The following is a 114,116-nucleotide window of genomic DNA, read 5'->3' on the forward strand; positions in this document are numbered from 1 at the left end:
GCGGCTTCCACCACAATCCGTGCAATGAACGGGATGCTCGCCATGCGCAAACATTTCATCGCAACCGTCGTGATCATGGCCGTCGCCGTCGCCGCCCAGGCCGGTGAAGCGGCACGACCGGCCCAGGCTCATAGCGAAACCCTGGACTACGAGCGCCAGGAGCAGTGGCAGGCCGCGCGCGACAAGGCGCAGTCGCCGATCGACATCGTCACCGCTTCGGCGATCCCGGCCGCCGACAACGAGCCGCGGAGCCTGGAATTCACCCATACGCGCAGCGCGATCGACTCGGTCGAAGACAACGGCCACGCTGTTCAGGTGGACACTCACCTGACCGAGGCGACCATCCGCGGCCGTCATTTCACCCTGAGCCAGTTCCACTTCCACGCCCAGAGCGAGCACACTCTCGACGGCAAGCACTTCCCGCTCGAAGGCCACTTCGTGTTCAAGGCCCAGGACGGACGCCTGGCCGTGGTCGGCGTGATGTATGCCGAAGGCGCCGCCAATCCGGTCGCCCAGCAGGTGATCGACGACCTCAAGCCGGGCAAGCGCGAAGCCGCACCGGCGCAGCGCGAGATCGATATCGAGGCGCTGTTACCGAAATCGCATGCTTACTATCACTACCTGGGCTCGCTAACGACCCCGCCGTTGTCGGAAAATGTGGAGTGGTACGTGCTGCCCGCGCCGGTGACGATGTCGAAGGCGCAGATCCAGGCGTTCCTGTCCCATTACCGCCGCAACAACCGCAACATCCAACCGCTCAACGGGCGGCCGCTGATTCGTTACGAGGGCTGATATGCGCAGTTTTCCCCTGGGTGAAGAGATCGATGCACTGCGCGATGCCGTGCGCCGTTTCGCCGAAGCCGAGATCGCACCGCGTGCGGAGCAGATCGATCATGACAACGCGTTCCCGCAGGACCTGTGGCCGAAACTAGGCGAGATGGGCCTGCTGGGCATGACCGTGCCGGGCGAATACGGCGGCAGCGAGATGGGCTATCTGGCGCATCTGGTGGCGATGGAGGAAATCTCCCGCGCCTCCGGTTCGGTCGGCCTGTCCTACGGCGCGCACTCCAACCTGTGCGTATCCAACCTCTATGCCAACGGCAACGAGGCGCAGCGCGCGAAGTACCTGCCGAAGCTGTGCAGCGGCGAGTGGAAGGGCGCGCTGGCGATGAGCGAGCCGGGCGCGGGTTCCGACGTGGTCGGCTCGATGAGCTGCCGCGCCGAGCGCAAGGGCGATATGTGGGTCGCCAACGGCAACAAGATGTGGATCACCAACGGCCCCGAGGCCGACGTGCTGGTGGTGTATATGCGCACCGCGGGCAAGGATGCCGGCAGCAAGTGCATGACCGCCTTCATCGTCGAGAAGGGCATGAAGGGTTTCAGCACCGCGCAGAAGCTCGACAAGCTCGGCATGCGCGGCTCCAACACCTGCGAGCTGGTGTTCGAGGACTGCGAGATTCCGAACGAAAACGTGCTCGGCGAAGTGCACCACGGCGTCAAGGTGCTGATGAGCGGCCTCAACACCGAGCGCCTGGTGCTGACCGGCGGCCCGCTGGGCCTGATGCAGGCCGCGCTCGACATCGCCCTGCCCTACGTGCGCGAGCGCAAGCAGTTCGACGTGGCGATCGGCACCTTCGGCCTGATGCAGGGCAAGATCGCCGACATGTACACCGCGCTGCAGTCGAGCCGTGCCTTCGCTTATCAGGTGGGACGCGACTTCGACGCCGGCTACAAGAGCCGCGTCGATGCGGCCTCGTGCCTGCTACACGCCTCCGACGCCGCGGTGCAAGTGGCGCTGGAAGCGATCCAGACCCTGGGCGGCAACGGCTACATCAACGAGTACCCGACCGGCCGCATCCTGCGCGACGCCAAGCTGTACGCGATCGGCGCCGGCACCAACGAGATCCGCCGCATGCTGATCGGCCGCGAGCTGTTCGACGGCAAGAGCTGAATCTCGGGGTGTTTGGGTAAAGCAAAACGCCGTCGCGGTTGCGACGGCGTTTTTGTTTGGGGCTGCAGTTTTTCTGTACGTCCGTGGCATCGGTGCATCGTCGTGGATGCTTGTTCGCTAAGAGCAAATCTCCCCCAACCCCTCTTTTCCAAAGAGGGGAGCCTTTCTGCGGTGGTTTGATGGTTCGTGGCGCTGCGCGGGCCGTTCTGCCCTGGGGCGCGGTTACGTCGGATCCAGATCGCGCCGATCAACTCCCCTCTTTGAAAAAGAGGGGCTGGGGGAGATTTGCTTTGTCCGCCTGCGTAGCGCCGCGAACCATCACGCTGCACCAGAAGCCCTCTCTTCGACAAAGAGTGGCCGGGGGACCCGCTCGCCCTTCCCTCAGAACGGCACCGACCACGTCGCGAACGCGCGCAAATAATCCTCGCCCCGCTCCCTGCGTTGATCGAAGTCGAAGCGCAGCACGCTGCCGCGGCCGAAGCGGGTGCTCAGGCCCAGGCCGAACACGCCGACGTCGCGGGCCAAAGGCTCGCTGGCGATCGGCGACCACACGTCCAGGGCGGTGAAACGGGCGTCGATGAAATCGCCCGACTGCGCCAAGGTCCGCTGCCATTCGGCGCGGCCGTCCAGGGTCAGCAGGGCCGAACCGATCCGCCATTCGCGCTGCATCCGCGCGCCCACCAGCGCCTGCGTTGCGCTCAAGGTCGAGCCGTCGGCGCTGAGGCCGAAGCCGGCGGCGCCGGGTTCGTCGAAGCCGCCGCGGTCCAGGCGCACCGATTGCACGCCCAAATACGGTGTGATCATGCCGTTCGCACTCTCGAAGCGATGCCCGAGTTGCGCATCGAGCTGCAAATAGCGATTGGCGTAACTCGTACCGACACCGAAGTCGGCGGCACCGAGCGTGACCTCGCGTTCGAGATGGCGGTCCATGCGCCCGAGCGCGGCGCGACCGAGCAGATAGTGGCCGCCGCGGCTCCAGGCCGCGTAGAACTGGCCCTCGACCTGGCGGTTGCGCTCGCGGTCGCGACGCAGTTCGTGGCGTGCGTAGCCGTCGGTTTCGCTGAGCGCGGCGCCGTAGCGCAGCTCCCCTTGACGGCGATCGTGGCCGACGATCCAGCCGGTCGCGCCGAGGTCGAAGCGGCCGGCAGTCGCGCGCTGGGCGTCGATGCGGTCGGCCCAGGCGCCGTCGCTCGGATGCAGATACTGCGCATCCAGACGCGATTCCAGCGCGCGGCGGTTACCTTCGATCGCCATCATCGCGAAGGCGGCGTCGGCGCTGTGCAGCTCGCCGGACAAGCTGGCCAGCGAGCGCTTGGCGATCTCCGGCGTGGCCGACTGCTGCAAGGCGCCGGCCGCGGCGCTGAAGGCGCCCTGCGCACCGGGGCCGCCGCTGACGACGGTGTTGCGGTCGAGCTCGTCGAAGGCGCCGTCGACGCGTTCGGCGGCCGCGGCCGCGGCGCCCTGCACGCCCATCGACTGCGCGGCGGCGGTGATGTTGAGCGAGACGATGTCGAGCCAGGCCTGGGTGCTGCTGTAGCCCGGCACCGCCACCAGGAACACGTTGGAGGCGGTCGTCAACGAGGCGAACGCGCCGCTGATGCTGCCGGCGTTGACGAAGACTTCGCGGCTGGAACGGGTATAGCCCGGCAACTGCCCGAGCACGTGGGCGTTGCCGGCGAGGCTGGCGTTGCCGGTGACTTCGAGCTTGGAGCCGATGAAGAACTGCAACTGGCCGGCCGCGGATTGCTGGTAGCTGTCGACGCGCAGGCTGGCGCCTTCGACCCGCACCGCCCCCTGGTTGTCGACGCGGTTGCCGATGCGCGCGCCGTTGCCGCCGACCAAGGTAGCGCCCGCGCGCACGGTCGTCGGCGACACCGTCGAGGCATTGTCGGCGAGCCGCAGCACGCCGCCGGCGACGTCGGTGGTGCCGGTGTAGCTATGCGCGGTGGCGCTGTCCAGGCGCAGCGTGCCGCTGCCTTCCTTGATCAGGCCGCCGGCGCCGCTGAGCGGGTTGGACCAGGTCGAACTGCCGTCGAACGACACCCGCACATCGCCCCAGTCGAGCCGGCGCGGGCCGCGCACCGAGGCGCCGACATCGAGCAGCCCCTGGCCGAACACCGGGTCGACGCCGGGCGCGCCGAGGTCCTTGGCGTTGCCGAGCAGGGTCTGCCGCACCAGGTCGTTGTTGAAGTACGGGAATGCCTGCCAGACCAGCGCCGCGGCGCCGGACACCTGCGGCGCGGCGAACGAGGTGCCCTGGACGACCCAGTAGGTCGGGCTGCCGACCGCATCGTTGACGCCGGTCGCGATGACGTTGCCGGGTGCGACGAGGCAGTAGTTCATGGCGATACCGCAGGCGTTGGAGTAGCTCGCCAGTTGGGTCGGGGTGTTGCTGTCGAGCGCGGCCGCGGCGATCCAGCCGCGTTCGAGCACGTTCGCGCCGGCGCCCTGGCTCGGCAGCGAAGCGTTGTCGGAAGGCTGCGGCTTGGCCTCGTTGCCGGTCGCGAACACGACCAGGCCGCCGTTGTCGATGAAGGGCTTGTAGGCGTTGATGAAACTGACGGTGACGTTGTCGCCGGTCCAGTACAGGCCGCCCCAGGAGTTGTTCATGATGCGCACGCCGGCGTTCATGAGGTCGCGCGAGACGATGTCGAGCCCGCCGGCGTCGCGCGCCTCGTTGCCCTGGCCGGAGCCGTCGTCGCTCGGGCGCACGTCGGAGAGGATGCGCGCGGAGACGATGCTCGCCCCCGGAGCGATGCCGCCGGGCCAGTTGCCCACCGCGGTGCCGGCGGCGATCTGCGAGACATAGGTGCCGTGGCCGAGGACGTCGTCGATGGCGTGGTTGTTGCTGCGCGGATCGGTGTAGATCAGATGCGGGCCGACCCGCCCGGCCAGGGCCGGATGAGTGCGGCGCACGCCGCTGTCGACCACGCCGATGCGCACGCCCTGCCCGCTCAGGCCGAGCGCATGCGCGGCACGCGTGTTGGTCAATGCCAGGTGGGCGTCCACCGCCGGCTGGGACGGACTCGGCGGCGGCGGTGTGGTCGGCGGCGGGTTCGCCGGCGGCGGTGTCGGGCGAACCGCGTCGCCGCCGCCTCCGCCGCCACCGCAGGCGCTCAGGATGGCCAGGCTCAGCGCACACAGCGCCAGCCGCGAACTGCATCGCGCTGCCGGTCCGAATCGTTTCATGGCTCAGCTCCCCGTCGGGGACGGCCCGCCGCTCGCACCCCTGCGACACGGCCGCGCGTCGCCTTCGTTTTAATCCAAGCCGCGCGCAACGACAATCGAAACCGCTGGTTTTTCGCGCAGATTTCGCCAAGCGAGATATGAGCGGCAAGCACCACTACGACGGTATTCGCCGGCCTGCTTCAGCCCAGGTTCCGGCCCGCCGACCGCTTCCCCCCGCTCCCAGCCGCCTCCGACCAGCCGCCGACCGGCCCGAAATCGCCGGATTCGGCCCACCAGCGTTCAGCTGCCTGCCGGCTTCGTCGCGACCACGAGACGACCAATTGTTTGTCTTTCGTTATCCGGGACCCCGGTATTTGCCGCGGTGCAGCATGGCGCCGCATAATCCGGCGGTTCCGGCCCAAGCGCCGGTCTCCGTCTACGCCACAGTTTTTGGAGTTCCGCCATGAGCGATGTCGTCATCGTCGGTGCCAAGCGCACCGCCATCGGTTCTTTCCTCGGCCAGTTCACCGGCGTCCCGACCCCGACCCTGGGCAGCGCCGCGATCACCGGCGCGCTCGAGCAGGCCGGCGTCGCCGCCGATCAGGTCGACGAAGTCATCATGGGCTGCGTGCTCCCGGCCGGCCTCGGCCAGGCCCCGGCGCGCCAGGCGGCGCTCAACGCCGGCCTGCCGACCTCGGCCGGCTGCACCACGATCAACAAGGTCTGCGGCTCGGGCATGAAGGCGATCATGCTCGCCCACGACCTGATCAAGGCCGGCTCGGCCAAGGTCGTGGTCGCCGGCGGCATGGAGTCGATGACCAATGCCCCGCACCTGCTCAACAACTCGCGCACCGGCATCCGCTACGGCAGCACCGAGATGCTCGACCACATGGCCTGGGACGGTCTGACCAACCCGTACGACGGCAAGGCCATGGGCGTGTTCGGCGACGCCGCCTGCGAGAAATACGGCCTGGATCGCGCCGCAATCGACGCGTATTCCGAGGAAAGCGTGAAGCGCGCGCAGGCTGCGCAGAGCGCCGGCCACTTCAAGGACGAGATCGTTTCGGTGACCGTCAAGGGCCGCAAGGGCGATGTCGTCGTCGACAGCGACGAAGAGCCGGCCAAGATCGACGTCAGCAAGATTCCCGGCCTGCGCCCGGCCTTCGGCAAGGACGGCGTGCTGACCGCCGCGTCCTCCTCGAAGATCTCCGACGGCGCCGCCGCCGCGCTGCTGATGTCGGCCGACGACGCCGCCGCGCGCGGTCTCAAGCCGCTGGCGCGCATCGTCGCCCACGCCGGCCATGCCCAGGCGCCGGAGTGGTTCACCACGGCACCGGTGAAAGCGATTTCAAACGTGCTCGAAAAGGCCGGCTGGACGGTCGCCGACGTCGACCTGTTCGAGGTCAACGAGGCCTTTTCCTGCGTCGCGATGGCGCCGATGAAGGACCTCGGCATCCCCCACGACAAGATCAACGTCCATGGCGGCGCGGTCGCCCTGGGACACCCGATCGGCGCCAGCGGCGCCCGCCTGGTGGTCACGCTGATCAATGCCTTGCGCCTGCGTGGCGGCAAGCGCGGCGTCGCTTCGCTGTGCATCGGCGGCGGCGAAGCGACCGCAATTGCGATAGAGTTGCTCTAAATAGTTAAAAACGCGTTGCACAAAAAAAACCGGCAAGCCCGCTTGACACACGTCACCGGCTTGTCATCATGTTATCGGCGCGCAACTGCGCGTTGCCTAACTAATCGACGAGGAATCCGAATCATGAATTTCAACAAGGCGCTGATCGCCCTGGCTCTGGGCCTGGCCCTGGCCGCTTGCTCGAACCAGAAGCAGGCCGAAGAAGCTTCCGCCGACGCCGCTGCCGCTTCGACCGAAGCTCAGGCCGCTGCTGACACCGCCGCCGCTGCTGGCGACGCTGCCAGCGCCGACGCCGCTGCTGCCAGCGCTGACGCCGCCGCTTCGGCTGCCGACGCTGCTGCTACCTCGGCCGACGCCGCTGCCAACGCCGCGACCCCGGCTGCTGCCGACGCCGCTGCCGACGCCGCCAAGAACGCTGCCGACGCCGCTGGCCAGGCTGCCGACGCTGCCAAGGACGCTGCTGCTCCGGCAGAAGCTGCCAAGGAAGAAGCCAAGAAGTAATATCGCGCAAGCGATACTGCTTAGTTCCGGCACGAGTCATCGTGCCGAACGGGAAAGCCGCCGGTTTCCGGCGGCTTTTTCCGTAAGGTCAGTGAACGATCTGAGCCGGCTTGCCGGACCGCTGCGCGCACTGGCGTTGCCTGACATCACCGTTCCACGTTTTTTCTCAGACAACTCCTCAGGATAGACACTCATGAAGACCCATCTCTACGTCCTCCTCGCCGCTTCCGTCCTGGCCCTGTCGGCTTGCGCCCCGAAGTCCGAAGAAGCCAAGAACGAAGCCGCCGAAGCCTCGGCCGCCGCCAGCCAGGCCGGCGATGCCGCCGCCCAGGCTGCTGACGCCGCCGGCACCGCCGTCGCCGAAGGCGCCGACGCTGCCGCCGCTGCCACCACCGACGCTGCCGCCGCCGCTGGCGCCGCCGTCGACAACGCCGCTGCCGCGACTGCCGGCGCCGCCGCCGACGCCGCTGCTGGCGCCGCCGACGCGACCGCCAAGGCTGCCGACGCTACCGCCGACGCCGCTGCCAAGGTCTCCGACAAGGCCGACGCCGCTGCCGAGAAGGCCAAGGAAGAAGCTGCCAAGCACTAATCGGCTTGCGCTGACGCTGCTTCGAGAGGCCCGCGCAAGCGGGCCTTTCTTTTTGCGCCGAAGGCTGCGCGAAACGCCGGCGCGAGGCGCTTGCCGCATTGCGCAGTACTGCACCGCATCGCCCAAAGTGATTGGCCGCGAACGGCGCTTTGTGTTTTGATGCCGCGTCCCAGAACCAGGCCGCCGTGCAATGCCCGCGATCACCTCCCAACTCGACCCGCGCTCGCAGGATTTCCGGGACAACGTCGCCTACCACCAGGCGCTGGTCGAAGAGCTCGATGCGCGCCTGGCGCGCGCCGCGCATGGCGGCGGCGACAAGGCCCGGGCCAAGCACACCGAGCGCGGCAAGCTGCTCGCGCGCGACCGCATCGCCGCCCTGCTCGATCCGGGCTCGCCGTTCCTGGAAATCGCCCCGCTCGCCGCCGAAGGCATGTACGACGACGCCGCGCCCGCCGCGGGCATGGTCGCCGGCATCGGCCGCGTGCAGGGGCTGGAGGTGGTGATCGTCGCCAACGACGCCACGGTCAAGGGCGGCACCTACTTCCCGATGACGGTGAAGAAGCACCTGCGCGCGCAGGAGATCGCCCGCGAGAACCGCCTGCCCTGCATCTACCTGGTCGACTCCGGCGGCGCGTTCCTGCCGCTGCAGGACGAGGTGTTCCCCGACCGCGAGCACTTCGGCCGCATTTTCTACAACCAAGCCCGGCTGAGCGCGGAGAACATCCCGCAGATCGCCGTGGTCATGGGCAGTTGCACCGCCGGCGGCGCCTACGTGCCGGCGATGTGCGACGAGAGCATCATCGTCAAGGAACAGGGCACGATCTTCCTCGGCGGCCCGCCGCTGGTGAAGGCGGCGACCGGCGAAGTCGTCGATGCCGAAGCGCTCGGTGGCGCCGAAGTGCACACCACGGTGTCGGGCGTGGCCGATCATTTCGCCGAGGACGACCGCCACGCGCTGCAGATCGCCCGCGAGATCGTCGGCAACCTCAACCGCCGCAAGACCCTGCCGGTGACCGTGCAAGCCTCGCGCGAGCCGCTGTACGCCGCGCAGGAGCTGTACGGCATCGTCCCCAAGGACACCCGCCGCCCGTTCGACATCCGCGAGGTCATCGCCCGCATCGTCGACGGCAGCGAGCTGCAGGAATTCAAGGCGCGCTACGCCAAGACCCTGATCACCGGTTTCGCCCACGTCCACGGCTATCCGGTCGGCATCGTCGCCAACAACGGCATCCTGTTCGCCGAAAGCGCGCTCAAGGGTGCGCATTTCATCGAGCTGTGCAACCAGCGCGGCATCCCGCTGGTGTTCCTGCAGAACATCACCGGCTTCATGGTCGGCAAGAAGTACGAAAACGCCGGCATCGCCAAAGACGGCGCGAAGATGGTCACCGCGGTGGCGTGCTCGCACGTGCCCAAGTTCACCGTGGTCATCGGCGGCAGCTTCGGCGCAGGCAACTACGCCATGTGCGGCCGCGCCTACGGCGCGCGCTTCCTGTGGATGTGGCCGAACGCGCGCATCAGCGTGATGGGCGGCGAACAGGCCGCCTCGGTGTTGGCGACCGTGCGCCGCGACGGCATCGAAGCCGCCGGCAAGGTGTGGACGCCGGACGAAGAGGAAGCCTTCAAGGCGCCGATCCGCGACCAGTACGAAAGCCAGGGCAACCCCTACTACGCCAGCGCGCGGCTGTGGGACGACGGCATCATCGATCCCGCCGACACCCGCCGGGTGCTGGGCCTGGCGCTGTCGGCCAGCCTCAACGCGCCGATCGAAGACCGCACCCGCTTCGGCGTGTTCCGCATGTAATCGCGCTGCAAAGGACTGCTAGGCATGATCGTCGGCATCGACCTCGGCACCACCCATTCGCTGATCGGCGTCTACGGGCCCGACGGCCCCCGCCTGATCGCCAACGCATTAGGCTCACTGCTGACCCCCTCGGTGGTCAGCGTCGGCGACCACAACGAGGTCATCGTCGGCCGCGCCGCGCGCGAACGCCTGGTCTCGCACCCGCAGCGCAGCGTCGCCGCATTCAAGCGCTGGATGGGCACCGACCGCGTCACCGCGCTCGGCAAGCACCGTTTTCGCCCCGAAGAGTTGTCGGCGCTGATCCTGAAGTCGCTGATCGCCGATGCCGAGGCCGACCTGGGCCAGCGCGTCGAAGAGGCGGTGATCAGCGTCCCGGCCTATTTCTCCGACAGCCAGCGCAAGGCCACGCGGATCGCCGGCGAACTGGCCGGGATCAAGGTCGAACGCCTGATCAACGAACCCACCGCGGCGGCCCTGGCCTACGGCCTGCAGCAGCGCGACGGCGGCGGCCGCTACCTGGTGTTCGACCTCGGCGGCGGCACCTTCGACGTCTCGATCCTGGAGCTGTTCGACGGGATCATGGAAGTGCACGCCAGCGCCGGCGACAACTTCCTCGGCGGCGAGGACTTCTCCCAGGCCCTGCTCGACGCCTTCCTCAGCGAACACGGCCTGGCTGCGAGCCAGTTGGCGCTGACCGAGCTGGCGATCCTCGAACGCCGCATCGAAGCGCTCAAACACGAGCTGGCCCGCGGCAGCGAAGTCGCATTCGAACTGAGCCTGGCCGGCCAGCCGCGCGCCTGGCGCGTCGACGAGGCCGCCTTCGCACGCATCTGCGAGCCGCTGGTGCAGCGCCTGCGCGCGCCGCTGGAACGGGCGATGCGCGACGCCAAGCTCAGCCCCGGCCAGCTCGACGAGATCGTCCTGGTCGGCGGCGCCTCGCGCATGCCGCTGAGCGCGCGCCTGGTCTCGCGCATGTTCGGCCGCTTGCCGCTGCGCCACGTCAACCCGGACGAAGCCATCGGCCTGGGCGCCTGCGTCGCTGCCGGCATGAAGGCGCGCGACGAATCGCTCGAGGAAATCATCCTCACCGACGTGTGCCCGCACACCCTCGGCGTCAGCACCAGCCGCGAAACCCATGGCCGCTACACCAGCGGCATCTTCTCGCCGATCATCCACCGCAACAGCACCGTGCCGGTGAGCCGGGTGGAGCGCTATTTCCCGACCTACGACGAGCAACGCGCGGTCGAGATCGAGATCTACCAGGGCGAAAGCCCGCGGGTCGAGCACAACGTCCGCCTCGGCATGGTCTCGATCGAGCTGCCGCCCAAGCGCCGCGACGAGAACCCGATCGACGTGCGCTTCACCTACGACATCAACGGCCTGTTGCAGGTCGAGGCGGTCGCCCTGTCGACCGGGCTCAAGCGCGAAGTGGTGCTGGAGAAGAACCCCGGCGTGCTCAGCCAGGACGAGATCCGCGAGCGCCTGGCGGCGTTGGCGGCGATCAAGGTGCACCCGCGCGAGCAGCAGGAGAACATCGCCCTGATCGCGCGCGCCGAACGCCTGTACGAAGAATTGCTGTGGGCGCGCGAGCAATTGCAGGACGCGCTGGTGCAGTTCCGCGGTGCGCTCGATATGCAGGACCCCGAGCTCATCGCCCATCACCGGGCCGAGTTCGCGCGTTACCTCGACGCGGTCGAAGCCCAGTCCTGAGCATGACGCCGTTCGCCCGCCTGGGTTTGAGCCACGACGCGGACGAAAGCCAGGTCAAGCGCGCCTATGCGCGCGAACTGCGCAAGACCCGGCCGGACGAAGATCCGGTCGCGTTCCAACGGTTGCACGAGGCCTATGCGCAGTGCCTGGAGTGGGCGCGCCGGCCGCGGGCCGGGGCGGCGACCGCGGTGTTCGAGGATCTCGACGAACTGCTCGGCGACGATGCCCTGCCCTCGCTGCGCGTACGTGCCGACGATGCCGCGACGGCGACGCCCGTCTTCGATGGCGCGACCGTTACCGGCAGGGCCTTCGACAGCGCGACCTTCGACAGCGCGGTCTTCGACAGCGGCGCCTTCCTCGACCGGTTGCTGCGGATCGCGCGCGAGAACACTTCGCAGGAACTCCAGCGCTGGCTGCGCGAGCACCCGGACCTGTATTCGGTCGAACGCAAGCAGGCGCTCGCTCCGCTCCTGATCGCGCGCCTGCAAGACGAACCCTCGCTGTACATCGCCCAGCTCGACATCGTGCTGGCGTTCTTCGATCTAGACACCGTGCATCCGCGTACCGCCTCGCTGCAGCCCGCGGTCGCCGACTTGCGCGCTTACTCGCAGGCGCGCGGCGCGGATTTTCGCGGGCTGCAGTTCGACCCCGACCCTCGTCCCGGCAAGCGCGGCCGGCACCCGCTTGCTCTGTCGCCGAGCATGTGGTTCTTCCTGTTGATGCTGCTCGCAGCGATCGCGCGCGTGATCAAGGCGGCCAATAGCGCATGAATCCGTTCGAGCGCCTGGGCATCGCCGCCACCGCCGACGAGCGCGAGATCAAGCGCGCCTATGCGCGCGAACTGCGCCGCACCCGTCCGGACGAGGACCCGGTCGGGTTCCAGGACTTGCACGATGCCTACCAGCACTGCCTGGCCTATGCCGAGCATCGGCGCTGCATCGGCGAGGACGAAGACGACTCCGGGTTCGAGCCGGACCACGAACGCGACGAGAGCGGCCAGGCCGATGCGCTGCAGGCCGGCCCGGCGGATACGACCGACACGGCCGACGCGGAAACCTGCGCGCCAAGTTCATCCCTGGAAGAGCGCCCGCCGTCGTCGCCCGGCGACGACGGCGCATGCGAACACGAGGCCTTCGACGGCCGCGCTTTCCTCGACGAGTTGCTCGAGCGCGCGAGCAGCCAAGGCCCGGCCGCCTTGGAGCGCTGGCTATCGGAGCTCGAGCCGCTGTATTCGCTCGACCTCAAACACGCCCTGCGCGCGCCGGTGGCGCATGCGCTGGCCGTGACCGACCCGCCGCTGTCGTCCGAATCGGTGCGGACGATCGCCGCCTTCTTCGCCCTCGACAGCGTCGGCCCGCAGGACGACTGGCTGCAGGAACGAGTGCACCAAGCGCGGCGCCGCGCCGAGGCCGCCGACGAGTTCGAGCAGACCGTCGCGCTGATGCAGTCGTCGCGGGTCCGGCCGGTGGATCGCATGTTGATGCGCGAACTGCTCGGCCCCTTCGTGCCATGGCGCCGCGTGCTGATCGCGCTGGTCGCGCTGTTGCCGACGCGCTTGATGAGCCTGTGGTCGAGCCTGCAGCAGATCGATCCGCAACTGGCGGCGGCGCGGCTCGACCCGGACAGCGTCGACTTCTGGGTGCGGGCCACCGACCGTCAACGCATCGATGTACGGCGCGCGCTGCTCGCGGCGGCGCGCATCGTGCTGTATCCGCTGTTGCTGCTCGGCTTCTTCGCCGCCTTCGGCCCGCGCAATTCCCTGCTCGGGGATCTGCCGAGAGTCTGGTTCATCGGCGGCGCGGCCTGGTTGCTGCTCGCCTGCCTGCGCATGTTGCTGCCGCTGTTGCCCAAGGACGGCGATCCCGGTGTGCTGTCCTATCGCGACCGTCCCTTGATGGCGGTCACTGCCCTCGGCATCGTCGCCATGTTCCTGGCGCCGCTCACGACCGACCTGACCGCCTTGTGCCTCGTCGGCATGGCCGCGATCTGGATGATCGCGCGCGGCGTCGGCCGCATCTATCGCACGGTCTGGGCCGTGTTCGCCGGACTCGTCGTCGCGGTATGCCTGCCGGACTGTTTCGCGATCCTGTTCGGCACGCCGGCCGAACAACTGCGCAGGCCGCCGGACGCATGGCTGCCGCTGTACCTGCTGGCCGGCGTGGCGACGCCGATCCTGCAGGACCTGCACTACGCGAGTCTGCATCGCACCGACCTGCGGACGGCGCGCGAGCAGGCGAGCTGGCTGCGCCCTTTGCTGGTGGTCGCTGCGCTGCTGCTGATCGTGCGGGGCGTGTTGTCGGCTTGAGCGCTACCGCTGGCCTGTTCATCGGCCTGAAAGATTTCTGAACTATTTTTGCCATCGACGCCGCCGCCCTGTTTCGCTGAATGCGCGCGCTTCCGAGTCGTTTCGCATTTGCGCAAACGCTTGCGAAAACTGAACCCGAGTCGCCGTTTCCTGCAACTCCGATTGGTGAGATTCATCACAGTGGGCGCGTCGTATCAGCGTGTTAGGCTCCGAAGTTCACGCGTGTCATCACCTGATCCCCCGACCTGAGGAACACCGCGTCATGGCCATCTTCAATCAGCCTGCTCCGCCCAAGCGCGACAATCCGGTACCGCCGTTGCAGCCGGAAACCGCGCTCAAGAAAGAACCCGACGCGGCCACCGAATTCTCGTTTGGACAAGCTTCGCCCACGCCCGCTCCCTACGCGGCCGCGCCGACGCCGGCGCCCGCTCCGGCCCCGCGCGCGGTCGAACGCGAAACGGTCAAGGAATCGCTGATCGCCTCCGATCTGTCGATCGAAGGCAAGATCCAGGGCTCCGGCCACATCCGCATCGCCGGCCGCTTCAAGGGCGACGTCCAGGTCGACGGCGACCTCACCGTCGAACTCGGCGCCAAGCTCAACGGCGGCGTGCGCGCTCGCAAGGTCGTGATCGCCGGCGAGCTCGAAGGCAACATCGAATCGGCGCAGCGCGTCGAACTGCTCGACAGCGGCGCGATGATCGGCGACGTCAAGGCGGCGGTGATGACGGTCGCGGCCGGTTCGCGCATGCGCGGCCAGGTCGAGTTCGGCTGGGACGACAAGGACGCCGCCAAGCCCGCCGCCCGCAACGAGAGCGGGCGCAACGAAGGCGGCAAGAGCGACAAGAACGGCGCCGCCAAGACGGAGACCGGCGCCGACTCATGAGCGCCGTCCGCCAGGGCCTGCCCGGGGCGACGCGCATTTGTCCGCATTGCAAGGCGACGATCCTCGAAAGCGCGAGCGTCTGTCCGGCGTGCCGGCACCACTTGCGCTTCGATTCGGACGCATCGCAACAGACAGCGGCGAGATTCTCGCCGCTGCATGTCGAGGGCACGATTCGGCACCCGCCGAGCGATGGCGCTTGGGAGTACTCCATGGTGCTGTCGATCCGCAACGACCGCGGCGAAGAGATCACCCGCCAGGTCGTCGGCGTCGGCGCCCTGCTCCCCGGCGAGGAACGTACTTTCACCCTGGCGGTCGAAGCGTTCGAAGCGGTCGGCTATAAGGCCGCGAACAAAGGGCGCCTGCGACGCTGAGGCGTCTGCGCGTCGGTAACAGGAAAGGACCCCTTTCGATGTCGCAACCCGCTTCGCTGTATGCGAGATTCACGCTGAGCCACGAGCAGTACGAAGCTTTCATGAATTCCACGCCGGCGCGCCCGGTATCGTTCGACGATTGGCAATCCTGGTTCGACCGTCACGCCGTCCGCGGCGTCGGCAAGGCCGCCGCCGAAATGCTCGCCGACCTGGATGCGCCGACGGTGGCCGACCTGATCAAGGCCTGGCGCCAGGACGAATGGACCGGCACTCCGCCGGTCGAGTACGACGAGATCAACCGCACCCTGCACATCGCGATGCTGCGGGTGTCGGAAAACCTCACCGAGCGGCTGCGCATCCTCAGTCCCTTGCGCGCCGCCGGCGCCTTCAACGAGCCGGCGGCCAACGACTTCATCGCGATCTTCGACTTCCTGCGCGACGACGGCAGCGTTGCCGCCTACCTGCAATTGCGCGACGGCAAAAGCCGCTTCGGCAGCGAACTGGCGCCGGCGCACCGTGAGGAAGCCGCAACCTATCTGCAGGAAGTGCAGGCTTACCTGCGCAGCCGCAGCAATTGATGGCAGCACGTCTCCGGCCCGAACTGCGTCATGCACGAGCGCTCGCTGACGCCGGCGATCGATTTCGCCCAGTCGATGAAGGACGTGGCAGGGCCGGAGATCGGCGTCTCCTACAGGTCCGGCGCCGACGGCAAGCACCCGCCGCAGGTGCAGCAAGTCGCGCAGGCGCAGGGACAACAACAGCAGCAGGCCGCGCCCGGGCAGGAACCGCCGCAATTGCCGCGTTCGAAACGCTGAGCGGCCTCGGGTTCCGATCGGCGTAAACAACGAAGCCCCGCTCACGGCGGGGCTTCGTTGCGTTTGATGCAGGCGGGTATTGCGGGCTCAGTCCGACGGCCCGCAGCTGTCGCAACCGGCGCAATTCGGCCCGGCTGCGCGCGGCGCCGGCGCGATCGCCTTGCCGATCCGGCGCAGCCACGGCGGCCGGCCGTCGCGCACCAGCGGCAAGGCGCAGGCCACGCGCAGGCGGCGCACGCCGCCGGGAAACTGTTTGCGCGCAACGACCACGGCGCTGGCGAGCACCGCGATCGCGATCACCACGTACTGCGCGAACAGCCCGGCGTCCATGGCTCAGCCCGCTCCCAAGGCAACGGCGACCTGATAGGTCAACAACGAGGCCAAGTAGGCCAGCGCGAACAGATAGCCGGCGCTGATCGCCACCTGCTTCCACGAGTTGGTCTCGCGGCGGATCGTCGCCAGGGTCGACAGGCACTGCGGTGCATAGATGAACCAGACCAGCAAGGACAGCGCGGTCGCCAACGACCAGGTGTCGGTGATGATCGGGCTCAGCGCCTGCGCCGCGGCTTCGTCGTCGGCCGCCGACAAGGCGTACACCGTCGCCAGCGAGGCCACCGCGACTTCGCGCGCGGCCATGCCCGGGATCAGGGCGATGCAGATCTGCCAGTTGAAACCGATCGGCGCGAACACCGCGGTCATGGCGTGGCCGATGCGGCCGGCGAAGCTGTAGTCGATGGCCGGCATGGTCGCGCCCTCGGGCGCGCCCGGGAACGACAGCAGGAACCACAGCAGAATGGTCAGCGACAGAATGATGCCGCCGACCCGGCGCAGGAAGATCCAGGCGCGCTCCCACAGGCCGATCAACAAATCGCGCGGATGCGGTATGCGGTACGAGGGCAGCTCCAGCAACAAGGCGTGTTCGCTCTTGTCGCGGCGCCACTTCTTCATCACCCACGACACCATCAGCGCGCTGAGGATGCCGGCCATGTACAGGCCGAACAGCACCAGCCCCTGCAGGTTCAACATGCCCCAGACCTCGCGCTGCGGAATGAACGCACCGATCAGCAAGGCGTACACCGGCAGGCGCGCCGAACAGGTCATCAAGGGCGCGACCAGGATCGTCGCCAGGCGGTCGCGCGGGTCCTGGATCGACCGCGTCGCCATGATCCCGGGGATGGCGCAGGCGAAGCTCGACAACAAGGGGATGAACGAGCGCCCGGACAGACCGGCGCTGGCCATCATGCGGTCGAGCAGGAACGCAGCGCGCGGCAGATAGCCCGACTCCTCCAGCGCCAGGATGAAGGCGAACAGGATCAGGATCTGCGGCAGGAACACGATCACCCCGCCGAGGCCGGCGATGATGCCCTCGACCAACAGGCTGCGTAGCGGCCCTTCCGGCAGGGCCGCCTTGACCCATTCGCCGACCCAGGCGGTGACCGCCTCGATGCCGTCCATCAACGGCGTCGCCCAGGCATACACCGCCTGGAAGATCAGGAACATCACCACCGCCAGGGTCAGCAGGCCCAGCACCGGATGCAGCAGCCAGCGGTCGAGCACGTCGTCGACCTTGGCGGTGCGGGTGGGCATGGTCACCGTCAAGGCAAGCAGACGGCGGGTTTCGGCATGCAGGTCGGCGCCTTCGCCGAGACGCACGCGCGGCTCGTGCGGTTCGCGCGGCTCGACCGCGATGCGATCGAGCATGGCGACCAGCGCGTGGGCGCCGTCGCGCTTGACCGCGACCGTCGGCACCACCGGCACGCCGAGCTCGCGCTCGAGCGCGGCCAGGTCGATCTCGATGCCGCGGCGCTTGGCCGCGTCCATCATATTGATCGCCACCACCATCGGCCGGCCGAGTTCGCGCAGCTCCAGGGCGAAACGCAGGTGCAGGCGCAGGTTGGTCGCATCGACCACGCACAGCAGCACGTCGGGCGCGCGCTCGCCGGGATAGAAACCGCGCAGCAGGTCGCGAGTGACCGCCTCGTCCAGGCTCGCCGCCTGCAGGCTGTAGGCGCCGGGCAGATCGAGCACGGCGTAGGTGCGGCCCGAAGGCGCACGCAGCCGGCCTTCCTTGCGCTCGACGGTGACGCCGGCGTAGTTGGCGACTTTCTGGCGGCTGCCGGTCAGCAGGTTGAACAACGCGGTCTTGCCGCAATTCGGGTTGCCGACCAGGGCCACGCGCAGGGGTTCGGCGACGGCGGCGTTCATGAGCGCGGCTCCGCGTCCAGCAACTTCACCCGCACGCGCGCGGCTTCGCTGCGGCGCAGGGCGAAGCGCGTATAGCCGACCTGCACCAGCAGCGGCTCGGCCGAGAGCGGGCCGGCGGCCACTACTTCGACCCGCTCGCCGCTGACGAAACCGAGTTCGCGCAGGCGTCTTGCGATGGTGTCGTTGGCAATCTGGTCATCGACGGACTCGACCGTGGCCGCAGTGCGGCGCGGCAGTTCGGACAGCTTCAAAGGGTGGCTTCCACGAACGGTGGCGTCCCAAATGGGAATTGTTCTCATTCTATCACCGCCGACCGTACAGGAGCGGACGCGGCAAGCTGAACGGTATCATTCGCCAACTCCTACAAACTCCCCATCCCCCATGTCGCATCCGCTGCTGAGCCTGCGCGAGGGCCCCGTCGCCCGCCTGCGCCTGAATCGTCCGGAGCTGCACAACGCCTTCGACGCCATCCTGATCGCGGCGCTGACCGGTGCGTTGGAAGCCGTCGCCGGCGACGACGAGGTGCGCGTGGTGGTGATCGAGGGCGAAGGCGCTTCGTTCTCGGCCGGCGCCGACCTCAACTGGATGCGCGGCATGGCCGCGGCCAGCGAAGCGGCCAACCGCGAGGACGCCCTGGCCCTGGCGCGCTTGATGCGCACCCTCAACGAATTGCCCAAGCCGACCATCGCCCGGGTCCATGGCGCCGCCTTCGGTGGCGGCGTCGGCCTGGTCGCCTGCTGCGACATCGCCCTCGCCGCCCCGGCGGCCAAGTTCGGCCTGACCGAAAGCAAGCTGGGCCTGCTGCCGGCGGTGATCTCGCCGTACGTGATCGAGGCGATCGGCGCGCGCGAGTCGCGGCGCTGGTTCGCGACCGCGGAAATCTTCGACGCCGCCACCGCCCTGCGCATCGGCCTGCTCCACGAGGTGGTCGCCGAGGACGCCCTCGACGCCGCGGTCGCGCAGCAGATCGCGCTGTTGCTCAAGGCCGGCCCGCACGCCGCCGCCCAGGCCAAGACCCTGGTCCGCCGCGTCGCCGGCGAACGCGACGGCGCCCGCCTGGACACCGACAATGCCGCGCTCATCGCGGCGCTGCGCGTATCGTCCGAGGGCCAGGAAGGTCTGTCGGCCTTCCTCGACAAGCGCAAAGCCCACTGGTGCCCGTAAGGGCCCGTCCCCCAAGGAGCGTCCCATGCTCGACCATCTCGGTTTATCCGCCGCCGACCACCTGCGCAGCCGCGACTTCTATTTGCGCGCGCTGGCTCCGCTGGGTTACGGCCTGGTAACGACGATCGGCAAGGAAATCACCGGCGGCGATGAGGTCTTCGGTTTCGGCCCGCCGCAGCGTCCCGGGTTCTGGATCAGCAAGGGCAGCAAGCCGTCCGGCGATACCCACGTGGCCTTCAGCGCCGGCAGCCGCGCCCAGGTCGACGCCTTCCACGCCGAGGCCCTGGCCGCCGGCGCCACCGACAACGGCGCGCCGGGCGTGCGTCCGCATTACCACCCCGACTACTACGGCGCCTACGTGATCGACCCCGACGGCAACAACGTCGAGGCCGTGTGCCACGCACCGGCCGCCTGATGGCGACCTTGCAGCACCGCATCGCGGTATTGCGACGGCGTGCCGCGGGCGGCGCCGTGGCACAGATATCCCAACCGCCCCACCGCGCCGATGCTTAGGCGAAAATACGCAGACCGCGCGCGACCCGTTCGCAGCGCGGCCTCCTTCCACCCTGCGCTGCGGCGCCCGATCGGCGTGCTCCTTCATGTTTGAAAAAATCCTGATCGCCAACCGCGGCGAGATCGCCTGTCGCGTCATCCGCACTTGCCGCAGTCTCGGCATCCGCACCGTCGCGGTGTATTCCGAGGCCGACGCCGACGCCCAACACGTGCGCCAGGCCGACGAGGCCTATCCGATCGGCGGCCCGCGCCCGGCCGACAGCTATCTGCGCGGCGACGCCATCATCGAGGTGGCGCTGCGCTGCGGCGCCCAGGCGATCCACCCCGGCTACGGCTTCCTCAGCGAGAACGCCGACTTCGCCGACGCGGTCGAGGCCGCGGGCATCGCCTTCATCGGCCCCAAGGCCGCCTCGATGCGCAAGATGGGCAGCAAGGCCGGCGCCAAAGAGCTGATGCAGGCGGCCGGCGTGCCGGTGGTGCCGGGTTATACCGGCGAGAACCAGGACCCGGCGCTGCTGCACGGCGAAGCCGACCGCATCGGCTATCCGCTGATGATCAAGGCCGCCCACGGCGGCGGCGGCAAGGGCATGCGCATCGTGCGCGCGAGCGAAGAATTCCTCGCCCTGCTGGAAAGCTGCCAGCGCGAGGCGCGCAATGCCTTCGGCCGCGACCGCGTGCTGCTCGAACGCTACGTCGAACGCCCGCGCCACATCGAGATCCAGATTTTCGGCGACCGCCACGGCCAGGTGATCCACCTCAACGAGCGCGAGTGTTCGGCCCAGCGCCGCTACCAGAAGGTGCTGGAAGAATCGCCGTCGCCGTTCCTCAGCGCCGAACTGCGCGCGACGATGGGCGCGGCGGCGGTGCTGGCCGGGCAAGCGATCGACTACGTCAACGCCGGCACCGTGGAGTTCATCGTCGGTCAGGATGCCGATGGACAGCCGGGCGGTTTCTATTTCATGGAAATCAACACCCGCCTGCAGGTCGAGCACCCGGTCACCGAGCTCGTCACCGGCCTGGACCTGGTCGAGTGGCAGTTGCGCGTCGCCGCCGGCGAAGCCCTGCCGCGCGCGCAGGACAGCATCGGCCAGCACGGCCACGCGATCGAAGTGCGTTTGTATGCCGAAGACCCCGAAGCCGGTTTCCTGCCGGGCTCGGGCAAGCTGGAACGCTTGCGCCTGCCGTCCGCCGACGCCCATGTGCGCCTGGATTCGGGCGTGATCGAAGGCGACACGGTGACGATCTTCTACGACCCGATGATCGCCAAGCTGATCGTGTTCGACCAGGACCGTCCGCGTGCGCTGGCGCGCCTGCGCGGCGCGCTCGCCCAATGCGAGATCGCCGGGCCGAAGTCGAACATCGAATTCCTCGAACGCCTCGTCCGCCATCCCGCGGTGGTCGAAGGCCGCATCGACACCGGTTATCTCGACCGTCATCTCGAGGAATTCATGCCCTCGGCGCAGGTCGACGCCGCCGGCGACCGCGACCTGCTGATCGGCGCGACCGTGGTCCAGTTGCTGGCGCAGGAACGCCGCAGCCGCGATAACGCCGCCGCCTCCAACGACCCGGATTCGCCGTGGGCGATCGCCGACGGCTGGCGCCTCGGCCACGGCGGCCGCCGCAGCCTGGCCTTCGTCCAGCGCGACGAGCGCCTGGAGTTGCAGGCGCACGGCAGCGGCGGCGATTACCGCATCGAGATTCCTGCGCTCGCCGACGTTCAACACCAGGTCCAGGGTGCGCGCCTCGACGACGCCGAACTGAGCCTGCGCATCGACGGCCGCGCCCGTCGCCTGACCGCCTTCGGCGACGGCCTGACCGAGAACGGCGGCCGCGTGGTCATGCACGACGGCCAGCGCCGCCTGCGCCTGGAATCGGTGCCGATGTACCGCCACGAACACAGCGCCGCGTCCGGTTCCGGCAACAACGTCACCGCGCCGATGCCCGGCCGCGTGGTCGTGGTCAAGCTCGCCGCCGGCGATGCGGTCGAGGCCGGCCAGGAAGTGATGGTGATCGAAGCGATGAAGATGGAGCTGAGCCTGAAGGCGCCGCGCGCCGGCATCCTCGCCGAAGTGCGCGCAGTGGCCGGCGATTTCGTCGAAGCCGACGCCGTGCTGGCGACGCTGGAAACGGCCTGAGGTTACCCGGCGGGGACTTTGCGCTGCGACTGGAGTTGCAAGAGCAAATCCCCCCTGCCCCCCCTTTTTCAAAGGGGGGAACTGCACGGGCATCGGAGTGGAACCGGCGCGGCAGGCGGGAAGAATCGCGAACCATCGTGAAATCGCCCCCTTTGCAAAGGGGGCGGCGCGCAACGCAAGTGCGATGCCGCTGTGAACCCCATCGCGCGGGGGATTTGCTTTGCGCTCCGGGACACTTCGGTCGGGACGTGCGGAGCAAATCCCCCTACCCCCCTTTTCCAAAGGGGGAATACCACGGGATAGCGGGAGTAGCTGGCGCGTAGTGGGGGACGGCACGGACATGGAGGCACAGCCCTCGGTCGCAACTGGAAAAAACCGCGGTTGCAATAGCGCAACCCGGGCTCCCGCTTGAGCTTTGCCGCTTTTCGGGCTCATGATGCCTTTCGCAGCGGAGCTCTCGCGCCCGATCATTCGGTCCTACCGCCCCATGCCCAACGGCCCTCGATGAAAGCGACCCCGCCCGAGCACGCCCCGCCCTCGTCCGCGGCCACGCCGCGCCGGCGCGGCGCGTTGCTCGGCGCGCTGGCGGTATCGCTGGGCCTGCTCGGCGGCTGCGTCGCCTTCGAGCGCTCGCCGGTGGCCGAACGCAGTTGCGACCCGGAGCTGCCCGGCGAGTGGAATCTGCGCGCCGACGGCATCGCCAAACGCATCCGTATCGACGCGCGCTGCCACACCGAGGACTGGCCCGGCCTGCGCGAGCAACCGGTCGCACTCGACCTGACCGGTTTCAAGGTCGGACGCGACCGCTACATCGTCCTGACTCCCGCCGATGCCGAGCGCGCGATCGGGGCCGAGCAGAAGCAACTCAGCAAGACCGCGCCGGCCGGCGCCGTATTCCTGGTCCTGTACCGCATCGAAGGCGACCAGGCCAACGCCTGGTTGCCCGACTCGCAACGTGCGCTTACGGCGATCGCCGCCGGCAGCCTGCGCGGGCGCAAACTCGAAGACCGCTTCGCCCTGGTCGAGGGCACGTCGCAACAACTGCGCGACACCCTCGAAGAGCACGCCGGCCTGCTCTACGACACCGACAAGAAAGCCATGGTGCTGCAACGCGCCACCGCCAAGGACACACGATGACCCAGCCCGCTTCCGTACGTATCGTCGAAGTCGGTCCGCGCGACGGACTGCAGAACGAGAAGACGCAGATCGCCACCGCCGACAAGATCGCCCTGATCGATCGCCTGTCGGCGACCGGCCTGCGCAGCATCGAAGCGACCAGTTTCGTCAGCCCGAAATGGGTGCCGCAGCTCGCCGACGCCGCCGAGGTCTTCGCCGGCATCCATCGCAAGCCCGGCGTGCATTACCCGGTGCTGGTGCCGAACGAACAAGGCTACGAACGCGCACGCGCGGTCGGCGTGGAAGAGATCGCGGTGTTCACCGCGGCCTCGGAAGCGTTCAACCGCACCAACATCAACGCCAGCATCGACGAGTCGCTGGCCCGCTTCGAACCGGTGATGGCGCGCGCCAAGGCCGACGGCGTAGCGGTGCGCGGCTATGTCTCCACCGTGCTCGGCTGCCCCTACCAGGGCGCGGTGCCGGTCGCCGACGTGGTGCGCGTGGCGCGCGCGCTGCATGCGATGGGCTGCTACGAGGTTTCGCTCGGCGACACCATCGGCGTCGGCACACCGGGCAAGGCGCGGGCGATGTTCAAGGCAGTGGCCTCGGAAGTGCCGACCGCGGCGCTGGCCGTGCACTTCCACGACACCTATGGCCAGGCCTTGTCGAACATCCTGGCCTGCCTGGAAGAAGGCGTGGCCGTGGTCGACTCGGCGGTCTCCGGCACCGGCGGCTGCCCCTACGCCAAGGGCGCCAGCGGCAACGTCGCCAGCGAAGACGTGGTCTACATGCTGCACGGGCTCGGCATCGAGACCGGCGTCGACCTCGACGCGCTGGCAGAGACCGGACGCTGGCTCGCCGGCCTGCTCGGCCGCGAAACCGGCAGCAAGGTCGGCAAGGCGCTCGCCGCGTGAAGCCCGACGCGCCCGCTGACGCTCCGCTGCCGCCGGCGCAAGCCTCGGTGTCGGACACGCTGGCGGCGCTCGAACGCGCACTGGCCGACCCCGCTCTCGACCCCGGCTTGCGCCGCGTGCTCAACGACGCCGCCGAAGCCTTGCGCCGTGGCGGCAACGGCAGCGGACACGAAGCCGCCGGGCCCGATCACGCCTGCCTGTATCGCGCTGCCTTCGATGCGATTCCCGACCTGGTCACCGTGCTCGACGAAGAAGGCACCGTGGTCGAGATCAACCGCCACGGCACCCAGGAGCACCGGCGCATCCGCGACGAGATCCTCGGCCAGCCGATCCACATCCTCAATCCGGAACTGCCGCGCGATCACCTGATCCCGGTGTGGGAAACGCTCAACCGCGGCCAGAGCTACATCATCGAAGTCACCAACAAGCGCGGCGACGGCACGCGCTTTCCGGTCGAAGTGCATTCGGCCGGCTTCCTGCATCAGGGCCAGCGCCGCATCATCGCCATCGCCCGCGACCTCAGCAATCGCCAGGAAGCCGAACTGCGTTTCCGCGAGCTGGTCGAGCTGATCGATCGCGGCGTGATCGTGCAGGACGACAACCTGCGCATCGTCTACGCCAACAGCGCGGCGATGCGCCTGCTGTCGCTGCACAGCGGCGAAAGCATCGCCGACGAACTGCGTTCCGGGCAGTGGATGGTGATCGACGAGCGCGGCCACGAACTCAGCCGGGACCAGTATCCGTCCACCGTCGCCCTGTCGACCGGCCGCATCGTCGAAAGCACCGTGCTCGGTCTGTACCACCGCGACCGCCGCGAGCTGATCTGGCTGTCGGTGACCGCGGTGCCGCGCTTCCCGGCCGGCGGCGACCGCCCGCACCAGGTGTTCGCGCTGTTCTCCAACGTCACCGCGCTCAAGCGCGACAGCGCCCTGTTCGACCGCGCCCAGGCGCTGGCGCACATCGGCGGCTGGGAATGGGACTCCGGCCGCGACCGTCTGTACCTGACCGACGAAGCCACCCACATCCTCGGCTACGACACGCCGCTGGTCTCGATCGAGGAATTGCTCAACTGCCTGCGGCCGCTCGACCGCCACCGCCTGCGCAACGGGCTCGAACGCAGCCTCGGCAACGGCCGCGGCCTGGACCTGGAAGTGCAAGGCCTGCGCCCGGACGGCAGCAGCTTCTGGGTGCGCGTCATCGGCGACGCCGGCACCGGCGAGCCGATCGGCCAGGTCATCACCGGCACCCTGCAGGACATCACCGAGCGCAAGCTCGAAGAGGAACACCTGCGGGTACAGGCACGCAGCGATCCGCTGACCGGCCTGCTCAACCGCGACGCCGTGCAGGCCGAACTCGAACAACGCCTCGACACTTTCCCGCAGTCGCCCATCGCCGTGCTCTACATCGATCTCGACCGCTTCAAGGTCGTCAACGACGTGCTCGGCCATGCCGCCGGCGACCGCCTGCTGGCGTCGGCGGCGCGGCGCATCCGCCAGGCCGTGGGCGAACGCGCGCAGATCGCCCGCTTCGGCGGCGACGAATTCCTGGTGGTCTGCTCGCTCGACGGCGAGCCGCAGCGCGCCGAACGCATCGCCGATTCCATCCTGGAAACCTTCGGCGACAGCTTTCGCGTCGACGGCGAGGAGTTCAGCATCACCGCGAGCATCGGCATCGCCCAGTCGCCGCTCGACGGCCGCACCGCCCAGCAGCTGATCCAGAGCGCCGACGTCGCCATGTACGACAGCAAGCGCCGCGGCCGCAACAGCTGGCAGGCGTTCACGCCCGAACTGGCCGAACAGCAACTGCATCGCCTGCAACTGGAAACCCATCTGCGGCGCGCGGTGCACAACGACGAACTGCATCTGGTCTATCAACCGCAGGTCGACCTCAGCGACGGCAGCGTGATCGCGGTCGAAGCCCTGATCCGCTGGCGCAACCGCTCGCTCGGCGAAATGCGCCCGGACCGTTTCATCGGCCACGCCGAAACCACCGGCGACATCGTCGGCATCGGCGGCTGGGTCCTGCACGAGGCCTGCCGGCAGTTGCGCGAGTGGCGCGACCAGGGCCTGCGCATCGAGCGGGTCGCGGTCAACGTGTCCTATCGCCAGTTCCTCGGCGACGACCTCGCCAACAGCGTCACCGAGGCCTTGTCCGAGTACGGCCTGTCCGGCAGCGCGCTGGAACTGGAATTCACCGAGCGCGTACTGATCGAGGACGCCCCCGACACCGTGCGCACCTTCGCCCGCCTGCGCGAACTCGGCGTAAGCCTGTCGATCGACGATTTCGGCGAAGGCTACAGCGCCCTCAACTACCTGCGCCGGCTGCCGATCCACGGCCTCAAACTGAGCCAGTTGTTCGTCCAGGGCGTGCCCGACAACCAGTCCGACGTCGCCGTCTGCCAGGCCGTCACCGGCATCGCCCGCAGCCTCGGCCTCGGCCTGGTCGCCGAAGGCATCGAAACCGAACGCCAGCGCGCCTTCCTGCGCGAACTCGGGGTCGCCATCGGCCAAGGCTTCTTGTTCGCGCCGGGGCTGGCCCCGAACGACCTGCGCGACTACTGCCTCGGCCGGATGCGGGGTTGAGGCGCGGCTTCGCCTCAGCTCAGGGCGGCCTTTGCACCGAGTCGGCCTCGTCGACGGGATCGTAGATGTCCAGGATCAGCTCGATGCCTCGCTGGCCCAGCGCTAGCAACGCCTTCGGGGACAGGCCCAGACCGTCGTTGCCGCTGCGCATGAAAAGGCCGCAGAAAAGATCGGGTTCGTAGCGCGCCAGCGATTGCCAGATGTTCGGATCGGCGGACAACTGGTCGAGAATTTCGAACACTTGCGCTTCCAGATCCTCCGGCTCCCGGTTCGTCGCTCTCAATCTCCAACTGCCGGTCTTAGCGATCCGGGTGGCGCCATCGCTGCCTATTCCAACCGTTTCGCCCTTGCTTACCGCTGCACTCGGCTGCGCCCCCAGCAATGCGCTGATAGCGTCCGGAACGAGATCGTCACCGAACAGGCGCAGTGTCGCGAATGAATGATCCAAAGCGCCCATCGACTGTCCTTATCTTCATATGTCAGACCATCCGAGGCAGTGAGCGATCGGTTACCAACGGCTATACGGGCGAACGCAGTCGTCGCGGCTATTCAACGAGCCAGCCTTGCTCGTCGAGCAACGCCATGATTTCCGGCAGGGTGTATTTTTGCCAGGGAATCGTACCTTCAGCATCATGCGAACGACGATACTCGCCGCTATCGAAAGCGTGATAAATCCGGAGCACCAGACTTTGTATGTCCTGCCAGACGTAAGCGGCCAGATCGTTGATGGCGCAGTCGGCGTCGGCATAGGACAGCTCGCCCATGGCGAACTCGCAGGCGACGAAGCGCGCGAACCGGTGCTGAAACTGTTCGGGCGGAAGACCGTACCGCGTGCAGAACTCGGATACGACCGCCGGGGTCAGCGCGTTATAGGGCGCACGGGCGACGCTTAGCGCTACCAGGGCGCTCAAACCTTCTTGCATGAAACAGGCCTCTGCTCTGCTGTGGGCGGGAGTCGGATGGCCTGGCCGGCACGGCGGACGAAACCGACATGCTGCCATACCAGGATGTCCGCAGCCTACCCAACCTGTATCTGTGACAGAACCAGAATGATTCGCCAAGCAGACAAGGCCCAGCGGCCGCGCGCATAAACGCAATCGCAGCGGCAATACGGACACCGGGCGTTCGGAGGCGCACGCCAGGCGGTTCCCTGAGCCCTCGGCCAGCCTCAACATCTTCGCAAGCGCCCCGACCTGAGCGAGGATGTAGCCCGATCCCTTCGAAGAGTTCCGCCCGCATGACCTTGCCGCCCGGTGTCGTAGTGCGTCCGATCCTGCCCCGCGACGATGCCGCGCTGGCGGCCATCGCCCGGCAGGTGCAGGCGGAATTCGGCGCCGGCTCGGTCAGCGACCCGGAAGTGGATGCCATGCAGCGCTTCTACAGCCGGCCGCGCAGCGCGTATTTCGTGGTCGAACGCGACGGCAAGCTAGGCGGCGGCGCCGGCATCGCGCCCTTGCTCGGCGGCGACGACGGCACCTGCGAGCTGCGCAAGTTCTACCTGCTGCCGTCGGTGCGCGGGCTGGGCCTGGGCCAGGCGCTGCTGGACAAATGCCTGCTGACGGCGCGCGGGTTCGGCTTCGGCCAGTGTTATGCCGAGATGCTGGACCGGATGAGCGAGGCCCAGCGCTTGCTGCAGGGCAACAGCTTCCAGCTGCTGGAGGCACCGATGGGCTACGGGGAACTGCCCGGCAGCCACACCTGGTATCTGCGCTCGGTTTAGGTTTGCAAGGCCTGGCGGGCCCGACCGGGCCACAGGGACTGCAGCGCCCTGCCCCGACGCCAGCCCGGCGGGTCCTTTAGAATGGCGCCCTTTCCGCCTTCAGGACCGCTCATGCAACTCGACAACGTCCGCGCCGTGATCACCGGCGGCGTTTCCGGCCTCGGCCTGGCCGTGGCCCAGCACCTGGTCGCCCGCGGCGGCAAGGTCGCCCTGTTCGACGTCAACGACGACAAGGGCGCGCTGGCCGTCGCCGAACTGGGCGCCGACAAGGCCCGCTATTTCCGCACCGACGTGACCGACGAAGCCGGCGTGGCCGCCAACCTCGGCGCCGCCAAGGAATTCCTCGGCGGCCTCAACGCGACGATCAACTGCGCCGGCATCCTCGGCGCCGGCCGCGTGCTCGGCAAGGACGCGCCGATGGCGTTGTCGCAGTTCCAGACCACGGTCATGGTCAACCTGGTCGGCAGCTTCAACGTCGCCAAGGCCGCGGCCAACCTGATGCAGCACAACGAAGCCGGCGAAGACGGCGAGCGCGGCGTGATCGTCAACACCGCTTCGGTGGCCGCCTACGAGGGCCAGATCGGCCAGGCCGCGTACTCGGCCTCGAAGGCCGGCGTGGTCGGCATGACCCTGCCGATGGCGCGCGAATTTTCGCGCTTCGGCATCCGCGTGATGACGGTCGCCCCCGGCATCTTCTGGACCCCGATGGTCGACGGCATGCCGGACTCGGTGCAGCAGTCGCTGAGCGCTTCGATCCCCTTCCCCTCGCGCCTCGGCCGTCCGGAGGAGTTCGCCGACCTGGTCGCCTACATCCTCGGCAACCGTTACCTCAACGGCGAAACCATCCGCCTCGACGGCGCTACGCGGTTGGCGCCGAAGTAAGCCGGGAATCGGGAATGGAGAATCGGGAATCGCAAAGCGGCTCCCCCCCTAGTTCCCGTTCGCTGGCTTCTGCTCTCACGATTCTCTATTCCCCATTCCCTATTCCCGGCCCCAAACCAATGAAAGCCTACGACGTAAAAAAAGGTAACGTAATCGAGCACAACAACACCGTGTACCAGGTGCGCGACATCGAACGCAGCTCGCCGCAGGGTCGCGGCGGCAACGTCAAGTTCCGCTTCACCATGTACTCGGTTCCGGGCGGCACCAAGTTCGACCTGAGCGTCGGCGGCGACGACGAGCTCAAGGAAGTCGAACTGACCCGCCGCCAGGTCACCTATTCGTACAAGGACGGCGATGCGTTCGTGTTCCTCGACGACGAGGACTACACGCCGTACACGCTCGATGCCGACGTGGTCGGCGACGACGCCGGCTATATCGTCGACGACCTCAGCGGTTGCTACGTGCAGATCATCGACGATCAGCCGGTAGCGCTGCAGCTGCCGGCCAGCGTGGCCCTGGAAGTGGTCGAGACCCCGCCGGAACTCAAGGGCGGCACCGCAACCAAGCGTCCGAAGCCGGCCAAGCTGCAGACCGGTATCGAGATCATGGTTCCGGAATACATCGGCAACGGCGAGCGCGTGCTGGTCAACACGGCCACAGGCGAATTCGCCGGCCGCGCCGACTGATCGTGGCGCAAGGTTCCGACTATCGTTTCGCAGCGGCGACCGACGCGGACCTTCCGCGTCTGTTGCCGGTGCTGCGCGAGTTCTACGAAGTCGAGCACCTGCCCTGGAACGAGGCCGCCCTGCGTCGCGCACTCGCGACGTTGGTGGCCGACGCCACTGCCGGCCGCCTGCGTTTGATCGAACGCGACGGCGAGATCGCCGGCTATTTCGTCCTCGGTTTCTGTTTCAGCCTGGAATTCGGCGGCCGCTACGGCCTGCTCGACGAATTGTTCGTGTTGCCCGCGCATCGCGGCGGCGGCCTGGCCAAGCGGGCGTTGGCCGAGATCGAAGCGCTATGCCGGGCCGAGGGTCTGGATGCCTTGCGGCTCGAGGTCAACGACGACAACGCCCATGCGCGCGGCATTTACGAACGCGCGGGCTATGCGGCGCATCCGCGCCGGCTGATGACCAAGTGGTTGCGCGACTGAGCAGCGTCGGTCCCGCTCCGGGTAGGAGCGGCGCGAGCCGCGACCGCGGGATCGCGGCTACTACGAAACTCTCTGCGTAACGTGGGTCGCGACTCACGTCGCTCCTACAGAAAGTCGCCGGCTCCGGGTAGGAGCGGCGTGAGCCGCGACCGCGGGATCGCGGCTACTACGAAATTCTCCGCGCAATGTGGGTCGCGACTTGCGTCGCTCCTACCCCTGATGCATCGGCTCTTGTAGGGGCGGCGTGAGCTGCGACCGCGGGATCGCGGCTACTACGAAACTCTCTGCGTAACGTGGGTCGCGACTCACGTCGCTCCTACAGAAAGTCGCCGGCTCCGGGTAGGAGCGGCGCGAGCCGCGACCGCGAAACCACGGCCACGACGAAACCCTCCGCGCAACGTGGGTCGCGACTCACGTCGCTCCTACCCCTGGTGCATCGGCTCTTGTAGGAGCGGCGTGAGCCGCGACCGCGGGATCGCGGCTACTACGAAACTCTCTGCGTAACGTGGGTCGCGACTCACGTCGCTCCTACAGAAAGTCGCCGGCTCCGGGTAGGAGCGGCGTGAGCCGCGACCGCGGGATCGCGGCTACTACGAAATTCTCCACGCAACGTGGGTCGCGACTCACGTCGCTCCTACAGAAGACCGCTGGCGCCGGGTAGGAGCGGTGTGATCCGCGAAAACGAAAGCAAAGCGCCGACTAATCTTTCGATCGCATGATCGCGACTTGCGTCGCTGCTATCCCTGGCGCGTCGGCTGCTTGCATCACCCCAGGAAAACGCCTCTAAACGCTGTAATTTCGCGCATATACATCCCGGCATGAGCGCAACGAAAGCATCGCCAAATCCGCACGCCGCGATGACGCTCACATAATTTCCCCTGTCGATCGTCCGCGCGCGCTTGCGAAAACGTGACCCGCCCCGCTGGCGCGACGCTGCCACAAACCTGCAATCTGTAGCGCTCAGGCTTATCTTTTCCTGCGGCGATACGCCGCCGCGCCCAGCACCGGAGCCAGGCCTTGACCGCATCCACCCGTCGCGACTTCCTCAAACTCGCCGGCGCGTCCGCCGCGCTGGGCCTGCTGCCTCCTTCGATCAGGGCTGCGCTGGCCACGCCGGCCGCACGCGTCAGCGGCACGATCCAGGACGTGCAGCACGTGGTGATCCTGATGCAGGAAAACCGCTCCTTCGATCATTACCTTGGCGCGCTGCGCGGGGTGCGCGGCTTCGACGACCCGCGCCCGATTCCGCTGCCGGGCGGCAAGACGGTCTGGCAGCAGCCGAAGTCGACGACCAACGCGCAGGCCGTGCTGCCGTTCCATCTCGACACCCGCAGCACCGCCGCGCATTGCATGGCCGATATCGACCACAGCTGGAAGGGCTCGCACACGCGCTGGAAGGACTACAACGCCTGGGTCGCGACCAAGGGTCCGATGTGCATGGGCCATTTCACCCGCGAGGACCTGCCGTTCTACTACGCGCTGGCCGACGCGTTCACGGTGTGCGACGCCTATTACTGCTCGCACCACGGCCCGACCAATCCGAACCGCATGCATTTGTTCGCCGGCACCAGCGGCATGACCGTCGGCGATTTCGGCCCCCAGGCGGTCAACAACGCCGACGACGGCAACTGGACCGCCGACATGGCGTTGGACAAGCCGACCTTCGTCGGCCATCGCTGGACGACTTATGCCGAGCGTCTGCAAAACGCCGGCATCGCCTGGCGGGTGTACCAGGAACACGACAACTACGGCGACAACTCGCTCCCCTACTTCGCGAACTTCCGCAAGCTCGACCGTCAGTCCGAACTCTACAAACGCGGCCGCGCCTGGGCGCCGGGTTCCACCGCCGAGAACGCCAAGGCCTCGCGCGGCGAATACCTGATCGCCGATTTCGCCAAGGACGTGCGCGAAGGCACCTTGCCCGCGGTGTCGTGGATCGTGCCGCCGTACATCATGAGCGAGCACCCGGAAGCCACGCCGGCCTACGGCGAGTCGCTGACCGCGCGCCTGCTCGAAGCCCTGGTCGCCAATCCCGAGGTCTGGTCCAAGACCGTCTTCATCATCAATTACGACGAGAACGGCGGCTTCTTCGACCACGTGCCGCCGCCGCTGCCGGCGATCACCTCCAGCCTCGGCAAGAGCACGGTCGATACCGCGACCGAGAACTACAACGGCGTGCCGGTCGGCCTCGGCGTGCGCGTGCCGATGTTCGTGATCTCGCCGTGGAGCAAGGGCGGCTGGGTCAATTCGCAGGTGTTCGACCACACCTCGGTGCTGCGCTTCCTGGAAGCGCGCTTCGGCATCGCCGAGCCGAACATCAGCGCCTGGCGCCGCACCGTTGCCGGCGACCTCAGCACGGCCTTCGATTTCGCCAATCCGAATGCGCAGTGGCCGGCCCTGCCCGACACCGACGGCGCCATGTCCGGCGCCGACGCCAGCTGCAAACTGGCGACGCCCAAACCGCCCGCGCAAGCGCGGATGCCGCGCCAGGAACGCGGCCAGCGGCCGGCGCGCGCGCTGCCTTACGAGCTGCGCGTCGACGGACGCATCGAAGCGAGCAGCGGGCGTTATTGGCTGGATTTCGGCAACGACGGCATCGCCGGCGCCTGCTTCAACGTGTATGCCGGCAACCGCAGCGACGGCCCCTGGTACTACACGCTCGACCCGGGCACGCAGCTGTCGGATTACTGGAGCGCCAAGCAGTACACCAAGGGCATCTACGATCTTTCGGCCTATGGCCCGAACGGTTTCCTGCGCGTGTTCCGCGGCGACTTGCTCAAGGCGACCGCGGCCCAGGGTGCGGCCCCGGAAGTCTCGGTCCGCCACGACGCGATCGGCGAAATGCTGGTGCTCGAATTCGTCAACCGCGGCCGCGCCGCCTGCCGCCTGAGCCTGCGCGCGAACCGCTACAGCGACGCACCCGCGCGCCATTACGACCTGGCGCCGGGCGCGACCCTGCGCGACCACTGGCCGCTCGCCACGAGCAAGCGCTGGTACGACTTCAGCATCACCTCCGATTCGGATACCGGTTGGCTGCGCCGCATCGCCGGCCATGCCGAAAACGGCACGGCGAGCGTCAGCGATCCGGCGATCGGGGTCTGAGCCTGCTTCGTATGCCACGACGCCGCTCTCGGTAGAGGGCGGCGTTGACGCCGATCGAGACCTCGCAGTTACGACGCCCCCGAACATCACGGTCGCGGCTTGCGCCGCTCCTACCCAATGGAGCGGCGCCGCTTTGGAGTAGGAGCGACGCAAGTCGCGACCGCCCGAAGACGGGATCTGCATAGGCAGCGCACGTCCACGAAGCCGGCGCCCCCGGCCGTGTCTGTCGCATCGGGTGGAGGTCGCGGCTCACGCCGCTCCTACAGGGGGCGACGCTGCATCGAGTGCAGGAGCGAGGTAAGTCGCGACACCCCCAGCCAAGATCCGCAAACGCAACGGACGTTGCCTTTGCCGTTGCCTTTGCCGTTGCCTTTGCCTTTGCCTTTGCCTTCGCCTTTGCCTTTGCCTTTGCCTTTGCCTTTGCCGTAAAAAGCTTGGCGCAGTATCGATCTTGCGAGAACACCTGGAGACCCGGAGGGCGCCGCACAGGACGTGCGGCCGGCTCCTGAATGGAATGACCCGATAAGACAGGGACGTCTTATCGGAAAATCCCGGCGCGAGCTGCGCACTCGCAGGGGAGCTTCGTCAAGGAAGGCCTTTTCTTTGGTTAGCTTTGACCGAAGGGAATCCAGACGGACTTTTGGGCCAGCAAAAGAAAGTAACCCGGCCGCGTCAGCGGACGGAAGCTTTGCTGTTGGCTTTACGCCGCAGCGGGAGGCAGCGTAGTCGCGGCTCACGCCGCTCCTACAGAGGTTACGGCCGGATGCGCCGCGAGATTGAAACACGGCCGGATGCGCCGCGAGATTGAAACGACGCGGTCGCGACTTGCGTCGCTCCTACCCTGTAGAGCACAGCGCCAATCGCTTCTACAGCCGCATGCCCAGCCAAATCACCGTTTCGGTCGAAGCCGACACCACCGGCGACAGCAGCCGCGACCAGAAACGATCGCTCGCCAAGTGATCGGCTGAGGCATCGTGATGCTGCTGCTCTTCTTCGACGATGGTCGAGATCGCCGTGCTCGCCGCGGGATCGGAAGCAGCCAGACTGTGCAGTTGATGGACCAGATGCCGCAGCACCACGCGTTCGACCGCGACCGTGGTCGCGGCGATCGCGCGTTCGCCGAACAGGCCGGTCACCAAGCCCAAGACATAGCCGCCGATACCGCACAGCCAATAGCTGCGGCAACGCGGTCGGCCACGGCGTTGCAACTCGGCCCAGAACAACGCCCGATGGCGTTCTTCATCGGCCTTGAAATGGGCTAACTCACTCAGCATCCGAGGAGCGAAGAAGCGCGCCATGGCGATCTGCCCGGCATAGATATGCACCGCGCCATGCTCGCCGGCATGATTGACCTTCAGGATGCGGCCACCCAGTTCGGTATCGCCGGAGGCCGTAACGGCGGCAGCCGCCTCAGCCACGATCCAGCCACTTGCGCGCCATGCGCCGCATCGAGTCGTCGCTGCCCGGGTCGTCGAGCAGTTCTGCGATCTCGCGCCAGGCCAGGTCCAGCGACTCCTCGCTGATCACGTAGTCCTCGTTGTCGCTCGCGCGCACGACGTAACGCAGGTCGTAGTGCCAATGGCCGGGGACGTCGCGACGTTCCGGGATCCAGTGGCGGTCGAGGTCGAACAGCTCGGGCTCGACGCTGAGCCCGGTCAGGCCGGACTCCTCCTCGGCTTCGCGCAGGGCCACCTGGGCCAGGTCGCGGTCGCCGTCGGCATGGCCGCCGAGCTGCAGCCAGCGCTCCAGTTTGCGGTGGTGGGTCAGCAGGACCCGGGCCCCGGCCCGGTCGATCAGCCACGCACCGCCGGTGAAATGGCCGGCCAGGCGCTCGCGCAGGAAGGGGTCGCCGGGCGCCAGGGCGCCGTCCGGGGCGGTGCCGCGGCCCTGGGCCTCGTCGAGCAAGGCTAGAAACGCCAGCGTATGTTCGGCTTCCTGCGGCCAACGTCGGCCATATTCGATGAGATTGGAACGCAGAACTTCGATGACGTCGGAATGTTTCGCAGGCATGCAGAGTGAACACTGGCGCGCGACCGGGGGCGCGATTATGCGGGCAAAGCCCGTGACGGTGTGCGCTTGCCGCCCATTTCCACCCTGGGTTAAGGTGGCCCGCCGCTCCACTGAGGGAGGCGGTCATCGTCGTCGCCAGAACGACGGGTAGAGATCACTTCTTACGAGAGAGAGGGGAGTTCGATGTCGAGAGGCCTGTTCATCACCAAACCGGTGGCGCCGTCCGGCCACGTGGATGCCGGCGAGCCCGTAGAGGGCAGCCTTGAAGGCGAGGCGACGCTGAAGCGATCGTTGACCGCCACCCAACTGGTGATGCTAGGCATCGGCGCCGTAATCGGCGCCGGCATCTTCGTCCTCTCCGGTCACGCCGCCGCCGAACACGCCGGCCCGGCCATCGTGCTCAGCTTCATCGTCGCCGGCTTCGCCTGCGCCCTCGCCGGCCTGTGCTACGCCGAGTTCTCGGCGATGATGCCGGTCTCCGGCAGCGCCTATTCGTATTCCTACGCCACCCTGGGCGAATTCGTCGCTTGGTTCATCGGCTGGAACCTGGTCCTCGAATACCTGTTCGCGGCCTCGACCGTCGCGGTCGGCTGGTCGGGCTACCTCAACAGCCTGCTGACCACCTTCGGCATAGGCCTGCCGGCCTCGCTGGCGGCCGCGCCGCTCAACGTCGTCGACGGCAGCATCGTCTACACCGGCGGCCTGATCAATCTGCCGGCGGTGGCCATCGTCGCCGCACTCAGCGGCCTGTGCTACGTCGGCATCACCCAGTCGGCCTTCATCAACTCGATCATCGTCGCGATCAAGGTCGTGGTGATCACCCTGTTCGTGGTCTTCGCCGCCAAGTACATCAACCCGGACAACTGGGTGCCGTTCATCCCGGAAAGCCAGGGTCCCGGCAAGTACGGCTACGACGGCATCATTCGCGGCGCCTCGGTGGTGTTCTTCGCCTACATCGGCTTCGACGCGGTCTCCACCGCCGCCGGCGAGGCCAAGAACCCGCAGCGCGACATGCCGATCGGCATCCTCGGCTCGCTGGTCATCTGCACCATCATCTACATCATCGTCTCCGGCGTGCTGACCGGCCTGCTGCCCTACCACATGCTGAGCACGCCCAAGCCGGTCGCGACCGCGCTGGAAGCCTATCCGGCATTGGGCTGGCTCAAGCTCGCCGTCGAGATCGGCGCCATCGCCGGCCTGAGCTCGGTGATCCTGGTCATGCTGATGGGCCAGCCGCGCATCTTCTACTCGATGGCGAAGGACGGCCTGCTGCCGAAGTTCTTCGCCAAGGTGCACCCGAAGTTCCAGACGCCCTACGTCGGCACCATCATCGTCGGCGCGTTCGCCTGCCTGCTGGCCGGGTTCCTGCCGATCGGCCTGCTCGGCGAGCTGGTGTCGATGGGCACCCTGCTGGCCTTCGCGACCGTCTGCGTCGGCGTGCTGATCCTGCGCAGCACCCGCCCGGACCTGCCGCGCCCGTTCCGGGTGCCGCTGGCCATCGTGGTCTGCCCGCTCGGCGCGGTCGCCTGCCTGTACCTGTTCTGGAAGCCGTTCTCCGAGCATTGGCACCTGATGACCGGCTGGACCGCGATCGGCATGCTGATCTACTTCGGCTACGGCTACCGCAACAGCAAGCTGCGCAAGGCCGCCAACGGCGCCTGACCGGCACGCAGTCAGCAAGGCCGGCGGAACTTCCGCCGGCCTTTTTCCTTTTCACGTAACGCATCGCACCAGCGATCGGATTCGAGTCACCAGGCCCGACGGCGTTTGATCGTCATCCCCGCGCAGGCGGGGATCGAGCGAGTTCGAAGGTTCTCGCAGGTAAGGCCCTGGATTCCCGCGTTCGCGGGAATGACGAGCGGAAGGTCGCTGCACAGCCGCAAGCAGCACCAGGAAGAAACACATGCTGGGACAACTCTGGGCGACCAAACATCCGCATGCCGCCCACACCGAGGCCGAAGGGCTGAGCCTGCACCGCACGCTCGGGCCCTGGGGCCTGACCGCGCTCGGCATCGGCGCGGTGATCGGCGGCGGCATCTTCGTCATCACCGGCAAGGCCGCGGCCGAACACGCCGGCCCGGCGATCATGCTGTCGTTCGTGCTCGCGGCGATCTGCTGCACCTTCTGCGCCCTGGCCTATGCCGAGTTCGCGGCGATGGTGCCGGTCTCGGGCAGCGCCTACACCTACACCTACGCCACCCTCGGCGAACTCGCGGCCTGGTTCATCGGCTGGATGTTGATATTGGAATACGGCGTGTCCGCGTCGGCGGTCGCGGTCAGTTGGACCGGCTATTTCCTCAGTCTATTGGAACATTTCGACATCACCCTGCCCGCGGCGCTGGTGCAGGCGCCGCTCGATGCCAAGCTGCGTCCGACCGGCGCGATCGCCAACCTGCCGGCGGCGGCGATCGTGCTGCTGCTGACTTGGCTGTGCTACGTGGGCATCCGCAAATCCTCGGCCATGAACATGGCGATGGTGTTGCTGAAATCCGGCCTGATCATCCTGGTGATCGTGGTCGGCTGGAAATACGTCGATCCGACCCTGTGGCAGCCGTTCATCCCCGAATCGCAGGGGCCCGGCAAGTACGGCTGGGAAGGCGTGCTGCGCGGGGCTTCGATGGTGTTCTTCGCCTACATCGGCTTCGAGGCGGTGTCGGTGGCGGCGCAGGAATCGCACAAGCCGCAGAAGGACATGCCGATCGGCATGCTGGCCTCGCTGGCGATCTGCACCGTGCTCTACATCGGCATGGCCGCGGTCATGACCGGCCTGGCGCCGTATAACCTGCTCGGCACCGACGAGCCGGTGGTCACCGCCATCGCCGGCCATCCGGAGCTGAACTGGCTGCGCCTGGTGGTCGAGATCGGCGCCCTGGTCGGCCTGTCCTCGGTGGTGCTGGTGATGATCATCGGCCAGCCGCGCATCTTCATGATCATGGCCCGCGACGGCCTGTTGCCGCCGATCTTCACCAAGATCCACCCCAAATACCGCACCCCGCACATCAACACGGTGATCACCGGCATCGGCATCGCCCTGCTCGCCGCGCTGTTCCCGCTCGACATCCTCGGCGACATGACCTCGATGGGCACCCTGATCGCCTTCGCCTCGGTCTGCGCCGGCGTGCTGATCCTGCGCCGCACCCAGCCGGACCTGCCGCGCCCGTTCCGGATTCCGTTCGCCTGGGTGATCTGCCTGGCCGGCATCGTCAGCTGCCTGGTGCTGCTGTCGACCATGACCGCGCACAACTGGATGCTGATGGGGGTCTGGACCGGCATCGGTTTCGCCATCTATTTCGCCTACAGCTTCCGCCACAGCCGCATGCGCAAGACCAGCTGAACGGCCCGGCCGGCCTTTGATCGGCCGGACCAAGCCCATCGCGGCCCCGCGGCAACGCTGTGTTGCCGCCAGGACCGGCAATGACGCGGCGACCGGAGCGATCCGGTCGCCGTTTGTTTGTAAACTGCGACCATGAACAGCTCTCTGCCCTACGACCCCCAACGCCTGTCGCACTGTGCCGGCGAGATCATCGTCAACGTGCGCGAACTGGCGCTGCGCGGCTGGACCCCGGCCACGAGCAGCAACTTCTCCAGCCGCATCGACGCCCAGCACGTCGCCATCACCGTCTCCGGCCGCGACAAGGGCCGCCTGACCGAAGGCGACATCATGGTGGTCGACCTCGACGGCCAGCCGGTCGCGACCAGCCACCGTCCCTCGGCCGAGACCCTGCTGCACACCCAGTTGTACAAGCGCTATCCGCAGGTCGGCTGCGTCCTGCACACGCATTCGCAGACCCAGACCGTGGCCTCGCGCCTGTACGCCGGCATCGGCCACGTCCACCTGGAAGGCTACGAGCTGCTCAAGGCCTTCTCCGGCACCACCACCCACGAAACCGCCCTGGACCTGCCGGTGTATCCCAACACCCAGGACATGCCGACCCTGGCCGCCCAGGTCGACGCCACCCTCGACAGCCAGCCGATGTGGGGCTATCTGATCGACGGCCACGGCCTGTACGCCTGGGGCCGCGACATGGCCGAGGCCCGACGCCATCTGGAGGCGTTCGAATTCCTGCTGGGATGCGAACTGGAACTGAGGAGACTGCAGCGATGAGTCGCCTGCGCATTTTCGCCGAGGACCAACCCGACACCCCGCAGCTGAGCACCTCCGACCAGGGCGAGATCGCGCGCGAGCTCGCCAGGATCGGCGTCGGCTTCGAGCAATGGCAGGCCGCACAGCCGGTCAAGCCCGGCGATTCGCCCGAGACCATCATGGCCGCCTACCGCGGCGACATCGACCGCATCGTCGCCGAGCGCGGCTTCAAGACCGTCGACGTGGTCAGCATCGCCCCGGACAACCCGCAGCGCGACACCATGCGCAGCAAGTTCCTCGACGAGCATTACCACAAGGAAGACGAAGTGCGTTTCTTCGTCGCCGGCTCGGGCTTGTTCACCTTGCATGTCGAGCCGAAGGTCTACGAGATCAAGTGCGAACAGGGCGACCTGATCTCGGTGCCCGACAGCACCCTGCACTGGTTCGACATGGGTCCGGAACCCAGCTTCGTCGCGATCCGCTTCTTCACCGAGCCGGACGGCTGGGTCGGCCACTTCACCGGCACCGACCTGGCGCAGCAGTTTCCGCGCTACGAGAAGGGCCAGGCGGGCTGAGTTCGGTTCGGCTTGTTTGAAGCCGGAGCCAAGGCAAATCCCCCTGCCCCCCTTTTTCAAAGGGGGAGTCTTCGGCTTGAATCCGGCGGCCTGACCGGTGCGAGCGTTAAGGCTGAACGTCTCAGCCTGGTGCCCCATCGATCAACCCGAAGCCGCACAACCACTGCCCCCTTTGAAAAAGGGGGCGGCGCGCGACGGACTCGCCGAAGCCGAGTCATGAGGCGCGGGGGATTTGCTTCCCGCTCCGGCTGCCCGCCTTCGAGCCCAACAAAGCCATCGCCCCGCTTTTGCGCCGACCGCCCCGGCAAGGCGACAATCCCCTTCCCCACGCTTCACGGCCGCCCCGCCCATGCCCATCCGCGCCATCCTGACCGATATCGAAGGCACCACCAGCAGCATTTCCTTCGTCAAGGACGTGCTGTTCCCGTACGCGCGCCGCGCCCTGCCGGGCTTCGTCGCCGCACGCGGGCGCGAGCCGGCGGTGCGCAAATGGCTGGATGCGGTCGCCTTGGAAAACGGCGGAGTGTGCCAGGACTCGGTGGTGGTCGAGGTGTTGCAGGGCTGGATCGACCAGGACCGCAAGCACACCGCGCTCAAGGCGCTGCAGGGCATGATCTGGGCCGACGGCTACAAGAGCGCCGACTTCACCTCGCACATGTACCCCGATGCCGCACCGGCGCTGCGCCAGTGGAAGGACCAGGGCCAGCGCCTGTACGTCTATTCCTCCGGCAGTGTGCCGGCGCAGCGCCTGCTGTTCGGCCACAGCGATGCCGGCGACCTGACCGAGCTGTTCTCGGGCTGGTTCGACACCGAAGTCGGCGGCAAGCGCGAACGCGACAGCTATGCGCGCATCGCCGAATCGATCGGACTGCCCGCAGGCGAGATCCTGTTCCTGTCCGACGTGGTCGAAGAACTCGACGCCGCGCGCGAGGCCGGCCTGGCCACGGTGCTGATCGACCGCCTCGACGACTACCCGCAACCGCGCGAAGGCGAAGCCACTCACGGCCACACCCGCGCGGTGTCGTTCGCGCAGGTCGAGGTTTGAAGGCAGGCGCGGGTTTCGCCGTTGTTTGAGTCGCGGGTCGCGGCTTGTCACTTCAGGAGGCCGCGCCCGCTCCGAAAACGCGGCGACGCGATAGCGGGGGTCGCGGCTTACGCCGCTCCTACAAGAACCCTGCGAAAAGGCTATAGCCGGCTCAAATGCCGGATCCGCACTTCATCGCGCTCCACGCCGCGTTCGCTGGCGACCTGGCTGCGGATGCGCTCGACCAATTCGGCCGGATCGAAACCTGCCGCATCCGGCGGCGCGTAATCCAAGGTGGTCTCGCCGCGGATGCAGAAACGCCCGCCGACCAGGATCTCGTAATCGGCGAAATAGAAATGATGCTCGGACGCTGGGCTCATGAACGCGGCTCAGGTGCCGACGTGGACGTCGTTGCCGCTTTCGGCGCAGCCCAGGTGCTCCAGGGCGATCGACAAGGCCAGGGTATAGCTTTGCGCGGCGTAGCCATGGACCAGACGCAGGCGCGGGCCGCATCGCGGCGCGATCGACGGCTCCAGGGCGTTCATGTCGTCGTCGTGGACCTCGATGTAGGGCATCGGCAACCGCGCCAGTGCGCCGCGCAAGGCCTCGCTCGCCGGCACGCAGGCGCCGGGGTCGAGCAGCAGCAGTTCGGTATTCGCCGCGCGCATCGCCTGCAGGCATTCGACCAACTCGTCTTCGCTGCGGCAGCTGCGCAGCGCGAGCGCCTTGCCGGCGATGGCGGCGCGCTCGACCAAAGTCGCGCGCACCGCGCCGGCCAGGGCCGGAGCTCTCGGATCAACCTCGGACACACCGCCTTGCGGGCCGCGCAGGATCAGGATCGACACGTCGGTACTCACGGCGCACTCGGAATGGCGCGCCTGCGGAGCACTGTAGGAACGGCGGGCGTAAAGGCGCCATTCGCTGCGCGGGCGGCGGCGTAAAACCGGCGTCAATTCGTGGTGGGTTCGCGGCGTACGGTTCGCTGGAAAGTTCGCTTAGATGACGGTGTTTGCGCCGCGGTCTGCGTTTCGATGTCGCGGCTTGCGCCGCTCCTACCCAAGAGCCGCGCAGCAAAGGGGGTAGGAGCGACGCGAGCCGCGACCGGGCCGTTGCAAGATCGCGGCGAAAATATCGGCAAGGGCGATCGTTAAGCGGCATCGGCAGCAAAGACGGCCGCGCCCTCCCTCACCCGTGAATCTTTTCCCCGCGCGCCAGCATCGCCACGAATTTCTCGATCCGGCTCGCGCGCGTCTCCGGCTTCTTCGCCGTCTGCACGCGCCACAACACCGCGTAGCGGTTGGTCTTGTCGAGTTGCTCGAAGAACGCGCGCGCCTTGGGCTGCTTGGCCAGCGCCTTGGCCAGGTCTTCGGGCACTTCGATCTTGCTGGCCGAATCGTAGGCCGCGTCCCAGCGCCCGTCGGCCTTGGCGGCCTCGACCTCGCGCAACCCGCCGGCGGCCATGCGGCCCTCGGCGATCAGCCGCTCGACCTTGCCGATGTTGATCTTCGACCACAGGCCCTTGGGTCGGCGCGGGCTGAAACGCTGCAGGAAGAAACAGGCGTCGAAGCTGCGCTTGAGTCCGTCGATCCAGCCGTGGCACAGGGCCACGTCGAGCGCCTGTTCGTAGTTCACCGTGACCACGTCCTGGCCTTTCTTGGCGATCTTCAGCCAGACGCCGGTCGCCTCGGGATGGGCGAGCAGCCACTGTTCGAAGGCGGCAGCGTCGTCGAAGACGATGATCGGCGAATCGTCGAGTGCGGCCATGGCCTCAGTCCTGTGCGGTGTCGAGCAAACGGTAGGAGGCGGACATACGCTGCTCGCCCTGCCAGGGATCGAACACGCGTACTTCGACCTGGTGTTCGCCGACGGCGGCATCGGTCGGCAGCGGCGCGTTCCACAGATGTGCCGAGGGCGTCGCGATGGCGGCACGGTCGTAACCGCGCAGGCGTTCGGCCTCGTCGTCGCGCGCGTTCTCGGCCAACACCGCCGGGTCCGGCTGTTCGACCCGGCGCATCGGCTTCCAGTCGCCGCCGTCGAGGCGGTACTCGACTCGGCTGTCCTCGCGGCCCATGTAGACGTTGGCGAACACGCCGCGGATCGGATACGAACCGCGGCGCAGCACCTTCGGCAAATACAGGCGCAGGTAGGGGTTCGCGACCTTATCGCTGTCGCCCTGGCGCGCCGGGAACCAACGCAGGCCATAGCCGGCATCGGCGCGCACCGACAAGCGCGCATAACCGTTCGGCGTGCCGTCGCTCATGGTCGTGTCCGGAATGCCCTGCGCATCCTTGACGCCGGACCAGAACGCACCGCAGGCGGCGCCGACGTTGTATTCGTGCAGCGGCTTCGCGCCCTGCCAACCGCTGGCGGCATCGTGGAAGACGTGCCGCTGGGTGTGGCTGTGGCCGCTGAGCACCAGCAGGTTCGGGAAGTCCTTCAGCAGCGCGAACAAACGCTCGCGATCGGCGTGGCGGAAGGTCTCGCGGCCCGGCGCGGCATCGAACAAGGGGATGTGCATGGCGAGCACCAACAGGCGCTGCTTCGATGCGCCCGCCAGATAACGTTCGAGAAAGGCGAACTGGTCCGGACGCAGGCCGCCGATGTAGTCGGTTTTACTTCCCGGCTGATAGACCACGTCGTCGAGCACCACGAAATTCGCCTGCGCTTCCTCCCAGGCGAAAGTATCCGGCCCGTAGACGTGGCGGAAACTCAGCAGCGAGTCCTCATCGCGGGTCGCGTCGAAATCTAGGTCGTGGTTGCCCGGCGCGTGCAGCCACGGCACCTCGAGGCTCGCGGTGACCGCATTGAGCTTCGGATACAGGGACAGGTCGTCGTGGGTGATGTCGCCCAGGCTCAGGCCGAGGTCGGCGACGCGCGCGCCGGCGCGGCGGTCGGCGCGGCGGCCGGTGAGCAAGGGCTCGACGATGTCGCGGCGGTAGTAGTCGACATCGGTCGCGGTCTTGGTCTGCGGGTCGGCGAACACCAGCACGTCGAGATCGCCGGCCGCCTTGCGACGCTCGGTGATCAGGCCGTAATCGCGGCAGCTCGCCGCGACCGGCATGCCGCCGTACTTCAACGCCGGACCTGCTTGCAGGCGCACGTTGAGCCAATAGTCCGGCAGCCCGCTGGCCCGGTTCGCCAGCCGATAACCGGCCGGCTTGATCAGGAACTGACTGCGGTTGTCGCGCAACGGCAGCCGATAACGGCCCTGCGCATCGGTGACGACGATGCGCTCACCGTCGGAGACACGCTGCCCTTGCAGCCCCGGTTCGCCCGCATCGCGGCGGCCGTTGCCGTTGCGGTCCTCGAACACGCTGCCGCCGTCGCAGGGCGCCGCCTGGGCCAGCGCCGCGGCGGGAACGATCAAGGCGAGCAGCAAGGCAGCGACGGATGCGGATGGGCGCATGGAGGGCTCCGGAGTAAGCACACATTATGCGTCGATCGGGCCCCGGACCGAGGCCGGCGACACGGTGTGGAGTGTCGACGATAGCAGCCCGGGCATCTCCCGATAGCGGCAAGCCGTCCCGGGAAGATTGAGCAGTTGCGCAGACACGGCGGTGGTTCGGGTTGGCGGTGATTTCGGATACATCGCGAGACCGATACGACGCGGTCGCGGCTTACGCCGCTCCTACAGGTGGCTACGGCCGGATACGGCGCGAGATTGAAACCACGCGGTCGCGGCTTGTGACCGAAGGAAGTCCAGTAGGACGCCGCTCCTACCCAAGAGCAGGTGCGAACCACAGACCGTTGCCGTTGCTGTAATGAGCTTGGCGCAGTTCCGAACTAGCGAGAACACCTGGAGACCCGGAGGGCGCCGCACAGGACGTGCGGCGTTTTCCGATAAGACAGGGACGTCTTATCGGAAAATCCCGGCGCAAGCGGCGTACTCGCAGGGGAGCTTCGTCAAGGAAAGCCCGTTTCTTTGGTTACCTTTGACCGAAGGGAATCCAGACGGACTTTTGGGCTTAGCAAAAGAAAGTAACCCGGCCGCGTTAGCGGACGGAAGCTCTGCTCTTGCTGTGGCATCTCGAGAAGCAAGGTCAAACGCCAAGAGCTTCCGCCACTAAAGCGGCGGGTTACTTTCTTTTGTCTAAAGCAACAAAAGAAAGGTAACCAAAGAAAAATGCTTTTCTTTGAATCAAGGGCCCGCGCGCTCGATGCCGACGCAGGGATTTTTCATACGGGACATCCCTGTCCCGACGAAAAACGGCCTGCATCCATGCAGGCCGCCCTTCGGGTCTTCGATGGCCTTCGCGAGTACGAGGCTACGCACAGCAACGGCAACGGCAACAGCAAGATCTTTACGGCTGCGACAACACCTACTTTGCTGTTGCTGTTGCTGTTGCTGTTGCCGTTGCCGTTGCCGTTGCCGTTGCCGTTGCCGTGATGAGCTTGGCGCAGCACCGACCTTGCGAGAACACCTGGAGACCCGGAGGGCGCCGCACAGGACGTGCGGCGTTTTCCGATAAGACAGGGACGTCTTATCGGAAAATCCCGGCGCTGGCATCGCACTCGTGGCCTGTGCCCTTGCAAGGAGAGCCCTTTTCTTTGGTTACCTTTGACCGAAGGGAATCCAGACGGACTTTTGGGCTTAGCAAAAGAAAGTAACCCGGCCGCGTTAGCGGACGGAAGCTTTAGACCTTGATGTTGCTTCAGCGCCCTGCGGCAAGAAACGCAGCAACCGCCAGTTGCGTGGTCGCGACTTGTGACCGAAGGAAATCCAGTAGGACGTCGCTCCTACCCTGCGACAGCCCACGGCCTTGATCAGTGACGTCGGCGGTGCAGTGTTTACCCGTCCCTGGGTCGCGGCTTACGCCGCTCCTACACGGGGCCGCGGGACGTATCGCCGCGAGGTCGAGATGGCGTGTCGCAACTTGTGACCGAAGGAAATCCAGTAGGACGTCGCTCCTACCCTGCGACAGTTCACGGCCTCGATCAGTGACGTCGGCGGTGCAGTGTTTACCCGTCCCTGGGTCGCGGCTTACGCCGCTCCTACAGGGGGGCTACGGCTAGTAGCGCCGAAAAATTGAGGTGCGCGGTCGCGGCTCGCGCCGCTCCTACCCCAGGAGCAGACCGCGCGGGGCCGAGACACCCCCTAATCGCCTTGCGAGCCCCGATGCGGCTTCCCATGCCGCTCGCGCAACACCGCCACCGCATCGCCCAGCGACAGCCCACGTGCGCGCAGCAGCACCTGCAGGTGGAACAACAGGTCGGCGGCTTCGCCGCACAAGGCGGCATCGTCCTGGGCGACCGCGGCCAGCGCGGTCTCGACGCCTTCTTCGCCGACTTTCTGCGCGATCGAGCGCACGCCCTTCTCGAACAGCTTGGTGGTGTAGCTGCCGGCGGGACGCTCGCGTTCGCGCTCGGCGATCAGTCCATCAAGCTCGCCGAGGAAGGCCGCGGCGTCGCCGGGCGCGCTCGGGAAGCAGCTGTCGCGCCCGAGGTGGCAGGTCGGCCCATGCGGACGCGCGCGCACCAGCAAAGTGTCGCGGTCGCAATCGGTCTCGATCGAGACCAGGTCGAGGTAGTGTCCCGAGCTTTCGCCCTTGGTCCACAAGCGCTGCTTGCTGCGGCTGAAGAAGGTGACGTGGCCGCTGTCGAGGGTGAGCTGCAGGGCGGCGCGGTCCATGTAGCCGAGCATCAGCACGCGCAGGTTGGCCGCGTCCTGGATCACCGCCGGCAGCAGGCCGTCCTGCTTGTCCCAGGCCAGGGCGTCGATCTGCTCCGCGCTCAGCGTCGCGGACGCTGCGGCGGAGGAATTAGTGGAGCTGTCGGACTGGGACACCCTGCTCTCGCAATGCTGCTTTCAAGGCCGGAATGCGGATGCTGCCGGAATGGAACACGCTCGCGGCCAGGGCCGCGTCGACGTCGGCCTGCAGGAACACCGCACCGAAATGCTCGATCGCGCCGGCGCCGCCGGAGGCCACCAACGGCACCTCGCAGATCGCGCGCACCGCGGCCAGCTGTTCGAGATCGTAACCGCTGCGCACGCCGTCGCTGCCCATGCAGTTCAGCACGATCTCGCCGGCGCCGCGCTGCTGCGCCTCGACCACCCAGTCCAGGGTGCGCCGGGCCAGGGCCTGGGTGCGCGAGGGGTCGCCGGTGTACTGGCGCACGCGCCATTCGCCGTCGGGGTCGCGCAGGCTGTCGATGCCGACCACCACGCATTGCACGCCGAACTCCTCGGCGATCTCGCCGATCAGCTCGGGACGCTCCAGCGCCGGGGTGTTGATCGAGATCTTGTCGGCGCCGGCGTTGAGCACGCCGCGCGCGTCGGCGACCGAGCGGATGCCGCCGGCGACGCAGAACGGGATGTCGATGGCGCGCGAGACGCGTTCGACCCAGTCGCGGTCGACGCTGCGCCCCTGCGGGCTGGCGGTGATGTCGTAGAACACCAGCTCGTCGGCGCCCTCGTCGCGATAGCGCAGGGCCAGCTCGACGATGTCGCCCATGTCGACGTGGTCGCGGAAACGCACGCCCTTGACCACGCGTCCGTCGCGCACGTCCAGGCAGGGCACGATGCGCCGGCTCAGCCCGTTCAGCATCGGCGCACCTGGCGCAGCGCGTCCGTCAGTTCGAAACGGCCTTCGATCAGGGCCTTGCCGAGCACCGCACCGGCGCAACCGACGCCGTCGGCGGCGACGATGTCGGCGATGTCGCGAATGCCGCCCGAGGCCTGCAGCTGAACGTGCGGGGCGACCTCGTGGATGTGCCGGTACAGGTCCAGATTCGGCCCGGCCAGGGTGCCGTCGCGCGACACGTCGGTGCACAGCAGGTGGCGCAGGCCGGCCTGGGCGTAGCGTTCGAGCAAGGGCTCCAGGCGCATGCCGCTGTCCTCGGTCCAGCCGGCCACCGGCAGCTCCCAGTCGCCTTCGCTGTTCTGGCGCACGTCCAGGGCGATGGTGATGCGGTCGGAGCCGAAGCGCTTGAGCCAGCCGATGACCAGATCGGGTTCCTTGATCGCCAGCGACCCGATCACGACGCGGTCGGCGCCGGCGTCGAGGATGGCCTCGACATCGGCCTCGCTGCGCACCCCGCCGCCGGTCTGCACGCGCATCCAGCTGGAGGTGGTGATCGCGCGCAGCAACGGCGCCAGGGTGTAGCCGCCGTACCGCGCGGCGTCGAGGTCGATCAGGTGCAGCCATTTGGCGCCGGCCTCGGCGTAACGCGTGGCCAGGGCCAGGGGCTCGGTTTCGTAGCGGGTTTCCTGGGCGTAGTCGCCCTGGTGCAGGCGGACGACCCGACCGTCGCGAACGTCGATCGCGGGATAAAGCGTGCTGTTGCCCATGTTCACGCCTCCAGCGCCAGGAAGTTGGCGAGCAGGCGCGAGCCGACGGCCGCCGAGCGTTCCGGATGGAACTGGGCGCCGTAGCAGCGCCCGCGCCCGGCGACCGCGGTGAAACTGCGGCCGTAACTGGTGCTGGCCAAGGTGTCCGAGGTCAGCGGCGCGGCGTAGCTGTGAACGAAATAGGCTTGGTCGCGCTCGCCGATGCCGGTCAACAATCCCGGGGCGCCGGTGGGCGTTTCGCATTTGTCGAGGAAATTCCAGCCCATATGAGGCACACGTACTCCTGGTCCTGGTTGCAGCCTGGTGATCCGGCCCGGAAGGAGTCCGAGGCACTCGACCTCGCCCTCCTCCGAGGACTCGTACAGCAGCTGCATGCCCAGGCAGATCCCGAGCAACGGCTGCTGCAAGCGGCGGATCGGATCGACCAGGCCCCGTTCCCGCAACCGCGCCATCGCGGGGGCTGCTGCGCCCACGCCCGGCAGGATCACGCGATCGGCGGAGGCGATCGTTGCGGGGTCGGCGCTCAGGATCGAACGCGCACCCAGCCGCTCCAATGCATAACGCACCGAGCCGATGTTCCCCCCACCCGAATCGACGACTACAACCCAAGACATCACAAGACCCCTTTGGTACTCGGCAATTCGCGACCTTCGCGGCGGATCGCCTGGCGCAGCGCGCGCGCCACGGATTTGAAGCAAGCCTCAACTTTGTGGTGATCGTTATCACCTTCCACGTTCAGATTCAGGTTCAGTCCGGCGGTTTCGCACAGCGAACGGAAGAAATGCGCGACCAGTTCGGTCGGGAAATCGCCCACCCGCTCGCGCGCGAACGTGCCGGAGAAGACGAAATACGGGCGGCCGGAGAAATCCAGCGCCGCACGCGCCAGAGTTTCGTCCATCGGCAATACGACAGCGTGTCTGCCTAATGTGCTTTCTTGAAGTGTGCTTTCTTGAAGCACGCTTTCTGCAAATGTGCTTTCTTCGGATCCGGCTTCCTGAAGTGTGCTTTCTTCTGCGCTCCCAGTGCCACCCGCTGCTACCGCATCGAAGCCGTAGCGGCCGATGCCGCGCTTGTCGCCGAGCGCCTCGCGCAGGGCCTGCCCCAGCGCCAGCGCGCTGTCTTCGATGGTGTGGTGCTCGTCGATGTGCAGGTCGCCTTCGCAGCGCAGCTCCAGGGCGAAACCGCCGTGCTTGCCGATCTGTTCGAGCATGTGATCGAAGAAGCCCAGGCCGGTGTGGACCTTGGGCTCGGCGACGCGGTCCAGGTCGACCGCGACTTCGATCCGGGTCTCGCGGGTGTTGCGCTGCACCCGCGCGGTGCGCGGGCAGTCGGCCAGGGTGTGGGCGATGCCGGCCCAGTCCCACTCGCCGCCGAATTGCTCGGTGCGCAACTGGAACGCGCGGATGCCGAGGTTGGCGGCGAAGCCGTTGTCGGTCTCGCGGTCGCCGACCATCGCCGAGCGCGACCAGTCGATGCCGCGGTCCTTCAACAGCGGCAGCGCCAGGCCGATGCCGGGCTTGCGCGTGGGCAGGTTCTCGGCCGGAAAGCTGGTGTCGATGAGCACCTCGCGGAAGACGATGCCCTGGCTTTCGAACACCTGCATCATCAACTGGTGCGGGCCATCGAAACTCCAGCGCGGATACGCCTCGGTGCCGAGGCCGTCCTGGTTGGTGACCATGACGAACTGATAGCCGGCGTCGCGCAGTTTCAGCATCGCCGGGATCACCCCGCGCACGAAACGCAGCTTGGCGTAGCTGTCGATCTGGAAATCGGCCGGCTCCTCGATCAGGGTGCCGTCGCGATCGACGAACAGGATCGGCGTCGAGGCGCTCATGCCGCCACTCCGCGCATCTGCGCATTACGCGTCAACACTTCGATCACCGCCGCGTTCTGCTCCGGCGTGCCCAGGCTGATGCGCAGGGCGTTGCCGAGCTGCGGCGCGGCGCGCATGTCGCGCACCACCACGCCGGCCTCGAGCAGGCCGTCGAACGCAGCCTGCGCGTCGTCGAAACGGGCGAGCAGGAAATTCGCTTGCGAGGGATAGACCTGCAGCACGCCGGGCAAGGCCTGCAGCGCGGCGAACAAACGCTCGCGCTCGCCGATCGCGGTGACCACGCGCGCCTTGGTGGTGTTGTGCGGCACCTCGGCCAGGGCGCGCAGGGCCAGATTCACGCAGGGCGTGGGCAACGGGTACGGCGCCTGGCAACGCTGCAACGCGGCGATCAGCTCGGCGTCGGCGATCACAGTGCCGATGCGCGCCGCGGCCAGCGCGTGCGCCTTCGACAGGGTCCGCAGCACCGCGATATTGCGATGGGCAGCGAGCAGGCTCACTGCCGAGTCGCCGTCGGCGAATTCGAGATAGGCCTCGTCGACCGCCACCAAGGCGCGGCCGCGCAGACGCTGGGCCAGCGCATCGATCTCGGCCAAGGGCAACAAGGTGCCGGAGGGGTTGCCCGGCGAGCACAGGAACACCAGCTTGGCGTTCTCGCGCTCGACCGCTTGCGCGACCGCGGCGAAATCGCAGGCGAAACCGGCCGGCGTGTCGCGCAGGGGGACCTCGACGGTACGAGTGCCGTGCAGGCGTGCGTTGACCGCGTACATGCCGAAGGTCGGCGGCGTGATCACGATGGCGTCGCCGCCGGGACGGCACAGCGCACGCACCAGCAGATCGATCGCCTCGTCGCTGCCGCGGCCGGCCAGCACTTGCTGCGGCTCGCAACCGTACAGCCCGGCCAACGTTTCGCGCAGGCGCTGCGGCTGCGGGTCCGGATAACGGCGCACCGAGCCTTCGCCGTCGGCCACGCTCGGCCAGGCCGCTTCGTTGGCGTTGAGCCAGACCCGGCCGCTGCGCTTCTCGCTGCGCGCCGAGCTGTAGCCGGCGAAATCGCGCAAGTCCTCGCGCAACAGGTTCAGGGGGTTGTCGTCGTTCATGTCGATCGGACTCGATTCGTTTTCAGCGCTCATGCCGCTGCCGCCCGCAAACGCAAGGCCACTGCCTCGCGGTGCGCATCCAGGCCTTCGGCCGTCGCCAGCTCGACCGCACAGGGGCCGATCGCCAGCAAGCCGCGCGGCTGCACTTCCTGCACCGTGATCGCGACCTGGAAGCTGGCCACATTGACGCCGCTGGCGTAGCGCGCCGCGCCGCTGGTCGGCAGGACGTGATTGGTGCCGCTGCAGTAATCGCCCAGCGCTTCCGGCGCCCAGTCGCCGAGGAACACCGAACCGGCCGCCTCGACTTCCGGCAACCACTCGCGCGCATCGCGCAGGGCCAGGATCAGGTGCTCGGGTGCATAACGATTGCTGACTTCCAGCGCGCGTTCGATCGAATCGACCCGGATCGAACGCGAGCACTGCAACGCCGCGCGCGCGGTGTCGGCGCGCGACAGCCGGGCCAACTGCGCTTCGAGTTCGACATCGACCGCGTCCAGCAGGGCCTCGTCGTCGCTCAACAACAACACCTGCGAATCCGGGCCGTGCTCGGCCTGCGACAACAGGTCGGCGGCGACGAAATCGGCGCGCGCGCCGGCATCGGCGATCACCAGCACTTCCGACGGCCCGGCCGGCAAGTCGATCGCCGCCCCGCCCTCGAGCAGCGCGACCTGGCGCTTGGCTTCGGTGACGTAGGCATTGCCGGGCCCGAACAGTTTGTCGCACTTGCCGATGCTTTCGGTGCCGAAGGCCATCGCCGCGATCGCCTGGGCGCCGCCGACCTTGAACACCCGGGTCACCCCGCAACGGCGCGCAGCGTAGAGCACCGCCGGGTCGGCGCTGCCGTCGCGACGCGGCGGCGTGCACAGGGCGATCTCGCGGCAACCGGCCAGATGCGCCGGCACCGCCAGCATCAGCGCGGTCGAGGGCAGCGGCGCCGAGCCGGCCGGCACGTACAGGCCCACCCTGCGGATCGGCCGCAGGATGCGTTCGCAACGCACGCCGTCGGCGGTGTCGATCGCATAGGGCTCGGTCATGCCGGCGTCGTGGAACACCGCGATGCGCTCGGCGGCCTCGTCGATCGCCGCGCGCAAGGCCGGGGTCAACGAGGCCTCGGCGGCGTCGAACTCGGCGGCGCCGACAGCGAAGCGCTCGGGCGCGCCGCCGTCGAACCGTTCGCCATACAGGCGCAGGGCGGCATCGCCGTCGCGCCGCACCGCTTCGACGATCTCGGCGACCGCGGCCGCGGTCGAAGCCCGGGTCTGTTGCGCCGGACGGCGCAGCGCCTGTTCGCGCGCGCCTTCGTCGAGCGCGTTCCAGTCGAGGCGTTGCATCTTCGCGCTCATGCCAGCATGCCCTCGACCGGCACCACCATCAGCCCGCGAGCGCCGGCGCGCTTGAGTTCTTCCAGCCGCTGCCAGGTCACCGCGCCGTGGCACAGCGCCTGCAGGGCCACGCCGTCGCCGTTGTCCAGGCTCATCACCGTCGGCGGCTCGGCGTCTGGCAACAGCGGCAGCAATTCGTCGAGCAGATTGCGCGGCGCCTGGAACATTAGCAGCTTGCTGTTGCGCACACGCAGCGCGCCATCGAGACGGCGCAGCAGCAGGTCGGCCAGTTCGCCGCGCACGTCGTCGAAGCCGCCGGCCGGGCCGGCCAGCACCGCTTCGCTCTCGATCAGGGTCTGCACCGGCTTGAGCTGGTTGGCCGACAAGGTGGCGCCGCTCGACACCAGGTCGCAGATCGCCTCGGCCTGGCCCAGGCGCGGGGCGATTTCGACCGAACCCGACAGCAGCACGACCTGGGCGTCGACGCCCTCGCCGGCCAGCCACTGCGACAGCAACGCCGGATAGCTGGTGGCGATGCGCTTGCCGGCCAATTGCTGCGGGCCTTCCCAGTGCCAGGCCTCGGGCACGGCCAGCGCCAGCCGGCAGCCGCCGAAACCGAGCGCGCGCCATTCGCGGAATGCCGATTCGCGGCCGTTGCTGCGGCGGTCGCCGTCCTGTTCGAGCAGGACGTTGCGCCCGACCACGCCGAGGTCGCAGACGCCGTCGGCGATCAGGCCGGGGATGTCGTCGTCGCGCACCAACAACAAATCGACCGGCAGGGTTTCGCCGTAGCAGAAGAGGCGGTCGCGGCTCTCGCGCCAGCTCAGGCCGCAGGCGGCCAGCAGCGCGCGCGCCGGCTCGGCGAGACGGCCGGATTTCTGGATCGCGATGCGCAAGCGGTCACGCGCGGCGGCGCTGGCGGGAGGGCTCATGAACGGGTCTCGGAAGGGGGACGGTCGATGCGGGGACGAGGCGACAGGCCGATGACGGGGCGTGCCGGGGGAGGCGCGGACTTGCGCGGTCTTTCGGGAATTCAGCGGTGTCGCGCGGCGCGCCGGTGCAGGGCCGCGCCGTAACCGCCGGTGCCGCGTTCGAGCACGCGGGCGACGCGCCCGATCGTGGTCACGCTGACCTGGGTGCGGTCGTGGATTTCGCGATACGGCACGCCTTCGTTGAGCAGGGGCACGACCCGCCAGCGGTCGCTCATCGCCTCCAGTTCGGCCGGGGTGCACAAATCTTCGAGAAAAGCCCGCACCTGTTCGGCGCTGCGCAGGCCGGCCAAGGCCACCGCCAGGTCGGCGATCGCATCTTCGGTCTGCTCGGTGTCGTTGGCGCGGCGCTTCATTGCGGAGAACTCATGTCGGCGGGGTGGTCAGATGGCTGGATCGGTTGCCCGACCGGGCAGGCGGGGTTCGACGCCCAGGAATCGAACGCATTAATGTACTAACGCGTTAATACATTATCGATCGAGCCGTCCGCCGTCAAGCCGGCCTGTCGCAGTAAGGAATTGCGTTAAGACTCAGATGCGCCCGATCCCACGCCCCTGGCCGGGGTCCAGGCGCCGCGACCGCTCCCCCGACGCCCCCGCCACCGCGACGCAAAGGCCTGTGTCCGCCACCGCCACGGAAGATGAATACGAACCCTGCCCTCGCTGCCGTACCGAGTCGCCCCGCCTCGCCCCAGCGCCGCTGGGCCGGGTGGGCCCTGCTCTGCCTGATCGCCGCGGCGCTGCTCGCCCCGGCCTCGGCGCACACCGTGCTGAACCTCGAACCCAGCACCCGCGAGGTCGAACTCGCGCCGTTCACCGCCTACTACCACGACACCGACGGCCGCCTCGATCTCAACGGCGCGCGACGCGCGCTCGCTGAAAAGCGCTATCGACCGCTGCCTAATGGCAACGGCTCGTTCGGCTTCCAACGCGGCGCCTACTGGTTCCACATCGCCGCGGTGAACCGCAACGCCGAGGTGCCGCGCTGGCTGTTGGTGCAGCAGTTCGCGCTCAGCGACCGTCTCGACGTCTACACCCGCGCGCGCAACGGCGCCTCGACCCACCAGGTCGGCGGCGACAGCCAGTTGTTCGCCTCGCGCGCGATCCGCTACCGCCATCCGAATTTCTGGATCGACCTGCCGGCCGACGAACCGGTCGATATTTTCGTGCGCGTGCGCAGCGACAGCTCGATGCAGGTGCCGCTGACCCTGTACACGCCGAGCGCCTTCACCGAGCTCGCGCGCGACGCCCAGTTCGGCATCGGCATCTACTACGGCATCCTGGTCGCGCTGTTCTTCTACAACCTGGTGCTGTGGCTGAGCCTGCGCGACTCCAGCTACTTCTGGTACCTGTTCCATATCTGCGCGTTCGGCCTGGTGCTGCTGACCCTCAACGGCCTCGGCTTCGAGTACCTGTGGCCGCGTTCGCCCTGGCTCGCCGACCACTCGGTGCCCTTGTCGATCTGCCTGGCGCAGATCGGCATGCAGCAATTCGCGCGCAACTTCCTCAGCCTGCACCGGCGCTGGCGCCTGGGCGATTACGTCGGCCTGGGCATGATCGCGTTCTTCGTCCTGCTCGGCATGGCCGCGACCCAGCTGCCCTATCGCATCGCCACGCCGATCGCTTCGGCGGCGGTGTTCGTCAGCATCGCCTGGATCGCGGTCGAAGGCATCGTGGTGATGCGCCGCGGCTACAAGCCGGCGCGGCTGTTCCTGCTGGCATGGTCGGCGTTCCTGCTCGGCACCGGCATGTTCGCGGCGATCGCCTTCGACCTGCTGCCGAAAATGTTCATTACCGAGTACGGCGTGCAGATCGGCTCGGCCCTGGAAATGCTGCTGTTGTCGGTTGCCCTGGGCTATCGCTACGCCTCGCTGCGCAACGAGAACGAACGCATCGTGCGCGAGGCCAAGGAGCAGCTCGAACACAAGGTCGAGCAGCGCACCACCGAGCTGCGCAGCACCCTGGCCCTGCTCGAGGATGCCCATGCGCGCCTGCGCGAAACCAGCCAACGCGACGGCCTGACCGGCCTGCACAACCGCAGTCATTTCCGCGAGGCCTTCGAGGCCTTGCTGCACCGCTCGCGGCGCCAGCACCGGCCGCTGGTGCTGATGATGATCGACCTGGATCACTTCAAGCAGATCAACGACCACCACGGCCATCTGGTCGGCGACGAGTGCCTGCGCTGGGCGGCGGGCCTGATCGCGCAGATCCTGATCCCGCAGCACGCCCTGCTGGCCCGTTTCGGCGGCGAAGAATTCGTCGCCGTGCTGCCCGACCACGACCTCGACGCCGGCGCCCGCGTCGCCGAGGCGTTGCGCCTGCGCCTGAGCTCGCAACCCTGCCCCAGCCGCAGCCACGACATCCCGGTGACCGCCAGCATCGGCGTGTACGAGATCACCCCGGACTCGGACATGGGCGTGGAAGCGGCGCTGCAGTTCGCCGACCAGGCCTTGTACCTGGCCAAGGCCGAGGGCCGCGATTGCGTGCGGGTGTGGGGGGCGGCCGTGCAGGCTTGAACCACTGCGCGACACGCGCAGCGCGGGCTCAGCCCGGCGCGTACATCACGTCCGAGCGCAGGGCGTATTTGACGCCTTCGAGCACCGCTGCGCCTTCGTGCCAGGTGTCGTGCACGAACAGCAGGCCGGCGCCCGTCTTCGGCACCACCTTGAACTGGCGGAAGTCGGTGTCGCCGCCGGCGAACTCGTCGTTGAGATAGACCAGCAAGGTCAGCCTGCTCGACCGGCCGTCTTCGCTCCAGGGGCCGTCCTTGTGCATGCGGAAACGCTGGCCCGGCGAGTATTTGTAGAAGCGCAGCGCCCGCGGCAGGCCGACCGCGCGTTCGCCGTCGAGCATGGGCAGCTCAAGCGCGCACAACCGCTGCCATAGACGTTCGCCCCAGCCCGGCGACTCGAACACCACGCGTTCGTTGTTGCGCACGTGCTGCAGGCTTTTCTGCTCGCCCGAGGGGGTGCGCACGCCGGCGGATTCGAAGCCGTGGTCTTCGGCGAGTGCGACCAGTTGCTCGCACTCGGACGCAGTGAGCAAGCCTTCGATGCTGAAGACGCGGTCGTTGTGGAAGATCGTCTGCATCCTGGGCTCCTGCCGGGGAACAACGATTCGGCGAACGATTCGGAGTTAGGGCGGAGCGGCCCTCACCCCAACCCCTCTCCCGCCAGCGGGAGAGGGGCTTCGACGCAGGCCTGGCTTTAGTTCTGCACCGCCGCGCGCGCCGCGGCGATCAGGGTGCCTTCGTGGACCAGTTGCACGGCGGTGGCCACTTCGCCGTCGAGCGCGCGGTCGCGGTCGAGGAAGGCGATGGCTTCGCGCAGCTTGGCGTGCGCCGCGGCGACCGCCTTGCCCGGACGGAACTCCTCGGCGGCGGCCAATTCGGCGCGCAGGCCTTCGACCTCGGCGAGAAAGCCGGGGTGATCGGCACTGTCGCCGACCGGACCGCCGGAGACCTTGCTCGCGAGCGTCTTGGCGTCGGCGCGATCGGCCAGGTCGCGGGCGGCGTTGATCATGTCGCGTCGCAGGTCCAGCGCCTGGGCGGCGGTGTACAACTCCAACGCGAGCACCTTGCCGAGGTCCTCGGTCATCGACAGCACGTGACGGGCTTCGTTGGCGCCCATCGAGACGTGGTCTTCGGCGTTGGCGCTGGTCGGGATCGAATACACCGAGGCCGGGTGCGCACGGCTGGCGAGATCGTTGACGATGGCCGCGGCCGTGTATTGCACGATCATGTGGCCGGATTCGGTCGCGTCCTCGTTGCCGATCAGGAAGCCCGGCAGGCCGTCGTTGGTGGCCGGGTCGACCAGCTTGTTGAGGCGACGCTCGGAAATGCTGGCGAGCACCGGGATCGCGGCCTTGACATAGCTCATCACCAGGGCCAGCGGCATGCCGTGGAAATGGCCGGCCGAGATCACCTGCTGCTCGACGTGCTCGGCCTGCGCATCCGGGAACACGATCGGATTATCGGTCAGCGAATTGAGCTCGACTTCGAGCACACGCGCGGCCTGGGCGATGGCGTCGCGCACCGCGCCGTGCACCTGCGGGATGCAGCGCAGCGAATAGCTGTCCTGCGGCTGATGCTTCTTGCCGCCGCGGAACGGGCGGAACCGGGTGTAGAACTTCTCGCGGCCGTGGCGCTGACTGAAAGGCACCCAGTCCCAGCCGATGTCGAAGCTGAGCTGCTGCGCCTGTTCGGTGTCCCAGCTCTGCGGCAGCCAGGGGCGGAAGCGCGGCACCAGGTGATAGGGAATGTCGGCGAGGGTCGAGCCTTCGAGCAAGCGGCGCAGGTTCGCGGCCACTTCGACCTGGCCCGGGTGCGGACGCAGGTCGTGCACGGCCTCGGCGAAGGCGCCGAGACGGCCGGCGAAGGCGTCGATGGTCATCGCCGCGGCGAGGTCGGCGGTGTCGAGCAAGTCTTCGAGGCGGGCCAGCGCGAGCACGCCGCAGGCGAGCATCTGCGCGGTGCCGTTGTTGAGCGCCAGGCCTTCCTTGTAGGACAGCTTGACCGGAGTCAGGCCGGCGAGCTGCAGCGCTTCCGCGCCCGGCATGCGCCGGCCGTCGTAGAAGGCTTCGCCGCCGCCGAGCAACACGATGGCCAGGTGCGACAACGGCGCCAGATCGCCGCTGGCGCCGACCGAGCCGAGCTGCGGCACCACCGGTACGATGCCGGCGTTGAGCATCGCCGCGAGCGCCTGCAGGGTCTGCACGCGGATGCCGGAGTGGCCGCGCATCAGGGTGTTGATGCGGATGCACAGCATCGCGCGCACGATCTCCGGCGCGAACGGCTCGCCGACGCAGACCGCGTGGGTGACGATCAGGTTGCGCTGCAGCTCTTCGTGCAGGGTCTCTTGATTGCGCTTGGCGCCCGGCAACTGGTCGCGCAGGTGGTGCGCGCCGAGCAGACGGTCGGCGTTGCTGCCGAAACCGGTGGAAACGCCATAGATCGGTTCTTCGCGGCGCACCTGTTCGGCCAGGAAGTCGGCCGCGCGGGCCACCGCCGGCAGTTGCGCCGCGGCCAGTTCGACCTGGGCGCCGTAGGCCACGGCCACGAGTTGCGAACGCGTCAGCGAACGGCCATCGAGTTGGATCTTGTTCAAGTTGTAACCTCGCCTCGCACCCTGGCGATCATCTGAACGGCCGCGCTTACGCCGCGAACGGCGCAGCCCGGCCGAGCGTACTCGGGAGTCGGTGCGTCAATGAAACGATGGGAACCGCGACAGCGTCATTGCGCCGCGGCATGGAGTCGGCCCGCATCCGCGCCGGATCGCGATCCGGTGCGGGACGAACCAGAGAATCGGCCGCGCACGCGAACCCACGCGCCCGCCGCCGCAGACCCGCCGCACAGACGGCCGGCCTGCGGATCGCGAGATCCGCCACGCCGGCGCGGCCTGCACGGGCCGGGATCACTTCATGACCCGCGACTGCTCCAGTTCGACCCGCAGCGTGCGCGCCAGCTCGGCGCGCGACACCTCGAACTGGTCTTCGCGGCGCAGGTCCTTGACCGTCGCCGTGCCCTTGGCGATTTCGTCCTCACCCAGCACCACCACGAAACGGATGCCGGCGCGGTCGGCGTACTTGAACTGCTTGCCGAGCTTGGAGGTTTCCATCACCACTTCGGTGTTGAGGCCGCCGTGGCGCAACTCGTTGGCCACCGCCAGGCAATGCGGCAGGTGGGCGTCGTCCATCTGCGTGACCAATACCTGCACGCTGCTGTCGGCGGTGCTGACCAGGCCGGCTTCCTGCAACTGCCAGAACAAACGGGTCAGGCCGATCGAAATGCCGACGCCGGGCAGCTTGGACTTGGTGTAGTGGCTGGCCAAGTCCTCATAGCGCCCGCCCGAGCAGATCGAGCCGATCTGCGGGAAATCGTCGAGGGTGGTCTCGTAGACGGTGCCGGTGTAGTAGTCCAAGCCGCGCGCGATCGAGAAGTTGAGGGCGTAGTTCTTTTCCGGCACGCCCAGCGCGCGGATCAGCTCCAGCACCTCGCGCAGCTCGGCCACGCCTTCGCGCAAGGCCTCGTTGCCCTCGCCCAACGCGGCCAGCTTGGCCAGCGCGTCGGCGTGCGAGCTCGAACGCACCGCGACGAAGTCGAGGATGGTCGCGACCGCGTCCGCGGCCAGGCCGAACTCGGGCCCGGTCAGGGTCTCGCGCACGTAATCGGGGCCGCGCTTGTCGAGCTTGTCGACCTCGCGCAGCACCAGCGCCTGCAGGCCGCCGTCGGCGACGCCCTGGGCCTCGAAGAAGCCGCGCAGCAGCTTGCGGTTGTTGAGCTGGATCGTGAACGGACCGATGTCGAGCTCGGAGAACACCGCATAGATCGCCGCCGGCAGCTCGGCGTCGTAACGCACGCTGAGGCTGTCTTTGCCGATCACGTCGATATCGCACTGGTAGAACTCGCGGAAGCGGCCGCGCTGCTGGCGCTCGCCGCGGTACACGCGCTGCATCTGGTAGCGGCGGAACGGGAAGGCCAACTCGTGCTCGTGCTCGGCCACGTAACGCGCCAGCGGCACGGTCAGGTCGAAGCGCAGCGCCATCTCCGGCACCCCGCGCTCGCCCGATTGCGCGCTTTTCTCCAGCGAGCCGGTGGACTGGGCGAAATAGACCTGGCGCTCGGTTTCGCCGCCGGACTTGGTCAGCAGCACCTCCGACAGCTCCATGACCGGGGTTTCCACGGGCAGGAAGCCGAAGCGCTCGAAATTGCGCCGGATCGTGTCCAGCATGCGCTGGAAGGCGATCTGGTCGCGGGGCAGCAGCTCCATGACTCCCGGCGGGGTACGAGGCTTGATCAAGCGGAACTCCAATACGTCGGCCGCGCCGACAACGAGCTGTGGGGGTTGGAAAGCGCCACAGTTTAACGGCCGCCCCCGCTCCCTGCTCGTCCGATCAACAGACCCCTTGCGCCGGCCGGGGGTGAGTCGCTAGAATTTGCGGCTCAGCAGTCGGGGTGTAGCTCAGTCTGGTAGAGCGCTACGTTCGGGACGTAGAGGTCGCAGGTTCGAATCCTGTCTCCCCGACCAATGCTGAGAGTGTTTCTGACTAAGCCGGCCTTGCGCCGGCTTTTTCGCGTCTACGCGACACCCGCCCTCGCCCGCATGGCTGACCCGGCCGGATCGCGGGCCGACAGACGACGCGATGCAGGTACGGGCCGCGTACTTTCCGGAACAGAAACCCAGGCGTCTGCCCCGCCGTCGCAGGGGGAGCGGGACGACATCTTGGGTCGTCCCGAATCTCTCCGGGCCCCTCAACGTCGGCGACTCCGGCCCTGTCCCGGCCTGGCTTGCGGATTCGGCTTACAGGGGTCGAGCCCAGCCCGGCGCCAGCCGCTGCGCGCGGCCTGGCTGCATCTCCCCTCTTGGCTACAGTTCCTGCCCGAACATGATCCGATGACCGTCGATCGTGCGGACACCGAACTCGCGCATGCCCCAGGGCTTGTCCGACAGCGTTTGAGTGAACACCGCGCCCGCAGTCCGATACTCGGCGAACAAAGCGGCTGCGTCCGCCACCGTCACATAGCCGTACCAGGAATGATCGCCGAGCGCCGCGGGCGGAAGCGCGTCCGTACACTCGCCGAGCATCACCCGAAAACTTCCGCGAGACAGAAAGGTCCAGCCGGGCGCGGTGAAGTCGATGCTCAGGCCGAGAACGGAGGTGTAGTAATCCGTGGACTTGGCCAAGTCGAGTACGGCCAGGGTGTATCGAACCTTGGTGAAATCGGACATCTCCGTCTCCTTGCCATGAACTGCGCCGCTGTCGCCCCACGCTGGAATCGACCGGGCCGCGCAGCGGCCTCGGTTCGAACGAATCCTCAGTCGTTGCCCGCGACACGGAAGCGAGCCAGCTCGCGCAGCGATCGACACACCAGGGTTACCTGTGAACCCGACCCGAGCGGCTGATGGGCCACAGCGCCGTCCGCAAGCAGAACATATACGCCTTTGCCCTGGTCCGAAGCGATGGGGAGGTGCTTGGTGCCGTGGACCTTGCGATTTTCGCGGACATGCCGAGGGACGAGCGGGTAGAACCTGCCGATCTCCCAACGTTGGCCGGATGGCGCCACCAGAACGAACTCGAGCCGCTGCAGAAACGGCGCGGCGTCATAGAAGTCGCCGGCTTCGATCGGCAGCGCAAACCCCACGAGTCGTCCGGTGCCGTCCAGGTCGGGCCGCCTGAGCGCGGCCATGGAATCGCGGGTCATCCAAGGGGAGACGATCGAGTAGCGCAAAATGGCCCAAAGCATGAAAACCAGCGCGAACACGATAACTGCGCAAAGCGCATACCCCAGGAAACTCAGTACTACGTCCATGTAGCGCTCGCCCCCTGTAGATCGACGGTAAACCGATCTGGTGGCGGGGTTATACACCCTCGGCGCCGGGGCACGATAACCAGGCGAGCTATCGCTCAGGCCCTGAACCGTGCGCACCGTCCGCGGCAAGGCCTGGGCAGCCGAAGGCCGCGGTGCGCGGCAGGCGCGGCTGCGTGGCCGGTCCAGCGCGACGGGCTCGTTAGGCATTGGGTAAATCCTCAACCCAGCCGAGCACAGACTCATGACCGACATTGCCAACCTCTCGCCGGCCGCCAAGGCCGAGCTCCACGCCCACATCAAGACGATCACCGAGTCCGCCGAGCAGGCGCTCGCCTCGCTGCATCTGGTGTCCGGGGACGCCGCCAGCCAGGTCGCGCAATCGGCCGCTGCCTATTTCGACGGCATCAGCAAAATCGCACTCGCCAGCCAAGGCGTCTTGATGAAGCAGATGACCCAGGACCTGGCCGAGCAGTCGATGCAACAGTCCGCGGAAGACGCCCTGGGCGTGTTGGCCACCGACGTGCTGATGGGCGCAGCTGCCGCAGTCGCCGCCGCGGCCGGTGCGATGGAGGCCGAGTCGGCGAGCTTCGCGATCGACCGGATCGACGAAAACATCGCCAAGTACTCGTCGATGATCCGGGACCGCATGCCCTGACTCCGACCGTCTGCATGCCGCTCGACCGGCGGCGATGCAACGGCCGCAGGCAGCAAGATGCCGCGCGACCCCGGCCTCCCTCGCGCCTCGGCGGCCGGCCGCTGCGGCTATTCGAGGCCGGCCATATCGCGGTTCCGGCCGCGCCGAGCCTGCTCTATCCTGTCCACCGGCCGCGCACGATGCGCGACCCCATGCCAATGCAAGGAGCGACATGCCGATGGGCCGTTATCTCAAAATCTGGAACTGGATCGCGATCTTCGGGGTCCTCACCGCGCCGCTGTTCGGCGTACGTCTGTCGCCGAGCAGCCTGCTGATGGGTCTGGTCCCGTTCGTGTTCGCGCTGGTCTCGGCCTCGCTGGTGCAGGCGTCGTGGTTCGCCTTGCTGGTCCGCCTGGGCTCGGGGCTGCTGGCCTTGTTGGTCGCCGGCTTGTTGTTCCGCATCGGCATGGTCACGCCGGGCGTGGTGCGGCTGCTGTTGCTGTTCTCGCTCGTGCCGATGCTCAACGCAATCTACCTCGTCCCCTGCCCGCCCGAATTGCCGACCTTGCGTCCGCACCGCACGCCGCTGCCGCCGCGTCCGGTACCTAGCCAAGACCCGGATCGTCCGGCGCCCTGAGCCACGACGCCGTGGCCGCGGTAGCGAGGCTTTGGCTGCCTGTTCCAGGCTGCGCCGCATCCGCCGGCAGGAACTCGCCGACCCGCGCGAAGCCATAGCCTTGCTCGCGCAAGGCCGGCACCAACCGGCGCACGATTTCGACGATGCCGGGGCGGGCGCGGCCGTGTTCGTCGTCGCCGTCGTGCAGCAGCACGATCGCGCCGGGGTGGATACGCGCCAGCACCGACTCGACCACGCAGGGCACGTAGCCGGGCGCATCGGGTTCGAGCCAGTCGCGCGGGTCGACCGACCAGCCGACCACGGTGTAGCCGAGGCGCCCGAGCGCATCGACCTGCCCTGGCGCTATTTCGCCGTAGGCCGGGCGGAACAATCGCGGTGTTTCGCTCAGCCCGGCGTCGCATAAGGCCGCCGCGGCGGGATGGATTTCGCGGTCGATCCAATCCTGGACGCCGAAACCGCGCGCATCGGCATGGCTCAGCGAGTGGTTGCCGATCTCGTGGCCTTCGCGAAGGATGCGTTCGACCAAGGCGGGCTGCGCGCGAGCGGCCTCGCCGACGCAGAAGAAGGTCGCAGCCACTTCGAGTTCGGCCAGCAAGGACAACAAGGCCGGCGTGGCGCGGCCGGGGCCGTCGTCGAAGGTCAGCGCCAGACGGCGTTTATCCGGCGATCCGCGGCCGAGATAAGTGCGCGGACGGTCGGCGAGGAAGTCGTGATAGTCCATACCCTGCCCCGCCCTCAGCGCGTCAGCCAGGTCTTGCGGTGCCCGCGCAATTCGTCGATCAGGCCGATCACGTTGGCCGGCAGCAACAGCACGTCGATCACCGTGTTGCAGATCGACACCAGCACCAGGTCCAGCGGCCCGAGTTGCAGGCGCGTGCGCGCCTGCATCACCGCGATGAAATTGAGCAGGGCCATCAGCCACCAGTTCAGGGCGGCGATGCCGAGCAGGGTCGGGCTGCGATAGATCGAGGCGCCGGCGATCAGCAGCAACAGGGTCGGCACCAGCGCCGACTGCGCCCACAGCAGCCACCACGGCAGCATCTTCATGGTCCGCGGCCAGGAGATGCGCCAGGCGACGCGGAACGATTCCAGACGCCCGCGCGCCCAACGCCGGCGCTGGCGGAACAGGCCGAAGAAAGTCGAGGGACAGATGGTGTAGGCGATCGCATCGGGCGCGTAAGCGATGGAATAACCGTGGGCCAAGGCGCGCCAGGTCCAGGCGATGTCCTCGACCAGCCATTCGCCCCAACCCCCGAGTTCGCGGATCACCTCGGTGCGATGCAGCGAGAAGGCGCCGGCGACGACGTTGACCACGCCGATCTTGCTCTGCACGTAACGGATCGCGGCGAGCGCGCCGACATGTTCGTAGAACTGCAGACGGTGCAACCAGGAATTATGCCGGCCGGCCGGCACGATCAGGCCGCAGGCGGCGGCGTGGCGCGGCGAGCTGTACAAAGCTTCGACCGCCCGGCGCAGCGAGCACGGCATGATCACGGTGTCGCTGTCGATCACGGTGACGACGTCGGAGTCGGCCGACAACTGCGGCAAGGCCGCATCGAGCGCCAAGCCCTTGGCGCCGCCGTTGCGCTCCAACGAGATCAATCGGTAGGTCTTGTCGCGCGGCTGCGCCAGCCAGGTCGCGACCGTGGCCGGCGTGGAATTGGTCGAACCGTCGTCGACCAACAACACTTCGATGCGGCCCGGATAGTCGGCGTGCTCGATCGCATCGAGGGTCATCAGGAACGACGCCTCGGGCTCGTTGTAGAACGGCACCAGGATCGACACGAACGGATAGTGGGCGAGCGTCGGCGCGGTCGGCCGGCGCACCGCCTTGAACAAGGCCCACCCGGCCAGGAACACCAGGCAGCACAACAGCACGAAAGTGGAGAAACCGACGAGGCCGGTCAGGACGAACTGGCTGAACATGAGGCGATGCATCCGGCAGCGCGATACGCCTCCGCGGCATCGTCGATGCGCAGTGCGTTCGCAGGGTCTGATTGGCAGACCGGACGCGTCGATACGGGTCGCCGCGCGTGTGCGCGGCCCCGCACGCCTGGTGCTTGTGGGGGAACTACTTTTGCAGAACTCAGGGGTAGGACGTGGTGGGGTTAATGGTTGCTTGCGAAACGGTGCCGCATCTATCCATCGATCGAAACGCAATGCGTTGTCGCGTTTTCTCAATAGAGAATGAAAGCAGCAAGCGTTTTATTCTGTGACGACGGCAAGCAGTTCGACGATCGTTGTAGCCGACGTCGCTCGACATGCGATCGATGATCGATGAAGAATCGAAACCGTTCTGTCTTATCCCTTGGTCATGATGAACAATCCCCCGACGATCGCCCCCACGCAGGCCGCCCCGATGTTCCGTCCGCGCTTCGACATCGGCGCCCAACGCATCGATTGCGGCCACGAGCCCGACGTCGCTACCCACGACGCCGCCGACCAGTTCGCCACCTGGCCGCTGCTCGACTATTCCGCCTGCGAACCGACCGAGGACCAGGCCGCGATCAACCGTTGGCTGGCTGCTGCCGACCTGCGCGATCGCGACATCCTGCACGTCGGCACCGGCAACTCGTCGGTGGCGCGCCTGCTCGCCGGCAAGGTGCGCGGCATCGTCTCGGTGACGGTGGCCCACAACGAATGGCAGCACGGCAACTCGCTCGGGCTGCCGCAGTACTCGGTGCATCTGCTCAACAAACACAGCGACGACTTCGCCCGCCAGTTCGAGCCGGCGAGCTTCGATTGCATCCTCGACAACAACCTCGCCAGCTTCGCCTGCTGCCAGCGCCATCTCGAACGCTATTTCGAGACTCTGGTGAGCCTGCTGCGGCCCGACGGGTTCATCCTGACCCACTGGCTCGGCATGCAGTGGACCCTGGACGTCGGTGTCGACGACGTCGAACCGGTCTGGCAGCTCGATGCCGGCAAGCTGCGCGCCATCGCCAGCGCTTACGGCCTGGCGGTCGAACGCCAGGACGAGTTGTTCTTCCTGCGCCGCGCCCGCACGCCTAACGCCGGCGCGATCAAACCCTGACCCACCGCTCGCCGCACCGTCGCCTGCGACCGCCGTGAGCGAGCGCCCCGCCCCGGTACCGCCTCGCCTGCGCAGCCGCTTCGCCACGGCGGCGCGGCTGTGGCGCATCGGCCGGCGCGAGCCGCGTTTCGGCTGGCTGCTGCTCGACAACCTGATCACCACCTTCGGCGCCAGCTTCACTTTGATCGCGCTGCCGTTCCTGGTGATGCGCCTGACCGGCAGCGCCTTCGATCTCGGCCTGACCGCCGCCATCGAAGCCTTGCCCAGCGTGTTGTTCCTGTTCTTCTTCGGCGGTTTCCTCGACCGCGCCAACCCGATCCGGGTGCTGTGGATCTGCCGCGCGCTCTACGTCGCGATCAACGCCAGCATGGGCCTGCTGACCTGGTTCGGCCTGATGACCATCGAGATCATCTACGCACTGGCCTTGTTCGGCGGCCTGGTCTGGGCGGTTGCGTATCCGGCCGGGCGCGCGAGTTTCGGCCTGTACATCCGCAAGGGCCTGCTGCCGGCCGGCAATGCCTTGTTCGCGGTGGCCTCGAGCCTGGCGATGATGCTGCTGCCGATGCTCGCTGGCAGCCTGATCCTGGCCTCCAGCGAGAGTCACGGCCTGGCCATCGCGTTCTGCATCGACGCGCTCAGCGTCGCCGCCTCGCTGTGGCTGCTCGCGGCGGTGCGCCGGCGCGGGCCGGTGCGACGGCCGGCGCAAGACAGCGCCGCCGACGCGCCCTCTAATGACGTTGCAGGATCGCCGCCTGCATCGTCGCCCGCGATCATCCCCCGCAGCTATTACCTGTATCTGTTGGTCAGCACGGTGCTGGTGTTCGGGCCGGTGCAGATCCTGCTGCCGGTGTTGCTGGTCCAACACGGCGACACCCGCTACTTCCTGGTCTATGTCGCCCAGTTCGCCGGCATCACCGCGGCGGCGGCCTTCGCCGGCCGCGCCTCGAACGGCTTGGCCGGGGTGATCGTCAAGTTGCTGGCGTGTTGGGCGGTCGCCGCGCTGGCCTACGGCCTGCTGGCCTGGAACGCCAGCCTGGCGACGGTGTTGGCCGCATTCTGCCTGCTCGCCGGCGCCTCCAATTTCTACGGCATCCAATCGCTGTCGTGGCTGCAGCGCAGCGTCGCCGCGCAACACATGGGCCGTGAGATGACCTGGTTTTCGGCCGCGACCATGGGCGCGATGCCGCTGGCGACCTTGTTGACCGGTCTCTTGCTCGAACGCCTGCGCTTCGCCGCAACGACGCAGTGGCTGATGGCGCTGATCGCGCTGTCCTTGCTGGCCGGTGTCGTGCATCTGCGTCTGCGGCTTGCGCGCGCGCCGGTCTTGCAAACGCTCCGGGGGCCGACGGCCCCCGGAGCTTGACGCCTTTGTCGCTTTCGACGCTCAGTTCGTCTTCAAGCCGTACATGAAGGTCGCCGGCACGCCGTTGATCGCGCCTGCGGTGCCCGGGTTCGGGCTGGTGTTGCCGGCGCCGCCGATGCCGTCCCAATTGGTCTGGCCCAGCGAATACAACCCCGCACCGACGATCGACAGCGCATTGAGCGCCGCGGTCTGGGTCGGCGCCGCACCGTAGTAGGTGACGAAGCTGCGCGCCGCGCCCGGTGCGAGCGAACCGAAGCGGAAGTCCATGTGCGCCCCGAGGTCGCCGGGGCCGTTATCGGTCATCGGCCCGGACAAGCCGGAGTTGGCCGCAAGCGGGTCGAGCGAGTTGAAGCCGTTGTTGTTCCAGGCCAGCAGGAACGGCGAGGCCCCGGCCAGGGTGATGTACTCCGAGAACGTGTTCGGCGGCACGTCGTAGTCGATGCCACGGGTGTAACGCAGATCCTTGACCGTGGTGCGGCCGATGTTTTCGATCTTGACGTCGACGCGGTACAGGAAGCTCGTCGCCGCGATCGGCGTGTACTGATGGGTCACCCGGAACGTGCTGCCCACCGTGACCACCGACGTCGCCATGCTCGTGGTCGGAGTGAAGCTGACCAACGTGACGTTGCTGGTGCCGGCGCAACGCGAGGTCCGGCCGGTCACCAGTGCGGCCGGATCGGCATTGGCCACGCCCCAGCCTTCGCAGGGCGCGCCCGGTGCCGAGGCTTCGCCGTTGGTGGGCATGTAGCGCAGGCCGACGAGGCGGGTGCCGTAGCGGCCGCTCGACAGGTCGATGTTCGGGCACTCGATGTTGAGATAACCGGTCGGCGCCACGCCGAGCTGGATGATGCCGTTGTTGATCAGGCCCGGGCAGCCTTCCGGCGGATCGACCGCGCAGACATAGCCCCAGTCCTTCGCCTCCACGCTCGGCGTGTCGACGCGCTGGAACTTGGGTATGCGTTCCAGGTGCGGCAAGAACTCCTTGTACGGCAGTTGCGGCCGGAACGCGCCGGGATCCCACAGATCGGCGCAGCCGGTGTTGAGGCCGGGGTCGACCTGGACGAAGTAGAAGTCCTGGATATCGCCTACGCCCTGCCAGTCGCTGAAGGTGTTGCCGGCGAGGATGAAGCGGTCGCTCTTGCGGTCGATCGCGTACAGGCTTTCGCGGAACTTGTCGCCGAAGCGGCGCGGCGACAGGCCGCCGTAACGCAGCAGATCGCTGGTATTGGCCGCGAACAAGAAGCCCTGGGTGCCGGCGATGGTGCCGACCACCGCGACCGCGCCCTCGCGGCCGTCCAGGCCGCGCGCTTCGACCACATCGAAGGCGGTGAAACTGGCCTTGTCGCGATCCACCCAACTCGCCTGCACCAGCGGTCGGCAGCTGTAGCGGGCGTAGCGAGCCAGGTAGGCCTGCGAGGCGCTGCCCTCGTCGAGCCCGGTCGATGCGCCGACCGAGACCGTTTCGCCGGTGTAGTTCGCGTTCAACAGTGCGGTCAGGCCATGGAAGTCGCGATGGTCCTGGCCGTCGATCAACACGCTGCTGCACACCGGCCCGCCGTTGGCGTCGGTGCGGAACATCAGGCCGCCGCGTTTGGCATCGGTGGTCAGCGCGGTGCCGGCGACGACGATGTCGGTGAAGCCGCCGCTGCTGGCGAGGTTTTCGGTGACGGCGCGGAAGCGCAGCCCCGGCCAATCGCCGCTGCCGTCGTAGCGGTGATCCCACAGCACGTTGCCGACCGCATCCAGGCGCGCGATGCGGCCGAGGGTGCGGCCGTCCTTGTCGTTTTCCTCGCCGACCACCACCAGGTCGCCCTGCGCCGGCGCCTTGCTCGGCATCACCGAGCCGGTTTCGATCAGGTCGTAACCGGTCGCGCGGTGACTGGTGTCGACGTTGTCGAGCAACGTGGTCCAGATCTGCCGCCCGCGGCAATCGATCTGCAGCACGTAGATGAAACTGCCCTCGCCGAGCTGCACCGCGCCGGTCACGGCGAAACCGCGCTCGCCGCTCAACTCGACGATGCCGTAAGCGTCGGAGCGTTTGCTGCCGGCGATCATGTAGGCCTGTTGCCAGGTGTTGATGCTGCTGTCGTCGGTGACGCCGATGTCGTTGGCGCGGGTCACCAGCACCTGGGTATTGCCGTCGCTGGAGCGACGCGTGCCGACGGTGACCGAGCCGCGGCCCGGACAATAGTTCACCGCCTTGACGTCCTCGCCGCCGTCGCGCCAAGGTTGGTTGCCGTAGTGAGTTTCGAAGTTCTGGGCTTGCGCCCAGGGTGCTGCGAGCATCAAGCCCGCTGCCAGCACCGCGGCGTGATGCCGCAGCCTGGGGCCGGTACGTCCCATGAGTTCCATATGAGCCTCGTTGCGGAATCATTCCGCGTGGATGGGTCGATCGCACTGCATCGCCGAACTTAGCCCTCCTCGGCGCGCGTTCCGAGGAAGAACACGGGGCGATATCGGGACATAACGGGAACGATTCGCGCGATCGGACCGCTGCGTTCGAGGCGAACGCATGAGGTTTCCGTTAAAGCGCACAGCGCGTCACAGCGCCAATGCGAGCGCGAGCAGATTACCGATTCACTCGCCGACCAACGGTGCGCGATGAAAACCGCCTGCACCGAGCGATGGCGCACGACGAATGCGGCGTGGCCGCAAGCGTGCGCTGCGGCCTGAACTGTCTGAACGCGTTGTGCGAACGCGTTGCGGCACTACTGACGCTGCGACCGCCGCACCACGCATTCGACGTTGTCGCGGCGCGGGCGCGCTGAAGCAGGCGGCAACGCCGGCCTTACTTCGTCTCGCCGAGCAACTCCACTTCGGCCAGCTCGATGCCGCCCTGCCCGGCGCCGTCGGCGAGCAGGCGCAAGCGATAACGCGAGTAGGCGGCGGCCTCGGCAATGGCGAACGCACGCGTCTGCTTGCGCCAGGCGAAGACCTGCCCGCTGCGTTCGTCGAGCGTGGTCCATTGCGCGCCGTCGTTGGAACCCTGCAAGGCCCAGGCCTGCGGATCGCCGCGTCGCGCCGCCGAGGTCAGGGTGTACAAGCGCACCGTCGCCGGCGCCTTGAAGTTCCAGCTCAGCAGCGGCATCGGCCCGCTCAGGCGCGTCGAGGTGGTCGCGTCGTCGTCGAACAAGGCCGCGGCTTGCTTGGCCGCGACACCGGCAACCGTCGCATTGTCGCGCCGCCCCAGGTCGCGCAGCGGCTTGGGCAGTTCGCCGTCGGCGCTCAGCGATTCCGGCAAGGCCTGCGCGCTGCTCGCCCAGTTCGACGGCGACGGCCCCATGCGGAAATCCAGCACCGCGCCTTGCGCCAATAATTCATGCGGCAGGGTCAAGCGGTCCCAGGCTTCGCCATTGACGCGCAGCGACTGCACGTAGCGATTGCGCGCGCTGACCTTGGGTGCGTTGATCTGCAGCTCGCGGCCGTTTTCCAAGCGGATGCTCATGCGTTCGAAGCGCGGCGCGCCGATCACGTACTCGGGCGAGCCCATGCGCAGCGGATAGAAGCCGGCGGCGCTGAACAACCACCACGCCGACATCTCGCCGTTGTCCTCGTCGCCGGCATAGCCCTGGCCGATCTCGCCGCCGACATAAAGCCGGTCGAGGATGTCGCGCACTTTCTCCTGGATACGCCAGGGTTGGCCGGCGGCGGCATACATATAGGGAATGTGGTGCGAAGGCTGGTTGCTGTGGCCGTACTGGCCCATGCGCACGTCGCGCGCTTCGAGCATTTCGTGGATCACGCCGCCGTAGCTGCCGACCTCGAAAGTGCCCGGCGTGGCGAAGAACAGATCGAGCTTGTTGCCCAGGGCGGTGCGCCCGCCGTGCAAGGCGGCCAGGCCGGCGCCGTCCTGCGGCGCGTGGAAGGCCATGTTCCAGGCATTGGTCTCGGTGTAGTCGCCGCCCCAGCGGGTCGGGTCGAACTCGGTCGCGGTGTAGCGCCAGCGGCCGTCGCGATGGCGGCCGACGAAGAAGCCCAGCTGCGGATGGAACAGGTTGGCGTAGCCGAGCGCGCGATTGCGGTAGTACGCGGCATCGTCGCGGTAGCTGCCCTGGTAGGGGTCGTCGGCGCCGGCCTGCTGCGCCAGCGCGCCGGCCAGGCGGCCGATGGCGAAATCGTTGATGTAGCCGTCCATCGACCACGACAGGCCTTCGCCGACCGTGGTGTCGGTGTAACCGGTGAAGATCGCGCGCTCGATGCCCTTGCGGCCCGCGCCCGGCACCGGGCTGACGCTGGAGGCGTTGCGGAGCGCCGACTGATAGAACGAGCGCACGTCGAAATTGCGCACGCCCTTGAGCCAGGCATCGGCGAAGGCGACGTCGGAACTGGTGCCGACCATCAGGTCGGCATAGCCCGGCGAGGACCAGCGCGCGATCCAGCCGCCGTCGCGGTACTGCTGGACGAAGCCGTCGATCATCTCGCCGGCATGCGTCGGCGTCAGCAATACATAGGCCGGCCAACTGGTGCGGTAGGTGTCCCAGAAGCCGTTGTTGACGTAGACCTTGCCGTCGACGACGGCCGCGCCGGTGGCGCCGGCGCTGGCCTTGCCGGTCGGCGCCGAGAACGGACTCGCGTATTTGTACAGCGGCCGCTCGGCGGTGCCGGTGTTCTCGTAGCCGCTGTTCGGGTACAGGAACAAACGGTAGAGATTGGAATACAGCACCGCTTGCTCGTGCGCCGGCGCGCCCTCGGCGCGGACGATGCCGAGCTTGGCGTCCCAGGCGGCGCGGGCGCGTTCGCGCACCGCGTCGAAGCCTTCGTCGGCGCCGATTTCAAGCTCCAGGTTGCGCTGCGCCTGTTCGACGCTGATCAGCGAGGTGGCGATGCGCATCGTCACTTGGCGGGTGGGGTCGCCGCTCAGGTCGAAGCCGTACCAGGCCGAGACGCGGTCGCGCCCGGCCTTGTCGCGCTCGAGCCGGGCGCCGTCGCGGATCGGGCGGTCGAACCGGGCGTAGAAGAACAAGCGCGAGGCCCCGGTCGAGAGCTTGCTCATGCTCTCGCTCCAGCCGCTGAGCGCGCGGCCGTCGCGGTCCAGGCGGATGTCGCCGTGTTCGTCGCGGTGGTCGAACAACAGCTGCGCGCGGGTCTCGCCGGGCTCGGCCGGGAAGGTGAAGCGCATCACCGCGGCGTGGTCGGTCGGGGTCATCTCGGCGACCAAGCCGTTGTCGAAGCGCACCCGGTAGTAATCGGCGCGCGCGGTTTCCTCGTCGTGGCCGAAACTCAGCGCGCGCTTGCTGCGGTCGAACTCGGGCCGGCCCTCGCCGATCGCCGGCATCACGTGGAAGGTCTGGCGGTCGCCCATCCACGGGCTCGGCTCGTGCGACAGCGCGAAGGCCTCGATGCGGGGACGGTTGTCCTCGCCGTTGCGCTCCTGGTACTGGTAAATCCAGTGCGAACCGGCGTTCGTGGTCGGGGTCCAGAAGTTGAAGCCGTGCGGCACCGCCACCGCCGGGAAGGTGTTGCCGCGCGAGAAGCGGCTGTTGGAATTGCTGCCGCGGCGCGTGTCGACGTAGTCGCTGGGGCGCAGCGCCGCGCGCTTGCCCTTGGCGAGCGCGGGCGCCGGGGCGATGCGCAGGTCGTCCAGATAGCCCTGATACGGCAACGCGGTGTCGCCGTCGTGGACCAGCAGGATCTGACGCACGCGGCGACCGGCCGCGACCTCGCCGATGCGGCTGCTGACCGCGTTCCATTGATCGGGATAGAGCAGCCGCGCCATGCCCTGCTCGCGCGCGGTCAAGGCATTGCCGTACAGATCGAGCGGCTTGCGCTGCGACAGACGGCTGCCGTCGTCGAACACCAGGTCGATGGCGACATAGGTCGAACCGTTGCGCAGCGCATCCAATTTCGACGGCGCCGGCTGGCCGGCGATGTGCGCGCTCGACAGCGGGAACAGGCGATAGGAAAGCTGCGTGTCCTTGGCGACGGCGATGTCGACCTCGAAGGCCTGCACGCTTTGCGCGGCGCCGCTGGCGATGCCCTGGTAACGCAGCGAGCGCACACCACTGAAGCCCATGCCGGGCTTGGCGGTCAGGGCGGCGGCCTCGGGCGGGCCGCCGTCGGCGCTCAGGCGCGGCACCGGCCCTGCGCTCGCCCCGGTGGCCGCGGGTCCGGCCGTGGGTTCGGCCGCGGCCGGCTCACCGGCCTCGAACGAGGTCCAGAAGCTACGCGCGGGCCCGGCCATCGCCGTGGGCATCAGCGCCCCGGCCAAGGCCAGCGCCAAGGTGTGCTTCGCCGCTGCCCGTGCGCCATCGCGGCGCGCTCTCCACGTTGCCGACATTCCCGCTCCCATTGCCCGGACGGCGACTGCCTCCGATTCGCACTGTGCCGACCGGCACAGGCCCCTGCTTTCTCGATTTAAATCGATCTAAATCGGGCTTGTCAAACCGCGCCGCAGCATCCGCAGCCGCGTCGCGGGAATAAAAAAGCCAATCCAGACAAGCACTTCCAGCACCGTTCAAGCAGCGGATGGCCCCCCTTGGCACACCTTTTGCAGCACCCTTCCTGCAAATGTGATTTGCATCACATTTTTGTCTTGGAATAAATCACATCTGCACCTCCCCGCCTTACGGACCCCTGTCGCTCATGCCGACCCCGCACCGCCTTGCTCTCTCCATCGCTTTGGCGACCGCGAGCGCAATCTGCCCCCTGACGTCAGTTTTTGCTGCGGAGCGTCAAACGACCGCAACGAATCCGATGCCGGAGATCGAGCGCCTGCGCGCCGACCGGCAATGGCTGGCCGCGCTGGCCCGCATCGAAAGTGCGCAAGCGGCGACGCCCGGCGACGACCGCCTGTATCGCCTGCAAGTGCTGACCCTGGCCGACCTGGGCAGCGCCCATCGCGCCTGGTCCTTGTACCAAGCCCGCCCCGACCTGTTCGATGCCGCCGAACGCAAGCGCCTGGACTCCGGCCGCCTCGCTCGCCTTGCGGTCTGGGGCAGCCTCTACCCCGAAGACGAAGCCACCCGCCTCGATGAAATGCGCAGCGCGCGCGACGCCTTCGAGCAGTACCGCGCCACCCAGACGCCGGAGCAACGCCAGGCCGACCTGCGCACGCGTTTCGACGAGTTGATGCTGCTCAATCATCTGGAACGCCATGCCGAGGTGGTCGAACGCTACCGCGCCTTGCAGGCCGAGGGCGTCGAGATACCGATGTATGCCTTGTCCAAGGTCGGCGCGTCCCTGCTGGCCGACAAACGCCCCGAGGAAGCCGCGACCGTGCTCGAGCGCGTCGTGCGCGAATGGCCCGAGGACCACGACTCGCAGCTGCAGTTGGCCTACGCCTATTCGGAAGGCGAGCGTTTCGACGACGCCCTGGCCCAGCTCGACAAGATCAAGGCCGCCGAACCGGCCTGGGTGCGCGTGAACGGCGCCAAGCAGAGCGTCGAAAACTGGCGCCACTACGACGCCGACAGCACCCAGACCATGATCCGCCTGTACGGCGAGGACACCGTCGGCGCGCAGCAGCGACTCGAAGCGATGGCGGCGATCGGGCCGGACAACCCCGGCGTGCAGACCAATCTCGGCGTCGCTTATCAAAAACGCGGCTGGACCGATCGCGCGCTGCAACGCTTCCAGATGGCGAGCACGCTGGAGCCCACCGGCGTCGGCGCGCGCGTCGGCCAGGTCGGCGCCTACCTCGACCACGCCCGCGTCGACCTGGCGCGGCCGATCCACGACGAATTGATCGCCAACCGCCCGCGCGACGTGCAAGTGCGGCAGATGAGCGAGTCCTGGGACAGCCGCCTGGGCTGGCAATGGTTGTTCAGCACCGCCAGCGGCCGCAGCGATGCGCGCGGCGGCGGCGCCACCGCCTCGCCGCTCGGCACCCGCGATGCCGTCCACCGCCTCGAGGTGCGCAGCCCGCTGATCAATGACCGCTGGCGCCTCACCGCGCACGCGCAGGATGCCTGGGCCGATTACCCCGGCGACCGCGTCCACGACCGCCGCGCCGGCATCGGCGCGCTGTATGCCTACGACCGCCTGAGCCTGGGCTTCGGCGTCGACCGCGCCAACGACCGCTGGCTCGATCGCGGCGACCGCACCGGTTATTACCTCGACGCCGGTTGGCGCCTCAACGATGCCTGGCGCGCCAATGCATCGTGGTATCGGCAAACCCCGGACGCTTCGTTGCAGGCGCGCGGCGCCGGCATCGATGCCGATGCCTTGAGCCTGGGCCTGCGCTGGACGCCGAGCGAGCGCACCTCGCTCGGCGCGAGCGCGCAGCAACTGCGCTACAGCGACGACAACCGCCGCAGCGCCGTCGCGCTGAACCTGGATCAGCGCCTGTACACCAGCCCGCATCTCCAGGTCGCGGGCTTGGCCGATCTGTCGGCCAGCCGCGCCAGTCGCCGCGACGCCGACGTGCCCTATTTCAACCCCAGCCGCGACGCTTCGCTGAATCTCGGCGTGCGCCTGGATCACATGACCTGGCGCCGTTACACCCGCCACTTCCTGCAGCGCCTTACCGCCACCGCCGGGCCGTACTGGCAGCAGGGCTATGGCAGCGCCTGGGTGCCGCAACTGCGTTACGAACACGAATGGCGGTTCGGCACCGGCCGCACTCTCAACTACGGCCTCAACTGGTCGCGTCCGGTCTACGACGGCGTGCGCGAAGACCGCGTCGCCTTCGATCTGAGCTTCCGCTGGGGTGAGGAATGAACATGCTGTATTTCGCTGCGCCGCTTGCTGCCCCCCTGCGCGGGTTGATCCACCGGGCGCTCGCGTTCGCCGTGCTGGCCGTGGCCGCGCTGGCTCCGCTCGCGGCCGGCGCCAACGAACTGTTGGTGCTGAGCTATCACGACGTGCGCGACGAAGTGGCGCGCAAAGGCGATCCCGATGCTTACGCCGTCAGCACGCAGAACTTCGCCGCCCACCTGGACTGGTTGTCCGGCCACGGCTACCACCCGGTCGCACTGAGCGAGGTCATCGCCGCCTCGCGCGGCGGCAAGCCGCTGCCGCCCAAGGCGGTGCTGCTGACCTTCGACGACGGCCTGCGCAGCATCTACACCCACGTCTTTCCGCTGCTGCGCGCCTACAACTACCCGGCGCTGATGGCGGTGGTCACCTCCTGGGTGGACCTGCCGCGCGATCAGAAAGTCGATTACGGCCCGCGCATGTTCACCCACGACGACTTCGTCACCTGGGAGCAATTGCGCGAGATGCAGGCCTCGGGCCTGATCGAAGTGGCCTCGCACAGCCATGCCCTGCACCGCGGCGTGACCTCCAACCCGCAGGGCAACAGCATGCCCGCGGCGATCACCCGCGCCTGGGACGAAAAGACTCAACGCTACGAAACCGAAACCGAATACCTGGCGCGGATCCGCAAGGACCTGGGCGACAGCGCCGCCGAGATCAAGCGCGAACTCGGCGTCGGCCCGAAGTCGGTGATCTGGCCGTACGCGGCCTACAACAGCCAGACCAACGCGATCGCCGACGAACTCGGCATGGCGGTCACCTTCGACCTGGAAGGCCGCCATCAGAAGATCGGCGCCGACCTGCACGGGCTGGCGCGCCTGCTGGTGTTCAACAACCCCACCGTCAACGACCTGGCCTACGAACTGCGCCACGACGAAGCACTCGACGGCCTGCGCGCCCTGCAAGTCGACCTGGATTACGTCTACGACGCCGACCCGGCGCAGCAGGCGCGCAACCTCGACAAGCTGATCGAACGGGTCAAGCAAGTCGGCCCGAGCCACGTGTTCCTGCAGGCCTTCGCCGACCCCGACGGCAACGGCTCGGCCGATGCGCTGTACTTCCCGAACCGGCATCTGCCGATGCGCGCCGACCTGTACAACCGCGTTGCCTGGCAGCTCAAGACCCGCGCGAACGTCAAGGTGTTCGCCTGGCTGCCGGTGCTCGGCTTCGAGCTGCCCGATGCGGCCTTGAACCAGCGCCTGAAGATCCAGGCCAGCAACCCGCAGGAAACTTTCCGCCTCAACCCGTTCGAGCCGCAGACCCGGCGCATCGTCGCCGACATTTACGAAGACCTCGCGGTGAGCGGCTACACCGAAGGCCTGCTGTTCCACGACGACGCGCTGCTGCGCGACGACGAGTTGCGCGGCCAGGCGCCGGCCGACCCGGCCGCGCGCACCCAGGCGCTGATCGAGTTCACCCGCGAACTGGCCCGCGCCGCCGGCAAATGGCGTCCCAAGCTGATCACCGTGCGCAACCTGTTCGCCGCGCCGGTGCTGGAGCCGCGCAGCGAAGCCTGGTTCGCGCAGAACCTGGCCGCCTTCAACCAGGCCTACGACTACACCGCGGTGATGGCCATGCCGTGGATGGAAAAGAGCCGCGATCCGCAGGCGTGGATGGACCAACTGCTGGCCGACGTGAAACGTTCGCCGCGCGGCCTGTCGCACACGATCTTCGAGTTGCAGACCGTCGACTGGCGCAACCAGCGGCCGATCCCGGCCGCGCGCCTGAAGGCGATGGCCCACCGCTTGCAGGCCGGCGGCGCACGCCACCTGGCCTGGTACCCCGACAACTTCATCGACGACCAACCCTCGACCCGGGACGCACGCGAAATCATGTCCGCGCGCGGCTTCCCCTACATCGAGCGCTGAGCGCCGCCCCGACCGCCAATCGCCGCCTATCGACATCCGGCCAGCCTGTACGCGCTGCCATCGAGCCCATCATGAGCCAGGTCACTAATCCGCTGCTCACCGCGCTGTTCCAGTTCGCGTTCTTTTATCCGATCGTGATGTCGTTCTTCTGGATCTCCGGCGGGCTGTACTACTACTTCCGCCGCGAGCGGAAGGCGCGCGTGCGCACCGATCCGCCGCCGCTGGAGAACGCGCCGTTCGCCTCGATCCTGATCCCCTGTCACAACGAAGGCGACCACGTCCACGAAACCATCGCCGCGGCCCTGGCCCAGCGCTACCCGCAGTTCGAAGTGATCGCGATCAACGACGGCAGCCGCGACGACACCGGCGACAAGCTCAACCGCCTCGCCGCCGCGCACCCGCAACTGCGCGTGGTGCACCTGGACCGCAACCTGGGCAAGGCCAACGCCATGCGCATGGGCGCCCTGGCGGCGCGTTCGGACTACCTGGTCTGCATCGACGGCGACGCCCTGCTCGACGAATACGCGATGCACTGGATGATCTGGCACCTGTGCTCGGGCGCGCGCGTCGGCGCGGTCACCGGCAACCCGCGCATCCGCAATCGCTCGACCCTGCTCGGCCGCCTGCAGGTGGGCGAGTTCTCTTCGATCATCGGCATGATCAAGCGCGCCCAGCGCGTCTACGGCCGCATCTTCACCGTCTCGGGCGTGATCTGCGCCTTCCGGCGCAGCGCCCTGCACCGAATCGGCTACTGGTCCGACAGCATGGTCACCGAAGACATCGACATCAGCTGGCGCCTGCAGATGGACCACTGGGACATCCGCTACGAACCCAATGCGATGTGCTTCATCCTCATGCCCGAGACCCTCGGCGGCCTGTGGAAGCAGCGCTTGCGCTGGGCCCAGGGCGGCGTGGAAGTGTTGATCCGGCACGGCCGCGACCTGCTCTCGTGGCGCCGCCGGCGGATGTGGGCGGTGCTCGGCGAGTACGTGTTGAGCCTGGCCTGGGCCCACATCATGGCCCTCATCATCGGCCTGTGGGCGCTGGGCCTGGTCGTCGATCTGCCCGAGCAATTGCGCGTGACCACCCTGCTGCCGTCGTGGCACGGCGTCATCCTCGCCCTGATCTGCCTGCTGCAGTTCGCCGCCAGCATCGTCATCGACCGCCAGTACGAAACCGGGGTCGGGCGCAATTACTACTGGATGATCTGGTACCCGATGGCGTACTGGCTGCTCAGCTTCACCACCACCGTCGCCGCGCTGCCCAAGGCCTTGTCGAAACGCCGCGGCACCCGCGCCACCTGGGTCAGCCCGGACCGGGGGATTCGATGAACACCCAACTCTCTCCGGCGGCGCCGAAACACGCCGACCACCAACGCACCTCGCGCAAGCGGGCCGCGCACAAGCACGACTCGCGCCTGATCCAGAAACCCGGTGCGCAGGATGCCTGGCCGCGCACCTTGTGGGGCGTGGTCACCGGCGCGTTCTGGCTGGCCTATCTGTATCTGTGGATACCGGTGGCGACCCTGGTGATGTGGCTGCTCGGTATCCGCCGCACCGCCTCCGAACTGTATCTGCGCGAGCACGGCGTCGACCCGTTCCTGATGCTGGTGCTGCCGGCGACAGCGGCGGTCGTGGTGGCGATGCTGCTGATCTGGGCCGAATACAACCGCTGGCGTTTCGCCACGGCCAAAGGCGAACGCCGCGGTACGCAACCGACCGTCGGCCTGGACGAAGTCGCCAACCACCTTGGCGCCAGCGCCGAAGTCGCGCAGGCGCTCAACCAAGGCCGCATCAGCGTCCTGCACATGGACCCGAACCACGCGGTGCCGTTGTCACTGACCGCGGTGACCCCACCCGCGATCAGCCAGCCGTTCCCACCGGTGGCGCCGATGCCGCGCTTCGCCCGCGACATGGCGCCGCAAGGCTCGTGGATACTGATGATCGCGCTGGCGATCTCGGTCGCGATCGTGGTCGGCGTGTTGGCCGTGGTCTCATTCGGCTATCGGCAGATCCAGAGCGTGGCGCCGAAACGCACCATCGAAGGCACTCCGGGATTGGACCGCCCGGCCTACCTGCCCGAAGAGCCCGAGCCTGCGCTCGACCCGGTCGCGATCGGCAAACGCACCGCAGCCGGCATCGAATCGGCGGTGCGCGATGCGCGTCAACTGCAAGCTGCCGAGGCGATGCGCCCCACCCCCGCGCGCCCGCGCGGCAACACCGGCGCCCTGGCGCCCAACGCCAAACCGCGCCCCTTGCCCGGCCGCAGCCCGAAACCGCCTTACCCCATCGACGCACTGCGCCGCGGCGAAGGCGGCCTGGTGACCTTGCGCGTGCAAGTCTCCGCCGATGGGCGCCCACTCAAGGTCGACGTCAGCAAACGCAGCAGCAACCGCGAACTCGACCGCGCCGCCGTCCGCACCGTGCGCACCTGGCGCTTCGCCCCCGCGGTGCGCAAAGGCAAAGCAGTGGCCGCCGTGGTGATCGTGCCGGTGGAGTTCAAGCCGGATCGCTGAGCGGCCTCTTCTTCCGCTTGCGGAAGGCTGGGCCTTCCCTTCTCCCGCTAGCCGAAAGCGGGCCCGTTCCCTTCTCCCGCAAGCGGGAGAAGGTGCCCGAAGGGCGCATGAGGGCGCACGAGCGCCGACACGTTACCCGTCACCGAGCCGGGCCAACACCGCCTCAGTGCAAACTTCCCGACGCCGTCGCCCCGCCGCCGCCTTCCCCTGCGTCCGCCCAAACACAAGCCGCCATCACCGGGTCTAACCGCCGCGCCAACGCCTGAAACACCTCCCGCAACAACCGGTGATTCTGCCCCGCGGGATAACCGATCTCGACCAACACCTCAGGCTGCAGAGTCCGCACGATCCCGTGCAACTCCTGCTGAAAAGCGGAAAGCGCTTCGAACGCATCAACGGACATGACCACCCCTTCCAGCGGGGGCGTGAACTCGGGCTTGCGGGGCATACGCGGCACTCCTGTCCTTAGGCTAGGAACCCGCACGGCACATTGCGCAGCCGGCGGGATGTCGGGAGGTTCGAAACCGCACATAGTCGGCGGGCGTATTCCCCTTGCGGGTGTTGTATTAGCCGCCCTCCCGACGCAAAAGCACGCGTCGGCACACCTAAACATCAGGCATGAAAAACCCACCAAATGACGGAGGTGGGCACCGCTATGTGTGTTGGAGTTTCGACGCTCCTAATCGCGACTTTGCATAGTTCGCCAACGGCTGTCAATTAGACATGTCCGAATCCAATGCCAAACCACGTATCCCTATATCGAGAATATTCTGGCCGGTTAACTGGCGGCGCCGTTGTCGGCTTTCGACCCGAAGCGGACGTTGCCTCAGTCCGACTAAATAGCTGAATATCAATGGTGGTAGGTCCGCTTTGCTTTCCGATACGTAAATAAGGATGAGCTCCACCAGGCAAAATCTTGATCTTGATCACTGGCGTCAACGCAGATACAGAGGATGTCCACATGCCATCTCCTTCCGCATTGCGGGTACTGACCCAGCCGGCGCACGGGCCCTGACCTCGATGGCTCTCAAATGGCAAGGAACGTTGCAACTGCCCCCGCTTCCGGAGCGCAAAGTTACAGTCGGTGGCAACGTGGTCTATCAGGCCCCCTTCGCTGGGGCCACCTGTCAGGCGGCCGTACACGACGCGGATGTGCCGGGACACGATCTGGTGCTTACCGACCTGCGCGCGCCGTTCGACCGGTTGTACTTGCGTCGCAAAAGCGCCCGACGACGGGCCCCCGAAGCGGGCGTGCTGCGCTCTGACGAGCCAACCGACGCCAGCGCTTGGCCGGATGCAGTCGACCACCTATCGTGGGACAAGGGGGCCTTAGACGACTGGGCAAGTACGCCTGAAGCGGTCGTCCGCAGCTGGCAGGGCCAGTTCGCTTTTCGCGCGCAACAGAGCGATCCCCCTGCGCGTGGGCTGCGATCGCCGCAGCTTGGCGCGCTGCATGCGATCGCCGGCCATTTCGCGGTGGGCAAGGAGTTCGAACCGGCGACTGTTGTGCTGCCGACGGGCGCGGGCAAGACCGAAACCATGTTGGCGGTGCAGGTGTATCGCCAAGTCACCCGAAGCCTGGTGTTGGTCCCCAGCGAAGTCCTGAGGGTCCAGATCGGCCGCAAGTTCCTAAGCTTGGGCGTGCTACAGCAGGCGGAGGTCGTACCTTGGGAGGTCGCGTGTCCGCGCGTGGCCTTGCTGCGCAAGGGCATCGCCACCGCAGAGGAAGCTCGTGCCTTGGCTGCCGAGTCCAACGTCATCGTGGCGCTGCCCAATTCGCTGGCTGCCTGCACGCCGGAGGCTGCGGACGCCCTGTCCGAGGCGTGCACCGACCTGATCGTGGACGAAGCGCACCACGTCAGCGCCAAGAGCTGGGATACGGTCCGGCAGCGCTTTTCCAGCAAGCGCGTTTTGCAGTTCACCGCCACACCCTTTCGCCAGGACGGTAAGCGCGTTGGGGGGAAAATAATCTTCAACTACAAGCTCGGCGACGCCCAGGACGACGGCTTGTATTCCCCCATCAACCTGCGCACCGTGGAGGAGTATGGTGATCAGACCGCACGTGATCGGGCAATTGCCGACGCCGCGATCGCGGCATTGCGCGACGACCTCGCTCAGGGACGCGACCATCGGCTCCTGGCGCGCGCCCATACTCGCCAACGCGCCGAAGCCCTGGGAGTGCTGTACCGGCAGTTGGCGCCGGAGCTCAATCCCGTCGTGGTCTATTCCGGTCCTGGCCGTCGGCAGGCCAACGCCGAGGCGCTGGCTGCCCTACGCGCGGGAGGCCCCGCCGGCACGCGGGTCATCGTGTGCGTGGACATGTTGGGCGAGGGGTTCGACTACGCGAACCTGAAAGTCGCGGCCTTGCACGACGTGCACAAGTCGCTGGCGATCACGCTGCAGTTCATTGGACGCTTCACCCGAACCGACGCCGGCCAGCCGCTGGGCGAGGCGACGGCGGTCGCGAACATCGCCGACCAGGAATTGGAGACCAAACTGGCCCGGTTGTACGCCGAAGGCGCCGACTGGGATCGCATCATCCGACGGCTGAGCGAAGAGCGCATCGCCACCGAAGTGCGATTGCAGCAAGTGGTTCAGGGCCTGCGCGAGGAAGGTGACCTGGCCGCGCGGCTTTCGCTCTGGAACTTGCGCCCAGCGTTCTCCACTCAGTTCTATCGCACCCAATGCGCCACCTGGGCACCGACGGAATACAAGGCGGCGTTGCCGCCTCGGGCCAAGAGTTGGTATGCCTTCAACGAGGACGAGGGCGTGCTCGTGGCCGTTGTCTGCCGGGACGCGGAGGTCAACTGGGGCAACTACCAGGATGTCCAGGACACGGTGTATGACTTGTTGGTGATGCGATGGGATCAGGCACAAGGAGTGCTTTGCGTCTACGCAAGCGACTACACCGCCCTGCGTGCCGAGCAGGTCGCGGTGGCGGTGACCGACGATCGCACCACGCTTGTGACCGGTGACCCGATCTTTCGCATCCTCAACAACGTGGAGTTGCCGCTCGCCAAGAGCCTGGGCTCCTCGCGCGCAGGCGCAATCAGCTTCACCTCATATTTTGGCCCTAACGTCACCGACGGCCTGGCAGATATCGAAAAGGCCGAGGCCGAGCTCAACAATATCGCCTGCCTCGGTTATGAGGAGGGCGAGCGGGTCATCTGGGGCGGCACCAAGCGCCGCGGCAAGATTTGGCAGGTGCGGCACGGACCGGTGTCCGAGTGGATGGCTTGGACGGCGCGCGCCTGGAGCAAGGTAGCGCATGGAGGCGCCGAGGAAGCTAATATCGTCCGCGGCTTTCTACGCCCGACGAAGATGGCAGGTGCCTACGCTTCGCCGCCAATTGCCGTGCAGTGGGGCGAGCAGGCGCAGGTCCAATCTTTTGAACGCCAGACGTTGCTGTTCGATAACTTAGAAGTTCCGTTAGCCTTGGTCGGCCTCGATATCGCTGAGTTTTCGGACGACGGCGCCATCGTCATCCGGTTCTCAACCGACGGCGCGGCGTCTGAGTACCGGCAAACAATCTCCCCGGAGCTCCAAAATGGCTACGTACACGCCTGGGTCAGTGGACCCAGACTGCAGTTCAAGCGAGGCCGAGCGGCGGCTGTCGATCTGGAAGACTTGCTAGTTCGCGACCCACTCGTGGTGCGCTATGCCGATGGCTCTTACTCGTACAACTGCTACCACATCGCCACGCAGATCAATGCAGGCGTTTTTGATCGCGACCGGTTGGAAGGCTGGGACTGGACTGGCATCCCGCTCAATCGAGAGTCGATGCACCGGGAACGTCACCGGGACACGATTCAATACCGCGTCTATGAACGTCTCCAAGCCGAGTTTGACGTCGTAATTAACGATGACGGCCACGGCGAAGCCGCGGACTTGGTTTGCTTCAAGGATGTGGACGAAGGATCGGTAAAGTTGTGCCTAGTTCACTGCAAGGGCGCTCACCGTGGCGTGGTCTCGCAGGACATTCGAAACTTTTACACGGTCTGCGGCCAAGCCCAGAAGAACATCACGGCTCGGCACAAGGGCATCGGGCAGTTGTACTTGGATCTAAAGCGACGCCACGAAACGTGGGCCAGGGAAGGGGCTTCGCGCTTTCTCAAGGGCGACGTGGGCCTGCTGTCGGCCTTGAAGGAAAAGTCGCGGCGCGCGCAACTTCTGTTCGAAATTGTGCTCGTGCAGCCGGGCGCGTCGGTGCAAACGATCACGGATGACTGCCTGCGCTTACTGGCCACCACCGAACTGTTCCTTCGCAAGACCACCGAGGCACAATTTCGCGTGATTCTCTCGCCCTAGCTTGGCAGCTGAGTCCGCGCCGTGAGCCGGCGCGTTTGGCTTTCGTTGGATGTTTTGGCCTGGGTTAAGGCCAACCCGCGCGAGCTCAATATGGCCACCTATTGGCACTTGATGCGTTGACATCGATTAGACGAGCACCGTCAAACGTCCGCTTATGGCCGCTCCTCGACCTTTCCAGGCCGAGGAGCAGCACTACAAATCAGACATCCGTCTGCTCGGCGATCTCCAAGGCGTCATCTACTTCGATCCCGAGGTACCGCACAGTGCTCTCCAGCTTTGTGTGACCTAGGAGTAGCTGGACAGCTCTGAGATTCCGAGTGCGCCGGTAGATGAGCGACGCCTTGGTCCTGCGCATCGTGTGCGTCCCATAGGATCCTGTCTCCAACCCGGCATCTTCGCCCCATCGATGGACGATCCTGGCGTACTGCCTCGTCGACAGGTGAGGCGAGCCGGTGACCCGGCTGGTGAAGAGGAAGTCCGAGGGATTCAGGTCGGCTTTCTGGACCCAAGCCTGGACTGCTTCACGGGTCATCGCTGTGATCTCGAACTGGACCGGCCGCCCGGTTTTCTGCTGCATCACCATGGCCCGGGAGGCCATGAGTCCGCTATGGGACACGTCAGAAACCCGGAGTCTGACGAGATCGCAGGCACGGAGTTTGGAATCGATCGCCAGGTTGAACAGCGCCAAGTCACGGACCTTGTTGCGTAGCTGCAGCCGGACCCGGATCGCCCAGATGTCCTTGAGCTTGAGGGGAGCCTTCTGGCCGATTAGCTTTCCCTTGTTCCAGGGCTCACGGGGTTGTGATGTGTAAAGGCTTGCCATGACCATCTCCTATTGGAAGGGGATGGGATGGTTCTCTCACGGGTGCCAGACGGGCGTGATGCGACCCATGGCGGACATTCGAATTCATCATCGACGTTGCAGCTGATTCAATAGCTGCTGTGCCCGCGGATTCACCGCTGCAAAGCTTGCGTTCTTCGCAAACTCCTCAAAATTGTCCTCAAGGAACTGGCAGGCAGCCCGGTCATCCACTTGCCAAGACGCCGCCATGCGAGCGAGTTCGTCCTGGGCGGCGCGATCGATACTCGATCTGTTTCGTTCCAATGTTGCAGTAGCGCTGGGGAACGCCAAGGCAATATCGTAAGAGTCCTTGTTCAACTCCGCGAACCTTGTTGCGAGCTTGCCTATTGGAGCACCTACGGCAGAACAAGCCTTTGGCAGTGATTCCGCGTACTTTGTGTGGAAGCCGAGGAAAATAATGGCCGCGCCTTCGTGCTTGTCGGATGTGCTTCCCAAGAGTTCCGAGGCAATTTCCCGTGCCCTTGCATTGCCCGCGTTCGAGGCGGCGATGGCGTCATCGGGGTGCGCACTTCTAGCTTCGCGCAAGCTCTCCTCCACGGACTGGGCCTGCTGCCTGCCACACGCCGCAGCCAACAACACCAGACTCAAGACTACGACCGTTCCTTGCCGCATAAGCCCCCTCCACTTGTCTTGAAAAGAATAACCGAGGAGGACCACCATCCCGCGCCGTGCCGGTGTCCGCTCCTGGCCGATAGCGGACGTCTATCGGCCATGCCTGAGGCGTTGTAATGCACCGCCGAACTCGGTCCTCTGCCAATACTCGGCGCTGCCGGTTTTAACTGCTCAGCGGAATTTTCAGGTAGCTGCCGCCATTCCACCACACCTGCGCCGCCTCGCCCGCATCCGCGATGCTCTCACCTGCCACCGCTTTGCCGCTGCCGTGGTGATCTCCTGCTGCGGATTATGCAGCACGCTCACCACTGCCACCAATCAGCTGCCGGGCTGCACCTGCTTACTGGTGGCGCGGCCAGCTTCCAAGTGCAGAACGGTGCGGCGGTCGGGCTGCAGCAGTTGCCTGTGGCTGAGGTCGTCAACGTAGCTGGCGCGCGATTGGTAGCGTCAGATTTCGAAGTAGCCTGGTCGGGTAGTTGCTCGTAGAGCGAAATGTTGAAGTCAAAGTTGCGCTTGTCGGTTTCGACCTCCAAGCGGCCGGAGATCAGGCCGCTGAATTCCCCGGCTTCGGCGATGGATTAGCTGACAAAGAAGACGCCTTCGGCGGCGTCTAGTTCGCGGTCGACGATGCCGCCACCGAGCACGATGCGATACCCATAGTTGCGGCAGCGCAGTTGAGCGCCACTCAACGCAGGTGCGCGCTGAGATACTAGTCATATCCTGGCGTCATCGGCGCCACTTTTGCTTGACCCGTGACGGGTGCTCTTCCAGGATTAGCCGCGAGTGCACCGGCAGTTCAGACGCTAACCCGCGGCATACATGGAGACGTAAATGCCGAAGCTCGACTCTCATCTCTTAGCGGCGAAACTAGCGTCACTAGTCTGCGTGTTCGCTATCTGTGCGTGTGCCGCCAAAACCGCGGGCCCTACTTCAGCTCAAGGCAAAGCCGCCATCAACGACTCGCTTAGCGCGCAACAACTCCATGACAGAATCCGGGCCTGGATTCTGAGCGTGAACGACGCCCGAGACCTATCCGAGCGGAATATCGAGAAGCGCACCGGCCTTGATCTCGGGCCTGACTCGGAGCAGCCAAACGGTTTCCGCGGCGTCGGGGCTCTGCCCGAAGGGTGGCGCTACTCGTTATCGTCAGTAAAGACTGTGCCCGGACCGAGCCCTCACTCCGTTCTGTTCAGTATGGGGCGTATCAGCGACAGCTACGCCGATATGACGCCTGTGTGTGTCGAGTTGGAGCATTACCGGTCCGCCCTCATCGCCGCCGGATTCAAACCGTCGCAGCGCCCGCAGCGGCTGGGCACGGAATACAGGTTCTTCCGTACTAAAAAGGTCTCTGTACGCGTCGAAACCCACGGGAAGACAAAGCGCTACGACGAGCAACGATGTGTTTCTAGATTGTTCGTCTCTGCCGCGCCCCCTCCAGGATGATCAAGCATGGCAATACTTCAGGAAGAATTGGAAGCAAGGCAAAAGCTCGACGCCTTGACCCTTGACGGCCACTCTTCCAGGATCAGGCCACGAGTGCGCCGGACGCTAACCGCGGCACACATGGAGACGTAAATGCCCAAGCTCGATTCTCACCTCCTGGCAACGAGACTGGCCCCGCTGGTCTGCGTGCTCGCTGCCTGTGCGTGCGCCACCACGACCGCGGGCCCCACTTCGGTTCAGGAGAAGGCCGCCATGACGGAATCGGCATCGTCCGCCATCAACGACTCCCTTAGCGCACAACAGCTCCACGACAGGCTCCTGGCCTGGATCTTGAGTGTGAACGACGCCCGTGACTTATCCGGGCCGAACATCGAGAAGCGCATTGGTCTCGACCTGGGGCTTGCCCCCGAGACTCCCAACAATTTCCACGCTGTCGGAACACTGTCTGAAGGTTGGCGGTACTCGCTGTCTTCGGTTAAAACCACGCCCGGACAGGAACCCCATGCCGTCCTGCTCAACATGAGGCGCACCGGCGACGGCTACGCCGATATGACTCGCGTATGCGTTGGTCTGGAGCACTACCAATCCCCCCTCATTGCCGCAGGATTCGAAGCGTCTGAGCGCCCTCGGCGGGGAGGCACGGAATACAGGATCTTCAGAACGAAGAAGGTCCATGTGCGTATTGAGCTCCACGGGAAGACAACACCTCTCGACGAGAAGCTGTGTGTTTCCAGAGTATTCGTCGCGGCTGTGGCCCCTCAAGGATGATCGGAAATGGCAACACTTCAGGAAGAGTTAGAGGCAAGACAAAAGCTCGATGCGATGCTGACTGAGTTCGAGCGACAAGGCGAAACAGACGATCTGAACCCAGGGGAGATTTTTCGCGGCGTCCTCGACAGCACCCCGGGGCTCAAAGCACAGTTCCTGGCCGCGGTAGAGAAAGGGCATCTGGTCGCGATAGAAGCCGAGCCGGATCCGAGATTCAACGGCAGTTACGACTACGTCAATCGCGTCATGCGACTGTCGATCGAGCAATTAAGCGACGCCGCTCCGAGCCTCGCGCCTGAAGTGCTCAAAGACAACGTCAACCTGATTCGCTACACCGCCGGTCATGAGATCGACCATGCAGTGTCCCGCAACGAGAATTTGCAGTTGGGACAGCGATTCCGGGAGCAGGTCGCTGCGATCGCGAACGGCCCATCGCCGCATGACTTTACCGCTCCGGTGAAGGAATACAACGAGGGAACGCGCGCAAGAGAGGCGCGGGCTGAAATCGCAGGGTTCAACACCATTGCAGCTCAGGTGCGGCATGAGAACCCTGAGTCGACACTGGCCGACGTGTATGAAGCCGATGGTGGCGCTTCCAACTACATCGATGAGATCAACGGAGATCCCACGCACTACGTTGCCCAATCGGGCCTGCACATCAAGTCCGATCTACAGATGGACACGGACAAGAGCCTGGAGACGATGGCGAAGGAGTTTTACGACCGTAACCCAGGCTACCCCGCCCGCAACATCGACTGGGCCTTCGGAGAAATTTACCGCCAGGAAGCCATCGCACAGGCCGCACATCCCGGGCGCGACTTTCCTGAGATCAGGATCAATGCCCAAGCACTCGGCGCGCAGGTGACCGTGCCGCCCGACTTCATCGATACCAGCCGCGGGCCGGACAAGCCGGCGCCGCCTGCGGAGCGCCCTGCTACGCCCAACGCCAACGACCCCAGCCACCCGGATCATCCGCTGTTGGAGAGGATCCGGGGCAGCGTGCGAAGCCTTGAGCAAAGTATCGGCAAGCCCTGGGACGAGCAGAGCGAGCGCATGAGCGCCAGCGCGCTTTCGCTGGCGGTCGCCAATCGGTTCGGCCCTGGCGACGACGTCAAGGTCACGCTGAACCGCCCCACCGCGCAGAATGCGGCGGGCGACGTGCTGTTCGTGTACCGGGACGGCCGCGGCGCCTCTCCCGACCCGGCGGCCAACTATGCGCACATGCCGGTCGCTCAGGCGCTGTCCGTGCCCGCGCCCGAGCGCTACGAACAGGCGCAGGCCATGCGCGAGACTCAGGCAGCCGAGCAACGCTCGCTGCGAGAGAGCGCACAGCAGACACAGGGGATGGACGGGCAGGCTCAGGGTGGGCCGCGGATGCAGCATTAGCCGGCGCAGCGGTGGAAGCAGCCTCCGCTTCCGGCCCGAAGCGGACATCCAGACGATGTCCGCCTCTATTGCTCGGCGCCGTCCGGCCGATCCGCCGGACGCGGCGCGGTGTGTCGGCGCCGGGCATGTTGCGGTGGCGCTTACTTGGTCGAGCGCGCCGTTTCCTTTGCCGCGCGATCGATCGTGTCGGCGACCACTTTGGGCTGGGTCATGAAGACCGCATGGCTGGCGGCGACCTTGGTGATGCGCGCTTCGATGCGCTCGGCCATATGGATGAGCATGGCTTGGTCGAACGCTTTGTCGTCGGTGGCGATCACGGCCCAACTGGGCTTCGTGCGCCAGGCGGCCTGCGTCAGCTTGGTCCCGAACACCGACATGTTGATCGGCACCTGCGAGTCGCGCAGAAACGCTGCGTCGGCATCGCTGGTGTCGTGGGCGAAACCTGCCTTGAACTTGGCGGGGCTGATGAAGCCGTAACCGTCGCTGCCGGTTTCGATGACGAACTCCGGCGTGGGTGCGAAACCGGCGTATTGCTGCGCGGTGGTTTCGCCGGCATCCGGCGCGAGTGCGGAGACATAGACCAAGCCCGCCACCTTGTCGTGGACGCCGGCTTCGGTGATGACCGTGCCGCCCCAGGAATGCCCGACGAGAATGGTGGGGCCGTCCTGGCGGTCGAGCACGCGCTGTGTGGCCTTCACGTCATCGGCGAGCGAGGTCAACGGGTTCTGCACGATCGACACGCGATAGCCGCGCGCGGTCAGCTCATCGTAGACCGGGCGCCAGCCTGAGCCGTCGGCGAAGGCGCCGTGCACCAGAACGACATTCTTCACCTGCCCGCCATCGGGGGCTGCGGGGGCTGCGGCATCGCGGGCCTGGGCGAAGGGCGAGATGGTGGCCGCCAGAGCGGCGGCGAGCACTGCGGGGATGAGCTTGAGCATGGACGTGGCCTCGGGCGGTGGGTGGTGGTGGTGGTGGTGGTTCGATCTGCGGCATTGGCCGGCAGGGCTACTTTGCGGGGCGAGCCCGGACCATCGGTGACCGAACGTCCTGATAACTTGACCGAACGTATTTATCAGCCGCGAACGAGAACCTGCCCGGATCGAGGGGCGAGTCAGCGGGAAGGCGTGCTCTCGCGAAACAGCCGGGAACCGGGACGCACCGATGCGGCCGGCCGGGGCGGTTACACCGTCGGCACGGTTCCGCCGTCGATCGTGTATTCCGTCCCCGAGATCGACGCGGCCCGGGGAGAGACCAGGAACGCGATAAGGTCGGCCACTTCACCCGGCCTGGCCGGGCGCCCCAACGGAATCCCGCCCAGCTCCTTCATGACCAATTGCTTGCCGCCTTCGTAGTCCGTGCCCGCATGGGCCGCGACGCGCTCGACCAACGCGACCGAAGCCTCCGTCTCGATCCAGCCCGGCGAGACACGAACCACGCGCACGCCCTTCGGCGTGACTTCCTTGGACAGCGCCTTGCTGTAGGTCGACAACGCCGCCTTGGCAGCGGCATACGCGGTCGTGGCGTCCGGCAGCGGCAGCGTGCGCTGGATCGAGGTGACATGCAGGATCACACCCGATCCTTGCGCGATCATCGCGGGCAGCAAGGCGCGATCCAGTCGCACGGCCGACATCAGATTCAGATCGAGCGCCTTCGCCCACTCCGCATCGTCCAGGGCGGCGAACCCGCCCGCCGGCGCCGACGATCCCCCTACCACGTTGATCAGGGCATCCACGCCGCCGAGATGGCGCAGTGCCGCCTCCGCCGCTTGGCGAGCGCCTTCGGCCGTGGCCAGGTCGGCCGCCATATAGTGCACATCGTCGATGGGCCGATCCGGCTGCGAGCGCGCAGTCGCCACGATATGCGCGCCGAGCTGGGACAACCGTTCGACGACGGCAGCGCCCACACCGCGCGAGCCGCCTGTCACCAGGACGCGCTTGCCGGCCAACTGCAGGTCGAAGCTCACGGCGCGATCTCCAGCGTGGCGATCTTGCCGCGCTCCAGGGTGAAGCCATAGCGCAGGTCCACCGGGCTGCCGGGGAAGTTGCCGGCGACGCGCGCCGTCACGATGTAGGTGCGCTCCTGCTTCTCCAGCGTGTGGGGCTTGGCGGTATAGGTGTACTTGGCGGACGAGTCGGTCTTCCAGGCTGCGATCGCAGCGAAGCCCGAGTGGGTCTTGCCCTCGTCCCGCACCAGCCCGTCTGTGGTGAAGCAGCGGGCCACCGCTTGCGCGTCCTGGGTGTCGGCATGGAAGTAGGCCGCGATCGGCTCGGGCAGGTTCAGATCGTTCATTGCAATGCTCCGGTTGGGTCCACGGAGCAAGGTTGGCCCGTTCTCATAGATAAGAGAATCACCTACTATCTGATCAGGCTATGTAGAGATCAGTGCACAATGCGTGGCTCTGAATTTGCGGAACTCAAGGCCTTCGTGGCCGTCGTCGACCGGGCCAGCTTCGCCCGGGCCGCCGATCACCTGGGACTGTCCCGGTCGGCCCTCAGCCAGATCGTCCGCCAGTTGGAATCGCGCTTGGGTGTTCGTCTGCTGAATCGGACGACGCGCAGCGTCTCGCCGACCGAGCCGGGCCGCCGATTGCATGAGCGCATCGCCCCGATGCTCCGCGACATGGACGAGGCCGTTGCGCAGGCCGTGGGTACGAGTGCGCGTGCCGCGGGGACCCTGCGGATCAACACCCTCAGCATGGCAGCGAAGAAGGTGATCGCGCCGCGACTGGGTCGTTTCGCCAAGGCGCATCCCGATGTAGCGCTCGACATCGTGATCGACGATGGCTTGAGCGATATCGCGGGCGAAGGATTCGATGCAGGCATCCGCGTGGGCGGCCGCCTGCAGAAGGACATGATCGCGGTCCGACTTACCCCGGACATCGAACTGCTGGCCGTGGCTTCGCCCGACTATCTCGCCAGATGCGGCGAGCCCAAGACACCCGCCGACCTGAGCCATCACGCCTGCATCAACTGGCGTTTCCCGGGCAGCGGCAAGGTGGCAGGGTGGGAGTTCAAGAAGAAGGGGAAAGCGGTCGAATTTTTCGGTGAGGGCACCGTGACTTCCAACCATCAAGACATCGTCGTGCCCGCCGCGCTTCAGGGCCTGGGCATCCTCTATGCCTACAACGACGATGGCATTGCGCAGGCGTTGCAGGACGGGCGTTTGAAGCGTGTCCTTAGCGATTGGTCGCCGACGGTCCCCGGCTTGTACCTCTACTACTCCAGCAGGCGTTACCTTCTTCCCGCACTCCGCGCGTTCATCGACTGCCTGCTCGATCGCGATTTCGGCAGCGAGGGCCCGTCGACGTCAGGAACCAGCCCCTGACCGATCCGGCGGCAGTGCCGACACTACCGAGGCCTGCGCATCGATCTGCGCGCGAGCTACCTGATTTTCACCAGCACCTTGCCCTTGGCGCGCCCGCCGTCTGCGTAGGCCAAAGCCTCGTGCGTATCTTCGAACGTAAATACCCTGTCGACGACGGGGTGGATCGCGCCTGATTCGACGAGATGCGTGATCTCAGCCAATTGCGCCCCGTCGGCGCGCATGAAAACGAAGGTGTACTCGACATTCTTCCGCTTGGCCTTGTTGCGGATGCCACGGCTCAATAGGCGCGACACCAGCTTGATCGGCCAGGCCAGTCCTCGCGCGGCGGCAAACGCCGGCGTGGGCGGCCCGGAAATGGAAATGAGATGCCCGCCGGGCTTGAGAACCTGCAGGGATTTGTTCAGTTCGTCGTTGCCCAGACTGTTCAGCACCACGTCGTAGTCGTGAAGCACGGTGGCGAAATCCTGCCGCTTGTAATCTATTACGACGTCCGCGCCCAAGGCCTTCACCCAGGCGATATTGGCCGTACTCGTGGTCGTGGCGACGAAGGCGCCCAGGTGCTTGGCAAGCTGGATGGCAATGCTGCCCACGCCGCCGGAACCGGCGTGAATCAGCACCTTCTGCCCTCTTTTCAGCTTGGCGGTTTCGACCAGCACCTGCCAGGACGTCAGGGCCACCAGCGGAAGGGAGGCAGCCTCGACCATGCTGAGGTTGGCGGGCTTGAGCGCCAGCGACGAGGCCTTGACGGCGATGAACTCGGCGAAGCCGCCGATGCGATCATCGTCGGGGCGTGCATAGACTTCGTCGCCCGGTTTGAACTGGTGCACGCGCGCGCCGATGCGCACGACCGTACCGGCGACTTCGTTGCCCAGAATCAGCGGGAAGCGATAGGGAAGAATCAGCTTGAACTCGCCGCTCCTGATCTTGGAGTCCAACGGGTTGACGCCTGCGGCGTGAACCTGGATCAGGACATCATCGTCCCGCAGGTCCGGCTCGGGCATGTCGCCGATGCGGCCGGTTTCTTGCTTGCTGTACCGGTCGATGATGAAGGCTTTCATGTCGTGTCTCTGGGTGGGTGGTTCGGCCAAGCCGCCGACGTCGATCGACCCGTTGAGGTCGTGTCCGACGCCGGGCGTGTGTCGAGCCTGGCCGGGTCACACAAGGTGCGGTTTGCCCTACTACCGCCTCAGACGGCGGTGCGATAGCGCTCCGCGGCCTGTGCCTGCCGGATGTCCGTGAGCAGGGCCTGACGCGTGGCATCCAGGGTGTCCCAGCGTGCGGCAACATGCAGTGGCGGAATGGTGACGGCCTCGCGGCGATCGAAGCCGACCAGGGCCGCATCGACCAGTTCGCCCGTGTCCATCACCTCGGGCAGCGTGTTGATGTCGATGCCGGCGCGCTCCCATATCTCGGTGCGCGTGGCGGCAGGCAGAACCGCTTGCACGTAGACGCCCTTGGGCGCGAGCTCCAGGCTCATTCCTTGGGACAGGAACAGCACGAAGGCCTTGGTCGCGCCGTATACGGCCATGCCGAGCTCCGGCGCCAGGCCGACTACCGAGCCGATGTTCACGATCGCGCCTTCGCCTGCAGCGACCATTCGGGCGGAGGCGGCGACGGCCAGGCGGGTCAGCGCGGTCGTGTTCAACGTCACCAGTCGTTCGATGCTGTCGGCCGATTGATCGATGAAACCGCCGGACTGGGCGATGCCCGCGTTGTTGATGAGGATGCCGATGCGGGCGTCGTCGCGCAGGCGTGCTTCGATGGTGGCCAGTTCATCGTGCTGGGTGAGATCGGCCGGCAGCACCTCGACCGCGACGGCGGTTTCCTGGCGCAGGCGAGCTGCCAGCGCTTCCAGTCGTGCCTGGTCGCGTGCGACCAGCACGAGGTCGTGGCCGCGCCGTGCGAAGCGCTCGGCATAGACGGCGCCGATGCCGCTGGAGGCACCGGTGATGAGGACGGCAGGGCGTGTGGTCATGGTGCGTTTCTCTGGAATTTTGATGGGGGGCATGGGAGGTGCGACGTATCGGGCCAGTGAGCCGGGAATGACGTTCGTTTCCTGGTCCCTGCCTGGTGACGGCCACAATGATGATGACCGTAATCTTTAATGTCAATAGTTTGATGATGAACATCATCTATATGGTAAAATGCGCCGCTGCCGTTGGCAGGCAGGACATTCAGAGACATCGGCAATGAAGGTCACCAAGGCACAAGCGCAGGCAAACCGGGCGCGCATCGTCGAAACCGCGTCCACCCTGTTCAGGGAACGGGGCTACGACGGCGTGGGCGTAGCGGACCTGATGGCGGCCGCCGGCTTTACCCACGGCGGCTTCTACAAGCATTTCGGCTCGAAGACCGATCTGATGGCGGAAGCGGCGAGCTGCGGTTTAGCGCAGTCTGCGGACGTCGCGGCGGGCGTCGATCTGAAGGACTTCGTCGAGCTTTACCTCTCCCGAGAGCATCGGGACAAGCCGGGCGACGGCTGCACGCTGGCCGCGCTATGTGCGGATGCCGCGCGTCAGCCGGAATCGGTCAAGGCGGCCTTTGCCGCCGGTATCGAGCGCCAGCTGGCGGCTCCGGCCCGCCAAGCGGGGCGGCCGGTCGACGACGCGAACAGCGAGACGCGCGCGCGCCGAATCGCCCTGATGGCGCAGACCATCGGCGCGGTGGTGCTGTCGAGGTCCTGCCCCGACGATGCGCCGCTGGCGGACGAAATCCTGGAGGTCTGTCGGGCGCGGCTCTTTGCGCAGCTGTCGGACGAAGGGCTTATCTAGGCAGCCCTTCCGGGATCGTTAGAGGTTCACCGCGAGCTCGCATGCATCGCCAAGCGGTTTGACGGCTCAGACAGGTCGAACAGACCGCCCATGCGTCTTATGCCTCCTTGCCCTATGCCTTGGCAGGTGTCCGCTCATCACCGAAAGCAGACGCATGCCGTCGCATCGGCCGGAACTATCTGCGGCGAGTTGCGGCGAGCGAAGCGCCTGCCGCTAACTCCAGCTCGCGCGACAGCGGGCCGCTGTCTTGTGCATCGGGTTCAACGGCTCAACGGAATCTCCAGATAGCTGCCGCCATACCAGCGCACCCGCACCGGTTCGCCGGCATCGGCGACGCTCTCCCCCGCCACTGCCTTGCCACTGCCGTAGTTGATCTCCTGCTGCGGATTGCGCAGCACGCTCACCACCGCCACCAGCCGGCTGCCGGGCTGCATGCGCTTGCTGGTGGCGCGGCCGGCTTCGAAGTCGAGCACGGTGCGATGGTCGGGTTGCAACAGTTGCCGGCGGCTGACGTCGCCGACGTAGCTGGCGCGCGATTGGTAGCGCGAGAGTTCGAAATAGCGCTGGTCGGGCAGTTGTTCGTACAGCGAGATGTTGAAGTCGAAGTCGCGCTTGTTGGTTTCGATTTCCAGCCGGCCGGAGAACAGGCCGCTGAATTCCTCGGCCTCTTTGAAGGGTTCGCTGACGAACACCAGGCTTTCGGCGGTGTCGAGTTCGCGATCGACGATGGCGCCGCCCGGGACGATGCGGTCGGCGTCGCTGCGGTCGCGCAGGTCGATGGTCTGTTCGGCGTAGCTGTCGGCCGCGACCGGCTGCGCGGCGAAGGCGTGGCGGCCGTCGCTACCGGCGGCGCCGAGGTAGAAGCGTTGGCGCCGCTGCGCCATCGCCGCCAGCGAGGGCGCGTGCTTCCACTCGTTGGCGCCCATCACCTGGTAGTTGATGCGGTCGGCCAATAGCGCGGGCTTGGGCGCGCCTTTGAACACGTAGTCGAACCATTGGTAGCGCAGTTCGCCCAGGTCGATCTGCGCTTGCGGGTCGAGCGTGTAGCCGCGCAGGTCGGTGCCGGTGGCCACGGTGCCGCGTTGGCCGCTGACGTGGTTGTAGGGGCCGATCACCAGGTAGTGCTCGGCCTGCGGGCGGTAGCGATAGTGCTGTTGCAGGTAGTACAGCGCGCCGATCTGGGCGCCGTCGTAGTAGCCGGTGGTGGTCAGCACCTTCAGGTCCAACGCGGCGAATTCGTCGCGGTAGGGGATCATCGATTGCCAGTAGGCGTCGTAGTCCGGGTGCGAGAGCCAGCGCAGGTAGATCGGATTCGGCGTGCCGTCGATCTGCGGCAGTTCGCGGTACGGGCGCCCGCTGAGGTACCACTGGCGGTGCATGCGGTTCCAGCGCGGGTAATCCTGCAGCGGCGCGTTGTCGACCTGACGGTTGTTGGTCACGTAGAACGGCCAGTAGTACTGGAAGCCGTAGAAGATGCCGCCTTCCATCGGCACGTCGAGGCCGGGCGCGCCGGTCACCGAGGGCATCAGTGCTTTCAGGGCCTTCGGGCGGCGCTTGGCCGTGGCCCATTGGGTGAAACCCTCGTAGCTGCCGCCGTACATGCCGACGCGGCCGTCGCTCCACGGTTGCACGGCGATCCAGTCGATCAGCGCCGCGGCATCGTCGCCGTCGTGTTCGTAGGGCGTCGGGCGGTCGGGGCTGCAACCCTTGCCGCGGCTGTTGCCGATCACGCCGGCATAGCCGTGCGAGGCCGAGCGGCGCGCTTCGTTGAAGGTGGGGACCGGGTCGGCGTAGATGGTGAAGTTCAGCAGGGTCGGCAGGCGCTCGGGCGCGTTGCGCTGGCGCACGATCAGCGCGCAGACGGTGGCGCCGTCGGGCGTGGTCACCGCGACATCGCGTTGGATCAGGTAGCGGCGCGCGTCGTCCGCGGCGATCAGCGCCGGCAAGTGCGGCGCCAACGCCGCGTAGCTGCGTTCGACCTGGTAGCTGCGCAGCAAGGCCAGCGCGGCGTTGCGGTCCAGCGTGGGCTGTTTGTGCAGCGGCGCCAAGGCATCGGCCAGCGCGCGCTGCTGCCGCGGCCGCTCGGCGGTCTCGAAGTTGAGCACGCGCATGGCCACCGCGGCGCTGCGGTCGTCCATCGTCGCGATCAGTTCGGCGAAGGCGCGCGGCAGGGCCTGCTCGAAGCTCAACCCCTGCCCCGCCTGCAGCGCCTTGGCGCGGGCGTACAACCGGTATTGGGCGAGGTTGAGCCGCACCGGCACCGGGCCCTGGGTGGCGGTGGCGGCGAGTTCGTCGAGGCTGCGCTCGGCCGCAGCGTAGTCGCCGGCCACCAGTTGCAGGCGGAAGCGTTGGTTGAGGTCGCGGCTGCGGTCGGGGTCGCGGTAGTCGGCGAGCAGTTGCCGGGCCAGCGACGGCATGGCGGCGTCCAGGCGCTTCGCATCGTCGGCGACGATGGCGGGCAGCGCGTAGGACGCGGCGGTTTCGGCCGCGCGCGCAACGGAACCGCACAGGCCGACGGCGGCGATGGCCGACATGAGAATGATCGATCGCAGCATTTGCCCTCCCAGGCGTGCATGTATCCCTGACTGGATGGCGCCAGCGGCGGAATCGTCGCATAACCGACACCGCCGGGAACGAGCGGACGATTACGCCGGCTTGCTTGCTGTAGGAGCGGCGTGAGCCGCGACCGGGGATTCCTGCCTGCGGCGCGAACTGGAAAGCCCGCGGTCGCGGCTTGCGCCGCTCCTACAGGGGCGGGCTGCGACTGAATGTCCCGGGGCCGCCATCTAGCCAATCTCGCGCCTCGAACCCGACAATGGCGGCTCCCGACAATGGATGTTGCGCATGCGTACTGCCGCCCTGCTGCTTCTCCTGGCATCGTTCGGTGCCGACGCGATCGTCGTTCGCGACGATGTCCCGGATTTGCGCTATCGGATGGCGGTCTCCGAATTCCCGGCGCTGGCGGACCTGCCTGGCGAGGGCCATGGGGTGCTGATCGCGCCGCAGTGGGTCGTTACCGCCGCCCATGCCGTCGCCTGGCAGCAGGCCGTGGATGCGGTGGTCGTCGGCGGCACGCCGCGTGCGGTACGCCGCATCGTCGTCCATCCGGGTTATAAGCAGCCGCCTCAGGCGATGATCGACGCCGCGCTGAAATCGGGCGATTGGGAGGCTTTCTTCGCGTTCGCCGCTACCTCCGACGACATCGCCCTGATCGAGCTTGCCGAGCCGGTGCGCGATGTCGCACCCGCGCGCATCTACCACGGCTCGGCATTGGGCAAGGTCGTTCGGATCGTGGGGCGCGGCGCCACGGGGACGGGTTCGAAAGGCCATTCGCTGCACGGACCGAACCGGACCGCCCTGCGCCAGGGCTACAACCGGATCGGCATCGAGGAAACCCGCTGGATCGGCTACACCTTCGACGCACCGCCGAAGGCGCTGCCCCTGGAGGCCTCGACCGGTAGCGGGGACAGCGGCGGGCCGATCCTGGTCGCGGTGGACAAGCAATGGCAGGTCGCAGGCGTAACGGCCTGGAAGCGTGGCTTGGTCGAGGGCACCGAACTGCGCCCGGGGCGATACGGCGAGACCAGTTACGGCGTGCGGTTGGGGAACTACGCAGACTGGATCGAAGAGACGACGGCGTCGGGCGGGGATTCCGGGAAATCCGCCGGGCGTTGAAGCGGCGCTGGCGACGAGGATAAGAATGCCGGTGGATCGCTGCCTGATGCAGGTGAATCGCTCCCTGTAGGAGCGGCGTGAGCCGCGACTGCGAATCCGGGCGCACGGCGCAAACTGGGAAGCCCGCGGTCGCGACTTACGTCGCTCCTACAGGGTACCCAGACGGCTGCGCGGTTTTTTGGAATGAAAAGCCGGCGGAGATAGGACGGCCGGTGAATCGCTTCCTGTAGGAGCGGCGTGAGCCGCGGCCGCGAATCCAGGCGTGCGGCGCGAGCTGGGAAGCCTGCGGTCGCGACTTACGTCGCTCCTACAAGGGCCCAGACCGCTGCGCGGTTTTCGGATGTAGGTAAATCGCTCTGTGTAGGAGCGGCGCAAGCCGCGACCGCGAATCCTGGCCTGCGGCGCAAGCTGGAAACCCCGCGGTCGCGACTTGCGTTGCTCCTACAGGGAGCCCAGGTAGCTGCGCGCGGGGTCAGCGATTCTGCGACTCGGGGTGCCTCACCTGCCCTGCTCCGCGCACGACGAAACGCTCGATGGTCAGCGACTCCACGCCCATCGGGCCGTAGGCATGCAGACGCGTGGTGGAAATACCGATCTCGGCGCCGAGGCCGAGTTGGCCGCCGTCGTTGAAGCGCGAGGAGGCGTTGACCATCACCGCCGAACTACGGGTGCCGCGGACGAAGGCTTCGGCGGTCGCGGCGTCTTCGGTCGCAATGACCTCGGTGTGATCGGAACCGAAGCGGGCGATGTGCGCGAGCGCTTCGTCCAGCCCATCGACCACTTTCGCGGCGATGATCAGGTCGAGGTATTCGGCGGCGTAGTCGCCCTCGTCGGCGGGCTGTACCGTGCCGGCCGGCAGGTTCGCTGCGAGCGCACGCGTGCGCTCACAACCGCGCACCTGCACCCCGCGCCCGGCCAGCGCGGCGAGCGTGCGCGGGACGAAATCGGCGGCGATGTCGCCATGCACCAGAAGCGTTTCCAGTGCGTTGCAGACGCCCGGCCGCGAGGCCTTGCCGTCGATCAGCAGGCCCAGTGCGAGGTCGAGGTCGGCGGCGCGGTCGACGTAGAGATGGCACACGCCCTTGTAGTGCTTGATGACCGGCACCCGGGCGTGTTCGGCGACGAAACGGATCAGCCCCTCGCCGCCGCGCGGAATCGCCAGGTCGACCAGGTCCGACAGCTGCAGCAGTTCGAGCACGTGCTCGCGCGCCGGGTCTTCGATCAGCGACACCGCCGCGGCCGGCAGGCCCTGCTCGCGCAAGGCCGCATGCAGGCAGGCGGCGATGGCGGCGTTGCTGGCGCGCGCTTCCGAGCCGCCGCGCAGCAATACCGCGTTGCCGGCCTTCAGGCACAGCGCGGCGGCATCGGCGGTGACGTTGGGGCGCGCCTCGTAGATCATCGCGATCAAGCCCAGCGGCACGCGTTGGCGTTCGATCACCAGGCCATTCGGCCGGGTTTCGCGACGGGTGATTTCGCCGAGCGGGTCGGCCTGCGCCGCCACTTCGCGCAACGCAGCGGCAATCGCGGCCAGGCGCGACGGGTCGAGACGCAGGCGGTCGAGCATCGCCGCGCTCAGGCCGGCCGCTTCGCCGCGGCCGAGGTCTTCGGCGTTCGCGGCGAGGATGCGGTCGCTGGAAGCGTCGAGCTGCGCCGCCATCGCCTCGATCAGGCAGCGGCGCGCGGCGCCGTCGAGCGCGGCGAGGACGACGGAGGCGTCGCGCGCCTGTTGGGCCAGGGCCCGGACATAACCGCTCATGGCAAGACTTCCTTGGGCAACTCGGTGACGGCGCCGGGACCGGCGTCGCCATTGGAACTCTGGGACGGCGCGCTGGCGCGATCGAGCAGCACCAGGTCGTCGCGATGCACTACCGATTCGCCGTAGCGGAAACCGATCAGCGCTTCGATATCGCGGCTGTGGCGGCCGGCGATCCGGCGCACCTCGCCGGCGTTGTACTGGACCAGACCGCGCCCGAGCACCGCGGCGGCATCGCCGACGCTGCGCAGCTCGACCACGTCGCCGCGGCGGAACTCGCCTTCGGCCGCGACCACTCCGCCCGGCAACAACGAGGCGCCGCGATCGTGCAGGGCCGTCGCCGCGCCGGCGTCGATGCGCAGGCAGCCGCTGGCCGGCGCATGCCGCAGCCACTGCTTGCGCGCACGCAAACGGTCGCTGCGCGCCGCCACCAGGGTGCCGTGCAAGCGGCCTTCGCCGAGCGCGGCGACCACTTCGGCATCGCGGCCGCAGAACAAGGCGGTGGCGATGCCGGCGGTGGCGGCCTTGGCCGCGGCTTCGAGCTTGGTGCGCATGCCACCGGTGCCGAGCGTGCCGGCGCCGCCGCTGGCGGCGTCGAGCAGTTCCGGGGTGACCACGGCGACCTGCGCAATCGGCCGCGCCGTCGGGTCGCGCTGCGGATGGCCGCTGTAAAGGCCGCCGATGTCGGTCGCGATCAGCAGCAGGTCGGCGTCGACCAGCGAGGCGACGGCGGCAGCGAGGTTGTCGTTGTCGCCGAGTTTCAATTCGTCGACGGCGACGGTGTCGTTCTCGTTGATGACCGGCAGCGCGCCGAGCCGTAGCAGCTCGCGCAACGAAGCGCGCGCATTGAGATAGCGGCGGCGATTGCGCAGGTCGTCGTGGGTCAGCAACACCTGCGCCACCGGCACCGGCGACAGGCCCTGCCAGAACGCGATCAGCGAGGCCTGGCCCAGCGAGGCCAAGGCCTGCCGCAACACCAGGCCGTTGCCGCCGGCCTCGATGCGGCTGCGCCCGGCGGCGACTGCGCCGGACGACACCAGCACCACTTCGCGTTGTTGCGCGCGCGCTTCGGCGATGAAGCGCGCCAGCGCGGCGGCATAGCGCGGGTCGAGCCCGCCGCCGGCCTGGTCGGCGAAACCGGCCAGCAGACTGCTGCCGACCTTGAGCACAGCGCGACGCCAGTTCGGCAACAATTGCGCGGGAAAGTCCGATGAACTCACTTCAGTTCCCTGAGATGGATCAGTTACCTGCAAACTGCCAGATATCGCCGGAACGGATGGTCATGACCGGGCTGCGATACAGCAATGTCGTTCCGTCCGTGTCATAAATCGAGTACCGGCCGGTTTCGACCGAGTTGGACATGTGCAAAACGATCTTGTCGGGGCCGCGCGCACTCTCGATATCACCCCAGCGGGTTCGTTCGCTTTCAAAGATGACTTTCTTTTGCAGCCATGCAGCAAAGATTCTGTTTTCCGCCAAGGTTCCGCTAGCGCCAGCACCATACAACGCGCCATACAGACGCGATCCGTCGCTGACGAACCCCACCGAGGTGATGTAGCGGTCAGCTTGATCGTAATGAGTAAACAGTGTCTTCGCCGGCGTGAACTGACTGACGCTTTGCCCCGCGCTGTACCATATCCGGTCGTTATTCAGATGAAAACCGGCCAGATACTGCTTGGCAGGCCCATTGCCGAATGATTTGAAGTCATTAATGACCAAGTTATCGGCTGACGCTTTGCCCTGGTAGTAAAAGTTCTTACCGTCGGTACTGGCTGCGTACGGCACCCCCGAAAAATTCTTGAAATCGACGAAGTACAACAAATACGTACCATCGGCATGATAGAGCACGTTGCCGCCGTTGACATCGGCATTAGTCCAACCAGGATAGCCACTCATCCCGATCAATGCCGTCGCCGACGCTTGACTGGGCGACCAGTTGACACCGTTGGTCGAAGGCACGCACATCGTCCTATTCAACGAATTGACGTCCTTTATCGAGGTGTAGCACATTCGCCACAGTCCTTCGCCAATCCGCAATGCGGACGGATTGTTGACGTGTAGGTAGCTCCCGCTATCAATCATCTTCTCATGCGGCGAAAGCGTATCGAAGTCTTCGGTGGTAACTATGGAGATGCGGTCGTGCCGATCTGTTGTACCGTCCCAGCCGCCAAAATAGATATTCCAAGTGCCGCCGTTTTTGACCACCGAAGGTGCGTAAATGTTTGCATCCCCGCCCGGCTTTGGCGCAATGAAGGGCCGACGGATATCAAAATTCCAGTTACCCAGCTTGGCGGGATCGTAAGCACCAGAGCCGACGTTGCGAATTTCGTTTACGTGGGACGCTCCGTTATTGCCGAGATAGCGTAACCCCTCGAATCCGCTGTCGTACCCTGCTGTCGCCTCGCCCATCTGGAAGACATAATTGCCAACGCCGTCGGTTCCGAGCGACTCGGCCACGACATGGATGCCGTTCGCTCGAACTTTCGACGGTAAAGGTAGAACAATCCAACCGTCCTGGTTTGTCACCGGGAAGTCGCTATAGCTAGACGCAAACTGCCAGGTGCTGCCATCCGACCAGTACAGCTTAAAGTCGGTCGGAAAGCCCAAGGCCGTCTGGGTATGGCGCGGCCTGAACTTGACGTAGTTGATGTCGTAGAAACCTCCGAACCAATAAGCAATCCATTCTTGATGGGCGGCGTCTGCATGCAGCGAACTGCTCCAGACCGTGTTGGCATCCCCATCGCCGAGGCGACTCGCTGGCCATAACTCGGATGAGGCATGGGCATCAGTCACGACGAGGTCACCGCTTTGTGCCATCGCGTATGCGGGCATCAGTGCGACCGCCGTGATGGCAGCCGACTTGAGAAACGTAGCGACAGAGAACCGCCCGTAGTTGGGTTCGAATCCTGGCATAGTCTTAGTCCTTTAATTGCGGCTCATGAAATAACCTGCACCACAGCCCGGCGATGCAGGCGGGCCTTAATCATTGCGCGTCCAGGTCTTCCAATCTGCGACGCAGCACGTCCAGGCGCAGGTCGGCGGACGCGCCGGGCGAAACGCGCGCGGCCAGGCTCGCTTCGGGATCGCCTTCGGCCCAGCGCGCCGGATCGGCCGCCTGCTTGTAGGCGTCGCGGAACGGCACGCCTTGACGAGCCAAGTCCACGGCGAGGTCGGTCGCGTACATCGACGGGTCGAGCGCCGCGCGCAGGTTGTCGGGTTTCCACTCAAGATTGCGCAGCAGGTCCGGCAGCAGTTCCAGCGCAGCCAGGCCGCGGCCGAAGGCATGGAAAATCGCGCCCTTGGAGAACTGCAGGTCGCGGTGATAGCCGGACGGCAACGACAACAGGTGCTCGATCTCCGAGCGCGCCGCGGCGACGCTGGCGTAGCTCGCGCGCATCAACTCGATCACGTCGGGGTTGCGCTTGTTCGGCATGATCGAGCTGCCGGTGGTGTATTCGGCCGGCAGCGCGACGAAGGCGAACTCGGCGGTGGTGAACAGGCTCAGGTCCCAGGCCAGGCGGCGCAGGTCGAGCACCGCGGTCGACAAGGCGTCGATCGCGCCGAGCTCGAACTTGCCGCGCGACAGCTGAGCGTAGGCTGCCGACACCTGCAGGCGGCCGAAACCGAGCGCTTGCGTGGTGTGGTCGCGCGCCAGCGGCAGGTTGACGCCGTAACCGGCGGCGCTGCCGAGCGGATTGGCGTCGACCCAATCGAGGGTCTGCTGTGCGCGCACGGCGTTATCGATGAAGCCCTCGGCCCAGGCGCCCCACCACATGCCGGCCGAGGACACCACCGCGCGCTGCAGATGGGTATAGCCGGGCAACGGCAACTGCGCTTCGGCTTCGGCACGGGCCAAGGCGACCTCGGCGGTCTCGCGGCACAGCGCGTACAGATGCGACAGACGATCCTTGAGCCAGAGCCGGGTCGCGACCAGGATCTGGTCGTTGCGGCTGCGGCCGGTGTGGATCTTGCGGCCGGCATCGCCGAGGCGTTCGATCAAACGGCCTTCGATCGCCGAATGACCGTCCTCGAAACGTTCGTCGAGGACGAAGCGGCCGGCGCGGAAATCCTCGGCCAGCACGTCGAGCTCGCGAGTCAGGCCGGACAGCTCGTCGGCGCTGAGGATGCCGATCTGCTGCAGACCCTGCGCATGCGCGGCGCTGGCCTGGATGTCGAACAGGAAGAATTCGCGGTCGAGGATCACGTCCTCGCCGGCGAGGAAGTTCTGGATGCGCGCGTCGACCTTGACGCCGGGTTTTTGCCAAAGCAGATCGGACATGGGGGCGTTCGCTCGGTCAGGTGTGCTCGGCGATCCGCGCCGGCACGTCGGCCGGCGTCAGTTCGCTGCGTTCGCCGCTGGCGCGGCGCTTGAGTTCGACGATACCGCGATCCAGCCCGCGCCGGCCCACCACGACCTGCCAAGGCAGGCCGAGCAAGTCCATGCGCGCGAACTTGACCCCGGCGCGTTCTGGGGTGTCGTCGTGCAATACGTCGATGCCGCGCGCTTCGAGCTGCGCTTGCAGTTCGGCGCAGGCGGCCTCGACTTGCGCATCGGCCGGGTCGAGATTGACCAGGCCGACGCGGAACGGTGCGACCGCATCGGGCCAGACGATGCCGCTGTCGTCGTGGCCGGCTTCGATGATCGCGCCGAGCAGGCGCGACACGCCGATGCCGTAGGAGCCGCCGTGGATCGGCCGCTCGTCGCCCTCGGGCGTGGTCACCAGCGCCTTCATCGGTGCCGAGTATTTGGTGCCGAAGTAGAACACCTGCCCCACTTCGATGCCGCGCGTCTGCACGCGCTGCTCGGCCGGCACTTCGCGCTCGAAACGCTCGATGTCGTGGACGTCTTCGGTCGCGGCGTAGCGCGCGGTCCAGGCCTGCACGATCGGCTCCAGGTCGCCTTCGTAGTCGGTGTCGTCGCCGGGAATCGGCAGATCGAGCACGGCGCGGTCGCAATACACCGCCGACTCGCCGGTCTGCGCCAGCACCAGGAATTCGTGCGACAGATCGCCGCCGATCGGGCCGGTCTCGGCGCGCATCGGGATCGCGCGGATGCCCATGCGGGCGAAGATACGCAGATAGGCGACGAACATGCGCCGGTACGAGCGGCGCGCCGCGGCTTCGTCCAAGTCGAAGGAATAAGCGTCCTTCATCAGGAACTCGCGCCCGCGCATGACCCCGAAGCGCGGCCGTTGCTCGTCGCGGAACTTCCACTGCACGTGGTAGAGGTTCATCGGCAGCGCGCGGTAGGAGCGCACGTTGGCGCGGAAGATCGCGGTGATCATGTCCTCGTTGGTCGGCCCGTACAGCAGCTCGCGCTCGTGCCGGTCCTTGATGCGCAGCATCTCCGGGCCATAGGCGTCGTAGCGGCCGCTCTCGCGCCACAGGTCGGCCAGTTGCAGGGTCGGCATCAACAATTCGAGCGCGCCGGCGCGGTTCATCTCGTCGCGGACGATGGCCTCGATCTTGCGCAACACCCGCAGGCCGGCCGGCAGCCAGGAATAGATGCCGGCGGCTTCCTGGCGGATCAGCCCCGCGCGCAGCATCAAGCGATGCGAAGCGATCTGCGCGTCGGCGGGGTTTTCCTTCAATGTCGGCAACAGGTAACGCGACAGACGCATGGCGACCTACTCCTGGGTTTCGAACGACTCACCGACCACCAACCTACTTACCGTCCCGCTTCCCCCCTTTGGAAAAGGGGGGTTAGGGGGGATTTGCTCTTGCTCGACCAACGACAAAAACAACGGCAACAGCAAATCCCCCCTGTCCCCCTTTTCCAAAGGGGGGAACGGCTTGGGGTTACGGTTGCGGTCGCGACTCCACCTCGATGCCGGCCAACTCGTCGAAGCCGAACGCCAGGTTCAAGTTCTGCAAAGCCTGCGTCGCCGCGCCCTTGAGCAAGTTGTCCAGGGTCGATACCACCACCACGCGGCGGCCGTCCTCGGACATGCTGAAGCCGCCGATGTCGACGTGGTGCTTGCCGGCGATCGCGCTGACCCACGGCGCCTCTTCCTGCACGCGCACCATCGACTCGCCGTCGTAATGACGATGGTAGTGCTCGACCAATTCCTCGCGCTCGAAGCGGCGCGACAGATGCAGGTTCGAGGTGATGGTCAGGCCGCGGAAATGCGCGGCCACGTGCGGCATGAACTCGACCGGGTGGCCCAGGTGGCGGGTGACTTCGCTCTCGTGCATATGCCCGGTCAGCGCGTACGGCATCAGATTGTCGCGCAGCTTGTCGGGGTCGTTCTTGTCCGACGGCGAGGTGCCGGCGCCGGAATAGCCCGACACGCCGAAGCACTGCACCGGGCCTTCCAGCACGTTGAGCAGCGGCGCGATCGCCAACTGCATGGCGCTGGCGTAGCAGCCCGGATTGCTGATCCGGCGTTGGCCGTGGTACTGGCCGCGAGTCAGCTCCGGCAGGCCGTAGTACCAGTGGTCGTCGAAGCGGTAATCCGCCGACAAGTCGATCAGCACCGGTTCGGCGCCGACCGCGTCGAAGGCGGCGACGCACTGTGCGGCCTTGCCGTTCGGCAGGGCCAGCACGATCGCGTCGGCACCCAGGCTGGGCAGTTCCTCATGGCTCGGCGAGCTGTAGCGCAGCTCGCCGCCTTTCGCGGCGTATTCGGGAATGTGGTCGGCGACCGGTTGCCCGACCAGCTCGCGCGAGGACACGAAGGCCAGCTCGAACTGCGGATGCGCGGCGATCAGCCGGATCAGGTCGGCGCCGACATGGCCGCGCGCGCCGACGATGCCTAGGGTCTTAGCCATGGGTCTTGCCTCCGGAAGCATGCTGTTCGAGCTTGTACTGCAGATTGCGTTTCACCGCCGGCCACTCGTTATCGATGATCGAGAACGCGACGGTGTCGCGGCGGCTGCCGTCGGCATGGCGGCGATGATTGCGCAGCACGCCGTCCTGCTTCGCGCCGAGGCGGGCGATCGCGGTGCGCGAAGCCAAGTTGAACCAACTGGTCTCGAAGCCCACCGCGATGCAGTCCAGCGACTCGAAGGCATGCCCGAGCAGCAGCAGTTTGGCTTCGGTGTTCAGGCCGGTGCGCTGCACGCGCGGCGCGTAAAAGGTGTAACCGATCTGCACCCGCGGCACGCTCGCGTCCATGTCGTAGTAACGGGTGCTGCCGACCACCTCGCCGGCCGCATCGAGCACCGCATAGGCCCAGGCCGTGCCCTTGCCCTGCATCGCCAGGGCCGCATCGACATAGGCCTCGACGGCTTCGGGCGCAGGCACGTTGGTGTACCAGGCGCGCGCCAGTTCGCCGTCGGCCAGGGCCGTGCGCAGGCCGTCGGCATGCGCGTAGCTCAGCGGTTCGAGCGTCACGTGCTCGCCGCTCAAACGGATCGGCCTACGCCAGGCGGCGGCGGTGTGGTCCTCGCTCATGGGTTCAGTCCTGCAGGGTCGGGTCGCGCTGGGAAGAGAACGCCGCGCATTCGGCGATTTCGTCGAAACCGTTCATGCCGTACCAGAACACCTTCCACTTCTCCTGCTTGTAGCAGCCGTCGGACTCGGCGTAGTAGAACGGATTGACCGGGTTGCCGTGGCGCGAGCGCCAGAACAGGCTCGGGTTCTGTTCGCGCATGACCTGCCACACGGCGCGGCCGAGGCCTTCGCCCTGGGCGTCGTCGAGCACGGCGAACTTATCCAGATAGGTGTGGCCGCCGCCGTCGATCAGGATCACCGCGGCGCGGTAGTTCTCGCTGACGTAGGCGCGCTTGAGCGTGGTGGTGTCGAAGTAGTCGCCGACCAGTTTGCGCCCGAACGCGGACTCGATGAGGCTGCGCAAGCGCACCAGGTCGAGCTGGTCCCAACGCTCGGCCTGCAGCACGCGCTCGCCGCGCCGCACCAGGGTGCCCGAGCCCTTATGGGTGAACAGTTCCTTGGCCAGTTCGGCCGGCTTGGTGATCGACACCGACGAAGTCAGCGGCAGTTTGTCGAGCAAATCCTTGATCTGCTCGATCTTGACCCGCATGCCGCCGTTGATCCACGGCTGCTGGATCAAATGCTCGTACTCGGTCGACAGGTTGATCGAGTCGATGACCCGGCCGTTGTCGTCGAGCAGGCCGCCGGTGCCGGTCAGGAACACGATCTTGTACGGCTGCAGCACCTGCACCAGCTCGTTGGCGGCGAAATCGGCGTTGACGTTGAGGATCTGGCCGCCGGCGGTTTCGCCGAGGCTGGCGATCACCGGGATCGAGCCGGCCTGCAGGCTGGCTTCGATCGGCGCCAGGTTGATCGCGCGCACTTCGCCGACCAGGCCATAGGTGTCGCGGTCGAGGTAATCGGCCTCGAACACGCCGGAAATGATCGAGGTCGCGCGCGCGTCGCCGGTCTGCAAGGCTTCGACCAGCTTGAGGTTCTGCGCCTGGAACACGCGGCGCACGATCGCCAGCGCTTCCGGCGAGGTCACGCGCAGGCCGTTGACGGTCTGCTTCTCGATGCCGGCCGCGGCCAGCTCGGTATCGAGCTGCGGGCCGGCGCCGTGGATCACGATCGGGGTCAGGCCGACGTCCTGCAGGAAGGCCAGCGACGAGGTCAACGCGGTGAGATCGTCGCGCAACACCGCGCCGCCGACCTTGACCACGGCGAAGCGCTTGGCGTCGAGCTGGGAAAAACGTTTGAGGTACTGCGAGATCTCCTTCGCGCTGGCCATGCTCGAAAGCAGGCGCACGATGGTCTGTCGCGTTTGCAGGTGGGCGTCCATCGAAATGCTCATTGCGCGTTGTTGTCCATGATGCGGGCGACGCTGTCGGCGTAACGCTGCAGTTGTTCCAGGGCGACCCACTCGTCGGCGGTGTGGGCCTGGGCGATGTCGCCGGGGCCGTACACCATCGCGGTCAGGCCGCCGGCCGAGAACAGCGAGGCCTCGGTCCAGAAATCCACCGCGTTGCCGATCGGCAGGTCGAGCGCGTCGGCAAGGTCGCGCGCTTCCAGGCGCCGTTGCTCGGCGGTGGCGACGTCGCCGGCCGGCAGCGAGGGGCCGCGGAAGGTTTCTTCGTAACTCTCGATGGCGCTGGCGTCGGCCATGGCGCGGAAGCCCTCGTGCAGCCCGTCGATCGACTGCGACGGCAACGGCCGGAAGCCGAAGCGCAGCTCGGCGCTCGGCGCGATCATATTGGCCTTGATGCCGCCTTCGACCCGGCCGATGTTGAAGCGCAGGCCGGTCAGGCCGCCGAAACGCTGGTGCGACTGCGACTCGACGAAGTCCAGGGCCTTGCCGCCCCAGCGGATCGCCTGGTGCAAGGCGCTGGTCTGCATCGCGTTCGCACCGGAAGCGTGGCCGGCGACGCCGCGGAACTTCAGCAGCACCGAGCTGATGCCGCGATGGGCGAGCACCGCTTCGCACATCGTCGGCTCGGCGATGATGGCTTCGTCGAAACCGTGATCGGTGGCGAGGAAACCGGCGATGCAGCGCGGGTCGTTGGCTTCTTCGTCGGTGCTGAACAAGAACGCGGCATCGCCCCTCGTCGTCGCGGCGGCCGCGAGCAGACCGGCGGCCGCGCCCTTGATGTCGCAGGCGCCCAGGCCGATCGCGCGGTCCTCGGTGACGCGCAAGGTGTGCGGATCGGCGCTCCAGGCCTGCGACGACGGCACCGTGTCGAGATGGACGTTGAACAGACGCCGCGGCTGCCCGCGCACGGCCAGCATCGACACCGCACCGGCGCCGTGGTCGACGACTTCGATACGGAAGCCGTCGAGCTGGCTGCGCAGGTAATCGAAGATGCCGCCGGTGCCGATCTCGCGCGGCGGATTGCGGGTGTCGAAGGACACCAGGGCCTGCAGGTGCTTCAGGACTTCGGGGAGCATGGTTGGGCTCGAGTCTTTCGCTTGGGTGGCGGACGAGGAGTGAGCGGAGAGGAGCGAGGAGTGAGCAGAACAGGAGCAAAGGTGGCTTTTCGGCTCGCTCCTCGCTCCTGTGCACTCACTCCTCGCAAGGGCCTCAGCCCTTGCGGTTGATCTCCGCCCACAGCGTGCTGCTCATGCCGAACAACTTGATGAAGCCCTCGGCCTCGGCCACGCCCCAGTCGGCGGCCTGAGCATAGGTCGCGCCCTTGGCGTTGAGGATGTGCGGCGAGTCGATCGCGACCGCATTGACCACGCCGCCCGAGGTTTCCAGCACCACTTCGCCGTTGACCGTGCTCTGCGAGCTGGCCAGGAAGGCTTCGAGGTCGGTCTTGAGCGGGTCGTGGAAGAAACCCTCATAGACCAGTTCGACCCACTTGCGCGCCACGTCCGGCTTGAAGCGGTTCTGCTGCTTGCTCAGCACCGCCTCTTCCAGCGCGCGATGCGCGGTCAACAGCGCGATCAGGCCCGGCGCTTCGAAAATGATCCGCCCCTTGAGGCCGATGGTGGTGTCGCCGGTGTAGAGCCCGCGGCCCACGCCGTACTGCGCGAACAAGCCGTTGAGCTTAGCTAGCAAAACATGGCCTGCTGTGGCCTCTCCGTTCAGTGCGACAGCCTCACCGTTTTTGAACGTCAACTTCACCGACAAGGTTTCACTCGGCCATTCCGCGCGCGGCTTGCACCAGCCCACCGCGCCCTCGCCGGGCGCCTGCCAGCGGTCGATTTCGCCGCCGGACATGGTCAGGCCGAGCAGGTTCTCGTTGATCGTGTAGGCCTTCTGCTTGGCGCGCACGCCGAAGCCGCGCTCTTCCAGGTACTTCTGCTCGTAGGCGCGCACTTCGGTGTGTTCTTTCTGGATTTCGCGGATCGGCGCGACGATCTCGTAGTCGCCGAGCGCCTTGACCGCCAGGTCGAAACGCACCTGGTCGTTGCCCATGCCGGTGCAACCGTGGGCGATGACCTTGCAGCCCAGCTCGGCGGCGCGCGCGAGCGCGGCCTCGACGATCAGGTAACGGTCCGACACCAGCAGCGGGTACTGGCCCTGGTAGCCCTCGCCGGCCCAGACGAAGGGCTTGACGAAGCCCGACCAGATCGCCGGGCCGCCGTCGACGGTGACGTGGCTGGCGACGCCGAGTTCGGCGGCGCGCTGCTCGATGAAAGCGCGCTCTTCGGCATCGACGCCGCCGGTGTCGGCGAACACGGTGTGCACGGCCCAGCCGCGCTCCTGCAGGTAAGGCACGCAGAAGCTGGTGTCGAGGCCGCCGGAGAAGGCGAGGACGATGTCTTTGCTCATGTGGGGAGGGTCTCTGCTTTTTGGCCCCCTCCCCCGCTTGCGGGGGAGGGTTGGGGTGGGGGCGAACGGATGCGGTGACAGTGTCGGAGCTGAGGCGGTGGAGCGCCCTCACCCCAACCCTCTCCCGCACGCGGGAGAGGGAGCGGATGCGTTACTGCTTGATCAGGGCGGCCATGATCGCCTTCTGCACGTGCAGGCGGTTCTCGGCTTCGTCGATGGCGATGCACTGCGGCGAATCCATCACCGCGTCGGTGGCCTTGACGTTGCGGCGCAGCGGCAGGCAGTGGCTGAAGACGCCGTTATTGGTCAGCGCCATCTTGGCTTCGTCGACGATGAAGTGCTGGTACTGGTCGCGGATGGGCTTTTCCGGGCCCCAGTTGCCGAAGTACGGCAGTGCGCCCCAGCTCTTGGCGTAGACCACGTCGGCGCCGCGGTAGGCGCTTTCGATGTCGTGGCTGACCTGCAGCGAACCGCCGCTTTCGGCCACGTTCTGCTCGGCCCAGCCCATGTAGCGCTCGTCGAGCACGTACTCCGGGGTCGGGCACAGCAGGGTCACGTCCATGCCCATGCGCGTGGCGATGGTCAGGGCCGAGTTGGCGACCGCGGTGTTCAGCGGCTTGGGGTGATAGGTCCAGGTCAGCACGTACTTCTTGCCGCGCAGGTCGCTGGTGCCGAAGTGCTCCTGCAGGGCCAGCGCGTGGGCGAGCTCCTGGCAGGGATGGGTGATGGTTTCCATGTTGATGACCGGCACCGGCGAGTACTTGGCGAAGCTCGCCAGCACCTTGTCCTGGCGGTCGTTGGCCCAGTCGACGAACTTCGGGAACGCGCGCACGCCGATCAGGTCGACGTAGCGACCGAGCACCTTGGCCACTTCGGCGATGTGCTCCTCGGTGTCGCCGTCCATCACCGTGCCCAGCTCGAACTCGATCGGCCAGGCGTCCTTGCCGGGCTGCAGGACCACGGCATGACCGCCGAGCTGGAACGCGCCGAGCTCGAAGCTGGTGCGCGTGCGCATCGACGGATTGAAGAACACCAGCGCGATCGACTTGCCCTTGAGGTGGTCGCCGAGCTTGCTGCGCTTGAACGCGGCGGCCTGCGCCAGCAGCGCATCGAGGTCGGCGCGCGACCAGTCCTGGGTGTTGAGGAAATGCTTCATCGGTTGGCTCGGTTCCGTAACGGGAATTGGGAATCGGGAATGGAGAATCGGTTAGAGCGGTTGCGCTGTGGCCGGCAGTCGCGAGAGGAAACGGATAACGGCGTACTGCTCTGCCGATTCCCGATTCCCCATTCCCGATTCCCGACCCGAAAAACAAAAAAGCCCAGCGCTAAGGCTGGGCTTTTCGTGTGTGGTGCTTGTTACACGAACGACGGCGAGCGCCGTCACCCAGCTGATTGGCAGGGCAACGGTCGACGCGCGCGCGAGGTCATGCCCGCCGCCATGTAGGCGGAGGTCAGGATGTCGGCGTCGGCGTAGTTCGGGTTCATGAGGCCGCGAATGCTCGCATGGGCAGGCCCGGGGCGCAAGCCGGCCAGGCCAGGCCAGGCCCGCTCCAGGCCGGTCGGGATCAGC

General features: G+C 66.9%; 97 protein-coding genes and 1 tRNA gene (1 of these 98 only partly in view). 47 read left to right on the forward strand and 51 right to left on the reverse strand.

Annotated elements, in window-relative coordinates:
• The first annotated feature begins 24 nt into the window (after positions 1-24).
• Both ACKN61_RS15030 and ACKN61_RS15035 read left to right on the forward strand, forming a co-directional pair.
• Entirely contained in the window at positions 25-792 is a 768-nt protein-coding gene (locus ACKN61_RS15030; RefSeq protein WP_408950218.1) for a carbonic anhydrase, read from the forward strand.
• Between the two features lies 1 nt (position 793).
• Entirely contained in the window at positions 794-1,951 is a 1,158-nt protein-coding gene (locus tag ACKN61_RS15035) for an isovaleryl-CoA dehydrogenase (protein ID WP_408950219.1), read from the forward strand.
• A gap of 381 nt (positions 1,952-2,332) precedes the next feature.
• Here ACKN61_RS15035 and ACKN61_RS15040 read toward each other — a convergent pair whose 3' ends face one another.
• Complete coding sequence (locus ACKN61_RS15040) at positions 2,333-5,140, reverse strand: S8 family serine peptidase (protein ID WP_408950220.1); 2,808 nt, start codon at positions 5,138-5,140, stop codon at positions 2,333-2,335.
• Positions 5,141-5,582: 442 nt separating this feature from the next.
• On the opposite strand from ACKN61_RS15040, the gene ACKN61_RS15045 reads away from it, so the two are divergent.
• The 11 genes from ACKN61_RS15045 to ACKN61_RS15095 all read left to right on the forward strand — a co-directional run bounded on the left by ACKN61_RS15045 (position 5,583) and on the right by ACKN61_RS15095 (position 15,733).
• Positions 5,583-6,758 (forward strand): thiolase family protein, encoded by a 1,176-nt coding sequence (locus tag ACKN61_RS15045; protein WP_408950221.1) that lies wholly within the window; start codon positions 5,583-5,585, stop codon positions 6,756-6,758.
• Between the two features lie 123 nt (positions 6,759-6,881).
• Positions 6,882-7,259, forward strand: coding sequence for a hypothetical protein (locus tag ACKN61_RS15050; protein ID WP_408950222.1), 378 nt, complete (start codon positions 6,882-6,884; stop codon positions 7,257-7,259).
• A gap of 193 nt (positions 7,260-7,452) precedes the next feature.
• Positions 7,453-7,848, forward strand: a complete 396-nt coding sequence (locus tag ACKN61_RS15055) for a hypothetical protein (RefSeq protein ID WP_408950223.1) — start codon at positions 7,453-7,455, stop codon at positions 7,846-7,848.
• 190 nt (positions 7,849-8,038) lie between these two features.
• On the forward strand, positions 8,039-9,649 hold the full coding sequence (locus ACKN61_RS15060) for a carboxyl transferase domain-containing protein (protein ID WP_031373359.1): 1,611 nt from the start codon (positions 8,039-8,041) through the stop codon (positions 9,647-9,649).
• Between the two features lie 24 nt (positions 9,650-9,673).
• A complete protein-coding gene (locus ACKN61_RS15065) occupies positions 9,674-11,359 on the forward strand; it encodes an Hsp70 family protein (RefSeq protein ID WP_408950224.1) in 1,686 nt (561 codons plus the stop codon).
• Between the two features lie 2 nt (positions 11,360-11,361).
• Positions 11,362-12,129 carry a hypothetical protein gene (locus tag ACKN61_RS15070; protein ID WP_408950225.1) on the forward strand — a complete coding sequence of 256 codons (768 nt, stop codon included), beginning with the start codon at positions 11,362-11,364 and terminating at the stop codon, positions 12,127-12,129.
• Positions 12,126-13,664, forward strand: a complete 1,539-nt coding sequence (locus ACKN61_RS15075) for a hypothetical protein (RefSeq protein WP_408950226.1) — start codon at positions 12,126-12,128, stop codon at positions 13,662-13,664. The genes ACKN61_RS15070 and ACKN61_RS15075 overlap by 4 nt, the downstream gene beginning before the upstream one ends.
• Before the next feature lie 262 nt (positions 13,665-13,926).
• Complete coding sequence (locus tag ACKN61_RS15080; RefSeq protein ID WP_408950227.1) at positions 13,927-14,547, forward strand: polymer-forming cytoskeletal protein; 621 nt, start codon at positions 13,927-13,929, stop codon at positions 14,545-14,547.
• Positions 14,544-14,918, forward strand: a complete 375-nt coding sequence (locus ACKN61_RS15085) for a hypothetical protein (protein WP_031373354.1) — start codon at positions 14,544-14,546, stop codon at positions 14,916-14,918. Before ACKN61_RS15080 ends, ACKN61_RS15085 begins: the two co-directional genes overlap by 4 nt.
• A 38-nt stretch (positions 14,919-14,956) precedes the next feature.
• Positions 14,957-15,496: a hypothetical protein gene (locus ACKN61_RS15090; protein WP_408950228.1), complete on the forward strand. Its 540-nt coding sequence runs from the start codon at positions 14,957-14,959 to the stop codon at positions 15,494-15,496.
• A gap of 30 nt (positions 15,497-15,526) precedes the next feature.
• Positions 15,527-15,733, forward strand: a complete 207-nt coding sequence (locus tag ACKN61_RS15095) for a hypothetical protein (protein ID WP_408950229.1) — start codon at positions 15,527-15,529, stop codon at positions 15,731-15,733.
• 87 nt (positions 15,734-15,820) lie between these two features.
• Here ACKN61_RS15095 and ACKN61_RS15100 read toward each other — a convergent pair whose 3' ends face one another.
• From ACKN61_RS15100 to ACKN61_RS15110, 3 genes are read right to left on the reverse strand one after another with little or no spacing between them, the layout of a single operon-like run.
• Positions 15,821-16,063 carry a DUF6587 family protein gene (locus tag ACKN61_RS15100; RefSeq protein ID WP_408950230.1) on the reverse strand — a complete coding sequence of 81 codons (243 nt, stop codon included), beginning with the start codon at positions 16,061-16,063 and terminating at the stop codon, positions 15,821-15,823.
• Between the two features lie 3 nt (positions 16,064-16,066).
• Positions 16,067-17,938 carry a ferrous iron transporter B gene (locus ACKN61_RS15105; protein WP_408950231.1) on the reverse strand — a complete coding sequence of 624 codons (1,872 nt, stop codon included), beginning with the start codon at positions 17,936-17,938 and terminating at the stop codon, positions 16,067-16,069.
• Positions 17,935-18,189 (reverse strand): ferrous iron transport protein A, encoded by a 255-nt coding sequence (locus tag ACKN61_RS15110; protein ID WP_408950232.1) that lies wholly within the window; start codon positions 18,187-18,189, stop codon positions 17,935-17,937. Before ACKN61_RS15110 ends, ACKN61_RS15105 begins: the two co-directional genes overlap by 4 nt.
• A 130-nt stretch (positions 18,190-18,319) precedes the next feature.
• On the opposite strand from ACKN61_RS15110, the gene ACKN61_RS15115 reads away from it, so the two are divergent.
• The 6 genes from ACKN61_RS15115 (at position 18,320) to ACKN61_RS15140 (ending at position 26,362) form a co-directional block, all read left to right on the forward strand.
• The gene (locus ACKN61_RS15115) at positions 18,320-19,102 is read left to right on the forward strand and encodes an enoyl-CoA hydratase-related protein (protein WP_408950233.1); all 783 of its coding nucleotides are present in this window, start codon (positions 18,320-18,322) and stop codon (positions 19,100-19,102) included.
• Positions 19,103-19,127: 25 nt separating this feature from the next.
• Positions 19,128-19,517, forward strand: a complete 390-nt coding sequence (locus ACKN61_RS15120; RefSeq protein WP_408950234.1) for a VOC family protein — start codon at positions 19,128-19,130, stop codon at positions 19,515-19,517.
• Positions 19,518-19,701: 184 nt separating this feature from the next.
• A complete protein-coding gene (locus tag ACKN61_RS15125) occupies positions 19,702-21,750 on the forward strand; it encodes an acetyl/propionyl/methylcrotonyl-CoA carboxylase subunit alpha (RefSeq protein WP_408950235.1) in 2,049 nt (682 codons plus the stop codon).
• Between the two features lie 504 nt (positions 21,751-22,254).
• Positions 22,255-22,887, forward strand: coding sequence for a hypothetical protein (locus tag ACKN61_RS15130; RefSeq protein ID WP_408950236.1), 633 nt, complete (start codon positions 22,255-22,257; stop codon positions 22,885-22,887).
• Positions 22,884-23,780 (forward strand): hydroxymethylglutaryl-CoA lyase, encoded by an 897-nt coding sequence (locus ACKN61_RS15135; protein WP_031373344.1) that lies wholly within the window; start codon positions 22,884-22,886, stop codon positions 23,778-23,780. Before ACKN61_RS15130 ends, ACKN61_RS15135 begins: the two co-directional genes overlap by 4 nt.
• Positions 23,777-26,362, forward strand: coding sequence for an EAL domain-containing protein (locus ACKN61_RS15140; protein WP_408950237.1), 2,586 nt, complete (start codon positions 23,777-23,779; stop codon positions 26,360-26,362). The genes ACKN61_RS15135 and ACKN61_RS15140 overlap by 4 nt, the downstream gene beginning before the upstream one ends.
• 19 nt (positions 26,363-26,381) lie before the next feature.
• Here ACKN61_RS15140 and ACKN61_RS15145 read toward each other — a convergent pair whose 3' ends face one another.
• The gene (locus ACKN61_RS15145; protein WP_408950238.1) at positions 26,382-26,819 is read right to left on the reverse strand and encodes a DUF4279 domain-containing protein; all 438 of its coding nucleotides are present in this window, start codon (positions 26,817-26,819) and stop codon (positions 26,382-26,384) included.
• Positions 26,820-26,907: 88 nt separating this feature from the next.
• Positions 26,908-27,273 carry a hypothetical protein gene (locus ACKN61_RS15150; RefSeq protein WP_408950239.1) on the reverse strand — a complete coding sequence of 122 codons (366 nt, stop codon included), beginning with the start codon at positions 27,271-27,273 and terminating at the stop codon, positions 26,908-26,910.
• Positions 27,274-27,599: 326 nt separating this feature from the next.
• On the opposite strand from ACKN61_RS15150, the gene ACKN61_RS15155 reads away from it, so the two are divergent.
• The 5 genes from ACKN61_RS15155 (at position 27,600) to ACKN61_RS15175 (ending at position 33,219) form a co-directional block, all read left to right on the forward strand.
• A complete protein-coding gene (locus ACKN61_RS15155; RefSeq protein WP_408950240.1) occupies positions 27,600-28,082 on the forward strand; it encodes a GNAT family N-acetyltransferase in 483 nt (160 codons plus the stop codon).
• A gap of 111 nt (positions 28,083-28,193) precedes the next feature.
• Positions 28,194-28,964, forward strand: a complete 771-nt coding sequence (locus ACKN61_RS15160; protein ID WP_223620677.1) for an SDR family NAD(P)-dependent oxidoreductase — start codon at positions 28,194-28,196, stop codon at positions 28,962-28,964.
• 119 nt (positions 28,965-29,083) lie between these two features.
• Positions 29,084-29,650: an elongation factor P-like protein YeiP gene (gene yeiP, locus ACKN61_RS15165; RefSeq protein ID WP_031373338.1), complete on the forward strand. Its 567-nt coding sequence runs from the start codon at positions 29,084-29,086 to the stop codon at positions 29,648-29,650.
• A gap of 2 nt (positions 29,651-29,652) precedes the next feature.
• Positions 29,653-30,117 carry an N-acetyltransferase family protein gene (locus ACKN61_RS15170; RefSeq protein ID WP_408950241.1) on the forward strand — a complete coding sequence of 155 codons (465 nt, stop codon included), beginning with the start codon at positions 29,653-29,655 and terminating at the stop codon, positions 30,115-30,117.
• Between the two features lie 1,017 nt (positions 30,118-31,134).
• Positions 31,135-33,219, forward strand: coding sequence for a phosphocholine-specific phospholipase C (locus tag ACKN61_RS15175; RefSeq protein WP_408950242.1), 2,085 nt, complete (start codon positions 31,135-31,137; stop codon positions 33,217-33,219).
• Between the two features lie 866 nt (positions 33,220-34,085).
• Here the strand turns inward: ACKN61_RS15175 and ACKN61_RS15180 are convergent.
• Both ACKN61_RS15180 and ACKN61_RS15185 read right to left on the reverse strand, forming a co-directional pair.
• Positions 34,086-34,637, reverse strand: a complete 552-nt coding sequence (locus ACKN61_RS15180; RefSeq protein ID WP_408950243.1) for a demethoxyubiquinone hydroxylase family protein — start codon at positions 34,635-34,637, stop codon at positions 34,086-34,088.
• Positions 34,630-35,229, reverse strand: a complete 600-nt coding sequence (locus ACKN61_RS15185; protein ID WP_408950244.1) for an NUDIX hydrolase — start codon at positions 35,227-35,229, stop codon at positions 34,630-34,632. Before ACKN61_RS15185 ends, ACKN61_RS15180 begins: the two co-directional genes overlap by 8 nt.
• Before the next feature lie 183 nt (positions 35,230-35,412).
• Between ACKN61_RS15185 and ACKN61_RS15190 the strand changes: the two genes are divergently transcribed.
• From ACKN61_RS15190 to mtnC, 5 genes are all read left to right on the forward strand, one after another.
• Positions 35,413-36,891 carry an amino acid permease gene (locus ACKN61_RS15190; RefSeq protein ID WP_408950245.1) on the forward strand — a complete coding sequence of 493 codons (1,479 nt, stop codon included), beginning with the start codon at positions 35,413-35,415 and terminating at the stop codon, positions 36,889-36,891.
• A gap of 241 nt (positions 36,892-37,132) precedes the next feature.
• Positions 37,133-38,563 carry an amino acid permease gene (locus tag ACKN61_RS15195; protein ID WP_408950246.1) on the forward strand — a complete coding sequence of 477 codons (1,431 nt, stop codon included), beginning with the start codon at positions 37,133-37,135 and terminating at the stop codon, positions 38,561-38,563.
• A gap of 132 nt (positions 38,564-38,695) precedes the next feature.
• Positions 38,696-39,334 (forward strand): methylthioribulose 1-phosphate dehydratase, encoded by a 639-nt coding sequence (locus tag ACKN61_RS15200; RefSeq protein WP_057918420.1) that lies wholly within the window; start codon positions 38,696-38,698, stop codon positions 39,332-39,334.
• Positions 39,331-39,888, forward strand: coding sequence for a 1,2-dihydroxy-3-keto-5-methylthiopentene dioxygenase (locus ACKN61_RS15205; protein WP_408950247.1), 558 nt, complete (start codon positions 39,331-39,333; stop codon positions 39,886-39,888). Before ACKN61_RS15200 ends, ACKN61_RS15205 begins: the two co-directional genes overlap by 4 nt.
• A gap of 349 nt (positions 39,889-40,237) precedes the next feature.
• The gene (mtnC, locus tag ACKN61_RS15210) at positions 40,238-40,933 is read left to right on the forward strand and encodes an acireductone synthase (RefSeq protein WP_223620672.1); all 696 of its coding nucleotides are present in this window, start codon (positions 40,238-40,240) and stop codon (positions 40,931-40,933) included.
• 140 nt (positions 40,934-41,073) lie between these two features.
• On the opposite strand, the gene ACKN61_RS15215 is transcribed toward mtnC, so the two are convergent.
• The 4 genes from ACKN61_RS15215 to ACKN61_RS15230 all read right to left on the reverse strand — a co-directional run bounded on the left by ACKN61_RS15215 (position 41,074) and on the right by ACKN61_RS15230 (position 44,318).
• Positions 41,074-41,292 carry a hypothetical protein gene (locus ACKN61_RS15215; RefSeq protein ID WP_223620671.1) on the reverse strand — a complete coding sequence of 73 codons (219 nt, stop codon included), beginning with the start codon at positions 41,290-41,292 and terminating at the stop codon, positions 41,074-41,076.
• Positions 41,293-41,301: 9 nt separating this feature from the next.
• Positions 41,302-41,769, reverse strand: coding sequence for a type II 3-dehydroquinate dehydratase (locus ACKN61_RS15220; RefSeq protein ID WP_223620670.1), 468 nt, complete (start codon positions 41,767-41,769; stop codon positions 41,302-41,304).
• A 328-nt stretch (positions 41,770-42,097) separates the two neighbouring features.
• Entirely contained in the window at positions 42,098-42,676 is a 579-nt protein-coding gene (locus tag ACKN61_RS15225) for a YdeI/OmpD-associated family protein (RefSeq protein WP_408950248.1), read from the reverse strand.
• Between the two features lie 4 nt (positions 42,677-42,680).
• The gene (locus ACKN61_RS15230) at positions 42,681-44,318 is read right to left on the reverse strand and encodes a calcineurin-like phosphoesterase C-terminal domain-containing protein (protein ID WP_408950249.1); all 1,638 of its coding nucleotides are present in this window, start codon (positions 44,316-44,318) and stop codon (positions 42,681-42,683) included.
• Positions 44,319-45,035: 717 nt separating this feature from the next.
• Between ACKN61_RS15230 and ACKN61_RS15235 the strand changes: the two genes are divergently transcribed.
• Positions 45,036-45,299, forward strand: coding sequence for a hypothetical protein (locus ACKN61_RS15235; protein WP_408950250.1), 264 nt, complete (start codon positions 45,036-45,038; stop codon positions 45,297-45,299).
• Positions 45,300-46,007: 708 nt separating this feature from the next.
• On the opposite strand, the gene hisIE is transcribed toward ACKN61_RS15235, so the two are convergent.
• From hisIE to ACKN61_RS15280, 9 genes are all read right to left on the reverse strand, one after another.
• Positions 46,008-46,646, reverse strand: coding sequence for a bifunctional phosphoribosyl-AMP cyclohydrolase/phosphoribosyl-ATP diphosphatase HisIE (gene hisIE, locus ACKN61_RS15240; RefSeq protein ID WP_408953834.1), 639 nt, complete (start codon positions 46,644-46,646; stop codon positions 46,008-46,010).
• Between the two features lie 25 nt (positions 46,647-46,671).
• Positions 46,672-47,457 carry an imidazole glycerol phosphate synthase subunit HisF gene (gene hisF, locus ACKN61_RS15245; protein WP_031370484.1) on the reverse strand — a complete coding sequence of 262 codons (786 nt, stop codon included), beginning with the start codon at positions 47,455-47,457 and terminating at the stop codon, positions 46,672-46,674.
• Entirely contained in the window at positions 47,451-48,200 is a 750-nt protein-coding gene (gene hisA, locus ACKN61_RS15250) for a 1-(5-phosphoribosyl)-5-[(5-phosphoribosylamino)methylideneamino]imidazole-4-carboxamide isomerase (protein ID WP_408950251.1), read from the reverse strand. The genes hisF and hisA overlap by 7 nt, the downstream gene beginning before the upstream one ends.
• 2 nt (positions 48,201-48,202) lie before the next feature.
• A complete protein-coding gene (hisH, locus tag ACKN61_RS15255; RefSeq protein WP_031370486.1) occupies positions 48,203-48,814 on the reverse strand; it encodes an imidazole glycerol phosphate synthase subunit HisH in 612 nt (203 codons plus the stop codon).
• On the reverse strand, positions 48,814-50,034 hold the full coding sequence (gene hisB, locus ACKN61_RS15260) for a histidinol-phosphatase (protein WP_408950252.1): 1,221 nt from the start codon (positions 50,032-50,034) through the stop codon (positions 48,814-48,816). The genes hisH and hisB overlap by 1 nt, the downstream gene beginning before the upstream one ends.
• Positions 50,031-51,137, reverse strand: a complete 1,107-nt coding sequence (gene hisC, locus ACKN61_RS15265; protein ID WP_408953835.1) for a histidinol-phosphate transaminase — start codon at positions 51,135-51,137, stop codon at positions 50,031-50,033. Before hisC ends, hisB begins: the two co-directional genes overlap by 4 nt.
• Before the next feature lie 23 nt (positions 51,138-51,160).
• Positions 51,161-52,462 (reverse strand): histidinol dehydrogenase, encoded by a 1,302-nt coding sequence (gene hisD, locus ACKN61_RS15270; RefSeq protein WP_408953836.1) that lies wholly within the window; start codon positions 52,460-52,462, stop codon positions 51,161-51,163.
• 8 nt (positions 52,463-52,470) lie between these two features.
• Positions 52,471-53,385, reverse strand: a complete 915-nt coding sequence (gene hisG / locus ACKN61_RS15275; protein WP_031370490.1) for an ATP phosphoribosyltransferase — start codon at positions 53,383-53,385, stop codon at positions 52,471-52,473.
• Between the two features lie 101 nt (positions 53,386-53,486).
• Complete coding sequence (locus tag ACKN61_RS15280) at positions 53,487-53,798, reverse strand: YerC/YecD family TrpR-related protein (protein WP_031370491.1); 312 nt, start codon at positions 53,796-53,798, stop codon at positions 53,487-53,489.
• A gap of 284 nt (positions 53,799-54,082) precedes the next feature.
• Here ACKN61_RS15280 and ACKN61_RS15285 point away from each other — a divergent pair, with 284 nt between their 5' ends.
• Positions 54,083-55,957, forward strand: coding sequence for a 7TM diverse intracellular signaling domain-containing protein (locus tag ACKN61_RS15285; RefSeq protein ID WP_408950253.1), 1,875 nt, complete (start codon positions 54,083-54,085; stop codon positions 55,955-55,957).
• Between the two features lie 28 nt (positions 55,958-55,985).
• On the opposite strand, the gene ACKN61_RS15290 is transcribed toward ACKN61_RS15285, so the two are convergent.
• The 3 genes from ACKN61_RS15290 to hisS all read right to left on the reverse strand — a co-directional run bounded on the left by ACKN61_RS15290 (position 55,986) and on the right by hisS (position 60,238).
• Complete coding sequence (locus ACKN61_RS15290; RefSeq protein WP_408950254.1) at positions 55,986-56,531, reverse strand: prolyl hydroxylase family protein; 546 nt, start codon at positions 56,529-56,531, stop codon at positions 55,986-55,988.
• Positions 56,532-56,647: 116 nt separating this feature from the next.
• Positions 56,648-58,546: a histidine ammonia-lyase gene (hutH, locus tag ACKN61_RS15295; RefSeq protein WP_408950255.1), complete on the reverse strand. Its 1,899-nt coding sequence runs from the start codon at positions 58,544-58,546 to the stop codon at positions 56,648-56,650.
• A gap of 306 nt (positions 58,547-58,852) precedes the next feature.
• The gene (hisS, locus tag ACKN61_RS15300; protein WP_031370495.1) at positions 58,853-60,238 is read right to left on the reverse strand and encodes a histidine--tRNA ligase; all 1,386 of its coding nucleotides are present in this window, start codon (positions 60,236-60,238) and stop codon (positions 58,853-58,855) included.
• A gap of 151 nt (positions 60,239-60,389) precedes the next feature.
• Here hisS and ACKN61_RS15305 point away from each other — a divergent pair.
• Positions 60,390-60,466, forward strand: a tRNA-Pro gene (locus ACKN61_RS15305).
• A gap of 339 nt (positions 60,467-60,805) precedes the next feature.
• Here ACKN61_RS15305 and ACKN61_RS15310 read toward each other — a convergent pair.
• Complete coding sequence (locus tag ACKN61_RS15310) at positions 60,806-61,168, reverse strand: VOC family protein (RefSeq protein WP_031370498.1); 363 nt, start codon at positions 61,166-61,168, stop codon at positions 60,806-60,808.
• A gap of 86 nt (positions 61,169-61,254) precedes the next feature.
• The gene (locus tag ACKN61_RS15315) at positions 61,255-61,749 is read right to left on the reverse strand and encodes a hypothetical protein (protein WP_408950256.1); all 495 of its coding nucleotides are present in this window, start codon (positions 61,747-61,749) and stop codon (positions 61,255-61,257) included.
• A gap of 241 nt (positions 61,750-61,990) precedes the next feature.
• Here ACKN61_RS15315 and ACKN61_RS15320 point away from each other — a divergent pair, with 241 nt between their 5' ends.
• Positions 61,991-62,404, forward strand: a complete 414-nt coding sequence (locus tag ACKN61_RS15320) for a hypothetical protein (RefSeq protein ID WP_408950257.1) — start codon at positions 61,991-61,993, stop codon at positions 62,402-62,404.
• A gap of 217 nt (positions 62,405-62,621) precedes the next feature.
• Complete coding sequence (locus ACKN61_RS15325; protein WP_408950258.1) at positions 62,622-63,020, forward strand: hypothetical protein; 399 nt, start codon at positions 62,622-62,624, stop codon at positions 63,018-63,020.
• On the opposite strand, the gene ACKN61_RS15330 is transcribed toward ACKN61_RS15325, so the two are convergent.
• Together ACKN61_RS15330 and ACKN61_RS15335 are read right to left on the reverse strand one after the other, a co-directional pair.
• Complete coding sequence (locus ACKN61_RS15330) at positions 62,989-63,741, reverse strand: polysaccharide deacetylase family protein (protein WP_408950259.1); 753 nt, start codon at positions 63,739-63,741, stop codon at positions 62,989-62,991. The genes ACKN61_RS15325 and ACKN61_RS15330 overlap by 32 nt on opposite strands.
• 14 nt (positions 63,742-63,755) lie before the next feature.
• Positions 63,756-64,958 carry a glycosyltransferase family 2 protein gene (locus ACKN61_RS15335; RefSeq protein WP_031370503.1) on the reverse strand — a complete coding sequence of 401 codons (1,203 nt, stop codon included), beginning with the start codon at positions 64,956-64,958 and terminating at the stop codon, positions 63,756-63,758.
• 379 nt (positions 64,959-65,337) lie between these two features.
• Between ACKN61_RS15335 and ACKN61_RS15340 the strand changes: the two genes are divergently transcribed.
• Positions 65,338-66,054 carry a hypothetical protein gene (locus tag ACKN61_RS15340; RefSeq protein ID WP_408950260.1) on the forward strand — a complete coding sequence of 239 codons (717 nt, stop codon included), beginning with the start codon at positions 65,338-65,340 and terminating at the stop codon, positions 66,052-66,054.
• Between the two features lie 34 nt (positions 66,055-66,088).
• A complete protein-coding gene (locus ACKN61_RS15345; RefSeq protein ID WP_408950261.1) occupies positions 66,089-67,417 on the forward strand; it encodes an MFS transporter in 1,329 nt (442 codons plus the stop codon).
• A 21-nt stretch (positions 67,418-67,438) separates the two neighbouring features.
• On the opposite strand, the gene ACKN61_RS15350 is transcribed toward ACKN61_RS15345, so the two are convergent.
• On the reverse strand, positions 67,439-69,769 hold the full coding sequence (locus ACKN61_RS15350) for a hypothetical protein (protein ID WP_408950262.1): 2,331 nt from the start codon (positions 69,767-69,769) through the stop codon (positions 67,439-67,441).
• Between the two features lie 436 nt (positions 69,770-70,205).
• Positions 70,206-73,694: a GH92 family glycosyl hydrolase gene (locus ACKN61_RS15355; protein ID WP_408950263.1), complete on the reverse strand. Its 3,489-nt coding sequence runs from the start codon at positions 73,692-73,694 to the stop codon at positions 70,206-70,208.
• Positions 73,695-74,110: 416 nt separating this feature from the next.
• On the opposite strand from ACKN61_RS15355, the gene pgaA reads away from it, so the two are divergent.
• The 4 genes from pgaA (at position 74,111) to pgaD (ending at position 80,494) form a co-directional block, all read left to right on the forward strand.
• Positions 74,111-76,075, forward strand: a complete 1,965-nt coding sequence (gene pgaA, locus ACKN61_RS15360) for a poly-beta-1,6 N-acetyl-D-glucosamine export porin PgaA (protein WP_408950264.1) — start codon at positions 74,111-74,113, stop codon at positions 76,073-76,075.
• Positions 76,076-76,077: 2 nt separating this feature from the next.
• Positions 76,078-77,979 (forward strand): poly-beta-1,6-N-acetyl-D-glucosamine N-deacetylase PgaB, encoded by a 1,902-nt coding sequence (gene pgaB / locus ACKN61_RS15365; protein WP_408950265.1) that lies wholly within the window; start codon positions 76,078-76,080, stop codon positions 77,977-77,979.
• 71 nt (positions 77,980-78,050) lie between these two features.
• Positions 78,051-79,310, forward strand: coding sequence for a poly-beta-1,6-N-acetyl-D-glucosamine synthase (gene pgaC / locus ACKN61_RS15370; RefSeq protein ID WP_408950266.1), 1,260 nt, complete (start codon positions 78,051-78,053; stop codon positions 79,308-79,310).
• Complete coding sequence (gene pgaD / locus ACKN61_RS15375) at positions 79,307-80,494, forward strand: poly-beta-1,6-N-acetyl-D-glucosamine biosynthesis protein PgaD (RefSeq protein WP_408950267.1); 1,188 nt, start codon at positions 79,307-79,309, stop codon at positions 80,492-80,494. Before pgaC ends, pgaD begins: the two co-directional genes overlap by 4 nt.
• Before the next feature lie 163 nt (positions 80,495-80,657).
• Here the strand turns inward: pgaD and ACKN61_RS15380 are convergent, their stop codons facing one another.
• A complete protein-coding gene (locus ACKN61_RS15380) occupies positions 80,658-80,942 on the reverse strand; it encodes a hypothetical protein (RefSeq protein WP_408950268.1) in 285 nt (94 codons plus the stop codon).
• Between the two features lie 572 nt (positions 80,943-81,514).
• On the opposite strand from ACKN61_RS15380, the gene ACKN61_RS15385 reads away from it, so the two are divergent.
• Positions 81,515-84,802 carry a DEAD/DEAH box helicase gene (locus ACKN61_RS15385; protein WP_408950269.1) on the forward strand — a complete coding sequence of 1,096 codons (3,288 nt, stop codon included), beginning with the start codon at positions 81,515-81,517 and terminating at the stop codon, positions 84,800-84,802.
• A 199-nt stretch (positions 84,803-85,001) separates the two neighbouring features.
• On the opposite strand, the gene ACKN61_RS15390 is transcribed toward ACKN61_RS15385, so the two are convergent.
• On the reverse strand, positions 85,002-85,625 hold the full coding sequence (locus ACKN61_RS15390; RefSeq protein WP_408950270.1) for a tyrosine-type recombinase/integrase: 624 nt from the start codon (positions 85,623-85,625) through the stop codon (positions 85,002-85,004).
• 87 nt (positions 85,626-85,712) lie between these two features.
• Positions 85,713-86,252, reverse strand: coding sequence for a hypothetical protein (locus ACKN61_RS15395; protein ID WP_408950271.1), 540 nt, complete (start codon positions 86,250-86,252; stop codon positions 85,713-85,715).
• Positions 86,253-87,107: 855 nt separating this feature from the next.
• Between ACKN61_RS15395 and ACKN61_RS15400 the strand changes: the two genes are divergently transcribed.
• The 3 genes from ACKN61_RS15400 (at position 87,108) to ACKN61_RS15410 (ending at position 89,873) form a co-directional block, all read left to right on the forward strand.
• Complete coding sequence (locus ACKN61_RS15400) at positions 87,108-87,719, forward strand: hypothetical protein (protein ID WP_408950272.1); 612 nt, start codon at positions 87,108-87,110, stop codon at positions 87,717-87,719.
• A gap of 132 nt (positions 87,720-87,851) precedes the next feature.
• Complete coding sequence (locus ACKN61_RS15405; RefSeq protein WP_408950273.1) at positions 87,852-88,487, forward strand: hypothetical protein; 636 nt, start codon at positions 87,852-87,854, stop codon at positions 88,485-88,487.
• A gap of 6 nt (positions 88,488-88,493) precedes the next feature.
• Positions 88,494-89,873, forward strand: a complete 1,380-nt coding sequence (locus tag ACKN61_RS15410; protein WP_408950274.1) for an XVIPCD domain-containing protein — start codon at positions 88,494-88,496, stop codon at positions 89,871-89,873.
• 140 nt (positions 89,874-90,013) lie between these two features.
• Here ACKN61_RS15410 and ACKN61_RS15415 read toward each other — a convergent pair whose 3' ends face one another.
• The 3 genes from ACKN61_RS15415 to ACKN61_RS15425 all read right to left on the reverse strand — a co-directional run bounded on the left by ACKN61_RS15415 (position 90,014) and on the right by ACKN61_RS15425 (position 92,162).
• Positions 90,014-90,811, reverse strand: coding sequence for an alpha/beta fold hydrolase (locus ACKN61_RS15415; RefSeq protein ID WP_408950275.1), 798 nt, complete (start codon positions 90,809-90,811; stop codon positions 90,014-90,016).
• 242 nt (positions 90,812-91,053) lie between these two features.
• Entirely contained in the window at positions 91,054-91,836 is a 783-nt protein-coding gene (locus ACKN61_RS15420) for an SDR family oxidoreductase (protein WP_408950276.1), read from the reverse strand.
• Positions 91,833-92,162 carry a nuclear transport factor 2 family protein gene (locus ACKN61_RS15425; protein WP_408950277.1) on the reverse strand — a complete coding sequence of 110 codons (330 nt, stop codon included), beginning with the start codon at positions 92,160-92,162 and terminating at the stop codon, positions 91,833-91,835. Before ACKN61_RS15425 ends, ACKN61_RS15420 begins: the two co-directional genes overlap by 4 nt.
• Positions 92,163-92,261: 99 nt before the next feature.
• Between ACKN61_RS15425 and ACKN61_RS15430 the strand changes: the two genes are divergently transcribed.
• Entirely contained in the window at positions 92,262-93,197 is a 936-nt protein-coding gene (locus tag ACKN61_RS15430; RefSeq protein WP_408950278.1) for a LysR family transcriptional regulator, read from the forward strand.
• Between the two features lie 56 nt (positions 93,198-93,253).
• Here ACKN61_RS15430 and ACKN61_RS15435 read toward each other — a convergent pair whose 3' ends face one another.
• Both ACKN61_RS15435 and ACKN61_RS15440 read right to left on the reverse strand, forming a co-directional pair.
• Positions 93,254-94,255 carry an NADP-dependent oxidoreductase gene (locus ACKN61_RS15435; protein ID WP_408950279.1) on the reverse strand — a complete coding sequence of 334 codons (1,002 nt, stop codon included), beginning with the start codon at positions 94,253-94,255 and terminating at the stop codon, positions 93,254-93,256.
• 128 nt (positions 94,256-94,383) lie between these two features.
• Positions 94,384-95,172 (reverse strand): SDR family oxidoreductase, encoded by a 789-nt coding sequence (locus ACKN61_RS15440; RefSeq protein ID WP_223620630.1) that lies wholly within the window; start codon positions 95,170-95,172, stop codon positions 94,384-94,386.
• Positions 95,173-95,386: 214 nt separating this feature from the next.
• Here ACKN61_RS15440 and ACKN61_RS15445 point away from each other — a divergent pair, with 214 nt between their 5' ends.
• Positions 95,387-95,968 carry a TetR/AcrR family transcriptional regulator gene (locus tag ACKN61_RS15445; protein ID WP_408950280.1) on the forward strand — a complete coding sequence of 194 codons (582 nt, stop codon included), beginning with the start codon at positions 95,387-95,389 and terminating at the stop codon, positions 95,966-95,968.
• 260 nt (positions 95,969-96,228) lie between these two features.
• On the opposite strand, the gene ACKN61_RS15450 is transcribed toward ACKN61_RS15445, so the two are convergent.
• Positions 96,229-98,502: a CocE/NonD family hydrolase gene (locus ACKN61_RS15450; RefSeq protein WP_408950281.1), complete on the reverse strand. Its 2,274-nt coding sequence runs from the start codon at positions 98,500-98,502 to the stop codon at positions 96,229-96,231.
• A 310-nt stretch (positions 98,503-98,812) separates the two neighbouring features.
• Between ACKN61_RS15450 and ACKN61_RS15455 the strand changes: the two genes are divergently transcribed.
• Complete coding sequence (locus ACKN61_RS15455) at positions 98,813-99,643, forward strand: S1 family peptidase (protein ID WP_408950282.1); 831 nt, start codon at positions 98,813-98,815, stop codon at positions 99,641-99,643.
• Between the two features lie 472 nt (positions 99,644-100,115).
• Here the strand turns inward: ACKN61_RS15455 and ACKN61_RS15460 are convergent, their stop codons facing one another.
• From ACKN61_RS15460 to ACKN61_RS15515, 12 genes are all read right to left on the reverse strand, one after another.
• On the reverse strand, positions 100,116-101,399 hold the full coding sequence (locus ACKN61_RS15460) for a glutamate-5-semialdehyde dehydrogenase (protein WP_408950283.1): 1,284 nt from the start codon (positions 101,397-101,399) through the stop codon (positions 100,116-100,118).
• A complete protein-coding gene (proB, locus tag ACKN61_RS15465; RefSeq protein ID WP_408950284.1) occupies positions 101,396-102,616 on the reverse strand; it encodes a glutamate 5-kinase in 1,221 nt (406 codons plus the stop codon). Before proB ends, ACKN61_RS15460 begins: the two co-directional genes overlap by 4 nt.
• 19 nt (positions 102,617-102,635) lie before the next feature.
• Complete coding sequence (locus ACKN61_RS15470; protein WP_408950285.1) at positions 102,636-104,309, reverse strand: discoidin domain-containing protein; 1,674 nt, start codon at positions 104,307-104,309, stop codon at positions 102,636-102,638.
• A gap of 70 nt (positions 104,310-104,379) precedes the next feature.
• Entirely contained in the window at positions 104,380-105,675 is a 1,296-nt protein-coding gene (gene argH, locus ACKN61_RS15475; RefSeq protein ID WP_408950286.1) for an argininosuccinate lyase, read from the reverse strand.
• A gap of 16 nt (positions 105,676-105,691) precedes the next feature.
• A complete protein-coding gene (proS, locus tag ACKN61_RS15480; protein WP_408950287.1) occupies positions 105,692-107,017 on the reverse strand; it encodes a proline--tRNA ligase in 1,326 nt (441 codons plus the stop codon).
• Positions 107,018-107,195: 178 nt separating this feature from the next.
• A complete protein-coding gene (gene argC, locus ACKN61_RS15485) occupies positions 107,196-108,167 on the reverse strand; it encodes an N-acetyl-gamma-glutamyl-phosphate reductase (RefSeq protein ID WP_408950288.1) in 972 nt (323 codons plus the stop codon).
• Positions 108,160-108,792: a GNAT family N-acetyltransferase gene (locus ACKN61_RS15490; RefSeq protein ID WP_408950289.1), complete on the reverse strand. Its 633-nt coding sequence runs from the start codon at positions 108,790-108,792 to the stop codon at positions 108,160-108,162. The genes argC and ACKN61_RS15490 overlap by 8 nt, the downstream gene beginning before the upstream one ends.
• A gap of 4 nt (positions 108,793-108,796) precedes the next feature.
• On the reverse strand, positions 108,797-110,125 hold the full coding sequence (locus ACKN61_RS15495) for an acetylglutamate kinase (protein WP_408950290.1): 1,329 nt from the start codon (positions 110,123-110,125) through the stop codon (positions 108,797-108,799).
• Positions 110,122-111,216, reverse strand: a complete 1,095-nt coding sequence (locus tag ACKN61_RS15500; protein WP_408950291.1) for an acetylornithine deacetylase — start codon at positions 111,214-111,216, stop codon at positions 110,122-110,124. Before ACKN61_RS15500 ends, ACKN61_RS15495 begins: the two co-directional genes overlap by 4 nt.
• A 133-nt stretch (positions 111,217-111,349) precedes the next feature.
• A complete protein-coding gene (locus ACKN61_RS15505) occupies positions 111,350-112,546 on the reverse strand; it encodes an argininosuccinate synthase (RefSeq protein ID WP_408950292.1) in 1,197 nt (398 codons plus the stop codon).
• Between the two features lie 151 nt (positions 112,547-112,697).
• Positions 112,698-113,702: an N-acetylornithine carbamoyltransferase gene (locus ACKN61_RS15510; protein ID WP_408950293.1), complete on the reverse strand. Its 1,005-nt coding sequence runs from the start codon at positions 113,700-113,702 to the stop codon at positions 112,698-112,700.
• A 409-nt stretch (positions 113,703-114,111) separates the two neighbouring features.
• Positions 114,112-114,116, reverse strand: the final stretch of a protein-coding gene (locus ACKN61_RS15515; protein ID WP_408950294.1) for a hypothetical protein. The gene runs 463 nt beyond the window's last position; the window shows 5 of its 468 coding nt (coding positions 464-468); its start codon lies beyond the right edge, outside the window — the gene reads right to left on this strand; its stop codon occupies positions 114,112-114,114.

It is taken from the genome of Lysobacter sp. Hz25 (assembly GCF_046097045.1).
GTDB lineage: Bacteria > Pseudomonadota > Gammaproteobacteria > Xanthomonadales > Xanthomonadaceae > Lysobacter > Lysobacter antibioticus_B.

What these genes read in the sequence shown, in the direction of transcription:
- ACKN61_RS15085 (WP_031373354.1), top strand. Translation starts at nt 14,544, where the DNA reads ATGAGCGCCGTCCGCCAGGGCCTGCCCGGGGCGACGCGCATTTGTCCG.
- ACKN61_RS15455 (WP_408950282.1), top strand. Translation starts at nt 98,813, where the DNA reads ATGCGTACTGCCGCCCTGCTGCTTCTCCTGGCATCGTTCGGTGCCGAC.
- mtnC (WP_223620672.1), top strand. Translation starts at nt 40,238, where the DNA reads ATGCCCATCCGCGCCATCCTGACCGATATCGAAGGCACCACCAGCAGC.
- ACKN61_RS15125 (WP_408950235.1), top strand. Translation starts at nt 19,702, where the DNA reads ATGTTTGAAAAAATCCTGATCGCCAACCGCGGCGAGATCGCCTGTCGC.
- ACKN61_RS15230 (WP_408950249.1), bottom strand. Translation starts at nt 44,318, where the DNA reads ATGCGCCCATCCGCATCCGTCGCTGCCTTGCTGCTCGCCTTGATCGTT.
- ACKN61_RS15385 (WP_408950269.1), top strand. Translation starts at nt 81,515, where the DNA reads ATGGCTCTCAAATGGCAAGGAACGTTGCAACTGCCCCCGCTTCCGGAG.
- ACKN61_RS15130 (WP_408950236.1), top strand. Translation starts at nt 22,255, where the DNA reads ATGAAAGCGACCCCGCCCGAGCACGCCCCGCCCTCGTCCGCGGCCACG.
- ACKN61_RS15330 (WP_408950259.1), bottom strand. Translation starts at nt 63,741, where the DNA reads ATGGACTATCACGACTTCCTCGCCGACCGTCCGCGCACTTATCTCGGC.
- hisH (WP_031370486.1), bottom strand. Translation starts at nt 48,814, where the DNA reads ATGTCTTGGGTTGTAGTCGTCGATTCGGGTGGGGGGAACATCGGCTCG.
- ACKN61_RS15040 (WP_408950220.1), bottom strand. Translation starts at nt 5,140, where the DNA reads ATGAAACGATTCGGACCGGCAGCGCGATGCAGTTCGCGGCTGGCGCTG.
- pgaD (WP_408950267.1), top strand. Translation starts at nt 79,307, where the DNA reads ATGAACACCCAACTCTCTCCGGCGGCGCCGAAACACGCCGACCACCAA.
- ACKN61_RS15090 (WP_408950228.1), top strand. Translation starts at nt 14,957, where the DNA reads ATGTCGCAACCCGCTTCGCTGTATGCGAGATTCACGCTGAGCCACGAG.
- ACKN61_RS15080 (WP_408950227.1), top strand. Translation starts at nt 13,927, where the DNA reads ATGGCCATCTTCAATCAGCCTGCTCCGCCCAAGCGCGACAATCCGGTA.
- argH (WP_408950286.1), bottom strand. Translation starts at nt 105,675, where the DNA reads ATGTCCGATCTGCTTTGGCAAAAACCCGGCGTCAAGGTCGACGCGCGC.
- proS (WP_408950287.1), bottom strand. Translation starts at nt 107,017, where the DNA reads ATGCGTCTGTCGCGTTACCTGTTGCCGACATTGAAGGAAAACCCCGCC.
- hisG (WP_031370490.1), bottom strand. Translation starts at nt 53,385, where the DNA reads ATGAGCCCTCCCGCCAGCGCCGCCGCGCGTGACCGCTTGCGCATCGCG.
- hisF (WP_031370484.1), bottom strand. Translation starts at nt 47,457, where the DNA reads ATGCTGAACGGGCTGAGCCGGCGCATCGTGCCCTGCCTGGACGTGCGC.
- argC (WP_408950288.1), bottom strand. Translation starts at nt 108,167, where the DNA reads ATGGCTAAGACCCTAGGCATCGTCGGCGCGCGCGGCCATGTCGGCGCC.
- hisD (WP_408953836.1), bottom strand. Translation starts at nt 52,462, where the DNA reads ATGCAACGCCTCGACTGGAACGCGCTCGACGAAGGCGCGCGCGAACAG.
- hisA (WP_408950251.1), bottom strand. Translation starts at nt 48,200, where the DNA reads ATGGGCAACAGCACGCTTTATCCCGCGATCGACGTTCGCGACGGTCGG.
- ACKN61_RS15400 (WP_408950272.1), top strand. Translation starts at nt 87,108, where the DNA reads ATGCCGAAGCTCGACTCTCATCTCTTAGCGGCGAAACTAGCGTCACTA.
- ACKN61_RS15315 (WP_408950256.1), bottom strand. Translation starts at nt 61,749, where the DNA reads ATGGACGTAGTACTGAGTTTCCTGGGGTATGCGCTTTGCGCAGTTATC.
- pgaB (WP_408950265.1), top strand. Translation starts at nt 76,078, where the DNA reads ATGCTGTATTTCGCTGCGCCGCTTGCTGCCCCCCTGCGCGGGTTGATC.
- ACKN61_RS15425 (WP_408950277.1), bottom strand. Translation starts at nt 92,162, where the DNA reads ATGAACGATCTGAACCTGCCCGAGCCGATCGCGGCCTACTTCCATGCC.
- ACKN61_RS15050 (WP_408950222.1), top strand. Translation starts at nt 6,882, where the DNA reads ATGAATTTCAACAAGGCGCTGATCGCCCTGGCTCTGGGCCTGGCCCTG.
- ACKN61_RS15135 (WP_031373344.1), top strand. Translation starts at nt 22,884, where the DNA reads ATGACCCAGCCCGCTTCCGTACGTATCGTCGAAGTCGGTCCGCGCGAC.
- ACKN61_RS15215 (WP_223620671.1), bottom strand. Translation starts at nt 41,292, where the DNA reads ATGAGCCCAGCGTCCGAGCATCATTTCTATTTCGCCGATTACGAGATC.
- pgaA (WP_408950264.1), top strand. Translation starts at nt 74,111, where the DNA reads ATGCCGGAGATCGAGCGCCTGCGCGCCGACCGGCAATGGCTGGCCGCG.
- ACKN61_RS15310 (WP_031370498.1), bottom strand. Translation starts at nt 61,168, where the DNA reads ATGTCCGATTTCACCAAGGTTCGATACACCCTGGCCGTACTCGACTTG.
- ACKN61_RS15070 (WP_408950225.1), top strand. Translation starts at nt 11,362, where the DNA reads ATGACGCCGTTCGCCCGCCTGGGTTTGAGCCACGACGCGGACGAAAGC.
- hisB (WP_408950252.1), bottom strand. Translation starts at nt 50,034, where the DNA reads ATGAGCGCCTCGACGCCGATCCTGTTCGTCGATCGCGACGGCACCCTG.
- ACKN61_RS15115 (WP_408950233.1), top strand. Translation starts at nt 18,320, where the DNA reads ATGTCGCATCCGCTGCTGAGCCTGCGCGAGGGCCCCGTCGCCCGCCTG.
- ACKN61_RS15075 (WP_408950226.1), top strand. Translation starts at nt 12,126, where the DNA reads ATGAATCCGTTCGAGCGCCTGGGCATCGCCGCCACCGCCGACGAGCGC.
- ACKN61_RS15505 (WP_408950292.1), bottom strand. Translation starts at nt 112,546, where the DNA reads ATGAGCAAAGACATCGTCCTCGCCTTCTCCGGCGGCCTCGACACCAGC.
- ACKN61_RS15380 (WP_408950268.1), bottom strand. Translation starts at nt 80,942, where the DNA reads ATGCCCCGCAAGCCCGAGTTCACGCCCCCGCTGGAAGGGGTGGTCATG.
- ACKN61_RS15285 (WP_408950253.1), top strand. Translation starts at nt 54,083, where the DNA reads ATGAATACGAACCCTGCCCTCGCTGCCGTACCGAGTCGCCCCGCCTCG.
- ACKN61_RS15235 (WP_408950250.1), top strand. Translation starts at nt 45,036, where the DNA reads ATGCTTTTCTTTGAATCAAGGGCCCGCGCGCTCGATGCCGACGCAGGG.
- ACKN61_RS15145 (WP_408950238.1), bottom strand. Translation starts at nt 26,819, where the DNA reads ATGGGCGCTTTGGATCATTCATTCGCGACACTGCGCCTGTTCGGTGAC.
- ACKN61_RS15185 (WP_408950244.1), bottom strand. Translation starts at nt 35,229, where the DNA reads ATGCCTGCGAAACATTCCGACGTCATCGAAGTTCTGCGTTCCAATCTC.
- ACKN61_RS15335 (WP_031370503.1), bottom strand. Translation starts at nt 64,958, where the DNA reads ATGCATCGCCTCATGTTCAGCCAGTTCGTCCTGACCGGCCTCGTCGGT.
- ACKN61_RS15100 (WP_408950230.1), bottom strand. Translation starts at nt 16,063, where the DNA reads ATGGACGCCGGGCTGTTCGCGCAGTACGTGGTGATCGCGATCGCGGTG.
- pgaC (WP_408950266.1), top strand. Translation starts at nt 78,051, where the DNA reads ATGAGCCAGGTCACTAATCCGCTGCTCACCGCGCTGTTCCAGTTCGCG.
- ACKN61_RS15060 (WP_031373359.1), top strand. Translation starts at nt 8,039, where the DNA reads ATGCCCGCGATCACCTCCCAACTCGACCCGCGCTCGCAGGATTTCCGG.
- ACKN61_RS15410 (WP_408950274.1), top strand. Translation starts at nt 88,494, where the DNA reads ATGGCAACACTTCAGGAAGAGTTAGAGGCAAGACAAAAGCTCGATGCG.
- ACKN61_RS15155 (WP_408950240.1), top strand. Translation starts at nt 27,600, where the DNA reads ATGACCTTGCCGCCCGGTGTCGTAGTGCGTCCGATCCTGCCCCGCGAC.
- ACKN61_RS15105 (WP_408950231.1), bottom strand. Translation starts at nt 17,938, where the DNA reads ATGAACGCCGCCGTCGCCGAACCCCTGCGCGTGGCCCTGGTCGGCAAC.
- ACKN61_RS15160 (WP_223620677.1), top strand. Translation starts at nt 28,194, where the DNA reads ATGCAACTCGACAACGTCCGCGCCGTGATCACCGGCGGCGTTTCCGGC.
- ACKN61_RS15280 (WP_031370491.1), bottom strand. Translation starts at nt 53,798, where the DNA reads ATGAAGCGCCGCGCCAACGACACCGAGCAGACCGAAGATGCGATCGCC.
- ACKN61_RS15290 (WP_408950254.1), bottom strand. Translation starts at nt 56,531, where the DNA reads ATGCAGACGATCTTCCACAACGACCGCGTCTTCAGCATCGAAGGCTTG.
- ACKN61_RS15460 (WP_408950283.1), bottom strand. Translation starts at nt 101,399, where the DNA reads ATGAGCGGTTATGTCCGGGCCCTGGCCCAACAGGCGCGCGACGCCTCC.
- ACKN61_RS15095 (WP_408950229.1), top strand. Translation starts at nt 15,527, where the DNA reads ATGCACGAGCGCTCGCTGACGCCGGCGATCGATTTCGCCCAGTCGATG.
- ACKN61_RS15045 (WP_408950221.1), top strand. Translation starts at nt 5,583, where the DNA reads ATGAGCGATGTCGTCATCGTCGGTGCCAAGCGCACCGCCATCGGTTCT.
- ACKN61_RS15035 (WP_408950219.1), top strand. Translation starts at nt 794, where the DNA reads ATGCGCAGTTTTCCCCTGGGTGAAGAGATCGATGCACTGCGCGATGCC.
- ACKN61_RS15390 (WP_408950270.1), bottom strand. Translation starts at nt 85,625, where the DNA reads ATGGCAAGCCTTTACACATCACAACCCCGTGAGCCCTGGAACAAGGGA.
- ACKN61_RS15225 (WP_408950248.1), bottom strand. Translation starts at nt 42,676, where the DNA reads ATGGCCGCACTCGACGATTCGCCGATCATCGTCTTCGACGACGCTGCC.
- ACKN61_RS15120 (WP_408950234.1), top strand. Translation starts at nt 19,128, where the DNA reads ATGCTCGACCATCTCGGTTTATCCGCCGCCGACCACCTGCGCAGCCGC.
- ACKN61_RS15445 (WP_408950280.1), top strand. Translation starts at nt 95,387, where the DNA reads ATGAAGGTCACCAAGGCACAAGCGCAGGCAAACCGGGCGCGCATCGTC.
- yeiP (WP_031373338.1), top strand. Translation starts at nt 29,084, where the DNA reads ATGAAAGCCTACGACGTAAAAAAAGGTAACGTAATCGAGCACAACAAC.
- ACKN61_RS15205 (WP_408950247.1), top strand. Translation starts at nt 39,331, where the DNA reads ATGAGTCGCCTGCGCATTTTCGCCGAGGACCAACCCGACACCCCGCAG.
- ACKN61_RS15350 (WP_408950262.1), bottom strand. Translation starts at nt 69,769, where the DNA reads ATGGAACTCATGGGACGTACCGGCCCCAGGCTGCGGCATCACGCCGCG.
- ACKN61_RS15030 (WP_408950218.1), top strand. Translation starts at nt 25, where the DNA reads ATGAACGGGATGCTCGCCATGCGCAAACATTTCATCGCAACCGTCGTG.
- ACKN61_RS15495 (WP_408950290.1), bottom strand. Translation starts at nt 110,125, where the DNA reads ATGAGCATTTCGATGGACGCCCACCTGCAAACGCGACAGACCATCGTG.
- ACKN61_RS15405 (WP_408950273.1), top strand. Translation starts at nt 87,852, where the DNA reads ATGCCCAAGCTCGATTCTCACCTCCTGGCAACGAGACTGGCCCCGCTG.
- ACKN61_RS15490 (WP_408950289.1), bottom strand. Translation starts at nt 108,792, where the DNA reads ATGAGCGAGGACCACACCGCCGCCGCCTGGCGTAGGCCGATCCGTTTG.
- ACKN61_RS15440 (WP_223620630.1), bottom strand. Translation starts at nt 95,172, where the DNA reads ATGACCACACGCCCTGCCGTCCTCATCACCGGTGCCTCCAGCGGCATC.
- ACKN61_RS15430 (WP_408950278.1), top strand. Translation starts at nt 92,262, where the DNA reads ATGCGTGGCTCTGAATTTGCGGAACTCAAGGCCTTCGTGGCCGTCGTC.
- ACKN61_RS15435 (WP_408950279.1), bottom strand. Translation starts at nt 94,255, where the DNA reads ATGAAAGCCTTCATCATCGACCGGTACAGCAAGCAAGAAACCGGCCGC.
- ACKN61_RS15450 (WP_408950281.1), bottom strand. Translation starts at nt 98,502, where the DNA reads ATGTCGGCCATCGCCGCCGTCGGCCTGTGCGGTTCCGTTGCGCGCGCG.
- ACKN61_RS15325 (WP_408950258.1), top strand. Translation starts at nt 62,622, where the DNA reads ATGGGCCGTTATCTCAAAATCTGGAACTGGATCGCGATCTTCGGGGTC.
- ACKN61_RS15055 (WP_408950223.1), top strand. Translation starts at nt 7,453, where the DNA reads ATGAAGACCCATCTCTACGTCCTCCTCGCCGCTTCCGTCCTGGCCCTG.
- ACKN61_RS15320 (WP_408950257.1), top strand. Translation starts at nt 61,991, where the DNA reads ATGACCGACATTGCCAACCTCTCGCCGGCCGCCAAGGCCGAGCTCCAC.
- ACKN61_RS15065 (WP_408950224.1), top strand. Translation starts at nt 9,674, where the DNA reads ATGATCGTCGGCATCGACCTCGGCACCACCCATTCGCTGATCGGCGTC.
- ACKN61_RS15200 (WP_057918420.1), top strand. Translation starts at nt 38,696, where the DNA reads ATGAACAGCTCTCTGCCCTACGACCCCCAACGCCTGTCGCACTGTGCC.
- ACKN61_RS15190 (WP_408950245.1), top strand. Translation starts at nt 35,413, where the DNA reads ATGTCGAGAGGCCTGTTCATCACCAAACCGGTGGCGCCGTCCGGCCAC.
- ACKN61_RS15500 (WP_408950291.1), bottom strand. Translation starts at nt 111,216, where the DNA reads ATGCTCCCCGAAGTCCTGAAGCACCTGCAGGCCCTGGTGTCCTTCGAC.
- ACKN61_RS15195 (WP_408950246.1), top strand. Translation starts at nt 37,133, where the DNA reads ATGCTGGGACAACTCTGGGCGACCAAACATCCGCATGCCGCCCACACC.
- ACKN61_RS15510 (WP_408950293.1), bottom strand. Translation starts at nt 113,702, where the DNA reads ATGAAGCATTTCCTCAACACCCAGGACTGGTCGCGCGCCGACCTCGAT.
- ACKN61_RS15355 (WP_408950263.1), bottom strand. Translation starts at nt 73,694, where the DNA reads ATGTCGGCAACGTGGAGAGCGCGCCGCGATGGCGCACGGGCAGCGGCG.
- ACKN61_RS15470 (WP_408950285.1), bottom strand. Translation starts at nt 104,309, where the DNA reads ATGCCAGGATTCGAACCCAACTACGGGCGGTTCTCTGTCGCTACGTTT.
- ACKN61_RS15340 (WP_408950260.1), top strand. Translation starts at nt 65,338, where the DNA reads ATGAACAATCCCCCGACGATCGCCCCCACGCAGGCCGCCCCGATGTTC.
- ACKN61_RS15415 (WP_408950275.1), bottom strand. Translation starts at nt 90,811, where the DNA reads ATGCTCAAGCTCATCCCCGCAGTGCTCGCCGCCGCTCTGGCGGCCACC.